85 protein-coding genes, 2 pseudogenes and 2 riboswitches are annotated in these 91,680 nt (G+C 56.3%); of the genes and pseudogenes, 41 read left to right on the forward strand and 46 right to left on the reverse strand.

Annotated features, from left to right (window positions below; all coding sequences use genetic code 11):
* Positions 1-145 precede the first annotated feature (145 nt).
* Genes GO984_RS07160 through GO984_RS07175 form a run of 4 tightly spaced genes read right to left on the reverse strand, consistent with a single transcriptional unit; the run spans position 146 to position 4,172 of the window.
* Positions 146-2,593 carry a GcvT family protein gene (locus tag GO984_RS07160; RefSeq protein ID WP_157021884.1) on the reverse strand — a complete coding sequence of 816 codons (2,448 nt, stop codon included), beginning with the start codon at positions 2,591-2,593 and terminating at the stop codon, positions 146-148.
* Positions 2,594-2,596: 3 nt separating this feature from the next.
* Positions 2,597-2,971 carry a GFA family protein gene (locus GO984_RS07165; protein WP_157021885.1) on the reverse strand — a complete coding sequence of 125 codons (375 nt, stop codon included), beginning with the start codon at positions 2,969-2,971 and terminating at the stop codon, positions 2,597-2,599.
* Between the two features lie 3 nt (positions 2,972-2,974).
* Positions 2,975-3,598 (reverse strand): LysE family translocator, encoded by a 624-nt coding sequence (locus tag GO984_RS07170; RefSeq protein ID WP_157021886.1) that lies wholly within the window; start codon positions 3,596-3,598, stop codon positions 2,975-2,977.
* A 4-nt stretch (positions 3,599-3,602) separates the two neighbouring features.
* On the reverse strand, positions 3,603-4,172 hold the full coding sequence (locus tag GO984_RS07175; protein ID WP_157021887.1) for a helix-turn-helix domain-containing protein: 570 nt from the start codon (positions 4,170-4,172) through the stop codon (positions 3,603-3,605).
* Positions 4,173-4,457: 285 nt separating this feature from the next.
* Here GO984_RS07175 and GO984_RS07180 point away from each other — a divergent pair, with 285 nt between their 5' ends.
* The 24 genes from GO984_RS07180 (at position 4,458) to GO984_RS07295 (ending at position 32,277) form a co-directional block, all read left to right on the forward strand.
* Complete coding sequence (locus tag GO984_RS07180) at positions 4,458-6,011, forward strand: trimethylamine methyltransferase family protein (RefSeq protein ID WP_157021888.1); 1,554 nt, start codon at positions 4,458-4,460, stop codon at positions 6,009-6,011.
* Positions 6,012-6,438: 427 nt separating this feature from the next.
* A complete protein-coding gene (locus GO984_RS07185) occupies positions 6,439-9,384 on the forward strand; it encodes an ATP-binding protein (protein ID WP_157021889.1) in 2,946 nt (981 codons plus the stop codon).
* 208 nt (positions 9,385-9,592) lie between these two features.
* Entirely contained in the window at positions 9,593-10,579 is a 987-nt protein-coding gene (nuoH, locus tag GO984_RS07190) for an NADH-quinone oxidoreductase subunit NuoH (RefSeq protein ID WP_157021890.1), read from the forward strand.
* Positions 10,580-10,596: 17 nt separating this feature from the next.
* On the forward strand, positions 10,597-11,175 hold the full coding sequence (locus tag GO984_RS07195; protein ID WP_157021891.1) for a 4Fe-4S dicluster domain-containing protein: 579 nt from the start codon (positions 10,597-10,599) through the stop codon (positions 11,173-11,175).
* A gap of 59 nt (positions 11,176-11,234) precedes the next feature.
* Positions 11,235-11,678, forward strand: coding sequence for a CBS domain-containing protein (locus GO984_RS07200; RefSeq protein ID WP_157021892.1), 444 nt, complete (start codon positions 11,235-11,237; stop codon positions 11,676-11,678).
* Between the two features lie 61 nt (positions 11,679-11,739).
* On the forward strand, positions 11,740-12,291 hold the full coding sequence (locus GO984_RS07205) for an NADH-quinone oxidoreductase subunit J (RefSeq protein ID WP_157021893.1): 552 nt from the start codon (positions 11,740-11,742) through the stop codon (positions 12,289-12,291).
* Positions 12,288-12,590 carry an NADH-quinone oxidoreductase subunit NuoK gene (nuoK, locus tag GO984_RS07210; protein ID WP_138162013.1) on the forward strand — a complete coding sequence of 101 codons (303 nt, stop codon included), beginning with the start codon at positions 12,288-12,290 and terminating at the stop codon, positions 12,588-12,590. Before GO984_RS07205 ends, nuoK begins: the two co-directional genes overlap by 4 nt.
* Before the next feature lie 3 nt (positions 12,591-12,593).
* The gene (locus tag GO984_RS07215) at positions 12,594-14,090 is read left to right on the forward strand and encodes a monovalent cation/H+ antiporter subunit D family protein (RefSeq protein WP_157021894.1); all 1,497 of its coding nucleotides are present in this window, start codon (positions 12,594-12,596) and stop codon (positions 14,088-14,090) included.
* Positions 14,087-14,341 (forward strand): hypothetical protein, encoded by a 255-nt coding sequence (locus tag GO984_RS07220; protein WP_157021895.1) that lies wholly within the window; start codon positions 14,087-14,089, stop codon positions 14,339-14,341. The genes GO984_RS07215 and GO984_RS07220 overlap by 4 nt, the downstream gene beginning before the upstream one ends.
* Positions 14,334-16,106 carry a Na(+)/H(+) antiporter subunit D gene (locus GO984_RS07225; protein ID WP_157021896.1) on the forward strand — a complete coding sequence of 591 codons (1,773 nt, stop codon included), beginning with the start codon at positions 14,334-14,336 and terminating at the stop codon, positions 16,104-16,106. Before GO984_RS07220 ends, GO984_RS07225 begins: the two co-directional genes overlap by 8 nt.
* Entirely contained in the window at positions 16,103-17,581 is a 1,479-nt protein-coding gene (locus GO984_RS07230) for an NADH-quinone oxidoreductase subunit M (protein WP_157021897.1), read from the forward strand. The genes GO984_RS07225 and GO984_RS07230 overlap by 4 nt, the downstream gene beginning before the upstream one ends.
* A gap of 10 nt (positions 17,582-17,591) precedes the next feature.
* Entirely contained in the window at positions 17,592-19,043 is a 1,452-nt protein-coding gene (locus GO984_RS07235; RefSeq protein ID WP_157021898.1) for an NADH-quinone oxidoreductase subunit N, read from the forward strand.
* A 107-nt stretch (positions 19,044-19,150) separates the two neighbouring features.
* Entirely contained in the window at positions 19,151-19,513 is a 363-nt protein-coding gene (locus GO984_RS07240; protein WP_157021899.1) for an NADH-quinone oxidoreductase subunit A, read from the forward strand.
* Complete coding sequence (locus GO984_RS07245; RefSeq protein WP_157021900.1) at positions 19,501-20,010, forward strand: NuoB/complex I 20 kDa subunit family protein; 510 nt, start codon at positions 19,501-19,503, stop codon at positions 20,008-20,010. Before GO984_RS07240 ends, GO984_RS07245 begins: the two co-directional genes overlap by 13 nt.
* Complete coding sequence (locus tag GO984_RS07250; protein ID WP_157021901.1) at positions 20,010-20,522, forward strand: NADH-quinone oxidoreductase subunit C; 513 nt, start codon at positions 20,010-20,012, stop codon at positions 20,520-20,522. The genes GO984_RS07245 and GO984_RS07250 overlap by 1 nt, the downstream gene beginning before the upstream one ends.
* Positions 20,519-21,736: an NADH dehydrogenase (quinone) subunit D gene (gene nuoD / locus GO984_RS07255; RefSeq protein ID WP_157021902.1), complete on the forward strand. Its 1,218-nt coding sequence runs from the start codon at positions 20,519-20,521 to the stop codon at positions 21,734-21,736. The genes GO984_RS07250 and nuoD overlap by 4 nt, the downstream gene beginning before the upstream one ends.
* Positions 21,733-22,245 (forward strand): complex I 24 kDa subunit family protein, encoded by a 513-nt coding sequence (locus GO984_RS07260; RefSeq protein WP_167740258.1) that lies wholly within the window; start codon positions 21,733-21,735, stop codon positions 22,243-22,245. The genes nuoD and GO984_RS07260 overlap by 4 nt, the downstream gene beginning before the upstream one ends.
* A complete protein-coding gene (gene nuoF / locus GO984_RS07265; RefSeq protein ID WP_157021903.1) occupies positions 22,242-23,501 on the forward strand; it encodes an NADH-quinone oxidoreductase subunit NuoF in 1,260 nt (419 codons plus the stop codon). Before GO984_RS07260 ends, nuoF begins: the two co-directional genes overlap by 4 nt.
* 15 nt (positions 23,502-23,516) lie before the next feature.
* Complete coding sequence (gene nuoG, locus GO984_RS07270) at positions 23,517-25,964, forward strand: NADH-quinone oxidoreductase subunit NuoG (RefSeq protein WP_157021904.1); 2,448 nt, start codon at positions 23,517-23,519, stop codon at positions 25,962-25,964.
* 199 nt (positions 25,965-26,163) lie between these two features.
* Positions 26,164-27,156: a BMP family protein gene (locus GO984_RS07275; protein WP_157021905.1), complete on the forward strand. Its 993-nt coding sequence runs from the start codon at positions 26,164-26,166 to the stop codon at positions 27,154-27,156.
* 146 nt (positions 27,157-27,302) lie between these two features.
* Positions 27,303-28,820, forward strand: coding sequence for an ABC transporter ATP-binding protein (locus tag GO984_RS07280; protein ID WP_157021906.1), 1,518 nt, complete (start codon positions 27,303-27,305; stop codon positions 28,818-28,820).
* A complete protein-coding gene (locus tag GO984_RS07285; protein WP_425339644.1) occupies positions 28,820-29,890 on the forward strand; it encodes an ABC transporter permease in 1,071 nt (356 codons plus the stop codon). The genes GO984_RS07280 and GO984_RS07285 overlap by 1 nt, the downstream gene beginning before the upstream one ends.
* Positions 29,890-30,831 (forward strand): ABC transporter permease, encoded by a 942-nt coding sequence (locus tag GO984_RS07290; RefSeq protein ID WP_157021959.1) that lies wholly within the window; start codon positions 29,890-29,892, stop codon positions 30,829-30,831. Before GO984_RS07285 ends, GO984_RS07290 begins: the two co-directional genes overlap by 1 nt.
* 153 nt (positions 30,832-30,984) lie before the next feature.
* Positions 30,985-32,277: an amidohydrolase family protein gene (locus GO984_RS07295; protein WP_157021908.1), complete on the forward strand. Its 1,293-nt coding sequence runs from the start codon at positions 30,985-30,987 to the stop codon at positions 32,275-32,277.
* 6 nt (positions 32,278-32,283) lie between these two features.
* On the opposite strand, the gene GO984_RS07300 is transcribed toward GO984_RS07295, so the two are convergent.
* Positions 32,284-33,066: a DeoR/GlpR family DNA-binding transcription regulator gene (locus GO984_RS07300; RefSeq protein ID WP_157021909.1), complete on the reverse strand. Its 783-nt coding sequence runs from the start codon at positions 33,064-33,066 to the stop codon at positions 32,284-32,286.
* 13 nt (positions 33,067-33,079) lie between these two features.
* Entirely contained in the window at positions 33,080-33,883 is an 804-nt protein-coding gene (locus GO984_RS07305; RefSeq protein ID WP_157021910.1) for an inositol monophosphatase family protein, read from the reverse strand.
* A gap of 459 nt (positions 33,884-34,342) precedes the next feature.
* Between GO984_RS07305 and GO984_RS07310 the strand changes: the two genes are divergently transcribed.
* The 3 genes from GO984_RS07310 (at position 34,343) to GO984_RS07320 (ending at position 38,650) form a co-directional block, all read left to right on the forward strand.
* A complete protein-coding gene (locus GO984_RS07310; RefSeq protein WP_157021911.1) occupies positions 34,343-35,362 on the forward strand; it encodes a putative 2-aminoethylphosphonate ABC transporter substrate-binding protein in 1,020 nt (339 codons plus the stop codon).
* A 130-nt stretch (positions 35,363-35,492) separates the two neighbouring features.
* Positions 35,493-36,629, forward strand: a complete 1,137-nt coding sequence (locus GO984_RS07315) for a putative 2-aminoethylphosphonate ABC transporter ATP-binding protein (protein ID WP_342448063.1) — start codon at positions 35,493-35,495, stop codon at positions 36,627-36,629.
* Complete coding sequence (locus tag GO984_RS07320) at positions 36,629-38,650, forward strand: putative 2-aminoethylphosphonate ABC transporter permease subunit (RefSeq protein ID WP_157021912.1); 2,022 nt, start codon at positions 36,629-36,631, stop codon at positions 38,648-38,650. Before GO984_RS07315 ends, GO984_RS07320 begins: the two co-directional genes overlap by 1 nt.
* A gap of 40 nt (positions 38,651-38,690) precedes the next feature.
* On the opposite strand, the gene GO984_RS07325 is transcribed toward GO984_RS07320, so the two are convergent.
* Entirely contained in the window at positions 38,691-39,581 is an 891-nt protein-coding gene (locus GO984_RS07325; RefSeq protein ID WP_157021913.1) for a LysR substrate-binding domain-containing protein, read from the reverse strand.
* A gap of 113 nt (positions 39,582-39,694) precedes the next feature.
* On the opposite strand from GO984_RS07325, the gene GO984_RS07330 reads away from it, so the two are divergent.
* The 7 genes from GO984_RS07330 to GO984_RS07360 all read left to right on the forward strand — a co-directional run bounded on the left by GO984_RS07330 (position 39,695) and on the right by GO984_RS07360 (position 47,926).
* Entirely contained in the window at positions 39,695-40,882 is a 1,188-nt protein-coding gene (locus GO984_RS07330; RefSeq protein WP_157021914.1) for a 2-aminoethylphosphonate--pyruvate transaminase, read from the forward strand.
* A gap of 18 nt (positions 40,883-40,900) precedes the next feature.
* The gene (gene phnA / locus GO984_RS07335; RefSeq protein ID WP_157021915.1) at positions 40,901-42,145 is read left to right on the forward strand and encodes a phosphonoacetate hydrolase; all 1,245 of its coding nucleotides are present in this window, start codon (positions 40,901-40,903) and stop codon (positions 42,143-42,145) included.
* Position 42,146: 1 nt separating this feature from the next.
* On the forward strand, positions 42,147-43,616 hold the full coding sequence (gene phnY / locus GO984_RS07340; RefSeq protein ID WP_157021916.1) for a phosphonoacetaldehyde dehydrogenase: 1,470 nt from the start codon (positions 42,147-42,149) through the stop codon (positions 43,614-43,616).
* A gap of 70 nt (positions 43,617-43,686) precedes the next feature.
* The gene (gene pbfA / locus GO984_RS07345) at positions 43,687-45,045 is read left to right on the forward strand and encodes a (R)-1-hydroxy-2-aminoethylphosphonate ammonia-lyase (RefSeq protein WP_157021917.1); all 1,359 of its coding nucleotides are present in this window, start codon (positions 43,687-43,689) and stop codon (positions 45,043-45,045) included.
* Positions 45,042-45,881 carry an EamA family transporter gene (locus GO984_RS07350; RefSeq protein WP_157021918.1) on the forward strand — a complete coding sequence of 280 codons (840 nt, stop codon included), beginning with the start codon at positions 45,042-45,044 and terminating at the stop codon, positions 45,879-45,881. Before pbfA ends, GO984_RS07350 begins: the two co-directional genes overlap by 4 nt.
* Positions 45,882-45,970: 89 nt before the next feature.
* The gene (locus GO984_RS07355) at positions 45,971-46,900 is read left to right on the forward strand and encodes a fumarylacetoacetate hydrolase family protein (RefSeq protein WP_157021919.1); all 930 of its coding nucleotides are present in this window, start codon (positions 45,971-45,973) and stop codon (positions 46,898-46,900) included.
* A gap of 246 nt (positions 46,901-47,146) precedes the next feature.
* Positions 47,147-47,926 (forward strand): MBL fold metallo-hydrolase, encoded by a 780-nt coding sequence (locus GO984_RS07360; protein ID WP_157021920.1) that lies wholly within the window; start codon positions 47,147-47,149, stop codon positions 47,924-47,926.
* A 74-nt stretch (positions 47,927-48,000) separates the two neighbouring features.
* Here the strand turns inward: GO984_RS07360 and GO984_RS07365 are convergent, their stop codons facing one another.
* The 12 genes from GO984_RS07365 to cbiE form a co-directional block, all read right to left on the reverse strand.
* Positions 48,001-48,405 (reverse strand): GFA family protein, encoded by a 405-nt coding sequence (locus tag GO984_RS07365; protein ID WP_167740259.1) that lies wholly within the window; start codon positions 48,403-48,405, stop codon positions 48,001-48,003.
* Positions 48,406-48,570: 165 nt separating this feature from the next.
* The gene (locus tag GO984_RS07370; RefSeq protein WP_157021922.1) at positions 48,571-48,957 is read right to left on the reverse strand and encodes a cupin domain-containing protein; all 387 of its coding nucleotides are present in this window, start codon (positions 48,955-48,957) and stop codon (positions 48,571-48,573) included.
* A 120-nt stretch (positions 48,958-49,077) separates the two neighbouring features.
* Positions 49,078-49,827 carry a precorrin-6A synthase (deacetylating) gene (gene cobF / locus GO984_RS07375; protein ID WP_157021923.1) on the reverse strand — a complete coding sequence of 250 codons (750 nt, stop codon included), beginning with the start codon at positions 49,825-49,827 and terminating at the stop codon, positions 49,078-49,080.
* Between the two features lie 104 nt (positions 49,828-49,931).
* On the reverse strand, positions 49,932-50,432 hold the full coding sequence (locus GO984_RS07380; RefSeq protein ID WP_157021924.1) for a hypothetical protein: 501 nt from the start codon (positions 50,430-50,432) through the stop codon (positions 49,932-49,934).
* 61 nt (positions 50,433-50,493) lie between these two features.
* Complete coding sequence (locus GO984_RS07385) at positions 50,494-51,186, reverse strand: CbtA family protein (RefSeq protein ID WP_157021925.1); 693 nt, start codon at positions 51,184-51,186, stop codon at positions 50,494-50,496.
* Between the two features lie 4 nt (positions 51,187-51,190).
* A complete protein-coding gene (locus GO984_RS07390) occupies positions 51,191-51,361 on the reverse strand; it encodes a CbtB domain-containing protein (RefSeq protein WP_138161981.1) in 171 nt (56 codons plus the stop codon).
* Between the two features lie 32 nt (positions 51,362-51,393).
* Positions 51,394-51,613: riboswitch (cobalamin riboswitch) on the reverse strand.
* Between the two features lie 167 nt (positions 51,614-51,780).
* Entirely contained in the window at positions 51,781-52,116 is a 336-nt protein-coding gene (locus GO984_RS07395) for a DUF1636 family protein (protein WP_157021926.1), read from the reverse strand.
* Positions 52,113-52,835, reverse strand: a complete 723-nt coding sequence (gene cobA, locus GO984_RS07400; RefSeq protein ID WP_157021927.1) for a uroporphyrinogen-III C-methyltransferase — start codon at positions 52,833-52,835, stop codon at positions 52,113-52,115. The genes GO984_RS07395 and cobA overlap by 4 nt, the downstream gene beginning before the upstream one ends.
* Entirely contained in the window at positions 52,832-54,148 is a 1,317-nt protein-coding gene (locus tag GO984_RS07405) for a cobyrinic acid a,c-diamide synthase CobB (protein WP_157021928.1), read from the reverse strand. The genes cobA and GO984_RS07405 overlap by 4 nt, the downstream gene beginning before the upstream one ends.
* A complete protein-coding gene (gene cobM, locus GO984_RS07410; RefSeq protein ID WP_157021929.1) occupies positions 54,148-54,933 on the reverse strand; it encodes a precorrin-4 C(11)-methyltransferase in 786 nt (261 codons plus the stop codon). The genes GO984_RS07405 and cobM overlap by 1 nt, the downstream gene beginning before the upstream one ends.
* Positions 54,930-55,310, reverse strand: a complete 381-nt coding sequence (locus GO984_RS07415; protein ID WP_157021930.1) for a cobalamin biosynthesis protein — start codon at positions 55,308-55,310, stop codon at positions 54,930-54,932. The genes cobM and GO984_RS07415 overlap by 4 nt, the downstream gene beginning before the upstream one ends.
* The gene (cbiE, locus tag GO984_RS07420; protein WP_157021931.1) at positions 55,307-56,494 is read right to left on the reverse strand and encodes a precorrin-6y C5,15-methyltransferase (decarboxylating) subunit CbiE; all 1,188 of its coding nucleotides are present in this window, start codon (positions 56,492-56,494) and stop codon (positions 55,307-55,309) included. The genes GO984_RS07415 and cbiE overlap by 4 nt, the downstream gene beginning before the upstream one ends.
* Between cbiE and GO984_RS07425 the strand changes: the two genes are divergently transcribed.
* Positions 56,493-57,227, forward strand: a complete 735-nt coding sequence (locus tag GO984_RS07425) for a cobalt-precorrin-6A reductase (RefSeq protein ID WP_157021961.1) — start codon at positions 56,493-56,495, stop codon at positions 57,225-57,227. The two genes, cbiE and GO984_RS07425, sit on opposite strands and share 2 nt — an antisense overlap.
* Here GO984_RS07425 and cobJ read toward each other — a convergent pair.
* The 7 genes from cobJ to GO984_RS07460 all read right to left on the reverse strand — a co-directional run bounded on the left by cobJ (position 57,224) and on the right by GO984_RS07460 (position 65,339).
* Positions 57,224-57,979, reverse strand: a complete 756-nt coding sequence (gene cobJ / locus GO984_RS07430; protein WP_157021932.1) for a precorrin-3B C(17)-methyltransferase — start codon at positions 57,977-57,979, stop codon at positions 57,224-57,226. The genes GO984_RS07425 and cobJ overlap by 4 nt on opposite strands.
* Positions 57,976-58,692: a precorrin-2 C(20)-methyltransferase gene (gene cobI, locus GO984_RS07435; RefSeq protein ID WP_157021933.1), complete on the reverse strand. Its 717-nt coding sequence runs from the start codon at positions 58,690-58,692 to the stop codon at positions 57,976-57,978. Before cobI ends, cobJ begins: the two co-directional genes overlap by 4 nt.
* Before the next feature lie 2 nt (positions 58,693-58,694).
* Positions 58,695-59,324 carry a precorrin-8X methylmutase gene (locus GO984_RS07440; RefSeq protein WP_157021934.1) on the reverse strand — a complete coding sequence of 210 codons (630 nt, stop codon included), beginning with the start codon at positions 59,322-59,324 and terminating at the stop codon, positions 58,695-58,697.
* A 1-nt stretch (position 59,325) separates the two neighbouring features.
* A complete protein-coding gene (cobG, locus tag GO984_RS07445; protein ID WP_157021935.1) occupies positions 59,326-60,486 on the reverse strand; it encodes a precorrin-3B synthase in 1,161 nt (386 codons plus the stop codon).
* Entirely contained in the window at positions 60,483-63,803 is a 3,321-nt protein-coding gene (gene cobN, locus GO984_RS07450) for a cobaltochelatase subunit CobN (RefSeq protein ID WP_157021936.1), read from the reverse strand. The genes cobG and cobN overlap by 4 nt, the downstream gene beginning before the upstream one ends.
* A gap of 122 nt (positions 63,804-63,925) precedes the next feature.
* On the reverse strand, positions 63,926-64,960 hold the full coding sequence (cobW, locus tag GO984_RS07455; protein WP_157021937.1) for a cobalamin biosynthesis protein CobW: 1,035 nt from the start codon (positions 64,958-64,960) through the stop codon (positions 63,926-63,928).
* A gap of 4 nt (positions 64,961-64,964) precedes the next feature.
* Positions 64,965-65,339: a DUF1636 family protein gene (locus GO984_RS07460; RefSeq protein ID WP_157021938.1), complete on the reverse strand. Its 375-nt coding sequence runs from the start codon at positions 65,337-65,339 to the stop codon at positions 64,965-64,967.
* Between the two features lie 95 nt (positions 65,340-65,434).
* A riboswitch (cobalamin riboswitch) is annotated at positions 65,435-65,643 on the reverse strand.
* Positions 65,644-65,694: 51 nt separating this feature from the next.
* Between GO984_RS07460 and cobO the strand changes: the two genes are divergently transcribed.
* Positions 65,695-66,330 carry a cob(I)yrinic acid a,c-diamide adenosyltransferase gene (gene cobO / locus GO984_RS07465; RefSeq protein ID WP_167740260.1) on the forward strand — a complete coding sequence of 212 codons (636 nt, stop codon included), beginning with the start codon at positions 65,695-65,697 and terminating at the stop codon, positions 66,328-66,330.
* 177 nt (positions 66,331-66,507) lie between these two features.
* Here the strand turns inward: cobO and glpD are convergent, their stop codons facing one another.
* From glpD to GO984_RS07530, 13 genes are all read right to left on the reverse strand, one after another.
* Positions 66,508-68,085, reverse strand: a complete 1,578-nt coding sequence (glpD, locus tag GO984_RS07470; RefSeq protein ID WP_157021939.1) for a glycerol-3-phosphate dehydrogenase — start codon at positions 68,083-68,085, stop codon at positions 66,508-66,510.
* Positions 68,078-68,863 (reverse strand): DeoR/GlpR family DNA-binding transcription regulator, encoded by a 786-nt coding sequence (locus tag GO984_RS07475; RefSeq protein WP_157021940.1) that lies wholly within the window; start codon positions 68,861-68,863, stop codon positions 68,078-68,080. The genes glpD and GO984_RS07475 overlap by 8 nt, the downstream gene beginning before the upstream one ends.
* A gap of 108 nt (positions 68,864-68,971) precedes the next feature.
* On the reverse strand, positions 68,972-70,063 hold the full coding sequence (locus tag GO984_RS07480) for a DUF1513 domain-containing protein (RefSeq protein ID WP_157021941.1): 1,092 nt from the start codon (positions 70,061-70,063) through the stop codon (positions 68,972-68,974).
* Position 70,064: 1 nt separating this feature from the next.
* Positions 70,065-71,063: an imelysin family protein gene (locus tag GO984_RS07485; protein WP_157021942.1), complete on the reverse strand. Its 999-nt coding sequence runs from the start codon at positions 71,061-71,063 to the stop codon at positions 70,065-70,067.
* 1 nt (position 71,064) lies between these two features.
* On the reverse strand, positions 71,065-72,615 hold the full coding sequence (locus GO984_RS07490; RefSeq protein WP_425339643.1) for a di-heme oxidoreductase family protein: 1,551 nt from the start codon (positions 72,613-72,615) through the stop codon (positions 71,065-71,067).
* Positions 72,587-73,072 carry a bacterioferritin gene (gene bfr, locus GO984_RS07495; RefSeq protein ID WP_138161960.1) on the reverse strand — a complete coding sequence of 162 codons (486 nt, stop codon included), beginning with the start codon at positions 73,070-73,072 and terminating at the stop codon, positions 72,587-72,589. The genes GO984_RS07490 and bfr overlap by 29 nt, the downstream gene beginning before the upstream one ends.
* On the reverse strand, positions 73,047-73,313 hold the full coding sequence (locus tag GO984_RS07500) for a (2Fe-2S)-binding protein (protein WP_157021943.1): 267 nt from the start codon (positions 73,311-73,313) through the stop codon (positions 73,047-73,049). The genes bfr and GO984_RS07500 overlap by 26 nt, the downstream gene beginning before the upstream one ends.
* Positions 73,314-73,591: 278 nt before the next feature.
* Positions 73,592-74,824 (reverse strand): HlyD family secretion protein, encoded by a 1,233-nt coding sequence (locus GO984_RS07505; RefSeq protein ID WP_157021944.1) that lies wholly within the window; start codon positions 74,822-74,824, stop codon positions 73,592-73,594.
* 3 nt (positions 74,825-74,827) lie between these two features.
* Positions 74,828-75,241: a hypothetical protein gene (locus GO984_RS07510; protein ID WP_245231039.1), complete on the reverse strand. Its 414-nt coding sequence runs from the start codon at positions 75,239-75,241 to the stop codon at positions 74,828-74,830.
* Positions 75,242-75,540: 299 nt separating this feature from the next.
* On the reverse strand, positions 75,541-76,809 hold the full coding sequence (locus tag GO984_RS07515; RefSeq protein WP_157021945.1) for an imelysin family protein: 1,269 nt from the start codon (positions 76,807-76,809) through the stop codon (positions 75,541-75,543).
* Positions 76,810-76,837: 28 nt separating this feature from the next.
* Positions 76,838-77,314: a hypothetical protein gene (locus GO984_RS07520; RefSeq protein WP_157021946.1), complete on the reverse strand. Its 477-nt coding sequence runs from the start codon at positions 77,312-77,314 to the stop codon at positions 76,838-76,840.
* Positions 77,311-77,475 carry a hemin uptake protein HemP gene (gene hemP, locus GO984_RS07525; RefSeq protein WP_157021947.1) on the reverse strand — a complete coding sequence of 55 codons (165 nt, stop codon included), beginning with the start codon at positions 77,473-77,475 and terminating at the stop codon, positions 77,311-77,313. The genes GO984_RS07520 and hemP overlap by 4 nt, the downstream gene beginning before the upstream one ends.
* Positions 77,476-77,718: 243 nt before the next feature.
* Positions 77,719-78,534 (reverse strand): LysR family transcriptional regulator, encoded by an 816-nt coding sequence (locus GO984_RS07530; RefSeq protein ID WP_157021948.1) that lies wholly within the window; start codon positions 78,532-78,534, stop codon positions 77,719-77,721.
* Between the two features lie 95 nt (positions 78,535-78,629).
* Here GO984_RS07530 and GO984_RS07535 point away from each other — a divergent pair, with 95 nt between their 5' ends.
* Positions 78,630-79,526, forward strand: coding sequence for an MBL fold metallo-hydrolase (locus GO984_RS07535; RefSeq protein WP_157021949.1), 897 nt, complete (start codon positions 78,630-78,632; stop codon positions 79,524-79,526).
* 38 nt (positions 79,527-79,564) lie between these two features.
* Here the strand turns inward: GO984_RS07535 and metG are convergent, their stop codons facing one another.
* Positions 79,565-81,283 (reverse strand): methionine--tRNA ligase, encoded by a 1,719-nt coding sequence (gene metG, locus GO984_RS07540; RefSeq protein WP_157021950.1) that lies wholly within the window; start codon positions 81,281-81,283, stop codon positions 79,565-79,567.
* Between the two features lie 256 nt (positions 81,284-81,539).
* Between metG and GO984_RS07545 the strand changes: the two genes are divergently transcribed.
* Positions 81,540-82,277: an OB-fold-containig protein gene (locus GO984_RS07545; RefSeq protein ID WP_157021951.1), complete on the forward strand. Its 738-nt coding sequence runs from the start codon at positions 81,540-81,542 to the stop codon at positions 82,275-82,277.
* 32 nt (positions 82,278-82,309) lie between these two features.
* Positions 82,310-84,016, forward strand: coding sequence for a flotillin family protein (locus GO984_RS07550; RefSeq protein WP_157021952.1), 1,707 nt, complete (start codon positions 82,310-82,312; stop codon positions 84,014-84,016).
* 131 nt (positions 84,017-84,147) lie between these two features.
* Here the strand turns inward: GO984_RS07550 and GO984_RS07555 are convergent, their stop codons facing one another.
* The 5 genes and pseudogenes from GO984_RS07555 to GO984_RS07575 form a co-directional block, all read right to left on the reverse strand.
* The gene (locus tag GO984_RS07555; RefSeq protein WP_167740261.1) at positions 84,148-85,815 is read right to left on the reverse strand and encodes a DUF4166 domain-containing protein; all 1,668 of its coding nucleotides are present in this window, start codon (positions 85,813-85,815) and stop codon (positions 84,148-84,150) included.
* Positions 85,812-86,269 (reverse strand): annotated as a pseudogene (locus tag GO984_RS23965) (thiol-disulfide oxidoreductase DCC family protein). The gene GO984_RS07555 and the pseudogene GO984_RS23965 overlap by 4 nt, the downstream one beginning before the upstream one ends.
* Positions 86,270-86,356: 87 nt before the next feature.
* A complete protein-coding gene (locus tag GO984_RS07565) occupies positions 86,357-87,580 on the reverse strand; it encodes an MFS transporter (RefSeq protein ID WP_157021964.1) in 1,224 nt (407 codons plus the stop codon).
* An 84-nt stretch (positions 87,581-87,664) separates the two neighbouring features.
* Complete coding sequence (locus GO984_RS07570) at positions 87,665-88,255, reverse strand: YceI family protein (protein WP_157021954.1); 591 nt, start codon at positions 88,253-88,255, stop codon at positions 87,665-87,667.
* Positions 88,256-88,517: 262 nt separating this feature from the next.
* Positions 88,518-88,919 carry a rhodanese-like domain-containing protein gene (locus tag GO984_RS07575; protein ID WP_157021955.1) on the reverse strand — a complete coding sequence of 134 codons (402 nt, stop codon included), beginning with the start codon at positions 88,917-88,919 and terminating at the stop codon, positions 88,518-88,520.
* 145 nt (positions 88,920-89,064) lie between these two features.
* Here GO984_RS07575 and GO984_RS07580 point away from each other — a divergent pair, with 145 nt between their 5' ends.
* On the forward strand, positions 89,065-90,108 hold the full coding sequence (locus tag GO984_RS07580) for an aldo/keto reductase (RefSeq protein ID WP_157021956.1): 1,044 nt from the start codon (positions 89,065-89,067) through the stop codon (positions 90,106-90,108).
* 111 nt (positions 90,109-90,219) lie between these two features.
* On the opposite strand, the gene GO984_RS07585 is transcribed toward GO984_RS07580, so the two are convergent.
* Positions 90,220-91,203 carry a GlxA family transcriptional regulator gene (locus GO984_RS07585; protein ID WP_157021957.1) on the reverse strand — a complete coding sequence of 328 codons (984 nt, stop codon included), beginning with the start codon at positions 91,201-91,203 and terminating at the stop codon, positions 90,220-90,222.
* A gap of 133 nt (positions 91,204-91,336) precedes the next feature.
* Between GO984_RS07585 and bcoG the strand changes: the two are divergent.
* Positions 91,337-91,680, forward strand: a pseudogene (gene bcoG / locus GO984_RS07590) (3-dehydrocarnitine:acetyl-CoA trimethylamine transferase BcoG); the annotation flags it as partial.

Here is a 91,680-nt window from a genome sequence, read left to right on the forward strand (position 1 = left end):
CCTTCGCCGACAAAACCGCAGCCCGCGTGCGACGCAACGACTAAGTCAAACGGTGGCGCGGCAAAACTACCGTGCCACTACAACCAATAAGGTGAACAGGACGCCAACGGCGAGCGGAAGGAGCATTCACCAATTGCGTGGTAGGTTAGGCTCGCAGCCTTTCATTTTCCGGATCCCAAAGCGGTTGATCTTCCTGCACAACAGCAGCGCATTTTTGTCCGTAGATTTCGACCTCCAGTTTAGTACCGGGCACCGCAAGATCTGCACGCACCGTGCCCAGTGCAACCGAGGCATTCACGCGGTAACCCCAGTCTCCACTGGTGGTTTCACCTATGATTTCACCATCTTTCCAGATGCAAGACATGTAGGGTGCATCGGCATCACCGGCTTCGACAATCAGGGTCACAAAACGTTTCTTCACGCCTTGCTGCTTTTCGGACTGAATAGCTGCCTTGCCGGGGAAATCCTGTGGCTTGTCGAGTTTGACAAAGCGTTCCAGCCCTCCTTCAAGCAGTGAATAGTCTGTCGAAAGATCACCTTTCCACGCGCGATAGCCTTTTTCGATACGCAAGGAATTCAGCGCATACATGCCAAACGGCTTGGCTCCAGCCTCCAGTATGGCCGCATAGATCGCAGATTGGTCATCGTTGGCACAGTGGACTTCCCAGCCTAGCTCACCAGCAAAGGAAACGCGCGCAAGGAATGCAGGTTTACCCGCAACAGTAGCCGCCTGATGTGTCAGCCAGCCCAGTGACAGATCAGCGTCTGACAGGGATGCAAGCAGATCGCGCGATTTAGGGCCAGTGACGATCATGGTGCCAAATTCGGTGGTGTGATCCGTCAGGCTAAGACCTGTTGGCAGTGCGTTTTTCAGGATCTCAAAGTCGTGCCACTGTGCTGCACCTGCGGTAATCATGGTGAAATGATCTTCACCGTGACGAATGCAGGACATTTCAGTCAGGATCCTGCCGCGGTCATCGGAGAAGTACACAAGGTTCAAACGGCCCACTTTGGGGAGCCCACCAGTGACCATGCCACGCAAGAATTCTGCCGCGCCTTCGCCGGTTAGATTAAAGCGCGAAAATCCGGGCAAGTCGAGCACGCCAACACCGTCGCGTACTGCTTCGCACTCTTCTTTGATACGCTGCTGCCAGGGGCCTGAACGACCCCAGGTGTGGGTTGCGTCCTCGGAAGTGTCATCACCATCCTGCGCAAACCAGTTGGCACGTTCCCAACCGTTGTAAGCGCCCATAACGCCGCCTAACTCTTTGACTTTATTATGTACTGCGCCGATTTTTTTATCACGTCCGGCAGGCCATTCGTGGTGGGGGAAGTGCATTGCATATTCATTGCCATAGACCTCCTTGCCTTTTTGCACGCAGTAGTCGTGATCAGTGTAATCGGTGTAGCGACGCGGATCGACCGCCCACATGTCCCATTCGGTCTGACCATCGACAATCCATTCGGCCAGAACTTTGCCGGCACCGCCACCCTGGGCAATACCAAAGGTGAAAACACAGGCCTCAAATGCGTTCTTGACGCCGGGCATTGGCCCAAGCAGCGGTAAGCCATCCGGGGCATAGGGGATCGGACCGTTGATGACCCGCGATATGCCCGAGGTCGCCAACGAAGGGACCCGCTCCATTGCGTCCATCATGATGTCTTCGATCCGGTCAAGATCATTCTGCCAGAGCTGAAAACTGAAATCCTCAGGCATCGGGTCATCCTCAGTTTCCCAATGCGCCCGACAGTTTGGCTCATATGGGCCAAGGTTGAAGCCATGTTTTTCCTGACGCAGGTAATAGGACACATCCACGTCCCGTAGCAGAGGCAGCTTTTTCCCGGTTTCCTTGGTATAGGCTTCTATTTCGGGGATTTCTTCGGACAGAAGATACTGATGACTCATCACCATCATTGGCACCGTTCGGCCACCAAAGGGTTTGAACCACTCACCCACACGCTGGGCATAGTACCCGGCTGCGTTGACCACATTATCGCAATCAATATCACCCTTGTCGGTATGTACGGTCCAGCTGCCATCATCATGTTGCGTGACACCTGTCGCAGGGCAGAATCGAATGATTTTGGCCCCCATGTCACGGGCACCCTTTGCCAAAGCCTGCGTTAGCTGTGCCGGGTCGATGTCCCCATCGTGAGGATCATACAAAGCCCCGGCCATGTCATGGGTTTCAAGGAAGGGATAGCGTTCCTTGGTTTCCTCTGGCGTCAGGATCTCGATATCCATACCCTGATAGCGACCCATGGATGCCGCCCGTTCAAACTCCTGCATCCGTTCTGCTGTATGCGCCAGACGGATCGACCCGGTTACATGATAGTTCATCGGATAGTCGACTTCGTCACCCAGGCGCGCATACAGCTCGGTTGAATATCGCTGCATATTCATGATCGACCATGATGTGGAAAAGGTGGGAACATTCCCCGCCGCATGCCAGGTTGACCCGGCCGTCAGCTCGTTCTTCTCCAGCAATACGCAATCGCTCCAGCCCTTCTTGGCCAGATGATACAGTGACGAGGCACCCACAACTCCACCGCCAATAATGACAACCCGTGCCTTGGATGGGAAATCGACCATAGCTTATTCCTCTTCTTGCGGTACTCCGTCCGCGATGTCGTAGTAGTCACCTTTCGAAGCAACGAAGATATGCTTTGCAATCTTGATACCGGTGTCGCCATCAACTGCCCCAAGCGCAAAACTGATGGTATCCTCACCTTTGCCCTTCCAGAATAGGTAGGACCCGCAACGCGAACAGATGCCTCGTTTGGCGATGTCGCTGGCCACAAACCAAGTGACCGGGCCAGTGATGGTCAGATCAGTGTCAGCAACATGAGCTGAGGCCCAGAAGCCGCCCGCCTGCTTGCGGCACTGGCTGCAGTGGCACATGGATGGTCCCTGAGGTTTGGCCTTGGTTTCAAACTGGATGTCGCCACACAGGCAGGATCCTTTGATCATCTCTTATCCTTTTAGTGAGGGCGTGCTGCTGGCTCCCAGCAGGACCCCGTAGCAAATAAAGCAGACCGCCATCACGCGGCGGATCCAAACATTAAACACGGCTGCCATCGCCGCCCGACCCAGTCCGGCCCCAAGCGCGGTATAGCCAGTGTAGCTGAGGGCGGTGATCATCAGAGCCGTGGGCATGATCACCCCCATTTGCTGCCAAACCGGAACATCTGGTTGTACAAATTGGGAAAAGGCAGCGAGATACCCGGCGACGCTTTTGGGGTTGATCGTGGCGACGGCGAGCGCGTGCAGATAGACATGTCGGGCAGGGCGCTCCGCCGCGGGAGCAGGGTTTCCTGCGTTCATCCAGCCTCGAACACCCAGATAGATCAAGAAACCCGCGCCAATCAGTTTCGCGATGAAAAATCCGGTCGGCGAAGCCGCGATGAGTGCGGTAACGCCAAAAGCCGAGAGAACCAGAAACAGCGTGGCTTGGGTGAGGATTGCGAAAACCCCGATCATTGCTTTTGGAAACGGCAATGCCATCCCGTTGCTAATGCAGTTCACAGCATTTGGACCGGGCGTGGTGACAAAAACCACCCAGAACAGGGCGAATATGGTCCAGGATTCAAAGCTCATGACGTCAATAGACCGGCGGAGCGATCACCCAGATCGCAACAGCCGGTTCGCCATAGGGGTTGGCCCAGTGATAGGGTTCATGGCGGATCCGAAAACTGTCGCCTGCGTTCACAGTAAATGCCTGACCGCCAATAACCAGATCAAGGCGACCGGAAATCATGTATCCCACTTCCTGCGTTGGTCGGTCAGCTATGGTTTGCATTTTGGAATGGGCCTGAAAAGTCGAATGCACCATTTCAAAATCATCCGTGAGATCGGGCGAGAGAAGCTCTTCGATCAAGCCTTCTTCGCCAGCTCCCATCGGACGTCGGTCCCCCTCACGTACCACATACCCTTGTTCATGGGCTGGGGCGTGGGTGTGGCCGAACAGCATAGACATAGGGACGTTCAGGCAGGCTGCAATCTGGCGAAGGTCCGAAATTGTTGGCTCGGACATATCCCGCTCCACCTGACTAAGCCAACCAACCGACCGGTCCAGTCGCGTTGCGATATCAGTCAGCGTCAACCCTCGCGCCTTACGCAATGCGCGTATGTCAGCACCAAGTGATGCAGTTAAGGCGGCCTGTGTGTTCAACGTATACTCCTAGCAGAAGGGCGTGAAAAAATGATCCGTGTTTTCACCGTGCTGCGGTTCTGTGAAATTTTCAAGTGATTTTTCACCAAAGTCGCAAACAGAACAGAATCCATTTTGAACATTGGCATTCTGAACGGACTTGGCTTGGAGGGAATATGCAAAAAGAGCAGTGTTTTGTTAGCCTGATTGGCCGCACAATTGGTGCAGCAAGAGGGCGCGCGGCCCGAGGTAGGCCTGCACGGATCTGACCCACCCTTAGATCCACTTGTACCAATAGGCCTTCATATGAACGATCAAACCAAAACACCCGCCCGCGCAATTCGTAGTGGAGGCCGGGCCGCTCGTCGTGCTGCCCGTGCAGCCCCGCTTGCAGAAAATCTCCGCGCCATCCGTCCTGGCATGGAAGGTGGCACCCTCAAACCGCTCAGCGAGCAAGACATGGAGCGTATACACCAAAGTGCGTTGGATGCGCTGGAACAGATTGGCTTAGCTGACGCTCCGCAAAGCGGTATCGACTACCTGGTCGGCGCAGGATGTGTATTGGGAGACGATGGACGTATCCGTTTTCCGCGGGAACTGGTTGAAGAGACGATAGCCAAGGCCAACCGTTCGGTCACATTGTTTAGTCGAGATGGGAAGACCGATCTGAATTTATCTGGCAGTCGGGTTCACTACGGTACCGCTGGTGCGGCAGTTCATATGGTGGATGTGCATGGGCGCAGCTACCGCGAGTCAACAGTGCAGGATTTGCACGATGCCGCCCGGATTTCCGATAGATTGGACAACATCCACTTTCTGCAACGACCTATGGTCTGTCGTGACATCCCCGACAATCGCGAAATGGATTTGAACTCTATCTACGCGACCACAGCAGGCACAACCAAACATGTGGGTGTTTCCTTCACCGAACCGGACTTTGTCGATGACGCGCTTGAAATGCTGCACATGATTGCAGGTGGTGAAGGCAAATGGCGAGAGCGTCCCTTTGTGTCGAACTCCAACTGTTTTGTTGTTCCTCCAATGAAATTCGCCACTGAAAGCTGCGAAGTGATGGAAAAATGCATAGCTGGGGGTATGCCGGTGTTGTTGTTGTCTGCCGGCATGGCCGGTGCGACAGCGCCGTCGACCATTGCTGGCGCAATTGTGCAGGCCTGTGCCGAATGTTTGGCCGGTCTGGTTTATGTAAACGCCGTCAAACCAGGGGCCCCCGCGATCTTTGGCACTTGGCCTTTTGGTTTGGACCTGCGGACCGGCGCAATGAGTGTTGGATCTGGCGAACAGGCTTTGCTGACGGCTGGATGCGCTCAGATGCATAAGTTTTATGGCGTGCCTGGTGGTGCAGCTGCGGGTGCCTCAGATTCGAAGCTTCCTGATATGCAGGCCGGCTGGGAACAAATGTGCACCGCTGTGATGGCCGGCTTATCCGGTCTCAACATGGTATATGAGGCGGCCGGGATGCATGCCTCACTGCTGGGGTTCTGTCATGAATCTCTGATCTTGGGGGATGATCTTATCGGTCAGGCGCTGCGCTGTGTTCGCGGCATCGAGGTCAACGACGAAACGCTTGCCTTGGATCAAATTAGGGCCACCTGTATTGGTGGCCCCGGTCATTATTTAGGGACGGATCAAACGCTTAGTAGAATGCAATCTGATTACGTCTACCCAGGCCTTGGTGATCGCACTTCCCCCAAAGAATGGGAAGAGTTGCAAAAGCCCGATCTGTTGAAAAAGGCCTCTGCACGTAAGGAACAAATCCTGCGTGAACGATCCCAGGCTCGATTTGATCCTGCAACCGACGCTGCTCTTCGTGCTAGGTTTAATATCCATCTCCCCGCCTAGTGATGAGAGAGGACTGCAACGACGATATTGTTTAACGGCGAGGTGGCGAATTTTGCTTTCGCCACTTCAATTCAGTTTCGAGGGGGAAATTGCGCATGTATGTACCTCCACGCATAGCTGTGTTGTGTTTGGTTCCTATTCAGCTCCCAAAGCTAGCAAAACTTCTCGTCGACGGGACTTCAGAACATGTCAAAAAGCTGGCGTTGCCGAGTGGACTGGTTTGACCCACTATATTGCTAGCCCTGACCGAAGAGATCTCTGATATGCGGTCGCGGATATTGTTGGGACAATGGGCTGTGAGCGTTCCAAAGCTGCAATAGGGCCAACCCGACGGAGGTGTTGATCCCACTTATTAAGAGCCAGTGAACATCTCTCAGGTATGTTGACCAGAAGGCGGTAGTGATTCGTAGTATCAAATAGGTGGTTAATGGCTGTAAGTTTTCAACTCAGCTCAGTGCTGAGTGCATTAACGAAACGAACTTACCTACCTGCGTTTGTTGCCTTTGTTGTGGTTGTGATTGCATCTGTTTTTGCTGAAAAGCAAAACGCGACCATCCACAATCAAAACCTTCGTGCGGATGTCCAGAACGAAGCCGGGATGGTTGTATCGCGGTTGAAGGGCCACTTGGGGGCGGACCTACAATTGATACGAGGGTTGGTTGCCGTATTGTCAACCGAACCAACTATGGATCAGGCCCGTTTTGGAAAGTTAGCGGAGCAGGTGATTGGTGGCCATAACGAGGTCCGGCTTGTGGCGGTTGCCCCCGATTTGGTTGTTTCGCTGATCTATCCAGTTGCCGGAAACGAAGCCGCAATTGGCCTAGATTACAACAAAAATGATGCACAACGAGATGCCGCTTATCGCGTTCGCGATAGCGGTGGTGTGGTGCTTGCTGGGCCAGTCAACCTGGTGCAGGGCGGGCGTGGCTTTATTGGCCGGTTTCCAATCTATACAGGTACGGGCCCGCAGCGGCAGTTTTTTGGAATTTTGTCGGCCGTTATCGACGTCGACACACTCTATGCCGCTTCGGGAGTAACCGATCCCAATGCAAATATTGAACTGGCATTGATTGGTCATGACGGTATGGGGTCTGAAGGGGCCTTGTTCTTTGGTGATGCTGATATCGTTGAGGATGACCCGATCCGGATCGATATTCCCCTAGCGCAAGGAAGCTGGCAATTGGTGGCCCGACCTCGGGGTGGGTGGACCGCGCAACCTGACAACCTATGGCCGCTACGCATGTCGCTGTTTGTCGCGGGGGCGCTGATCCTTTTTCCGACCATACTAGCTGGGCGTCTGTCGGCTGGTCGACGGTCGGTCATCTACACTTTGAAACGACGTGAGCGTGAACTTGAGACTTTGTCTCGCCGTTTGGAAGTTGCTGTCGAGACCTCAAAAATCGGAATCTGGGAATATGAGCCAGCCAGCGAGCGACTGATTTGGGACCAGCGGATGCGCAGTCTCTATGGCAAAACGCAATCCCCAGAAGAAAATCTGATACAGACATGGCGGCAACGCTTGCACCCATTGGATCGCAACATTGCCATCGAAGTATTTGAATCCGCTCAGAAAAATCTAGGTGCCTATGCCTCAGATTTCCGAATTGTTTTACCGGACGGCCAGGAAAAGCACATTCGCGCGCTAGGCAGCGTGTTCACGGATGCTAACGGTCGCAAACGGATTATTGGTGTGAACTGGGATGTGTCAAAGGATGTACATCTGCGTGAAGAAGTGATGCGTACCAATAAAACTCTCCAACAGCGTAATGGTGAGTTGTATGAGGGGCAAATCGCACTTGAACAGGCTCATGCTGAGCTACAGAAAAAACAAGCAGAGTTGCATCGATTATCGTTGGTGGCAAAGCACGCGTCGGACAGCATTATTCTGACAGATGCAGAGGCTAGAATAGTTTGGGTCAACGACGCTTTTACGCGCGTGACGGGCTATTCAGCCGAAGAGGCAATTGGAGCAACTACGGGTAGTTTGCTGAATGGACCAAAAACGGACCCGGCGGTGATTGGTGATATTAACGACCATTTGTCCATGGGGCAGCGGTTCCATACAGAAATTCTAAACTACACCAAATCGGGTGCTGAGATCTGGATTGATACAAATTTGGTGCCGATCTTGAATGAAGAAGGTCAAATTGAACTGATCATCGGGATCGAACGCGACATCACTGGGGCCAAAAATCGAGAACGGGAACTGGCTGAAGCCAAGCTGGCGGCAGAGCACGCGGACCGTGCAAAATCCGAGTTTTTAGCGAATATGAGTCATGAAATTCGTACTCCGATGAATGGAATTATTGGCATGGCAGGATTGCTTTCCGAAGCCGACCTACCGGACACTGAACGCCAATTTGTTGATACAATCCAAGACTCTTCGGTCGCATTGCTGAAAATTATTAATGACATTCTAGACTTGTCGCGGTTGGAAGCAGGCAAGCTGGAAATTTCTCCAACAGATTTCAAGTTGCGCCACTGTGTGGAAGGCGCAATCGACTTGTTACGTCCCAAGGCGCGCGACAAAGAGATTTGGCTTTCGGTCAACTATGCTGCCGAGCTGCCTGAATTGATGCATGGCGATGATGGGCGGTTGCGTCAGATTTTGGTCAATTTGGTCGGCAATGCGGTGAAATTTACATCTCAGGGAGGCGTAACTGTGAATGTTGGTTGCGCCAAGAATGATCCTTACCGGTTGCAGGTCGAGATTGATGATACCGGAATCGGCATCTCAACCGAACAGGCCAAGCATATTTTCGACCGCTTCTCGCAGGCTGACACCGCGACGACGCGGGCTTTTGGGGGCACCGGTCTTGGCCTGACAATCTCTAGCGTTCTTGCTGAACGCATGGGGGGAGAAATCACTTTGCGCTCTGAACTGGGCCAAGGGTGTTGTTTCAGTCTTTCCGTACAACTGGCGCCGGCACAGGGACCACTCGTCAAGGAAGTACCTCGCGTTGACGTGCCAGCAGCTATTCTGGCGGATAGTCTGGTTTTGTTGGCTGAAGATAACAAAGTGAACAGGTTGCTGATTAACAAATACCTGGGTGATCAGCCATTGGAGTTGATCGAGGCAATAAATGGCCGCGAAGCTGTAACTCTGTGCCAGACACGCGTGCCGGACATTGTGCTTATGGATATGTCGATGCCCGAACTGGATGGCATCTCTGCAACGCGAGAGATCCGGGCGCTGGACATTGTGCAGCCTACAATCGTTGCATTGACCGCCAATGCCTTTGAGAGCGATCGCGATGCCTGTTTGGCAGCTGGTATGGACTGTTTCTTGTCCAAACCCATCAAGAAAGCGCACTTGCTTCGGACACTGGCAGCTCTTCAAGCCGAGCGACTAGAGGAAAAGCAAAGGGCGTAGCCGTCCAATGTGTCGGAGCGTCGATCCGGTATCCTGTTAAAATGGTTGAAAAACTGAGCCTGCGTTTACAGAAAACCTCCATTGGCTGTGATTTTTTTGCGGCAATTTCTTCCGGTTGCGCCATCTGATTAAGATAAGCTGCAGGCGTATGTAAAAAAATGAGCAACCCGGCAGTTATAGACAACGGCTGCTGTGGAGGCTCGCCGACATGGAAAACGTCCTTAGCCTAGTGCCTGTGCTAATTAAGATGGCTATTGTCGTAGGCGTTCTTTTATTGCTGCCACTCCCCTTGACTTGGCTGGAACGTAAAATTGCTGCACATATCCAGCAGCGACCAGGTCCGATGCGCGTGGGGTGGCACGGGTTACTGCAACCGCTGGCCGATGCCATCAAACTGCTGACCAAAGAAGATCATATTCCAGCCGAGGCTGACCGGATGCTGTTTTCGATCGCCCCGGTGGTGGCCCTGGTGCCGCCCTTTCTGGTATTTGTTGCAATCCCTATTGGCGACCCCATTCAGATGTTTGGCACCGAAATTGCGCTGTCGATATCAGATCTGAACGTTGGATTGCTGTTTATTCTGGCAGTGTCGGGAATCGGAGTGTTCGGCACAATTTTGGCGGGCTGGGCTTCGAACAGTAAATACGCCGTTCTTGGCAGCTTGCGCTCAATTGCTCAGATGATTTCCTACGAAATCCCTATGGGCTTTTCCGTCATAGGTGTGGTGATGCTCGCGGGATCGATGCAGTTGTCCCAAATTGTCTCCTCGCAGCAAGGTTTGTGGAACGTTGTGGTGCAGCCAATTGGCTTTTTTGTTTTTTTTGTTTCAGGTCTGGCCGAGGCACAACGTATTCCGTTTGATCTGCCTGAAGCCGAGGGTGATCTCGGCGCGGGCTACCACACTGAATACAGTGGCATTCGATTTTCACTCTTTATGCTCGCAGAATACCTTGTGGTGGTGGTTCTGGCTTTTCTGAATGTGCTGCTGTTTTTTGGCGGTTGGCTGGGTGGCCCGGCATTTTTGCCCGCCACGATCTGGCTGCTTCTTAAGGTCGGATTCTTCATCTGGGTGTTTATGTGGTTGCGTTTCACGTTTCCGCGCTACCGTTATGACCAGCTGATGGCCATCGGCTGGAAGTTACTACTACCGCTCTCATTGCTGAATATTCTGGTGAGCGGATTTGTGATGTTGTGAATAGCGAGTGAGGCGTCATGGCAAGGACAGGGGTAAAACGGAGCAACTGGATCGGCAGGGTCCTTCTGGTTGATCTACTGGCCGGGTTACGTTTGACGCTGGGGTATATGGTTTCAAAAACTGTGACCCACCACTACCCAGATTATGAAAAGTGGGTGCCATACCAACGCCATCGCGGCCATCATTTCATCAAGACAAATGAAGAGGGCGAGGTGAATTGTGTCGCCTGTGAATTGTGCTCGAAAATCTGCCCCTGCGATTGCATCACGGTTATTCCCTTTGAGAATGAAAAGGGCGACCGCCGCCCCAAAGTGTTCGACATCAATTTGGCACGCTGCCTGTATTGCGGATTGTGTGAGGACGCCTGTCCTGCGGATGCGATCAAGTTAGGTCAGGAGTACGAAGTTGCGACCCACCATCGAGGAACTCTGGTGGTCCATCTCGAAGACTTGGTCAAGGCGCCTGGAAAAGCTGGGAATGGGGGCGTGGTGCGTCCCGCCACACTGGATCGCAATGGTGGTCTGAGGTCAGTCACGCGCACTAGGCCCAAGGATGCCGGGCTGGACTGGTGGTCACGTATCCGAAGAGAGCGGTAACCATCATGTAAAGGCAGCGATACGACCGCAGTGGGACCAAACCAAGAAAGGGCGAAAAAATGTATGTCAGCACAGTATTACGCCACAAGGGATCCGAGATCTATTCGGTCGCGCCAGATGACAGCGTCTTGACGGCCCTTCAGTTGTTTGACGTCAAGAAGATTGGTTTTGCGGTGGTACTGGATCCTGCTGGAAAAGCGTTGGGAGGCGTTTCAGAGCGCGAGATCTGCAAAGCAATGGCGATCCCGGATGGTGGAGGGCGCCAAGCCGCGATCGGCGATGTGATGACGCCCAGCGTGGGCACCTGTTCACCAGACGACAACTTGATCCGGATCATGGCTTTGATGACCGAAAAGCGGAATCGCCACATGCTGGTTTGTGATGACGACGGGCTGTGTGGGGTGATCAGTATTGGCGATGTGGTCAAACATCGGCTGGATGAGATCATGCGCGAAGAAGAAGAGCTGCTGAAATACATCGACGGTACTGGCTACAGCGTTTGATGCAGATGTGGCCTGCCTGCTTGAGGTTGGCGAAACGGGAGTTAGGAGTAAGAGGTCAAAGATGGAGCGAGAGTTTTTTTTGCTGCTGTCAGGGGTTGCAACAGTATCGGCATTGCTGGTGATTGTCGCACGCAATCCGGTACATAGCGCCTTGGCACTTGTCGCCTGCCTGGTTCAGATCGCTGCCCTTTACGTCCTTTTGGGTGCGCCCTTTCTGGCCGTGATCCAAATCTTTGTATATGTCGGCGCCGTGATGGTGCTGTTTTTATTCGTCATTATGATGCTGGATGTCCGAAAGGAATCCCAAAGGCGGTACTTGAAACACGCGCTTCTGCCCGGTGTCGTCGTTCTTGTTATTCTCTCGGGCGAGCTGATTGTTTTACTGACCCAAAGCACCAAATTGCATGCCGCAATGGGGCCGGGGCAGACCATTACCACTCAGCCATCAGTGGAGGCGCTTAGTCTTTTACTGTTTCAGGATTTTTTGCTGCCGTTTGAAGTTGCCTCGGTAATCCTTCTGGTGGCCCTGATAGGTGCGGTAGTGTTGGCCAGGTCGGAGGCTGACGTAACACCGGTTCGATCTCGAAAAGATCACGGCGAGGTTCGCAGATGATCCCAACAGCCTGGTATCTGATACTTGCCGCCACGCTGTTTGTTATTGGCGGAGCCGGGGTTTTGCTGCGGCGCAATGTACTGATTGTACTGATGTCACTGGAACTCATGCTGAACAGTGTCACCATAAATCTTCTGGCTTTTGGTCATGTTCTGCAAGATTTGCGCGGCCAGATAATCGCCATTTTTGTGATCGCAATCACCGCCGCCGAGGTTGCTGTGGCGCTGGGCATTTTGGTTGCACTGCTGCGCAACAAAAACACGTTGGAAGTGGATGAGTTAACCGTCTTGAAAGGTTGAGTTTTGGAGTTTCTACTGTCCATCAGACCTGTCCTTGCCATTGCCGTAAGCCTGACGGCCGCTGTTTTGATCCTTTGTCTACGCAACCGGGCTAACCTGCGTGATGCGGTTTCGGTTGCCGCGGCTGTGGTGAAGTTCCTGATTGTGATCTCTCTGGCGCCGTTGGTTTTGGACGGTGGGACCCATGATCTGACATTGTTTGAAGTGCTGCCGGGGGTCGATTTTGCCTTTCGGGTCGATGCATTGGGGATGGTGTTTGCGACCGTTTCCAGCCTGCTGTGGATCCTCGCGGCGCTTTACTCAATTGGTTACATGCGCAGCCAGAACGAACATGCGCAGACCCGCTTTTTTGCCGCCTTTGCTGTGTCGCTTTCCGCGGCAGTTGGCGGTGCTTTTGCCGCTAATCTGTTCACTTTGGTCATTTTCTACGAGCTGCTTAGCCTGATCACCTATCCGCTGGTTTACCACAAAGAAGACAAGGCCAGTTGGGCGGGCAGTCGTCGCTATGTGGTCTATTTGATCGGGGCGTCCAAATCCCTGCTTCTGGTGGCACTGGCGTTGACCTATCATCTGGCCGGAACTCTTGATTTTATGCCTCAGGGCGTGTTTGGCGGAACTGATGCCTCAGGGGCGCTGCTGTCAGTAGTGTACCTGTGCTACCTGTTTGGTTTTGCCAAGGCTGCAATAATGCCATTTCACGCCTGGCTGCCAGCGGCGATGGTTGCGCCAACCCCTGTTAGTGCTTTGCTCCATGCGGTGGCGGTGGTCAAAATGGGGGTATTTTGCCTGCTGCGGGTGATTTTCTACGTCATGGGCGTCGATTTGATGAGCAGCCTCGGGTTGGCAATAGCCACTGCGTATCTGGTGTCCTTTACCATCGTGATGGCTTCGATCTATGCGCTGACCCGCGATGACCTGAAGGCTCGGCTGGCTTATTCGACGGTCAGTCAGCTATCGTACATCATACTGGGCGCGGTCTTGTTGACACCGATGGCGGCCGTGGGCGGTGTGACCCATATCGCGGCCCACGCATTTTCCAAGATCACACTGTTTTTCTGCGCCGGGTCGATCTACTGCGCCTCACATCGCCGCAACATCAGCGATCTGGCCGGCATCGGGCGGCAATTGCCCTGGACGATGGGCGCGTTTTTCATTGGCTCACTTGGTATGATCGGCCTCCCCCCCAGTGGAGGGTTCATTAGTAAATGGTATCTGGTTCTGGGCTCGGTTGAAGCTGGAGAATTGGTTTTTCTGACTGTTCTTCTGGCCAGCGCGGTGCTGAATGCGGCCTATTTCTTACCGGTGACCTACACCGCATTTTTTGAGAAATCCAAGCCACCACAGGGCCAAACGCTGGTCGCAATGCAGGACGTCCGTGAAGTTCCAATGGTGGCAGTGCCTTTGCTGATAACTGCGATTTTATCATTGGTGCTGGGTCTGAGCCCTGGATTTTTCGTGGATTTGGCGCAGTTGGTCATGCGCGGAGCGGGGTTAGGATGATTGCACGATTGGTGAATTTCTTTGGCGATGATCGGTACAAGCGTTTGCGTTGGCGGTTATTGTTGCTGATGCTGTTCCTCATAGTGCTGGCCGATGTCTTAGTGCCAAGACCACATGTGGAACATGTCTGGGATTCCATCCCAGGGTGGAGCGCCGCGTTTGGATTTATCAGCTGCGTTGCGATCATTTTCGTCAGTAAGTTCATCGGCCACAGTTGCGGCATCATGCGCGATGAGGACTACTATGACTGAGTGGCTGCACCCCGCGTTGATCATGGTGTTCGGTGCAGCCTTGCTACCGATGCTGCACGACACAGGACAAAAGGTTGCGTCGGTTTTGGTTCCATTGCTGGTTTTGCTACGGATGACGCAAATGGATGTCGGCAGCCAGGGTCAGGTCCAGTTTATTGGCATAGACTTGGTTCTGTTTCAGGCTGACCAGTTATCACTGGTGTTCGCTTGGGTGTTTTCAATCATGGCGGTGATTGGCAACATTTACGCTTGGCATATCAATGACACTGGCCAGCGGGTTTCGGCGTTTTTGTATATAGGCAGTGCTTTTGGCGTGGTGTTTGCTGGCGACTGGTTCACTCTGCTTGTCGCGTGGGAGATCATGGCCTTTGCCTCGGCCTATCTGATTTTTGCATCCGCTAACCGCAAGGCTGTCGCAGCCGGTTTTCGCTATCTCATGGTGCATGTCGCCGGAGGTGTCCTGTTGTTCGGTGGAATTGTGTTGCACGGCGTCCAGACCGGCTCTTATCTGGTAGGGCCGCTGGATCACGGACAGGGCGGGCTGGCCTACAACCTGATCCTGATCTCCTTCATGCTTAATGCTGCTGTTCCACCATTAAGCGCCTGGCTCACCGATGCATATCCCGAAGCAACGGTGACCGGAGCAGTATTCCTTAGCGCCTTTACCACTAAAACGGCCGTATACGTGCTGATCCGCAATTACCCCGGCGCCGAAGTGTTGATCGGGTTTGGAGTAGCTATGGCGTTGTATGGGGTTGTATTTGCAGTGTTGGAAAACGACTGCCGCAGGCTTTTGGGTTATCACATTATCAGTCAGGTTGGTTACATGGTGGCTGCCGTTGGTATGGGAACCGAGATGGCGCTGAATGGTGCGACCTCCCATGCCTTTGCTCATATCCTCTACAAGGGATTGTTGTTCATGGGGGTGGGGGCGGTGATCCTGATGACGGGGCGGCGAAAATTGACCGAACTGGGGGGGCTATATCACGCCATGCCAATGACGGTGGTGCTGTATATGGTTGGCGCTCTGGCAATCTCAGCCTTCCCCCTGTTTAGCGGCTTTGTCAGCAAAAGCATGATCATATCGGCGGCCGCAGGGGATCACCGTGCGGCGGTGGCGCTGTTATTGACTGTCGCGTCCTCCGGTACCTTTTTGCACACTGGCCTAAAGCTGCCATATTACATGTTCTTTGGCAAAGACTGCGGTTTGCGTCCGTCTGAACCGCCCGTAAATATGTTACTGGCAATGGGGCTGGCGGCGTTGTTCTGCATCGGCATCGGCGTGTTTCCGCAGCTGTTGTACGATCTGCTGCCATATCCAGTGAATTACCACCCTTACAGTGGCGCGCACATCACCCAGAGCCTCGGACTGTTGATGTTCACGCTTTTCGCTTTTGTCCTGTGCCTGAGGTATCTGGACCCCGAGAAAACCATCAGCCTGGATACTGATTGGCTGTATCGGCGTGGTGCAAAACTCTTCATGTGGCTTGCTCTTCATCCGGTTTTGCTCTGGGAGAAAATGGTGGTCACTCTGGGTGACGGTGCAGGTCTTCGCATGTTGCACAGGTTGTCACGGGCGAGCCAAAAAGCTGACACTCATTTTGTTGATGCGGTGGTCAATGGGGTTGCCAGAATGACCTGGCGTTGCGGCCTGCTATTGCGACAGTTTCAAACCGGGGTTGTGTCGCATTATGCGCTGGTGATGATAGTTGGGCTGATTGTGATGCTGGTGTTCCCGCTGATCGCAGCACTGGCAGCGCCATGACAGACTTGCCGGTTCTCAGCATTCTGATTTTGCTACCGGCTGTTGGGGCAGTGTTAACGCCCTTTCTGCGCAAAGACCCGATTGTACGCTGGTTTTCTTTGCTGGTGCTTTTTGCTGACTTCTTATTAGCGCTTTGGGTTTTGCTCAATTTTGATCCCAACACGGCTGCGATGCAGTTTGGTGAACACAGGGTTTGGGTACCAAATTTGGGTATCAGCTATCGATTGGGGATTGATGGTATCAGCGTTTGGTTTGTGGTGCTGACCAGTCTGCTGGGATGGATTTGCGTTTTGGCGTCTTGGTGGTCGATTTCCATCCGGGTGAAAGAGTTCATGACCTGCTTACTGGCGATGCAGAGCCTGATGATCGGTGTGTTCTGCGCGCTAGACATGATACTGTTCTACATTCTGTGGGAGGCCATGCTGGTGCCGATGTATCTGATCATCGGTATCTGGGGCGGGGCCAACCGGGTCTACGCTGCGTTCAAGTTCTTCCTCTACACATTAGCGGGCAGCCTGCTGTTCCTGATTGGTATTCTGCTGCTCTACTTTGGCGGCGGGCAAACCTTTGATGTGCTGGCCCTGATGGAGGTACAATACCCGTTCCCCCTGCAGATCTGGGTGTTCCTTGCCTTCCTTGTCGCCTTTGCCGTCAAGATCCCGATGGTGCCGGTGCATACTTGGTTGCCGGATGCCCATGTGCAGGCCCCCACTGCAGGCAGTATCATTCTTGCCGGTGTGCTGCTCAAGATGGGCGCCTATGGCTTTCTGCGTTTTTCACTGCCAATGCTGCCGGACGCATCGCAGTATTTCGCCCCGATGATGATTGCCCTGTCTGCTGTGGCAATTGTCTATGGCGGCTTTCTTGCCTTGGCGCAAAGCGACATTAAAAAACTGATCGCTTATTCCAGTGTCAGCCACATGGGGTTCATCACCCTGGGTCTCTTCACATTTGATGCCAAAGGAATGTCAGGTGCAGTGATCCAGATGTTCAATCACGGTATCACCACCGGGGCGCTGTTCCTGTTCGTTGGTATAATTTACGAGCGCACACATTCACGAGACATCGCAGCTTACGGTGGATTGATTAAGGTGGTGCCGTTGTTTGGTATCCTGTTTGCAGCTTTTTTACTGTCCTCGATGGCACTGCCCGGACTGAACGGATTTATTGGTGAGCTGCTGGTGTTGGCTGCGGCTTTTGGGGTCAGCGGTTGGGCGGGGGCTGCCGGGGCGCTGGGCGCCTTGGTTGGCGCGGCCTACCTGCTGGGGGTGTATCGCCAGATGTTGCTGGGCGAGGTCAAGACGCCGGGGGACGTGTTTGTCTGGGATCTGGGCCGCCGTGAACTGGCCTGTGCAGCACCATTGCTTTTGTTTGTTGTGTGGTTTGGCCTGTATCCCAAGCCGTTTTTGACAATCCTGCAACCCTCGCTGGACCATCTGATGACACAGCTTAATCCAACGGCGGTGACCCCATGAGGAGGTCGCAATGGATCTGACGCAGATTACCTCTTCGGTTCTGGCCTCAGGTCCGGAAATCATCATCATTCTGGGTGCCTGTGTGGCATTGATGTTGTCGCTGGTGCCAAGACCGGGGCAGGGCGCACTGCTAGCGGGGCTTAGCCTGGTGATGATTGCCCTGGCTGCCGCGATGAGCCTGACATTGGCGCAAAACCCGCAAACGGCTTATGGCGGAATGTTTGTGAACGATGGGTTTTCGACCTTTTTCAAAATGCTGCTCTATCTGGGGACTGCTCTGACTATTCTCATTTCTGACCGATACCTGGGCACAGAAGACGCCGCCAAAGGTGAGTATTATGTGCTGCTGTTATTTGCTCTGTCAGGTGCGATGATCATGGTGTCGGGCAAAGATCTGCTGATCATCTATGTAGGGTTAGAACTGCAAGCGTTGTCGATTTATGTGCTGGTTGGATTTCTGACAACAAACACACGTTCGAATGAGGCCGCGTTAAAATATGTCATCCTCGGAGCATTCTCGTCGGGGTTGCTGCTATTTGGCCTGTCTCTGCTTTATGGGCTGACCGGGACCACCCAGCTGGAGGCTATGGGAGAGGCGCTGGATAGTGTGGAGACCAGTTCGCCGCTGCTGGCGCTGGCCACAGTGTTTCTGATTGTAGGGCTATTGTTCAAAGTTGGTGCAGTCCCGTTTCATATGTGGGTCCCCGACATCTACGAGGGCGCGCCATCACCTGTCACCGGTTTCATGTCGACGGTGGGCAAGGTTGCCGCCGTTGCGGTGATCCTGCGGCTGTTGATACAAGATCTGGCAATGCTTGACCCAATCTGGCGCGGTAGTGTTGAGGCCGTGGCGGTACTGACGCTCGCCGCGGGCAGCTTCGCTGCATTGGTGCAAACCAATATCAAGCGGATGTTGGCCTATTCTTCCATTGCTCATGGCGGGTTCTTGTTACTGGGCCTCTTAGCTGGAGGAAGCGAGGGCCTTGCCAGTGTGATGCTATATCTGCTGATTTTTACAGTGACCAATTTGGGACTATTTGCTGTGATCGTCCTTTTAAACCGAGGCGCAGGTCAGGGTGAGAACATTCAGGACTTCTCGGGCCTGGCCAAAAGTCAACCGGGGGTGGCCCTAATGGCTTTAGTGTTCCTTTTGTCGCTCGCAGGCATCCCGCCGACCGGGGGCTTCTTTGCCAAGTTTTATGTGTTGGTGGCATTGGTTGATGCGGGTTTTGTATTGCTGGCAGTATTTGCGGTGCTGCTCAGCGCGATAGCTGCGTGGTTCTATCTTCGTGTCATCATGCTGATGTACATGGAACAGAACGACCAACCGGCTGTATTTCAGGTCTCCCCAGCAATTGGATGGGCACTGATTGTCACATTCACCGGCACAGTCTTAACCGGGGTCTTGCCTGCCTGGTTTCTGGGGGTGTCAAAAGCTGCGGCAACTGCTGGACTAGGTTGAAAACGCTGGTTTTGGATTACCTTGATCTATGGGGACCCTGCAGTGGACCACCCGCTTGTTACGGATCGTTGAGGACAAACCGGAATTCTGCCAACAAGGAAGGTGATATGCCAATTGATTTTCTGCCAGTATTCCTGATGGTAGCGGTCGTCATTGCGCTATCGGCATTTATTCTGACACTGTCCCGCCTGATCCGGCCCCACAATCCTTATCCCGAGAAAAACCGCCCCTACGAATGTGGTGTTGACCATGTGGGTGAGGCCTCTGCCGGAATGTTCAAAGTGCAGTATTTTGTCATCGCAATCCTGTTTGTAGTCTTTGATGTCGAGACCATGTTCCTGTTCCCCTGGGCGGTGGTGCTGAAGGACATGGGACTGTTTGGCTATGTCGAGATGTTTGTGTTCATCGTTCTTCTGTTGGTTGGCTTTGCCTATGCTTGGATCAAAGGAGCGTTGGAATGGGTCTCCTGACAAACCGTTTTCAGGATAACGTCTTTTTCACCTCGTCAGACGCGATCATTAACTGGAGTCGTAAATCTTCACTTTGGCCGCAGACTTTTGGTATTGCCTGCTGCGCGATTGAGATGATTTCAGCTGGCTGCGCGCGCTACGATCTGGACCGGTTCGGCGTGGTGTTCCGGCCGTCGCCGCGCCAGTCGGATGTGATGATCGTCGCAGGAACAGTGACCCGAAAGATGGCTCCAATTGTGCGCCGCCTGTATGATCAAATGGCTGAGCCGCGATATGTCATTGCCATGGGAACATGTGCTATTTCCGGCGGGGTCTATAATACCTATGCCGTGGTGCAGGGGGTAGACCATATTATACCGGTTGATATCCACGTTGCCGGTTGCCCACCGCGCCCAGAGGCGTTGTTACATGGGTTTGTGCAATTGCAGGAACAGATCACAGGTACCAAGGTGCTGCGTCGTCAGGATCCTGCCGATGCAGCGCTGGGACTGTCCTGATGGCGCCAGTCGAGCTCTCTCTTGCCCCGGTATTGCAGCTCTATGAGCAACGGGTTGGCATCGACAATACGGCGGCGGACATGTCCTGCCTGATGGTGTCCCCTGATGACCTGATTGAGCTGTGTCGTCATTTGCGCGACGACCCCTTGCTAAAATTTGATTTTCTCTCAGATATCTGCGCGGTGGATTTTCACCCCGAAGCACCGCGTTTCTTATTGGTCTACCATTTGTTTTCGACCCGGCATAAATGGCGCCTTCGGCTAAAGTGCCACCTGGGCGATCCTGCAGTTGTGCCGACCGTCACACCGGTTTGGACCACGGCCAACTGGCACGAGCGCGAAGCCTTTGACATGTATGGCATTCGCTTTGACGGCCATCCTGATTTACGCCGAATTTACATGTGGGATGGGTTTGACGGCTATCCAATGCGTCGCGATTTCCCGCTGCGTGGATACAAAGATGACTATAACCCAATGGGCGTAGACCAACCTGTTGACTGGGGCGGCGGATGACTGATGTTACCGTCATCAATGAGGTCACAACCGACACCGGCCTGTCGCGTGAGGTGTTGATGAACCTTGGTCCTCAGCATCCAAGTACTCATGGCGTACTGCGTTTGCTGCTGCAGATGGATGGCGAAATCATCGAGCGGGTGGAGCCGCATATTGGTTTGCTGCACCGCGGTACTGAAAAACTGTTCGAAAGCTTTACCTACACGCAGATTTTTCCGCTGACCGACCGGCTTGATTACCTTTGTCCGCCTTCAAATAATCTGGGCTATGCCTTAGCGGTTGAAGCCTTGCTGGGCATCAAAGCACCTGAGCGGGCCCAGTATATCAGAGTGATCATGGCCGAGTTGTCGCGGATCTCTGGCCATTTGTTGATCACCGGTGCGCTGCCGATGGATGTGGGGGCAATGACTTCGCTTCTCTACACCATGCGCGACCGTGAAATGGTGATGGATCTGATGGAGATGATCAGCGGCGTGCGGATGCATACCTCGTTTTGCCGGGTTGGCGGTGTACGCGAGGACCTGCCCGAAGGCTGCGCCGCACGCATACTGGAGTTCTGCGATATTTTTGCGGCGCGGATTTCTGATTACGAAACCCTGCTGGAAAACAACCGCATCTTTCTGGCACGGGTTGAAAATATCGGAACCATCACTGGCGAAGATGCCATCGCGCTTGGTCTTAGCGGTCCAAATCTGCGCGCGTCTGGGGTGGATTGGGACATCCGCCGTGATGAACCATACGAGATTTACGATCAGCTGGAGTTTGAGGTTATCACCCGAGACGATGGGGATTGTTATGACCGCTGGAAATGCCGTGTCGATGAGATGCGCGAAAGCCTGCGAATGATCCGTCAGTGTGTGCGCCAAATGCCTGAAGGTGACATACTGATTGATGACCCCAAAATCGCTTTTCCCGTAGATAAGGATTTGCTCGCACATTCGATGGAGACCCATATCCATCACTTTGAATTGGCGGCTTACGGGTTCAAGGTGCCAAAAGGCGAAGTCTATACAGCGATCGAGGCCCCTAAAGGGGAGTTGGGATATTACCTGATTTCAGACGGCAGTGAAAAGCCGTTCCGGCTTAAGGTGCGCGCGCCGTCTTTTGTCAATCTTCAGGCTCTGACAGAGCGCACCACCAATATTAAATACCTGGCAGATGTCATTGCCATGCTGGGCAGTCTGGATCCGGTGATGGGGGAGGTCGACAAATGAGCGATGCCCGCAGCCTGACCGATATCAAGCGCGACCTCGCTACAGGGGTTCGGCAGATGAGGGCGCGTTATCCAACAAGTCGCAGCGCCATCATGCCCGCCCTTGAACTGGCACAGCAGAAATATGGGCAGGTAGAGGGCCTGACGTATCAGGCCGTGTCTGAACTGCTGGACGTGCCTGAAATCTGGGTGTTTGAGGTTGCCAGTTTCTATAGTCTTTTTGACCGGTCGCAGACTGGTCGCCACCACTTACGCCTTTGTACAAACCTGTCCTGCATGCTGCGTGGCTCGGATGCGCTGATGCAGCACCTGCAAAACCGGCTAGCCATTAAATCTGGTGAGACAACGTCGGATGGAGCCTTCACGCTTACCGACGTCGAATGCCTCGGAGCTTGCGAAATGGCGCCAGTTCTTATGGTCGATGCCCGCTATCACGGAGATCTGACAACAGACAAACTGGATGTCCTTCTTGCCTCCCTTGCAGGTCAGCCCACCAAGGAGGCAACATGAGTGAACTTGTGCTGCTGAAAAACATCGACAATCCAGATGCGTCCAGAATTGAGACCTACGAAAAATCTGGCGGCTATCAAGGGCTGCGTACAGTGTTACGCGACTACGATCCGGATCAGGTGATCGAAACCGTGAAATCTTCAAACCTGCGCGGCCGGGGCGGGGCCGGGTTTCCAACTGGTTTGAAATGGAGCTTTGTCCCTAAGGATAATCCCTTGCCGCGCTATCTGTGTTGCAATGCCGATGAAGGAGAGCCGGGCACATTCAAGGATCGGATCCTGATGGAGCGCGATCCACACCAGCTGATCGAAGGCATGGTGATTGCGGCCTACGCTATCGGGTGCAAGACGGCATACCTATATATTCGTGGCGAGTACAGTGTGTCGATTGAGCATTGCCAACAGGCCATCGATGAAGCCCATGCGCTAGGGTATTTGGGGCAGAACATTCTGAATAGCGGTCATTCGTTGGACATCCATATCCACAAAGGTGCTGGCGCCTACATCTGTGGTGAAGAAACGGCATTGCTGGAATCTATCGAGGGCAAGCGGGGTCAGCCAAAATTAAAACCGCCCTTTCCAGCTGTCGCAGGGCTGTATGAATGCCCGACAGTGGTCAATAACGTCGAAACACTGGCGTGCCTACCACATCTGTTTCGTCGTGGAGAAGACTGGTTCTCTTCAATTGGACCCAAAGATGCTCCGGGGCCAAAGTTGTTTGGCCTTAGCGGCCATGTTCGAAAACCCGGGCTATATGAGTTGCCGATGGGGATGTCCTTGGGCGAGATGCTCGAGGTATATGGTGGCGGAGCCTTGAACGGGGCATTTAAGGCGGCCATCCCTGGTGGGGTCTCGGCCCCCATGTTCCCAAGTGATTTGTTTGACGTGAAAATGGACTTTGGATCGCTGGCAGCGGCGGGCAGTATGTTGGGCTCGGCAGCGGTGATCGGGTTGGATGACACGGCGTCGATCCCGGTGGTTGCGCGGCGTATCACCGAATTTTTCAATCATGAAAGCTGTGGCAAGTGCACCCCATGCCGTGAAGGGCTAACCTGGGCCGCCAAGATCCTGCGCCGGATAGAGGCCGGTCAGGGGCAGGTTGGGGATGTCGAACAGCTCGCAATGCTCTGCGGTGGAATTTTTGGCAAGTCCTTCTGTGCACTCGGCGATGGTGCGGCCTGGGCGCTGGGCGCGACGATCAAACATTTCAGGCATGAATTCGATGCTTTGATCGCACCGCAAACGATGGTGAGCTGACGAAAGGGCAGATTGATGGTGACAATCACACTGGATGGGCAGCAGATCGAAGTTGAGCCCGGCACCACAATCCTGACCGCCGCCCGCTCACTCGCAGTAAATATTCCTACCTTTTGTTATCAGGAGCGACTGTCGATTTCGGCTTCTTGCCGCATGTGTCTGGTCGAAGTTGAGGGCCGCAATAAACTTGAACCTGCTTGCGCCACTGCGGTCGCGCCGGACATGGTGATCCACAGCCATTCGGAAAAGGTTGTTGCCACCCGTGAGGATATGCTGGAAATACTGCTGGCCAATCATCCGCTGGATTGCCCGATCTGCGACAAAGGTGGTGAATGTGAATTGCAGGACACCGTGTTTGAACACGGCAAAGGCAGTTCGCGGCTGCGCGATTTCAAACGAGTGTTTCGCGAGCGTGATATTGAGCTGAACAAAGTCATCGTATTCAACGCCAATCGCTGCATCCAATGCCAGCGTTGCGTGCGGATTTGTGAGGAAGTTGTCGGCGACGTGGCGCTTGGGACCGCTGAACGCGGGCTGGATAGCGAAATTACTGGTGTGGGCAATAGTCTGAAAGACTGCAGCCATTGCGGCAATTGCATCGAAGTCTGCCCGGTTGGCGCCCTGATGAGTGTACCGTACCGCTATAAGGCTCGCCCCTGGGACTTGTTGGAAACCGAAACCACATGCAACATGTGTGGCACCGGGTGCAGTTTGACGGCTCAGGTCCGAGACGGTGAGTTCAAACGGGTCAAAAGCAGTTTAGACACTGGGATCAACGGCGAGCTGCTCTGCGCCAAAGGGCGGTTTGGCTTTGACGCAATTGACGGCGGCGATCGTATTCAGCAGCCCATGATGCGCGTAAATGGTGCCCATGTCCCGGTCAGTTGGAACGAGGCAATAAGGTTCATTGCCACCAAGGCGCGGGTTGTTATGGAAAGCGGTGGCGGTATTCAGGGCCATATTTCGCCGCGCGAGAACAACGAAACCGCATATATGTTTCAAAACCTGATGCGGAGGGTGTTTGGCTCACAGGATATTCATGCCTCCACCCGATTCAGTGGATTACGAAAAGCGGGTGCAATTGAAGCGTTGGCACATGTTGTCACCGGCTATCTGGATCGAAAACCGTTTAAATCTGTTTTGCAGGCTGAGTGCGTTTTTTTGCTGGGGTCAAATGTATCTCAGGAAAACCCGGTTTCCGGTTATCTGCTTCGTTCTGCGATAAGAGGCGGGAACAAGAGCCTGTTTATCGCCAGTTCCCGCCCCTGCGGCCTCGATGATCTGGCCGCGGCCTCGATGCGATTACTGCCAGGAAATGAGGCGCAATTGCTGGGCTTACTTATGCAGGACGAACCAAAGATGGCAAACAACCCCATCAACGGTTTTGTCTCGGTAATTCAGCCGACTGTTGCAAGGGCTGACAGTATTGCCTTTTTGATCGGAACCGAATTCCTGCGCTCCTCGCTGGCAGCAGAGTGCCTTCGCAAGATTGCGCAAGTGGTGGACTATTTCAAAGCGCAGGGTAAAACCGTATATCTGCAATTTCTGTTTGACCGTCCTAATCAGCTGGGGCTGTGGGATATGGGCTGCCTTGATGGGATTGCGCCGGGTTGGCAACGCAGTGCATCCTCACCAAAGACTACGGAAAATCTACCTGACTTGACCTACATTCTTGGCAGTGACCCTCTACGGAATAGCGCCCGAGATGATCCTGCTGCGTTGTCTCAACAGCGCAGCACCTGCCTTGTCGTTCACACGTCTCATTATAACAAGTCAGCCGAACAGGCGGATGTTTTGCTGCCAGCCACACCTTATGGTGAGGAAAGCGGAACCTACACCAACAACGAGGGGCGGGTGCAAGTTCTGCGACCCGTTCGGGAGGCTGCGCAAAACCAGCCTTCGACACGGCAGGTTTTTAATCTGATCGCCCAGGCCTTGGGACAAGGTGCGGGACCAATTGGATCTGATCAATTGCACGTGCCAATTGCAGCAGACTTCCCAGGGTTTGGATCTTTCGGCGATACCGCTGATATGAGGATGGCAGCCAGGACTAGTGGTTGGCCAATCAGTGAAGGGGATACGGACGCCCCAGTTATTCTGCCTGAAAATATAGATGTGAAAGGTCGCCGTCGGTACTTGATCACTGGTGATAATCTGTTTCAGTCGGGTCAGTATACTGCCCGCTCTGGCGTTTTGTCCTCGCTGGATGCAACTCCCTATGTCGAGCTGAACCCAGGGCCAGGGCCGGATCATGCGTTTGAGGGAATGATGGTTACGCTCGTATCCAGTGGGAACAGTTTTACCGCGCCTCTGAAAATCAACCGAAGTTTTGACAAGCAGACTGTTTTTGTTGCGGAACGGTTTTTGACCGAAGGTGGCAAAGCGATCCATTTCGAAGGGGAGTATCCAAAGCTGGTTGATGTTGTGATATCCGGCCCCGAGAAAAGAGCTTCACAAGTATGATCAAAGCGGCAGGCTTGTCTGGATGAGAAGCCTCGCGCCTAGAGACGTGAAACCCATTCAAAGTAGTATTTGGGCATGTTGTTGGTCGTTGAACCTTGTCGAAGATTTGAACACGGAATGACGCATAGTTGCGAATTTTATTGACCGGTTGGTTAAATAAGTGCCTCATTGGGCAATTGATTCAACAGGGGATTGGCAGATGAATAGCAAATTTTCTATCACACGACGGGCGGTGCTGGCTGGAACAGCAGCACTGGCGCTTGTGCTACCAGCAGGAATGGCCTTGGCCGGGAACGTCAAGGTCGCAGCCATATACACACTGCCCGTTGAGCAGCAATGGATCAGTCGTATCCATCTGGCGCTGAATGCCGCCAAGGATCGCGGTGAAATTGATTACGTATTCTCGGAAAACGTTGCCAACACCGATTATGAGCGTGTCATGCGCGAATACGCCGAGCAAGGCGTACAACTGGTGGTCGGAGAGGTCTTCGGTCTGGAACGCGCCGCGCGCAAAGTGGCGGCGGACTACCCCGAAACCGCATTCCTGATGGGGTCGTCCTTTGGCGCAGTTGCGCCCAACTTCTCGGTGTTTGACAACTGGATCCACGAACCCAGCTATCTGTCCGGCATGGTGGCTGGCGCTGCAACTGAAAGCAACGTGATCGGAATGGTTGGTGGCTATGCCATCCCCGAGGTAAACCGGCTGATGAATGCCTTTATGGAAGGTGCGCGGGCGGTCAATCCGGATGTCAAATTCCTCGTGAACTTTATCGACAGCTGGTACGATCCGCCCAAAGCCAAGGAAAGCGCCTTTGCGATGATGGATGCCGGCGCTGACATCATGTTTGCCGAACGCTTCGGTGTGGCCGATGCTGCAGTTGAGCGCGGCGTCAAGGCGGTGGGCAATGTGATCGACACATCTGGCGATTATCCCAACACCATCCTGACCTCGGCCCTTTGGCACATGGAACCCACCATCGATCGTGCGATTTCTGCCGTAGCTGGCGGCACGTTTGAGGCAGCAGACTATGGTCAGTATAGCTTTATGGGCTATGGCGGCGGGTCACTGGTGGTCGACAAGACGCTGGTCCCGGCTGAGGTGCTGACCAAGGTAGAGGAAACCGAGAAGTCGATCATGGAAGGCATGTTCCGTGTCAACGTGAACGACGAACGCCCGGTTTCGGATAAGTAATCTGAACTCAGAGTAACAGGTTGGGCCCGGCCGATAGGTCGGACCGCGCCTGACCTTCCCCCCGGGAAGGCGCTTTGCACCTCCTCAAGGTCAGGCGCGGCCCTTTGCCGGGAAACAATCATTATGACCTGACCCCTGAGATACTTATGACAGAGTCCAAAGTTCTATCGCTGAACGCACTGTCCAAACGGTTTGGCTCCGTTGTGGCCAATGACGCAGTCAGTCTAGACCTGCACTGCGGCGAGGTCCTGGCCCTGTTGGGTGAAAACGGCGCGGGTAAAACTACGCTGATGAACATGCTGTTTGGCCACTACATGCCCGACGGTGGCAGTATTGATGTGGCGTCGCCCGATGGTGAGATGCAACCGCTAACCCTTGGCCACCCGCAGGCGGCCTTGTCGGCGGGTATCGGCATGGTGCACCAGCACTTTACTCTGGCGGAAAACCTTTCAGCGCTGGACAATATCACCCTTGGTTCCGAACCTCTGTTCGCCTTGCGCCGCGACCGCGCTGGCGCGCGGGCCAAGGTGCAGGGGATCATGGACCGCACAGGTCTGGTTGCGCCCCTCGACACGCCGGTTGGCAAATTGTCAGTGGGAGAGCGCCAGCGGGTCGAAATCCTAAAGGCACTGTACCGCGATGCCCGAATATTGGTGCTGGATGAGCCCACCGCCGTGCTGACCCCGCAAGAGGCCGACACTCTGTTTGAGAACATCGGCGCCATGACCGGTGATGGGCTGGCGGTTATCTTTATCTCTCACAAACTGCGCGAGGTGCTGGCATTTTCCCATCGTATCGCGGTGCTGCGCCACGGCACAAAGGTGGGTGAGATCGCCACCTCGGATGCGGACGAACGGGTGATTGCCCGGATGATGGTGGGCGAGGACACGCCCGTGACACAGCGTGACGCAATGACACCCGGCGCACCGGTGCTGACATTGTCGGGTATCAACGTGCGCAACCCGTCGGGACGCGACAGCCTGACGGATGTAAACCTGACTGTGCATGCCCATGAAATCCTTGGCATTGCGGGGGTGTCTGGCAATGGCCAATCGGCGCTGGCCTCGGTCATCTCTGGTCTGCGTCGGCCAGATAGTGGCAGTATTCATGTCGATGGCGATGAAATCCTGAACCCAGATCCCAAAACCATGATCAAGGCTGGCGTTGGCCGCATCCCCGAGGACCGGCATCATGACGGGATTGTTGGCGCCATGTCGGTGGCCGAGAACATGGTGATTGAACGGCTGGACGACCCCGAGGTGCAAACCAACGGGTTGATGAACCGCAGCGCAATGGCAGCCAACGCTGAAAACCTCAGCCAAGCCTATGACGTGCGCGGCCCCGGTATCAATGCGCGTGCCCGGCTGCTGTCCGGCGGCAATATCCAAAAACTGATCTTGGCGCGGGTGTTTGAACAGGGTGCCCGGCTGATCCTTGCCAACCAACCAATCCGAGGTCTCGACATGGGCGCCGCCGCCGAGGTCAGCCGCCGCCTGCTAGAGGCCCGTGCGGCCGGGGCAGGGGGGCTGCTGATTTCTGAGGATCTGGACGAAATTCTGGGGCTGGCGGATCGGATTATGGTGATCCACGACGGCCAGCTGACGGAAGTCACCAGTCGAAACCGCGAAGATATTGGTCTGAAAATGGCAGGAGAGCACACATGATCCGTATCGAGCCCCGCACCGCGCCGGGCCGGTGGATGACGCTGGGCGTGCCGGTGTTGTCCGCCGTGATCGCGCTGGCCTTGGCTGCCATCCCGCTGGCCCTGGCCGGGGCTGACATCACCGTGGCCTACGGCGAGATGGTCAAAGGTGTGTTTGGCTCGGTCTTTGCGTTCTCCGAAATGCTGACCCGTGCCACCCCGCTGATGTTCACCGGCCTTGCTGCCGCACTCGCGTTTCGGGCCAAGCTGTGGAACATTGGCGCAGAGGGCCAGTTATATCTGGGGGCCATGGCTGCTGTCGCCATCGGTGCCGGGGCGGTAGATGTTCCCGGTATATTTCTGGTGCCGCTGATTGTTATCCTTGGAGCGGCTGCCGGGGCCGCTGGCATGGCCGTGCCTGCGCTGCTGAAAACCCGTTTTGGCGCGGATGAGGTGGTAACAACCCTATTGCTCAATTTCATCATCCTGATCTTTGTGCAGATGATGCTAGAGGGCGCGTTGAAGGATCCGATGAGCCTGGGCTGGCCGCAGTCCGCTCCGGTGCTGGATCAGGGGATGTTGCCGCAACTGATGCCCCGGATGCGGGTACATTCGGGGTTGATCTTAGCCTTGGTGCTGGCAGGCATAGCGCAATTTATGCTGGCCCGTTCGGTTTGGGGGTTCCGCCTTCGCGCTGTTGGTGAAAACGCTGCCGCCGCGCGTCATGCCGGTATCGGCGTCAATCGTTCGCTGTTTGGCGTCGCTATCCTGTCCGGTGGTCTCGCTGGTCTGGCTGGCGTCAGCGAGGTCGCGGGGCTGAAGGGCTATCTGACCGCCGATCTGTCACCGGGCTTTGGCTATACCGGCATTGTTGTCGCCATGCTGGCGGGGCTGTCGCCGGTGGGCGTGGTGATCTCGGCGCTGTTCATCGCATCTGTCTTTGTTGGGGCCGACAGCATGAGCCGCGCCATGGGCGTGTCGTCTTATCTGGCGGATCTTGTGGTATCGATGTCGTTGCTTTGCGTGTTGATCGGCGGCTTTGTCGCCCGCTACCGCATCACCCGCACCAAAACGGCCGAGGGCGTGGCATGATGGATATCCTGCAAATCCTCCTGTCCGAGAGCTTCTGGGCCGCCTCGCTTCGTATCGCTACGCCGTTGATATTCGGAGTGATGGGCGCACTGCTGTGTGAAAAGTCCGGCGTGCTGAACCTCGGGATCGAGGGTATCTTTGCCGCTGGTGCCATGTGTGGTTGGATGGCGGTCTGGCTGGGGGCTGGCCTGTGGGGCGGAGCGCTGATCGCCGCGCTTGCTGGTGCGTTCTTTGGGCTGATCCATGGGATTCTGACGGTGCCGCTGGGCCTGTCACAACACGTTTCGGGGTTGGGGGTCACGCTGTTTGCCACCTCGCTTAGCTATTTCACCTACCGCACTGCCTTGCCCAATGTGTCCTCGCCACCGCGGATTGAACCCTTCCGCGCACTGGATATCCCGCTGCTGTCGGATATACCGTTTCTGGGGCCGGTGCTGTTCCAGCAAACCGCAATGACCATGCTGGCGCTGCTGGTGGTGGGGCTGGTTTGGTACGTCCTGAACCGCACCGCGCTGGGGGTTGCCCTACAGGCGGTTGGCGACAATCCTGACAGTGTTGATGCGCAGGGCCTGTCCGTCTACGGGCTGCGCATCGGCGCGGTGATGGTTGGGTCTTCCCTGATGGCGCTTGGCGGCGCGTTCCTGACCATGTCAGCCTTTGACGCGTTCTTCTTCGGCATGGTCAACGGGCGCGGCTGGATCTGCATTGCGCTGGTGATCTTTGCCAGCTGGAAACCCGGCAAAGCATTGCTGGGCGCTTTGTTGTTCGGGGCCTTTGACGCGCTTCAAGTCCGTCTGCAGACCGAGGTCGGCGCCATGGTACCGGGGCAGGTGTTCCTGATGGCGCCCTATGTGCTGTCGATCATCGCGCTGGTGGTGGCCGCGCGTAAGGCGGAATATCCCCGAGCCTTGCTAACCCCTTGGTTCAAGGGGCAGAGATAGAGATTGGTTTGCCCGGCCGATAGGTCGGGCGCGCCTGACCTTCCCGTCAAACCGAAGGTTTGCCATCGGCAAAACGGTGAAGGCGCTTTGCACCTCCCCAAGGTCAGGCGCACCCGGATGATTTAAATACATAGACCACTACGAGGCACCCACATGTTCGATCTGATCCTCAAAAACGCCACCCTGCCAGATGGCCGCACCGGCATCGATATTGCCTGCCAAAATGGCACAATCGCCGCCGTCGAGCCGAATATCACGGCGCAGGCGCAAGAGGTGATCGACGCCACGGGTTATCTCGTTTCGCCACCCTTTGTGGACCCACATTTCCATATGGATGCCACCCTGTCGCTGGGCACACCACGGATGAACACCTCCGGCACGCTGCTTGAAGGTATCGCGCTGTGGGGTGAGCTTAAGCCAATCCAGAGCGTCGACGACATTGTCACCCGCGCCCTGCGCTATTGCGATCTGGCGGTGTCTATGGGGATCGGCGCAATCCGTAGCCATGTGGACGTCTGCGATGATAGCCTGACCGGTGTGCAGGCCCTGCTCGAGGTGCGTAAACAGGTAGCCCCTTATCTGGATCTGCAACTGGTCGCCTTTCCGCAGGACGGTGTGCTGCGCGATCCAACCGCGATGGAGAACCTGATCCGTGCCTTGGATATGGGCGTCGATGTGGTTGGCGGTATCCCACATTTTGAACGCACCATGGCAGACGGGGCGGAATCCGTTCGCCAGCTGTGTGAGATCGCCGAGAAACGCGGGTTGATGGTCGATATGCACTGTGACGAGAGCGACGATCCGCACAGCCGCCATATTGAATCTCTTGCCAATGAAACCCAGCGACTGGGATTGCAGGGCAGGGTGGCTGGCTCACACCTCACCTCGATGCATTCGATGGATAACTACTATGTCTCCAAACTGATCCCCTTGATCGCCGAGGCCGAGCTGCACGCCATCCCCAACCCGCTGATCAACATCATGTTGCAGGGGCGCCACGACACCTATCCCAAACGTCGCGGCCAGACTCGCGTGCCCGAATTGCGCGAAGCAGGGATTACTGTTGGCTTTGGTTCGGACTGCGTGATGGACCCGTGGTATTCGCTGGGCCGCGCAGATATGCTGGACGTGGCCTCTATGGGGCTGCATGTAGGTCAATTGTCGAGCCGTGCAGATATGGCCTGGTGTTTTGATGCGGTGACCAGAAATTCGGCCAAGATCATGGGACTGCAGGGGTATGGATTGGAAAAGGGCTGCGCTGCCAACATGGTGTTGCTGCAGGCCCACGATACAATCGAGGCCATTCGCCTGCGTGCTACACGGTTGGCAGTGATCCGAAACGGACGGGTGATTGCACGAACCGCGCCGCAAATCAGCGAAGTTTCTCTTCCGGGCAGACCTGTCTCTGTGAACCCTGCTGACTACAGCCCGCAAAAAGCAGGTTAGAAAGGGCTATTCGGCAATAATCAGATTTTTGACCAAACTTTTAATTCGGCTTGAGAATTCAGGCTGCTTTCGAATCTGGGCATCTGTGACCAATGTCCCCATCTGATCAAACCGGCAGGATCGGTAATTGCCACTGATCGTGAATTTGCTGGCATCCGCCAAGACAGCGTTCTCGCGACTGTTGTCCAACATAGCAGTGGCAACCTCGGCCTCCTCCTGAACGGCATTTAGTGCCCCATGGAGAGGATCGATGGCCGTTGGAGAGACAAAAGCAATATCCGCCTGAATACGTGAAATTTCACGTACAGTCTGCTGCCCGCAAGTGGCAAAATCAAACACCGTCAAATTGCCGCCCAATAATGATACGCGACTGGAACTGCGATTGGCGCGATAATCTTTTTGCAGCTGGCTTGCGGCTTCCAGTGAATTTGTGATGACATGCAGCCCATGGATTGTGGCCAGCTGGCGGGCCAGAAATATGGTTGTGCTCCCGGTGTCAAAATAGATCACCTTATGATCGGTAATTAGATCGCAGGCGGCGCGGGCGATGGCTTGCTTTTCTTTGACCTGCAGCTTCGCGCGTACATCCAGCGGTGGTTCTGCCCGTGCATTTGCAGAGACGGCCCCGCCATGGACTCGCCGCAGCAATCCGAGCGCCTCCATGTCCAGCAGATCCCGGCGCACCGTCTCGCGCGAGACGGACAAATCTTCGACCAGGTAGTCGGTGGTCAGGCTCTGCCATTCATCGAGCAGCCTGAAAATTCTTTGATGTCGTTGATTTTTCCACATGCTGCTGCTCGTGTCAGATATCTTGCAGCAGGTCCAGCGCCGCGCTGTGCAATTGCGGCGTGGCTGCTGCAACGACTCGTCCGTCTGATCCGTGTTGCAATGGGTTTCCGCTCCAGTCGGTGATGATCCCTCCGGCACCTTCGACCACCGGGATCAGGGCAAAATAGTCATAAGGCTCTAGCATCGCTTCAACCACCAGATCCACATGTCCCGAGGCCAGAAGACCGTAGGAATAGCAATCACCGCCGAACCGCGGCACAGCAGTTTGTTGCAAAAGAGATTCGATTTTGGGGCGGTCGCCAGTGCCAAAATACAGGATGTTGGTGGTATAAAAGCGTGCTTGTGCCAGTGTCTTGCAGTTTGAGACCTGACATTGGTGCAGGGTGCCAGTGTTGTCTTCAAATGTACAACTTTTTCCACAAATTCCCACCCACCGTTCGCGAATCGCAGGCATGTCGATCAAGCCAATCTCTGGGAACCCGTTATACAACTTCGCCAATAGGGTGCCCCAAATTGGCCAACCTGTGATGAAACTGCGGGTGCCATCAATAGGATCAACAACCCACAGCTCTTCAGCATCGAGGTTCAACGACCCAAATTCCTCCCCCAGGAACCCGTGTGAGGGATAAGTTTTTGCAACCATGTCGCGGACATATGATTCAACGTTTCGGTCGATTTCCGTGACCGGGCTAAGGTCACTTTTCTGAGCTATTTCAATACTTTCCCTGAAGCCACCTAGTGAAACTTTACGGGCCTGATCGACGAGGGATTTAGCAAATTCCACAGTGCTGTCAGGGATGTCACGATTGTTGGTCATTATGGTTTCCACAAATTAACAAATCAGGCTGGCCTGGTTCTGGTGTTTAGGCCGCTTGATTGAAGTGCATCAGGTATTTGGTTGCCCAAGCTTTAGGCAAAATTACACAAAAATGCAAGAAAGCATAGAAATACACAAAATCAGTTGCTACGGTGTTGCCATGGACTGCTCGCAACTCGAGTAAACCGAACATGTAACGCTGATATCTCACGGTGATGAGAATTGACGTATTTTGGCTAGGTAGGTTTGATGTGAGGCAGTCGGAAGCACCGTCAAGGTATGGGGGGTCAAAAGACGGACAGAATCGCAATCATAGGTTTGGCCTATGAAGTTGTAGGTTTAATCGATTTTTTTTGTGGCAAAAACCTGCCAGACTGACCGCGGCTTCACTGGGATCTTACCAAAGGGGTGACCAACAACCCCGCATGAAGTTCTTGAAGACTAACAGAGGAGATTAATATGAAACTCAATGTATCTAAAATCACGTCACTTTTGGCAGGCGTTGTTTTTGCCACATCCGTTGCGGCTGAAACTGAGCTGACGGTTTACACTGCTGTCGAAGCTGAAGATCTGGCTCGTTATGCGGCGACCTTCAACGAAACGAACCCTGATATCAAAATCAATTGGGTTCGCGATTCTACCGGTATCATCACTGCCAAACTGTTGGCCGAACGCGATAACCCGCAAGCTGACGTAGTCTGGGGTCTGGCGGCAACTTCGTTGCTACTGTTGAAATCCGAAGGCATGCTCGAGGGCTATGCGCCTATGGGTGTTGAAAAGCTCGACGCCAAATTTGTCGATGGTGACAATCCACCAGCATGGGTTGGCATGGACGCCTGGGTGGCCTCGGTTTGCTACAACACTGTCGAGGCAGAAAAAGCTGGCCTGACACCGCCAACCTCATGGCAGGACCTGACGGACCCGCAGTACGCAGGTCATTTGATTATGCCCAACCCGAACTCCTCCGGTACTGGTTTCCTTGACGTGTCCAGCTGGTTGCAGATCTTTGGTGAAGAAGGCGGCTGGGAGTATATGGACGCGCTGCACAACAACATCGCACGCTACACACACTCTGGTTCCAAGCCTTGTAAACTGGCAGCAGCGGGCGAAATCCCAATCGGTATTTCCTTTGCTTTCCGCGGTGCCAAATCCAAGGCTGCTGGCGCTCCTCTGGAAATCATCGTACCAAGCGAAGGTGTTGGCTGGGATATGGAAGCCACCGCAATCGTTGCGGGCACTGCCAACCTAGAAGCCGCGCAAAAACTGGTTGATTTTACTGTCACCCTGGGCGCCAACGAGATGTACAATACTGGTTATGCAGTTGTTGCCTATCCTGGTGTTGCCAAGCCAGTCGAGCATTTCCCCGAAGGTCTTTTGGATAAGATGATCGATAACGATTTTGAGTTCGCCGCCAATAACCGGGCCGCGATCCTGAAAGAGTGGCAGTCGCGTTACGACGGTAAGTCGGACCCCAAGTAAGCTACCACAACGCGAGGGGCAGTTTTGCCCCTCGTCGCCCTAAATCCCCTAAATTACTCCGACAGTGTATGGTGGCCTTGGCCGCGACATGTCGGCCCGTGCGCAAAGCGCAGACCGAAGGATCAATTCCGTGACGCAAGCAACAGCATCAGGCGAACTCTACCTGAGTATCTCGAACCTCTGGAAAGCCTTTGGCGAATTCCTGGCTCTGAAAGACATATCCCTGGACATACATGAGGGTGAATTTATTTGTTTCCTCGGGCCTTCGGGCTGCGGCAAAACCACCTTGCTGCGGGCCATCGCCGGGTTGGATCTGCAAACCAAAGGTTCGGTTATGCAGGATGGCAAGGATGTGTCGAACCTGCCGCCCTCAGAACGGGATTTTGGCATCGTGTTCCAGTCTTATGCCCTGTTTCCCAACCTGACGATTGAGAAAAATATCGCCTTCGGCCTGGAAAATACCGGACGCGATAAATCAGAAATTGCCGTGCGCGTTCATGAGCTTCTCGAACTCGTGGGCCTGCCAGATCAAGGCACAAAGTACCCTGCACAATTGTCAGGTGGACAGCAGCAGCGGATTGCATTGGCACGCGCCATCGCCACCAATCCCGGCTTGCTATTGCTCGATGAACCGCTGTCGGCGCTGGATGCCAAGGTGCGGGTTCACCTGCGTCATGAAATCAAAGAGCTGCAGCGAAAACTGGGTGTGACCACAGTCATGGTGACGCACGACCAGGAAGAAGCGCTGACCATGGCAGATAAGATTGTTGTGATGAATCAGGGCGTTATCGAACAGGTTGGCTCTCCGACCGAGATTTACCGCGAACCTGCCAACCTGTTTGTGGCTGATTTTATTGGTGAAATGAATCAGCTTCCGGCCACCGCTCGGGGTAAGGCCGGTATTTCGATTGGCGCAGACAGTGATATCGTAAAAAGCCAGACTCACCACTTCTCCGACGGTGAAACTATTGTGGCCGCCATCCGGCCCGAAGATGTGATCCCTCACGGCAACGGCACAAGTGCATCCGACGAAACAGACGTTATCGGAGACCCGGAAAACGTATTCACGGTGAAGCTGGCAGAGATGGAGTTTCTAGGGTCGTTCTGGCGTTGCCGCTTGCAGAATGAGTACTTTGGCGCGTCTGAGCTTATAGCTGATTTTTCTATCAATGCCGTGCGCCGGTTTGAATTGGAGGAGGGCAAAGACATGGTGGTCGAACTACCACAGGACCGGCTGATGGCCTTCCCCCGTGTGGAGGCAAACTGATGACCAGCCCGTCAACTAATATCTCGTCAATGCCACCGGGCCCAGTGATCAAAAGTAAGCTGAGCCGTGATGATGTCATCATGCGCAGCGGCATGATTGTGATCGCCTTGTATCTGGTGGTGACACTGGCCTTTCCGCTCTACGCAATGCTGTCGAAATCTTTCTCGACCTACCGGTTTGAGCTGTCACAGTATGAAATGCAGGTTTCAGATCAGGACGGCGTGTTTGATGGGGCGATCTTGAATCCCGTAGATTTGAATGCCGCAACGGGTGCCTATTCCGATACTGATTTGAGCGCCGGCTCAGATAGCCGCCTGCCAGTCACCCAGCTGTTTCCTGATTTCAGTTTCCGCAGTCCGGTGATGTACCAGATCCGCAACGCCCAGCCTGGCGGGCGCTTTCTGGTGGGCTCCACCCTGCATGACGATACCGAATGGACCACCTTAGACAGCAACAGCTTCCGCCGTGTTCAGCTGCGCCCTGTGAAATCCACGGGTTTCGACAACTTTGTCAATTACTTCTCGACTCCTGCGTTGTTCAACTCGATCAAGAACTCCTTGTTCATCGCAGTTGTCAGCACCGTGGTCACCGTCACTCTGGCCTTTTGGTTTGCCTATGCTCTGAACCGAAGCTGTATGCGGTTCAAAGGCGTGTTCCGGCTGATTGCAATGGCTCCAATCCTGGTACCTTCGCTGTTGCCGGGGATTGCACTTGTCTATCTGTTCGGCAATCAAGGTATGCTCAAGGAACTGCTCTTTGGTGCCAGTATCTATGGCCCAATTGGCATTGTCATCGGTTCGGTATTCTTCACCTTTCCCCATGCTTTCCTGATCATCTCAACCGCGCTGGCGATCTCTGATGCGCGGCTATACGAGGCGGCGTCATCGTTACGGGCCACGCCGTGGCGCACCTTCTGGACCGTTACCATTCCCGGTGCGCGCTACGGTCTGATTTCCGCCAGCTTTGTGGTGTTCAATCTGGTCATCACCGATTTTGGCTTGCCCAAAGTGATCGGCGGCCAGTTCAACGTATTGGCAGTCGATATCTACAAGCAGGTGATTGGTCAGCAAAACTTTGAGATGGGCGCGGTGGTTTCCGTTGTTCTGATCATTCCGGCTATCTTTGCCTTCGCACTGGATCGGTATGTGCAAAGCAAACAGGTTGCTGCGCTTTCGGCGCGATCAGTTCCTTATCAACCCAATCCCAATCCAAAGATGGATCGGATTTTCCTAATCTACTCCAGCTTGGTTGGTCTCTTCATTGTTGGTATCCTTGCGGTTTGCCAATTTGCTGCGCTGATCAAGTTTTGGCCCTATGATCTAAGCTTGTCCCTGAACAATTACCAGTTCGACAAAATGGATGGCGGCGGTTGGGGGTCTTACTACAACTCGATCAAGCTAGGTTTGATCACAGCAGTTGTAGGGACCGCAGTCATCTTCTTTGGGGCCTATCTGGTTGAAAAATCCAAAGGCTTCCGAGTAGGCAGGTCGCTGTTCCAGATGATTGCAATGTTGCCGATGGCCATTCCGGGAATGGTCCTGGGCCTTGCTTACATCTTCTTCTTCAACAACCCGTCCAATCCGCTGAATGTGATCTATGGAACCATGGCCATTCTGGTTATTTCCGCTGTCACACACTTTTACACAGTGTCGCACCTGACGGCGGTAACGGCATTGAAGCAAATGGATCGAGAATTTGAATCGGTGTCGGCGTCACTAAAACAGCCAACTCTGAAACTGTTCAGCAGGGTCACAGTGCCCGTTTGTATGCCAGCGGTGCTGGATATTTCGATCTACCTGTTCGTCAACGCAATGACCACGGTGTCAGCGGTGGTGTTTTTGTACTCACCAAAAACCTCACTGGCCTCAATCGCGGTACTCAACATGGATGATGCAGGGGATATCGCACCTGCAGCGGCGATGGGAATGATGATCTTCTACACCAATGCTGCGGCCCGCATTTTGCACCTGATTGCCTCCAAAGGCATTCTGCGGCGGACGCAGGCCTGGCGCGCGCGCTAAATACCACGGCGTTGTTAACGAGTATTCCCCCTGTCAAAGGTCAAACTTTGGCAGGGGGTACTTTTTTAGTCTGTATGCCGCGAGCACAATCCATAAAGGCCCGGATCACTTTGACGTCTCGCCGCTGGCCGAGATGAACTAGGGATTCACTCATGGCAATATTAGTGCCGACGACCTGAATTGGCACCAGCCGTTCATCGTGGCCAAACTCTGCCAATGAAACAAACCCAATCCCGGCACCCGAAGCCACCACTTCGCGTACAGCCTCGCGTCCTTCGGCCTCAATTGCTGGGGTGAGGGAAATACGTTGCTTTGCCGCCTCCTGAACCAGCTTTTCCCGAGTTTTTGAGCCAACTTCGCGGAAAACCAGTGGCATTTTTGACAGTTCTTTCAAGGTTACGGTTGTTTTTCCCGCCGGTAATAACCCTTTGCTGGCAAACCCAATAATTTCAGTGGCTCCCAGATCCAACACTTCCATGTCTTTGCCTGGTGATGGGCTGCCAGCGACGCCTATCTCGGCGTTATAGGCTCGCAGTTCTTCCAGGATTTCGCCGGTGTTACCCACGCGCAAACTGACTGTGACATTGGGATACCTGGTCCGAAACGTTCGCAAGATATCTGTAACATGATGCGCAGAATCAGCGATGATACGCAGGGTGCCATCAATCGCTGCGCTGGTTTCAGACATATAGTCGTGGATGTGCTGTTCGATCTCAAAATACTGTTTGGTCATCAGAAACAAGCGTTCGCCAGCATCTGTCAGCCGAACCCGTTTACGATCCCGGCTGAACAATAAAACGTCATGTTCTTGTTCCAATTTGCGAACCTGTTCTGAAATTGCCGGTTGTGTCAGGTGCAGTGATTCAGCCGCACGAGAGAAGCCTCCCAATAGGGCGACATGATGAAATGCCTTCAACTGGCTATGGCGCATGAACAGCTTCCTTGTGCTATAGGGGGAACCTATAGATTAATCGTTTTTTACAATTTTACATATGGCCAGACATGCCGCAATGCTTACCTTGAAAAGAGTGTTCGGAGACCACCATGACCAGCCGAGATAACGCGATAGAATCCCCCCGTCTGGGCGAACCTTACCTGCTGACGCCTGGGCCGCTAACCACCTCATATGCTGTAAAAGAATCCATGTTGCGCGACTGGGGTAGTTGGGATGATGACTTCCGCGCCATGACTGCTGAAATGCGCAGACGGCTGCTGGCGATGCTGGGGCAGGGCGCAGATGACTTTGACTGCGTTCCAATGCAGGGCAGTGGCACATTCTCGGTTGAGGCAATGCTGGGTAGCTTTGTGCCGCGTGACGGCAAGGTTCTGGTGTTGGCCAATGGAGCTTATGGCCAGCGCACGGCTCAGACCCTTGCATATCTGGGCCGCGATCATGTGATCTTGGACAAAGGTGATTACCTGCCGCCGCGCGGCGACGAAGTGGCGCAGATCCTGGCGGATGATCCGGCCATTACTCATGTGGTGGCGATCCACTGTGAAACCAGTTCTGGTATCTTGAACCCGGTGGAGGAAATTTCGCAGGTGACCTACGCTGCGGGGCGCAAGTTGCTGGTCGACAGCATGTCAGCCTTTGGTGCGATACCGCTGGAAGTGGCACAGGTGCGCTATGAGGCGCTGGTGTCTTCGGCCAACAAGTGTATCGAAGGCGTACCCGGATTTGGCTTTGTCATTGCCCGCAAGTCCGAGCTGGAAGCCGCCAAAGGCAACAGCACCTCGATCAGTCTGGACGTGCATGCCCAATGGGCCACTATGAACAAAACCGGCCAGTGGCGGTTCACGCCACCTACTCATGTGGTTGCTGCCTTTCTTGAAGCCCTGCGCGCCCATGAGGCTGAAGGCGGGGTCGAGGGCCGCGGCGCGCGCTACACCCGCAACCGCGATGTGATGGTGGCTGGTCTGCGCGAGTTGGGTTTTGAAACCTTGCTCAAAGATCGCTGGCTGTCGCCCATCATCGTTACCTTTTTCTGCCCGGCAGATCCGAAATTCGTCTTTAGCGAATTTTACGATCTGATGAAGGCAAAGGGCTTTATCATCTATCCCGGCAAGCTCACTGTGGTTGAAAGTTTCCGCATAGGCTGCATTGGCCAGATGGATGAACATGTAATGCGGCAGGTGATTGCCGCAGCAAAGGATACTCTGGCAGAGATGGGCGTGAAAACCGCGACACCTCCCGCCCGAGCACTGGAAGAACGCGCCAAATTGGCGGCCTGAATACGTAAAGGAAGACCCATGACTACTATATCCCCTGTCGAAGCCAATGGCCGCATTTATCCCACCCCCAAGGTCTGCGCGATTGCGATCTGTCTGGACGGCTGCGAGCCTGAGTACCTGGATAAGGCCATCGCTGATGGTCTGATGCCAACGCTGAAACGTATGCGTGAAACTGGCACTGACCGGCTAGCCCACTCGGTGATCCCATCGTTCACCAACCCCAACAACCTGTCCATCGCCACCGGTCGTCCGCCAATCGTGCATGGTATCTGTGGTAATTTCCTCTACGAGCCGGAAACCGGTGAGGAAGTTATGATGAACGACGTGCGTTTCCTGCGCGCGCCCACAGTGTTCTCTAAGTTCTACGAGGCCGGTGCTAAGGTGGCGATTGTCACTGCCAAAGACAAGCTGCGCGCTTTGTTGGGTGCTGGCCTGTCATTTGATGATGACCGCGCCAAGTGTTTCTCGGCCGAGAAATCCGATACTTCGACGGCAGCTGAGCACGGTCAGGACGAGGCCAGCAAATGGCTGGGTATGGTTCAGCCCGAAGTCTATTCGGCTGATCTGTCCGAATTCGTCTTTGCTGCGGGCGTCAAACTGCTGGCCGAGTGGCAGCCGGACGTGATGTATCTGACCACCACCGACTATGTGCAGCACAAATACGCGCCCGATGACGCAGACGCCAAATCGTTCTATGAAATGTTCGACAAGTATCTAGCGCAGCTGGACGAAATGGGCGCAGCGATTGTTGTCACTGCCGACCACGGCATGAAACCCAAGCATCTGGCCGATGGTTCGCCTGCGGTGATCTATGTGCAGGACGTGTTGGACGAATGGCTGGGTGAGGCCGCTGCGCGGGTGATCCTGCCAATCACTGACCCTTATGTGGTACATCACGGCGCGCTGGGATCTTTTGCCACCGCCTATCTGCCTGATGGCGCTGATCGGAACGACGTGGTCGCTCGCTTGCAGGCCATCCCGGGTATGACCCATGTTCTGACCCGAGAACGTGCTGTCGAAGATTTTGAACTGCCTGCCGACCGTATTGGCGATATCGTCATGGTCTCAGGCGAAAATATCTGCATCGGCACCTCTGAGCACCGCCACGATCTGGCTGCGCTGAATGAACCATTGCGCAGCCATGGCGGATTGACCGAGCAGGTTGTCCCCTTCATCGTCAACCGTGTGATCGATCTGGGCAGCAAACCGGATCTGCGCAATTTTGATGCGTTTTTCTACGCCACCACCGCGGCGGCGCTTTGATATGAAGGATAACCAGACCATGGCAGACAAGATCGAAGTTCGCCACGAAGGCATGCGTATCGGGGGCAAGACAGTCTTTACCGATAACGTGATCGAGGTGAAGTATCCTTACACGGATGAAGTGATCGGAACGGTGCCTGCGGGCACCGCCGAACATGCCAGACAGGCCTTTGAAATTGCGGCCAACTATAAATCCAAACTCACCCGCTATGAGCGCAGCCAGATCCTGCAACGCGCTGGTGAGCTGATTGGCGAGCGGCGCGAGGATCTGGCCAAATGGCTGACACTGGAACTGGGCATCTGCCACCAGCACGCCATTTACGAGACCAAACGCGCGCAGGATGTCTACCAGTTTGCCTCGCATCAGGCGCTGAATGATGATGGTGAGATTTTTTCCTGTGACCTGACCCATAACGGTAAGGATCGTAAGATCTATACCAAGCGGGAACCTGTGCGTACGATCTCAGCGATCACACCGTTTAACCACCCGCTGAATATGGTCAGTCACAAGATCGCTCCGTCGATTGCCACCAACAACTGTATGGTCTGCAAGCCAACCGAGCTGACGCCGCTGACGGCAATTGCTCTGGCTGATATTCTGTATGATGCCGGTTTGCCGCCAGAAATGTTCCAGATCGTTACTGGCCTGCCGCAGGACATCGGCGATGAAATGATCACCAATGATAACATCGACATCATCACCTTTACCGGTGGTGTGCCTGTGGGGAAAATCATTGCGGACAAAGCCGGTTATAAGCGTCAGGCGCTGGAATTGGGCGGCAATGACCCGCTGATCATCTGCAACGATCTGAGTGATGAAGACCTTGAAAAGGCCGCAACAATTGCTGTGGCCGGTGCGACTGGAAACTCGGGCCAGCGTTGCACTGCGATCAAGCGTATCCTGGTGCAGGAAAGTGTTGCCGAGAAATTTGTGCCGCTGGTTCTGGAAAAAGCCAAGGCGATCAAGTTCGGTGATCCACAGGATCCTGAAACGCAACTGGGCTGTGTGATCCATTCCCAGGCGGCTGAGATTTTTGAAAACCGCGTCTATCAGGCCGAAAAAGAAGGGGCAAAAATTCTCTATCATCCCGGCCGTCAGGGCGCATTGCTGCCGCCAATTGTGGTTGACCACGTACCCCATGACAGCGAGCTGGTGATGGAAGAAACTTTTGGACCCATCGTGCCAATTGTGCGGGTGCCAGACAATGACGAAGAGGTTATGGCAATCTCGAACTCAACCGAGTTTGGCCTGTCCTCGGGTGTTTGCACCAATGACCTGAACCGGGCGATTTCTTACATCAACGGGCTGGACGTAGGAACCTGCAACATCTGGGAACAACCCGGATACCGCATTGAAACCTCGCCATTCGGCGGCATCAAGGACAGCGGCAATGGCGTCAAAGAAGGCGTGACTGAGGCGATGAAGTTCTTCACCAACGTCAAGACTTACTCGCTGCCCTGGCCCAACTAACCCGGAACTCTCCCCGACTGCGGGGCCCCAACTGGGCCCCGCTTTTTTCCACACTACTGGTCGAGGCATCATGACACCCCAGATCGTACACACCGAAGGGGAGTCCAATACCTCGGACGCCCGCAAAGCCTGGCTGAAAAAGTCCATCGGCCCAAAATCCAAACCTCTGCTGGCGCGTGATTCCGAAGCGTTTCTACATCAAAGCCTGTCCAGCCCCTGTGTCAGCACCATCGCCAAGGCGGATGGCATCTGGATTGAGGACAAGGATGGGCACCGGTTCATGGATTTCCATGGTAACTCGGTCCACCATATCGGTTATGGCCACCCCAAACTGATTGCTGCTATCAAGGCCCAACTAGATGATCTGCCCTTTGCCCCACGTCGTTTCACCAATGATCCGGCTGTGGAACTGGCTGAAAAGCTGGCCGAAATCGCCCCTGGTGACCTAAGCAAGGTCCTGTTCACCACCGGCGGATCTGACGCCAACGAAGTGGCGCTAAAAATCGCCCGTGCGGCCACCGGCCGGTTCAAAACAGTCTCCTTTTGGGATGCCTTTCACGGCGCGGGCCTTGGTGCTTCGTCGGTTGGTGGCGAAGCAACGTTTCGCAGCCATATTGCCGGGCCGCTACTGCCGGGCACCGAACACATCGCACCGTTCCACCCAACCCGTTGCCCCTATGGTCACAAAACGCTGGAAGACAGCGCCACGGCCTGCGCCAATATGCTCGATTATGTGTTGGAGCGTGAAGGCGATGTCTCAGCTGTCATCGCTGAGGCGATGCGCGCAGTACCGATTGTGCCGCCGCCGGGTTTCTGGAAGGCGATCCGCGCAATCTGTGACAAACATGGCGCGCTGTTGATCTTGGATGAAATTCCCACGGGTCTGGGCAAAACCGGCAAGATGTTCTGCTGTGAACATGATGAGATTGTTCCGGATATCCTGACAGTGGGCAAGGCCCTTGGCGGTGGGATCTTGCCAATAGCCGCCTGTATCGTGCGTCCTGAACTGGATGTCTGTGGTGACTTTGCCATTGGGCATTACACCCATGAAAAAAACCCGGTTACGGCCCGCGCGGCCCTGACCACAATTCAGATTATCCAAGAAGACGGGCTTGTCGAACGTGCCGCCGAACTTGGAGATTATGCGCTGGCTAAGTTACACAGCCAATTGGATGATCTTTCAATTGTCGCGGATATCCGAGGTCGTGGACTGATGTTTGGGGTGGAGATCGTCAATAACAACACCGACAAAACCCCCGATGTCGGCCGTGCTGAAAAGATCTATTACGCCTGTCTGGAGGCAGGGCTCAGCTACAAGATCTCACAGGGGTCAGTGCTGACACTGTCGCCGCCACTGACCATATCCCGCGAAGATTTGGACGTCGCACTGGATATCGTCATCGCAGCAATTAGGGATGAAACCGTGTGAGTTCGACCACCTTTCTAATCGTCCTTGGTGCGGCGTTCCTGCACGCATTTTGGAACGCCGTTGTCAAAGGTGCCGGCGACAAGACGATTATGTTGGGGATGATCGCGCTCGGGCATGTGGTGCCGGGTGTGATACTTGTCATGATGTATCCATCCCCCGGCTGGGGGGCTGTTCCCTATGTGATTGCATCAACTGTGATCCACTGGGGCTACTATTTCTTACTGAACGTTGCCTATCGGTTGGGCGATCTCAGCATGATTTATCCAATAACCCGAGGGCTGTCTCCGGTGCTGATTGCATTGGGTGCGCAGTTTTGGGTAGGCGAGACACTGCCCTGGCTGGCCTGGATTGGTGTGTTTACCATATCCGGTGGTGTGCTGATCCTGACCAAGGGCATTGTGCGTGGCGGCATACCGCTTGGTGGCGTCTTGGCGGCGGTAGGGGCCGCCGTCATTGTGGCGTCTTATTCACTGGTCGATGGTGTAGGTGTGCGCCAAGCAGACAACGCAATGGGTTACATTGGTTGGCTCTATGTTTCTGAACTGGCAGTCGCGGTCTTTGTTTTTGGCACCCGTTGGCGACGGCTGCGGCAAACCAAGGCAAAAACCCTGGTCCTGGGCTATCTTGGAGGGGTGCTATCAGGCACCGCCTATGGGTTGGTGTTATATGCCAACACAATGGCACCGCTGGGTGTCGTATCGGCCGTACGTGAAACTTCGGTTATTTTTGCCGCGATGATAGGCGTGATGTGGTTTGGCGAAGGCCCCAAACGCCGACGCTTGCTCGCGGGTGTCATTGTGTCCTTGGGTATCATCTGTATCGGGTTGACCAAATAGCTTAGCAAAAAGAGTGGCGTCTCTCGGATTCCGTTGTAGTTTCAATGGGACACCGGAACGAACAAACCGGTCGAACAAGGAGGAACGCCTTGCGACTAGCAACAGTGATGTATGACGGTAAGCCCCGCGTTGTTGCCGTGATGGAGCGTGGAACGTTGCTGGACTTGGCGCAGTCAGCCACGTTTCTGGAACAGGATCCTACTGCCTTTGCTGATATGCTTTCTCTGATCCACAGCGGTGAGCAAGGGCTTGCACAGGCCGCTGCATTGCTTGATCTTGCACCCGGAGCCGCCTGTCTGCATGTTGAAGAGGTTTCGTTTCTGCCACCAATCTTACCGGTGCAGTATCGCGATTGCCTGGCCTTCAAAGAACACTTGGAAAATAGCTTTTCGGCTGCTGAACGGCTGACCGGTCGGGGGTTCTCCATTCCAAAGGTCTGGTATCGGCAGCCGATCTATTACAAGGGCAACCGGATGTCTTTTGTCGGGCATGGGGCTGACGTGATCTGGCCGAACTACGCAGAGCATCTGGATCTTGAGCTGGAGCTGGCAATTGTCATCGGCAAGCAGGGCAAAGACATCACGTTGGAGCAAGCGCCTGACCATATTTTTGGCTATACGATCTTGAATGACATCTCAGCGCGCGATGCGCAGATGGCCGAAATGGCGGGTCAGCTGGGGCCGGCCAAGGGTAAGGATTTTGATACAGGTAACATCATTGGCCCCTATATTCTAACTGCGGACGAGGTGCCGCATCCGGCCACACTGGAGATGCAAGTGCGGGTGAACGGAGAGCATTGGGGCGGAGGCAACAGCCGGGATATGCAGCATGATTTTGGTGCTATCCTTGCCCATATTTCTGCGTCGGAAACGATTTACCCCGGTGAGCTTATCGGCTCTGGGGCTGTGGGGACAGGTTGTGGGATGGAAACTGGCAGACGTTTGAACCCCGCAGATCAGTTTGAGCTCGAAATTGAACGGATCGGTGTTCTGGCCAACCGGATTGTCAAAGAGCACTGACAGATAAGACGAAGGCGGGAAATTGAAAAGAAATGATGTTTGTGGCCTGTCTCATTCGTTACCACGGTCTAGCTATCGAAAGACCCAGATTTGTAGTATGATGGCCCAACATTGGGTCGTGCCCATTTTCTACAGGCACAGGCCCGCTTGATTAGACATGACATTAAACCAGTCGCAACTCAGCTGAGTTCGTGACTTACCACCTCGTCCAAGGCTGAATTTCCTGACCCCAAACCGGAGGTAAATATGTTTTCACGACGTACGTTTTTGCAGTCCACAGTCGCCGCAGCAGGGACAATTTCTGTGTTGCCCTGTCTCGCAAACGCAAAGGGGCATGACTTGCAGTTTGCTGATGGCGCTGTTCGTTTGACCCCAGTTTCCCATGCCTCCCTTGTTATCGAAACTCCGATGGGTGTGATCTACGCAGATCCAGTAGGAGATCCTGCACAGTATGCGGATTTACCGCCTGCCGATCTCGTACTGATCACGCACCATCACGGCGATCACCTGAACAATGAAACACTGGCTGCTGTAATGCGTGAAGGGACAACACTGATCTCAAACAAAGGGGCGCATGACAAAATGACGGCTGAATTGGCGGATCGAGCAGAGGTCATTGGCAACGCGGATACCACTAGATTTGGCCCAATTGGGATTGACGCAGTAGCTGCCTACAACACCACCGAAGGTCGATTGAAGTTTCACCCCAAAGGGCGCGACAACGGATATGTCCTGACGATTGGCGGTATGCGCCTGTATCTGTCTGCCGATACGGAAGATGTGCCCGAAATGAGGGCGTTGAAAGATATTGACGTTGCGCTGTTGTGCATGAACTTGCCGTTTACAATGGATATCAAGGCCGCTGCCAGTGCAGTGAACGAGTTTAAGCCATCTGTAGTCATCCCTTATCATTACCGTGGCAAAGACGGTGGGAGCCAGGACCCGATTGCATTTGCCGGCCTGCTAGACAGCGCAATTCGGGTTGAGCAAGGGGACTGGTACGGCAAGGGAAAAGGCATGGTCTAAAGCAATTTGGCAGCTCGTAAAATCACAGGCTGGTTTTACGAGCTGCCATCAGGAATTGCGACTATCGCTGCGGCTCACGCGTCAGGGATATAATCGCCGTCAAACTTCTTCAGGTCATCAACGATTTCATACCAGTCAGGTTTTGACGCGGTGTGGATGTGAAGGGTTGGCCGTATCTTGGGATCATCATCCAGAGCAGAGGCCGCAACCACATAATAGTCCCCGGACGCCATGTCGCCGAGTGAGGTGCCGCATGTCTGGCAAAAGCAGCGTTCAAACTTGGCGTCCGTTTCTGGCATGAACCGGGCAATCGCATCCTCTCCTTGCGTGATCGACAGGTCGTCAGCCTTGCCGATTAACACCGCAGAAAACACGCCTGCCGATTTGCGGCACCGGGAGCAGTGGCAATAGCTCAATGACGACGGTTCGCCCGAGATTTGAAATTTTACAGTGCCGCAGAGGCAGCTTCCGTTGATCACGTGATGTCCTTTCAAGGTGTCGTTTTGATGTGAACATAACGTGAACATAAATGCGTCGCAAGCCGTTAGCCCCAGTTGAATCCACCTCCGTGAACGAAAGGTGTTTCGAACATTCTGGACGAAAAGAAGAAATGTTGGCCTGTATTCGGTGCAGTTCAGGGGCCACTATTGCAGCACCACCACAATGGCCAGGGCGTCACCTTGCAGCGGCCTTGCTCCATGACCTTTGCCGGAGGTGTCTTCCATCAGTAAACGATCACCGGGCCCAAACACACGCGTTTCACCACCGCTGGTCCATCCTTCGACTTTGCCCTCAATCACTATGAACAACTGTCTGCGCGGAGAGGGATGGGCGGCATCGGTCCAGTCTCTGGGAAACCTTAGCCAGAAGAAACTGGTCGCGGCTGTAGGTTCAGAAATATCCAGTGCTGGGGCTGGGGGCGCGTATTGGACTGAACTCAGCTCAAACTCAATTTCTTCGAAATGGCTTTCTCCTGCCGGATCAGCATAAAGTCGAGTACATTTTACCGGCGTTGTATCTGGGTTGGCCATGGCTGTCCTATTGGTCGATGAATTACTACCCAATAAGGATTGAAGGAGATATCGGCTCTGTCAAGTTGCGGACTGATGATGGAAGCGCAGGTGTTGACTTAGGGCAAGGATCGCAGAGCGCTACCGGCGCAGCAGGTAGATATCCATAATCCAGCCATGGTCGGCTCGGGCTGCGGCGCGGGTGTCCACAATGCGCTGGCTTACATCATTCAATGAGCCAGAGATCAGGATCTCTTCGGGCATGCCAGCATAGGCTGACCACCAGATATGAGTGTCTGCGGCCTCAATGCTCTGGAACGAGCATTCTCCGTCCAGCATAACTACCAGTGTGTCAGCGCTGTTTGGCCAGCCATGATCGCGAAGCTGACGGCCGGTGGTGATGGTGAACGGTGCGCCGATTTCATTCACCGGGATAGCGTGGCTGGCCGTCAGGGCCTGAATCGAGGTGATACCGGGAACTACAGACAGATTTATCTTTTGCTGACGCTGCAAACGATCGGCAATACGCATGGTGCTGTCATAGAGCGAGGGGTCACCCCAGACCAGGAAACCAACTTTGCCACCTTGGGGCAGGTGGGTGGCGATCTTATCTGCCCAAACCCTTGCAATGGCGTCGTGCCAATCGTCCACGCGTTGACGGTAGTCGGTGGTTTTGGGGTCGCGCGTGGGAAGGTCGAACTCAGTGATTTTGACATCCGGGTTCCGGATCACCTGATCGCAGATCTCGCGACGTAGGCCTGCCAGATCATCCTTGCCCGCGCCCTTGTTGGGGATCAGGATCAGATCTACGGCGTTCAGGGCCTCAATGGCCTGCAACGTCAGGTGCTGTGGGTTGCCGGTGCCGATGCCAATCAGGGTCAGGTCGATCATTGTTAGGCTCCTAAGACGAGAGGCGCGGCTGACCTTGGGAAGGTGCAAAGCGCCTTCCTGGGGGAAGGTCAGGCGCGGCCCGACCTATCGGCCGGGCCATGTCGTTACTTAACTTTTACTGAAACCGAGGCTTCGACCGGTGCACCATCAACCAATAGTGCGCTGTGGCTGTTGGCGTTCAACGAGACTTTTACTTCGACGTTGCCCTTGGGCAGGTCGCCGATGTGCAGCCAGTTGCCGTAGAGGCGGCCGAGTTTGGTACCATTGATGTAGACATGCGCATGGCCTTCACCGTCGACATCCTCTTTTGAGGCATTTTCAGGCGAAAAGCGGAAGTTCTGCGGCATGACATGCAGGTTCCAACCGGCCATCGGATCTTTGGTGACTTTGACTTCCAGACCTGGGGCATTTTCCCCTGCGGGCAGGTTCACCGCACCGGCATGGTCGTGACTTGACATTTCTGCGTGGCTTTCGCCGCCGCCATGTTGGGTGGGGTCACCGTGATCATGGCCAGTAAAGGTAACACCGTTACCGGCGGCTGTGACAAAACCAGCAGCGCCACCAAAAATCAGGCCAATGGCAAATAGTGCGAGAGGGCGGGACATTCTTCTTCCTCGTGAATGAAAACCCCTCCGCCAGTTATGGCGAAGGGGGAGGGAGCTTTGTTTAGGCTGAGGCCTCGGCTCGTTCACCTTCGGTTTGCCAGAAGTATCCAGCAAAGGTGCCCACCAGGGCCCATGCGGCCAGACCAACGCCAAAGGCGCGGGCGGCAAACAGAGCGCCGATCTCGGTTGGCACCGGACCTGAGAAGCTGTCAGGCTCGGGTGCACCGATCAGGTGCGGTGCCATAAGCAGCGCAACAGCAATCAGATAGCTGATCTTGTTGCCACCAAAGGCAATCAACCACATGGCAACACCAGCAGTTGCCACCGTTGCAGTCCACCAGACTTGACGGTCGCCAACATCAGCAGCAGCAACACCCGGAACTTCGGGTGCCAGGGTGAACCCCGGTGCCAGGTGAAAGGCGATGAAACCTGCGATGCCCCAGATCAGGCCGGTACGCGCATTGATCGCGGCACCTCGGTCTTCGGCCATGGACATCAGCGCCACCATCACCAGCGTGTAACCGGTGTAGGTCAGCATGGTGAAAACGATGCTCAGTCCGTCGCGCATGGCGTCAAAGCCAGGCAGCTCGGGATGTGCGGACACAGCTGTACCGCCGAAATGTACCAACTCACCGGTCTCATAAAGCTCGGCGTGGAGCAGAACAGGCTGCACAAATACCAACTGCAGCAGGGCGGCAATCAGCCCTGCTGCAGCACCAGCGAACAACGCGCTGGTTAAAATTCGGGTGTACATCTGCTTAGTGGCAGGGGAAGCCAGTTGCGTGACGCACGTCATGCGCGGCGTCATGCAGGGCGGCTGCCTGTACGTGGCCAGTCAGGGTAACAACACCCAGGCCCAGAACGATTGCGAATACGGCTGGCAGAAAACCAAGGCCAGCGGCGGAAGCGTTCAGTGTTTTAGTCGTCATTTTGTCTCTCCTTACCGTCACACCCGACGGCATCAATTGCGTTCCACATGGCCGGTCTCCTGACTCGTGGGTCACAGCCAACTTTCCCCTTCCCACCGGGCAGTTGCCCGACAGTGGTTTGGAAAGCCGCTCGCCACTCACAGTCGCGGGGGCGGTTGAGGTCTCGACGCCGCAATTGGGTCCGCCGTTCCTCATTCCCGTTTCAGTCCTAACGCTTTGCGCTGTGCGGACACCATATCATGTCAATGTGCCTTATTGGGTATCGGGGGGTCAAGTTTGAAACCGACGGTTTAGGAGGGTTGTTGCGACTTAGGGGCTTGTTTGAAGATCAAAACACCCGGCGACACGCCGGGCCGCGCCTGACCTTCCCCCCGGGAAGGCGCTTTGCACCTTCCCAAGGTCAGGTGCGGCCCTCGGATTCAGCCAATATCCGCAGGGATTCGGGCGAGGGCCTTGAACCGAAGACCCCCCAGTGGACGGGCATCGGCAAGGTTGCCATCCGAGCTTCCGTTGAACAAGCGTAGAAAGGTCAGGATATCGGGGATGTCCGCTGTTGAAACCTCGCCAAACAAATAGGCGGTCTTGCCCGGTTGGCGCACCGCCAGGGTTTGCGGGCGTTTGCAGCCGGACATGCAGTCGACCTGTTGTAGCTTGGCCGTTAGCCCAGCACCTGTGACGGCCTCGCGCAACTGATCCGACAAGGTCGGATCAGTTGCGCGGCAGGTGCGGCACAGGGTCAGGGTTGGGATGCTCATTCCGGTTCAGCCAAGGGCCCATAAAGGATCAGCACCGGCGCGGTGGTTTTCAGCTCGCGCAGTAGGGTTGGCAGCTCACCCACGGTGTGATGCGACAGTTCTTGTTCCGGGGTGGAGATGGCCAGCGCCAGCATGGCTGGGGTCTCAGAAGGTAACCCATGGGTTACCAGCAGCTCCGCCAGCGCAGCAAAGGTGCGTTTGCCCATGTAGACCACCGTTGTCGCATTGGCATCGGCCAGCGCAGTCAGGTTCAGATTGTCGGGCAGCTCTCCGGTCACGTCATGGCCGGTGATATACTGCAACCGTCGTGCCGTCAGGCGGCGGGTCAGCGGGATACCTGCCGCCGCTGCTGCCGCGGATGCGGCGGTAACGCCGGGGATGACCTCGTATTTGATACCGGCCTCGCGCAGGGCGGTGATCTCTTCCTCGAGCCGACCAAAGATGCCTGAATCGCCGGACTTTAGCCGTACAACCTTGGCACCGGACCGGGCGTAATCCACCAGGAGTTTGCTGACGTGGTCTTGTTTGGGCGAGGGGCGACCTGCGCGTTTGCCGACACCGACCAGATCAGCGTCCTGGCGGGCATGGTCCAGGATTGGGCCTGATGACAGGTCATCAAACAGCACTGCATCTGCGGCCTCGATCCGCTTCACCGCCTTGACAGTCAACAGTTCTGGGTCGCCGGGGCCTGAAGAGACAAAGCTGACAAAGCCGCTCATGTGCGCTCTCCGGTGATCAGGTGGAAGAAGGTGCCGGTGACATGGCCCTTGATGGATCCGGTTTCGGGGACCGGGTTGCCGTCGGCGTCGAACACCTGCGCCAGCGGGGTGTCGGGCTCGTCCAGAATGGTCGAGTAGTGGAATTCGTGCCCTCGTAGGGCGCTGCCAGCATCGAACCCCGGCATAGCGGCATCCAGCACCGCGCGGCGGTAGCCGAGGTGAAATTTGCGTTTCTCGTACGAGGTGACTAGGCCCAGCAGCCCGGCCATCTGGTGGCGGTTGCCTTGTTTGTCGATCAGGGCCTCACCCAAGGCCATGTAGCCGCCGCATTCGCCGTGGACCGGTTTGGTTTCGGCATGTTTGCGCAGGCCTGCGCGGTAGGTTTCGGCTGCGGCCAATGTGCCGCCGTGAAGCTCGGGGTAGCCGCCGGGTAGCCAAACCAGATCGGCGTTGGCGTCGGGGGCTTCATCTGCCAGAGGCGAGAACGGCAGGATCTCGGCACCCGCGTTGCGCCAGCCTGTCAGCAGGTGCGGATAGGTGAAGGAGAACGCTGCATCACGAGCAAGTGAGATGCGCTGTGCGGGCGGGGTTGGAAGCGGTTGGGCCGTGGGGGCTGCACCGGACAGCGCTGCGGCCTTGATCGCGTCGAGGTCGACGTTTTCGCGCAGGAAGGTTGCGTAGCCTGAAATGGCTTCTTCGAGATCGGGGTGTTCCACCGCTTGGATCAGGCCAAGGTGGCGTTCGGGCAGGGTCAGATCACCACGGCGGGGCAGCGAACCGAGCACCTTGATGCCTGCCTTTTCCATACCCAGCCGGGTCAGGCGCTCGTGGCGTGGGCTGGCAACGCGGTTCAGGATGACGCCGGCAAAGGGCAGGTCGGGGTCGTAGTTTTTGAAGCCAAGTGCGGTGGCGGCGGCGGATTGCGCTTGACCGCCCACATCGACAACCAGAACAACCGGCCAGCCCATGCGTTTGGCAGTTTCGGCGCTGGTGCCAAAGGCGGTTTGGCCACGGGTGGCAACGCCGTCATACAGGCCCATGGAGCCTTCACCGATACAGATTTCAGCACCGGAGGCCTGGCTGGCGACGGCGTTCAAAAGCGTGTCGTCCATTGCCCATGTGTCGAGGTTGAACGAGGCGCGCTTGGCAGCGGCGAGGTGGAAGGCTGGGTCGATATAGTCGGGGCCGGATTTGAACGGTTGCACAGATAATCCGTCCTCGGCAAAGGCGCGCAGCAGGCCAAGCATCACCGTGGTTTTGCCGGTGCCCGAAGAGGGGGCAGAGATCATCAGGCCGGGAGGGTTTTGGGACATTATTCGGTTCCTTCCGGAAAACGCGGATCGGTGCCGACGGGGCGGTAGCGGCGGTCGTAGTCTCCGGCGTAGAGGCAGCTTTCGTCAAACTCTTCGGCGCCGATGGCGCGGCCAACAAGGATCAGCGCGGTGCGGCCGCGTTCGCCGCCGGTGGCGTCCTCCAAGGTTTCAAGCGTGGCCTTGACCACGCGCTGGTCAGGCCAGGTGGCGCGCCAGACGATGGCCACGGGGCAGTCGCCGCCGTAGTGGGGTGTCAGGCGCGAGATGACCTCTTCTAGCACATGCACCGAGAGGTGGATGGCCAGGGTGGCGCCGGTTTTGGCAAAGTTCTCAAGTGTTTCGCCATCGGGCATCGACGAAGCACGACCGGATGTGCGGGTTAGGATCAGCGATTGGGCGACACCGGGCAGGGTGAGTTCTGCGCCAAGCGCAGCCGAGGCGGCGGCAAAGGCGGGGACGCCGGGGGTGACGTCATATGGGATATCCAGCGCGCGCAGGCGGCGGAGCTGTTCACCCATGGCAGACCAGACCGAGAGGTCGCCGGAATGGAGGCGGGCGATGTCGTGACCTGCGTCATGTGCCGATTGGATTTCTGCCATGATTTCATCCAGCGACATGGATGCTGTGTTGATGATGCGCGCGCCTTTGGGGCAGTGCTGCAACAGGGCCTCGGGCACCAGCGAGCCAGCGTAAAGGCACACGGGGCAAGAGGCGATCAGGTCGCGGCCGCGCAGGGTGATCAGGTCGGCGGCACCGGGGCCGGCGCCGATGAAATGTACGGTCATATCGTGGTCCTTTGGGCAATTGCCGCGGTGGCAAGGCCATTGTCTGTAATAACGCGGGGGGTCAGCAGCTGCACGGTTGCATTTGGCTGGCCCTGTTTGGCGGCGGCGAGGGCTGTGGCCTCGGCCAGGGATCCGGTGCCAAAACGGGCCTGGATTCGGGGGGATTGGGTGGGCGTTTCAATGCCTTGAATGTCGTCTTCGGTCAGTGTGATCACCGGAAGGTTCATGTCAGCGGCCAGTTGTTGCATCTGCGGGGCACTGGCCTTGGCGGTGATCGAGGCAAGGGCATCGGGCTGGGCGACACCGGTGAGCGCAAGTGCGGCGCGTAAGTCGGCGGTGCTGGTCGATTGGCGAAATCCGAGACCGGCTATCTTCATCGGGTGACGCTCCATTGTAGGACCGGGCGGGCGCGCTCCCAGCCGCGCATGGATCCTAAGGGGCCTGCCTCGGCAATCTCGGCCTTCATCAGGTGGCCGCCGTGTTGAGCGTGGGCTGTCATCAGCAGGGTCTCGGTTTCCAAGGTTACGCCATTGGCGATGATGCGTGTGCCGGGGGGCAGGATTTGCCACAGCTGATCCAGCAGCGCCTGTGATGCGCCGCCGCCGATGAATACTGTGTCAGGCAGTTCCTGGGTTTCCAGCGATTGCGGGGCCTGTCCGATAACCAGGCTCATGCGATGGGTGAGGCCAAACTTTGCCGCGTTGCGGTTAATATTTTCGGACCTGTGCGTACGCTGCTCGAATATCAGCGCGCGGGCACCGGGGGCGGATAGGCACCATTCCACCGAGATTGAGCCAGAGCCGCCGCCGATATCCCAGAGCAGTTGGCCGGGGCGTGGCGCAAGGGCTGAAAGGGTCAGCGCGCGGATTGGACGTTTGGTGATCTGGCCGTCGTGGTGGAATAGATCATCCGCTAGACCCGAGGCGCGGGAGAGGCCGGGGTTGCCCATGGCGGCAAGAGCGACGGCCACTGGCGCCTGTATATCATCAAGGTCAAAGGCATCGGCGCGGGCGCTGCGCAGACGCTGGTTTGGCCCGCCCAGACGCTCCATCACTGCCATTTGGCTCTCTCCAAAGCCCTGTTGGGTGAGCCAGGTGGCGAGTTCGGCCGGGGCCGCGCCATCGCGCAGGGTGCAGATCAGCTGGGTGTTGGGGGCCAGAACAGGCAGCAGGCGTTCATAGGGAGCGGCGTGCAGGCCAAGGCAGAGCGTATCCTCGAGCCGCCAGGCCATGTGGTTGGCCACCAGCGCAAATGTGGAGGGCACCGGGTACGAGACCCATTCGCCCGGTTGCAGGTGCGTGGCGAGAGAGCCGCCTGCGCCGTGCCAGAAGGGATCACCCGAAGCCAGAACAGCGACCTGTTTTCCACGTGATTGCAGCACCCGATCAATGGAGAAGGGGACTGGCCAGGGCTGGCCTCGGTCGCTTGCATTCACCAGATCGAGGTGGCGTGGGCCTCCGAATATAAGATCGGCCTTGTCCAGTGCAGATCGGCTTGCATCTGACAGGCCGCTCAGTCCATCTTCGCCCAGACCAATGACCGACAACCAGGGATCAGACATGATGCGTATCCTTTTGCTGGGGGGCACAACCGAGGCCTCGGCGCTGGCGGAACAGCTGGCCATGGCCGGGCGGGACGCGGTGTTCAGTTACGCCGGCCGAACCGCGCGCCCGGCGTCGCAGCCGTTGCCCATGCGGCAAAGCGGGTTTGGTGGTGTGGCTGGGTTGGTTGAATACCTTGCCTGTGAGAGTGTCACCCATGTGGTCGATGCCACCCATCCCTTCGCCGCGCAGATGAGCGCCAATGCGGTGGCGGCATGTGCCGAGGCGGGTGTTGCGCTCTGTGCGCTGGAGCGGCAGCCTTGGCAGGCTGGTGAGGGTGACAACTGGTTTCGTGTTGCTGATATGCAGGGCGCTGTGGATGCGTTGCCGCAGAGTGGCGCGCGGGTTTTTCTGGCGATTGGTAAGCAGAATCTGGATATCTTTGCCGCCAAGCCGGGCAACCATTATCTGTTGCGGTTGGTGGATGCGCCCGAGGCAGCGCTGCCGCTGCCGGATTGCGCGGTTGTGGTGGCGCGGGGACCATTTGATGCCGGTGGTGATCAGGCCCTGATGGCAGAGCATAGGATCACCCATGTGGTGGCCAAGAATGCCGGAGGCGTGGGGGCCGAGGCCAAACTGCTGGCTGCGCGCGCGCTGGGGGTGCCGATTGTGATGATCGACAGACCACAGGTGCCGGATCGGAAGATCCTGCGCAGCGTGGGCGAGGTTATGACCTGGCTGGAGCATTCTTAGCCTTCTTTGGCGAAACGCGGGGTGTAGACGTGGCGGCCGACGCGGCGGGTGTCGGCATTGCCCACTATAACAACCGTGCGCATGTCTGCCATCTCGGGTGTGGCTTCATCAAGTGTGACGGTTGTGATCGTCTCGCCCGGTTTGGAGACATCGCGGGCAAAGGAAATGAGGGTCTCGCCACCGCAGGCCTCGCGCAGGATTTCAAGGGCGCGGCCAAACTGGTGCGGGCGGGATTTAGAGCGTGGGTTGTAGAATCCCATGGCAAAGCCAGCCTCACCGGCCAGACGCAGGCGCTTTTCGATCAGGGACCAGGGTTTGAGGTTGTCGCTGAGGTTGATGGCGGCAAAGTCATGGCCCATGGGCGCGCCGATGCGGGCGGAGGCCGCGAGCATGGCAGTGATGCCGGGCAGGACTTGGATGTTGAGGTTCAGCCATTCGGGCTTGCCTGCCTCCAAAGCCTCAAACACGGCTGAGGCCATGGCAAAGACGCCAGGATCGCCGGAGGAGACCACTGCGACGCGCTTGCCTGAGGCGGCCATTTCCAGCGCATGGGTGGCGCGTTCGATTTCAATCCGGTTGTCTGTGGCGTGCAAGGTCAGGCCCGGGCGTTCGGGGATGCGTTTGACGTATGGGATATAGCCGACCACGTCGGTGGCCTCTGCCAGAACCTCCTGCACCTGCGCAGTCACCATGGTTTCGTTTCCGGGGCCAAGGCCAACAATCTTGACCCATCCTGCGTCTGTCTGAGTCATGGGCGGCGTCCCTGGCCGTGTAGGATAACAATTGAGAAATAGGGCACTTTGCCGGTGACCTCGGTTAGTTTTTGCACGGTTTGGTCCACCATGGTGCCGCGTTCCACCAGCCAAGCGTCCTCAAGTCGACCGGCGCGTTCTAGGGCGCGGCGTAGCTTGGGTAGGTTGCGGCCGATCTTCATGATTACCAGGGCATCCGTGTTGGCGGCGCGGGTTGCCAAATCGTCCTCAGACAAAGTGGCCATGGCGACGGTCAGAACGTCATCGCCCCAGGTGATAGGCTGGCCGGTGGCGGTCCAGCAGCCGGACATGCCGGTGATGCCGGGGATGATCTCGACTTCGGCGCGGCCCTCTAGCCGGATGTGCAGATGCATGAAAGAGCCATAGAGGAACGGGTCGCCCTCGCAGAGCACCACCACATCGTCGGTCTTGGCCATCTCGGCCAGGGTGTCGGCCCATTCGTCGTAGAATGCGCCGAGGATGCGGTTGTATTCCGGATCGGTGAAATGGATCTCGGTCGTGACCGGATATTCCATCGGGTATTCTGCGGCGCCTTCGGGGAGCATGCCGTCGACCAGACGGCGGGCCTGACCCTCGTATCCGGCCTTGCGGAAATAGGCGATGTGACGCGCACCCTGAATGGCACGGTATGAGCGCAGGCTCATCAGGTCGGGGTCGCCGGGGCCGAGGCCTGCGCAGATGATTTTACCCATGGTTACTCTTTCCAGCTGGCGAGCGCGTTGACGGCGGCGACGGTGATGGCAGATCCGCCTAGGCGACCTTTTACGATCATCGAGGGCACTGGCAAGTCTTGCATCAGCGCGTCCTTGGATTCCATCGCGCCGACAAAGCCAACCGGGCAGCCGATGATGGCTGCGGGGCGGGGGCAGGATGGGTCTTGCAGCATGTTCAGAAGGTGGAACAGGGCGGTGGGGGCGTTACCGATGGCGACAACGGCGCCGTCCAGATTGGGGCGCCACAGTTCCAGCGCGGCAGCAGACCGGGTGTTGGACATTTCCTTGGCCATATCCGGTACCTTTGGATCGCGCAGGGTGCAGATCACCTCGTTATTTGCGGGCAGGCGCGGGCGGGTGATGCCTTCGGAGACCATATAGGCGTCACAGAGGATCGGCGCGCCTGCGGCCAGAGCAGCGCGGGCGGTTTCTGCCATGTCGGGGGAGAAACGGATGTGTTCCTCGAGCCCGACCATGCCGGCGGCGTGGATCATGCGAACGGCGACGCTTTCCTCATCTTTGGTGAAGCGGGCCAGATCGGCCTCGGAGCGGATGGTGGCAAAGCTTTCGGCGTAGATGGCGGCGCCGTTGGTTTGGTAGGTGTGGAGCATGTTAGCTGCCCTTTGTCAGAATGTCGGGAGAGGCGCGCAGGTCAGCGGCGCTCAGATGCGTTTTGGCGGGATGATCCGAGGCTGTGCCGTTGCGGATCAGGTCGAATGTATCGGGGGCCGTTGCGGTCAGAGTAAGCGGTGCGGCTGCGGGATGGGCGCAGCCTTTGGTGCAGCCGGACAGGTGTAGGGTGGCGTCGGATGGGACATGAGGAGCTAAATCGCGGGCCAGTTGCCGGGTGGAGGAGAGCGCCTGCGTGCAACCGGGCGCGCCGGTGCAGACGCTCACTCGCAGGCGGGGATCTGTTGCGTCAAGGATCAGGCCGGGCTGTGGGGCGATGTTGGTTGCGCCTTCGACCAGTAGGGCACGCCAAGGGGTTAGGCGTAAGGCACCGTGGGTTGCGAGCTCTGCAAAGCTGGTGGCGGGGATCTGGCCGAACTCCAGCCCCACAAGCTGGCCGGTGGCGGTTTGGCCCAGAGTTGGGCTTTCTGCGGGGGTGCCAAGAGGTGCCACATGCGCCGAGGGTCGTGCGCGGCGCGCGATGAGGGTTTTCATTCTGCCACGCCCGTCGGGCGCGCCGCCTTGGTTTAGGAACCAGCGGGCGAGGGCGAGGGCTTCTTCGACTGCGGTGCCGGTGGTCACGGGGAGGCCGGTTTGCGCGCCGTCAGCGAGCAGGATCAGGCCGTCTGCGTTGTGCTCGATGCGGATGTCGGCGGCGGTGTTGCGCAGGATCGGGGCGGGGCCGGTGTCTACAGTAAAGCCGAATTTGCCGGGCAGGCTGAGGTCAGTGGCCGAAACAAGGGCGTTGCTGAGCTGTTGGGCGAGCGTATGGGTTTTATCGCCTTTGCTCCAAAATGGAGTGATCAGTAAGTTGCGCCGGGACTCGGCTGCGGCATCCGTGTCGACCAATCCCAGATCTTGCAGCGCGGCGATTAGGGCTGGGTGATTGTCCTCACTTACGCCGCGCATTTGCAGGTTGGAGCGGGCCGAGACATCAAGCAGCCCGTTGCCATGGCGTTGGGACAGGTCTGCGACCGCCTGTGCTTGCTCAGAGCTGAGCCGACCCAGAGGCGCGCGGATGCGGACCACCAGGCCGTCGCCAGACATCATTGGGCGCAGGGCGCCGGGGCACCAGCCGTAGACTTTGGGAGAGGGGGCACTCATGCCGCACCTTCTAGGTCTGCCATGATGGAATTGCGGCGGGTGCTCCAGAGGCCGGCATCAAACAGCGCACGGAAGCGGTCGCGCATGGCTTGCAGGGCCTGCGGGTTTTCAGCCTCCAGGAACTCGACCAGATCCTCGCGGCCCAGGGTGGCCTCGAAATAGAGATCAAACAGATGCGGCTGCACCACCTGCGCCAGATGGGCAAAGGCGGCCATGTGGTCGAGGGTGGCGGCGATCTCAGCCCCGCCACGGAACCCATGCCCCATCATCGAGGTGGCCCAGTCGGGGTTGGCGGCACGGGCGCGGGTGACGCGGGCGATTTCCTCGCCAAGGGATCGCGCCTTGGGCTGATCCGGGCGGGTGGCGTCCATGTGGTAGAGCGCGGGTGTAGGCTGGCCGACGCGGGCCATGGCGGCGGCAAAGCCCGCCTCGTGCGCTGCATAGTCCGAGGCCACCAAGAGATCGGTTTCGGGCAGGTCCTGCAGGTGGACAAAGCTGTCGGCAGTTTGAAGGCGGGTTTCCAGTGCTTCGCGGGCCGGCGCAATCTCGCCCTTGGCGTCAATGGCGTGGGAGGAGGCGTTGAGCCAGGCCTCGCCTGCGGCTTCGCGGGCGCTGTCGGTGTAGGTTTCCAGATGCGCGCCCATGTTGAGGCCATACTGCCCCGGCTTGGGGCCGAAGACGCGGGGGGTTTGGTCCAGATATGGGTTATCACTGGCGGCCTCTTCGCGGGTGGCCAGCGTTGCGGCGGCGGCTTCGAACATTTGCGCGAGGCCGGGGAAGACATCGCGGAACAGGCCAGAGACTCGCAGGGTGACATCAATGCGGGGGCGGCCAAGCAGGGCCAGCGGGATCACGTCGAATCCTGACACACGCTCGGAGTTATCATCCCACTTGGGGGCCAGACCCGCGAGATGCAGAGCCATGGCAAATTCCTCGCCTGCGGTGCGCATGGTGGCCGAGCCCCAGAGGTCGATCACCAGCCCGCGCGGCCAGTCGCCGTGGTCTTGCAGGTGGCGGCGCAGCAGTTCTTCCGCCAGTTTGACACCTTGGGCCTGCGCCGCCCGTGAGGGCACCGCGCGTGGGTCGGTGGTAAAGAGGTTGCGTCCGGTGGGCAGCACATCCGTGCGGCCCCGGAAGGGAGAGCCGGAGGGGCCGGGATCCACTAGATGGCCATTCAGCGCCGCGAGCAGACCGGTTTTCTCGGCCTCGCCGCAGTCGCCGGTGCCAAAGATATGCAGGCCTTCGCCGTATTGGCTTTCCTTGATGTCGCAGACAAAGGCGTCGATGCGGGTCAGGGCTTCGGCGGCGGAGCTGTCGTCGTTCAGGCCGAGATCAGCTTCGACGCCGGTGGCCTGTGCCTCAGCCCGGATATCGGTGATCAGACGGTCGCGGCGGGCGGGGTCCAGGCCTTCGGCGGTGGAGTATTCATCGAGCAGGCTTTCGAGACGTCCCATGCCTTGGGGCAGGGAGGTCTGGGCTAGCGGTGGCGGCAGGTGGCCGAGGGTCACCGCGCCGATGCGGCGTTTGGCCTGGGCGGCCTCGCCGGGGTCGTTGACGATGAAGGGGTAGATGACGGGCAGGGTTCCGGTCAGCGCCTCGGGCCAGCAGGCACTGGACAGCGCGACGGATTTACCGGGCAGCCATTCCAGGGTGCCGTGGGCGCCGATGTGGACCAGCGCATCCACCTGTGACTGTAGCCATAGGTAAAAGGCGACGTAGGCGTGACGGGGAGTGCGCTCGACGTCGTGGTAGTCATCAACGCGGCTGGCGACATCGCCGCGCTCGGGTTGCAGGGCGATCAGGGACTTGCCCGATTGTAGGGCTTTGAATTGGAAAGCTTCGTCGACGAAATCGAGGTCGGACTGTGGGTCGCCCCAGGCTTGAGACAGGTCGTCTTGTAGGGATTGCGGTAGACGGGTTAGGGCGGCCAGATAGTCGGAGAGCGGGAAGCTCAACGTTTCGGTCATCAGGCGCGGGGCGAGATTGCCTGTTCCGCTTTCCTGTCCGGGGCACTTGTGGCCCGGAGCTGCGCCTGCCTGCCCCCCGGCAGGCTTTTCTCCTTTTGTTGGGGCAACGTCATGCCCCTGTTCATGCAGCGAGGTCAGGATGTTCTCGGCCGAGGCCAAGGCATCCAATCCCACCGCATGGGCCAGTTGATAGTCTTTGCCGGGGTAGGTGGACAGGATCAGCGCCAGCTGCTTGTCCGCGTTGGGCTTGTTCGACAGCTGGTGCCAGCCCACAACACGGTCGACCACGGCGCGGATGCGGTCAATATCGGCTTGGTGGGCAAAGCGGGAGTATTGCAGGTCGGGGTCTTTGCGGCCCGGTGATTTAAAACTGACCACCCCGGAAAATATGCGGCCATCAACCTCGGGCAGGACCACATGCATGGCAAGGTCAGCGGGCGAGAGGCCGCGGGTGGCACTGTCCCAGTCCTTGCGCCGGGCGGTGGACAGGGCAACCTGATAGACCGGACAGCCAGTGATGTTGAGCGGTGAGGCCTTGCCGTCGCTGCCGATAGCGGAAAATGCGGTGGCGTTTATGATGGCCGATGGGGTCAGTTGAGGCAGATCTTCGCGCAGCCATTTGGCGGTGGCGGGGGCCTTGAGGCTGGCGGCGAAGACACCGTAGGCGGCAAAGCCTCGGCTGCGCAGCTCGGCAATCAGGGCATCAATTGGGGCGGTGTCAGCGGCTGTGAGGTATGAGCGGTAAAAGCTGACCAGAAACAGCGGTTTGTCGTCTTGGGGGAGCGACGACACCACGCCTTGGCCCGGGTCGTAGAAGCCGTGTTCGGGGGTGGATTTCAGGCCGAGAACCGGGCTGGCATAGAGACCAGCGGCAAGGGAGAGCTGTGCGAGGGCGGCCTGGGCGGCGACGGCTCCGCCAGCGTCGCACAAGTGTTGCAAGCGGCGCAGGGTGGACACCGGTAGGGTCGACAGCTCGTCCAGGCGCGAGTCTTCGCGGCCATCGGCGGGGAGGATCGCCAGGGCGATGCCGTTGCGGCGGGCCAGGTCCTGTAGGGTTGCCAGGCCATAGGACCAGTAGCTTTCGCCGCCGATTAAACGGACTAGGATGCCCTTGACGCCCTCGAGTGTTTGTTCGGCGTAGGTGTCGACCGACAGCGGGTGTTTCAGGGCGACCAGATTGGCCAGACGCAGCGAGGGCAAAGAGCCATCAGCCCGGTGCCAGCCTGCCGCAAAGGCGCCAAGGTCGCTGTCGGAGAAGGACAGCACCACCAGATCAGCCGGGGTTTGGCCCAGATCCTGTGGGGTCTCACTTTCTTCGAGACCGTGGCTTTCGCGGAAGACGACGTGCATGTTGGTTTAAACCTTTGTGACTTGTTTGCTCGGCCGATAGGCCGGGCGCGCCTGACCTTCCCCCCGGGAAGGCGCTTTGCACCTCCCTAAGGTCAGGCGCGCCCTATCTATCTTTGGCAACATCAAGCCCCTAGTGCGGCGTGGATGGCGGCGGAGTCGATGTTGTCGTGCTCGGCAATCACCACCAACTGGGTACGGCGGGTGTCGCTGCCCCAGGGTTTGTCATATTGCGCGCGTAGGCGTTCGCCCACGGCTTGTACTAGCATCCGCATTGGTTTTCCTTCGACCGCCACATAGCCTTTGACGCGCAGGATGTTGCGATCGCGGGCGAGTTTGATGATCGCATCTTGCAATGCCTGCGGATCGGCAACTTCGCCCATTTCGACCACAATGCTTTCAAAATCGTCATGCTCGTGATCGTGGTGGCCGTCGTGATGAGATGGACGGGCGTCCAGATCATCCTCGGCAGCGGCATTCAGGCCCAGCACAACACGCGGATCAATCACACCTTCGGTCATGGGCAGGATTGGCAGCTTGCGAGGACTCTCCTTTTCGATCACGGCGCGGGCAGTGGCTAGGCCGTCTTCGCCTGCCAGATCAGCCTTGGACAGCAGAATGATGTCAGCACATGAGATTTGGTCTTCGAAGACCTCAGACAGAGGTGTTTCGTGGTCCAGGCTGTCGTCGGCATCGCGCTGGGCGGCGACGGCGTCCAGATCGGGGGCGAACTGACCTTTGGCCACAGCTTCGGCATCAGCCAGGGCGATTACCCCATCAACGGTGATACGCGAGCGGATCGCGGGCCATTCAAAGGCTTTGAGCAGCGGCTTGGGCAGGGCCAAACCAGAGGTTTCGATCAAGATATGCTCGGGCGGCTGCGGCAGGGCCATCAGTGCCTCGATTGTTGGGATGAAATCATCCGCGACGGTGCAACAAATGCAGCCGTTTGCCAGTTCGACAATGTTGTTTTCTGGGCAGTTTTCATCAGCACAGGATTTCAGGATGTCGCCATCCACACCGGCGGTGCCAAATTCGTTGACCAGAACGCCCAGACGCTTGCCTTGTGGGTTTTGCATCAGGTGGCGGATAAGTGTGGTTTTGCCTGCGCCCAAGAAACCTGTGACAACGGTAACTGGGATCTTGTTGAGATCGCTCATGTATTTACTCCTGAGAAGCGGTGTCGACCGGCGGGATGCGGGCGATGGATTGTTTGCGGAAAACGGTGGGGCGTTCGCGCCATGGGACGAGGCCGTCCTCGGTGGCGGCATAGGCGGCGGCACCTGCGATGATTTCTTCGACATGTTCGTTGGGATCAAGGTCGCCGTAAACATAGGTCCAGCGTTTGTCGCCGCCGCTCAGCACCATGGAACAGCCGCGTTTGCAGGCGGACAGGCACTCGACGCCGCGAATGTTCACGCCCTCGGGCACACCGGTTTCTTTCAGTGCCTCTAGCAGGATGGACCCTGGACGCGTGGCGTCGGGGTCAACATCTGCGCGGCGGCAGGTTGTGCAGACAGTTAGTGTTACATCACCCATAGGGGGCCATCTCCTTGTGGTGACAAAAAGGGTAAGGCCAGAAGGGGGACCCATGGTGTGGGAGCCCTCAACCGGTTGCGAAACACCCCGTTCGCCCGTTGATCATCATGTTGGCAGGTCTCCCGGCTTGCGGAGTCAAAAGGCGCGGGGCCTTTGTGCGGTGCTCTTGCCTTCCCGGCCTAGGCCAGTGGCATCAGAGACCTCTCCGGTCACGGTCGCGGGGGCGGCTGTGCTTGCGCATATTCGCGCATCACATTCCCTCTTCGCCTGTCGTAAAACAGGAACCAACAAAACCCCCTTGCGTCATCCCCCCGGTCCTTGTCAAGTCATAGCTGGAATCAGCAGGAGACTCGCCGTGAGTGACACCCCGAAAAAAGAAGTGCCCGTCGATGATGAGGCTCGCCATGCGGCCAAGATGGCCAAGAAAAAAGCGGCCCGTGATCGGATGATGGCGACCAAGGATGGTGAGAAGGGGCTGATCATCATTCACACCGGGCCGGGTAAGGGAAAATCCAGTTCCGGCTTTGGCATGATCATGCGCTGTATCGCGCATAAGATGCCGTCGGCCGTGGTGCAGTTTATCAAGGGCGGCTGGCAGACCGGCGAGCGCACGTTGATCGAAGAGAACTTCGCTGACCTGTGTCAGTTCTATGCGATGGGCGAAGGCTTTACCTGGGAGACTCAGGACAAGGCACGCGATATTGCGGCGGCGCAGGCAGGCTGGGAAAAGGCCAAGGAGATGATCCGGGATGAGCGCAATACCATGGTGTTGTTGGACGAGATCAACATTGCGCTGCGCTATGAGTATCTGGATCTGGCTGAAGTGGTCGAGTTTCTGGAGACCGAGAAACCTCCGATGACCCATGTGGTGCTGACGGGCCGCAACGCCAAGGAAGAGCTGATCGAGATTGCCGATCTGGTGACCGAGATGGGGCAGATCAAGCACCCGTTCCGCGCCGGGATCAAGGCACAGAAGGGCGTTGAGTATTAAGCTTAGGCGCGGGATTGCCTGCCCGTGGGTGGGCGATCAGACGTTGGTTTGGGGCAGTTTATCTCGGCAAAGTCCGTACGAGGTTGAACGAGTGCGCCAGGCCTAGCCAAATCGCCGACCCGCCGGGACGGGTAGGCGATCGCGTGGCGGCATGCGACCTTGTTCCGCGCGCTGGGGTTATGCGGCCAACTTGGACACTTGCTGCGTGATATACCCATCCACCGCAGCACGCTCTTCCTCGCTCAGCCGAAGGCCCAGCTTGGTGCGCCGCCACAGGTAGTCCTCGCCTGTACGGACCCATTCCCGCTCAATCGCCCAGTCTAGCTCGCGCGCGGTGATGGTGGCACCAAAATCCTGTCCCAGATCAGTGGCTGACTTGGCCTCTCCCAGCACCTCCCACGCCTCGGTCCCATAAGCACGGATCAGGCGGCGGGTGGCATAGGCGCTGAGGAAGGGGTAGTCGGTGGCAAGTTTGGCCTGAAGGGTTTTCACATCCTCGACCGCGAAGTCGCCGCCGGGGAGCGGTACGCCCGCGGTCCAGTTGGAAGTCAAATTGGGCAGGGCTGAGCTGATCTTGGCCATCGCAGCCTCAGCCAGTTTCCGGTAGGTGGTGATCTTGCCGCCAAAGACGTTCAGCAGCGGTGCTGCGTCTTGATTGAGCGACAATACATATTCGCGGGTGGCTGCGGTGGCAGAGCTGGCGCCGTCGTCGTACAGCGGGCGCACGCCTGAATAGGTCCAGACAATCTGATCGCGTGTCACTGGGGTGTTGAAGTACTCAGATGCGAATTTAACCAGATAGTCCTGCTCTTCCTTGGTGCATTCTGGCGGGGAGTCGACATCCGTGTGGTCGGCATCGGTGGTGCCGATCAGGGTGTAGTCTTCCTCATAGGGGATAGCAAAAATGATCCGTCCATCGGTGCCTTGGAAGAAATAACAACGGTCATGATCATAGAGTTTGGGCACGACGATGTGGCTGCCACGGACCAGCCGCACGGTTTCATTGCTTTGAATGTTCAGCTGCTTTTGCAGCAGGTCCGCCACCCAAGGGCCGCCCGCGTTGACCAGCATCTTGGCGCGGCGGGTGTGGATCTCTCCGCTGTCGCGGTCTTCAAGGGTAATCTCCCAATGATCGGCCATGCGTTTGGTGCCGATAACCTTGGTGCGGGGCAGGATGGTGGCGCCACGATCTTGGGCGTCGCGGGCGTTGAGCATTACCAGACGGGCGTCTTCGACCCAGCAATCAGAATATTCAAAGGCGGTTTTGAATTTGGAATTCAGCGGTTTGCCAACTTCACCCTTAGTCAGGTCCAGCTTTCGGGTGCCGGGCAGAATGCCGCGTTTGCCCAAAGTGTCATACATGAACAGGCCCAGCCGGATCAACCAAGCGGGGCGGCGGCCCTTCATCCAGGGCATGATGCCAGAGAGTAGCTTGGAGGTCGGGGTGTCGTTCTCAAACCGCATATCGGCATGATAAGGCAGCACAAAACGCATAGGCCAGGAGATGTGCGGCATCGCTTGCAGTAGCACTTCGCGCTCGATCAGCGCTTCGCGGACCAGACGGAATTCGAAGTACTCCAGATAGCGTAGTCCGCCGTGAAACAGTTTAGTCGCAGCCGACGAGGTTGCGGATGCCAAGTCATTCATCTCGGCCAGTGTAACGGACATGCCGCGACCTGCGGCGTCACGGGCAATGCCACAGCCGTTGATGCCGCCGCCGATGATGAACAGGTCGGTGGTCGGATGGTCAGTCATTTTCGCGGCTTTCGTTTTGTGCAACAGTCAGAATGCGAGTACCTGCCAGTCTGGCAGCTTTGGCAAAATCTTCGGGAATTGATTGGTCAGTCACCACAACATCAAGGTCTTCAACTGCGCAGATACGGACAGGCGCAGACCGTTCGAATTTGTTGCTATCGCAAACCAGAACCTTAGTGCGAGCGTTCTTCAAAATGGCGCGCGCAACTGAAACTTCGCGCGCATCATGATCCATAATGGCGCCATCGGTGTCCATTGCCGATGCGCCGATGATAGCAAAATCCACTTTGTACCGAGAAATGAACTCCACGGCGTCTTCGCCGACAATTGCTCCGTCACTTTGCCTGACAGTGCCGCCAGCCAAGATCAGATTTTTGGTTTTCACCCCCATCATCATATTGATGATGTTAATGTTGTTTGAGAGGACGGTGAGGCCTCTGTGCTCTGATAACGCGCGGGCGACTTGCTCGGTTGAGGTGCCGATGTTCAAAGCCAGCGAGCAGTTGTCCGGGATCAATTCTGCAACCAGGGCCGCCATCGCCTGTTTGCCCTGGGCATTCTGCTTGCGTCTGTCAGCATAAACGCGATTGGCAGCGGAGCTCGTGCGGACGGCGCCGCCATGTACCCGTGACAGGGCGCCCCTGTCACTAAGATCACGAAGGTCAGCGCGGACCGTTTGCAGCGAAACCTCAAAGCGGCTGGCAAGATCTTCAACCTCGACCCGATCTTGGGTGTTCAGCAGGTTCAGAATAGTGGCTTGGCGAGTGGTGGCGTCCATGGAAAGTCCTTTCGCAGGGGTTTTAGCGAATGGCTTTCGTATTGTCACTATTTGATTTCGTGATGCTTTCGATTTATCGAGTGCGTCTGCAGATGCAGGCACTGCTTGTTACAGTTCACCGCGTGTCAGGGGGATGAGATGATTATCCCATCGCATATCGCTTTGTGAAAGTGGGCTGATGTCCGGCCCGCTCAGGGCTGCAACCTGTCCTTTCCCGGTGGTAACAACAAAGCCGCTCTCACCTGTGGCCAGTCCACAGACATCCGGTAGCTGATGTTCGTAAAGCAGATCACCGCTAACAGCGTCCATGATTTGCGCCACCCCACCACGCGGAGAGGTGACAGCAACTTGTTTTCCGTCGGCGCTAAAACCAATGGAACCGCCATACCCTTGCAGATTACGGACCCTTGGATCGTCTTCGGCAAGCAGTTGCGGTGCGGTACCGGACAAGTGCAGCCCGGTGATTGGTACACCAGCACCCGGTTCGCCCTGCCATTGCATGGCAAAGGCCAAGGTGCCGCTAGTATGAATTGCCAGATGTCGAATTGAGTTCTGATGAAGGTCCAGCGGCAAAACCACTTGGTCCTGCACACTGCCATTGAGGTCAGTGTAGCTAAGGTTGGGGCGCATCGTCTTCAGGTTCAATTTGGCGCGGCCGCTGCGGGGGTGGGTTTGAATGCCGCCATTGGCAATCACCAATCCCGGTGCGTCGTTGCGAAGCAATATATCGTGGGGGCCAATACCACCCGAGGAAAAACTGCCAATGCGTTGATAGCCGTTGGTTGTGTCCCAAATCCCTACCACACCACGGGAATTCACATAGTCATTTTCAGTGGTATACAGGCGGGTGCCGTCTGAGCTGAAACACCCATGCCCGTAGAAATGATGCCCGTTAGGTGGATCAAGCCGTGCGAGAGGTGCTCCGTCTCGACAGTTGATCACCTGGGCGAACCGGCCGGGACGCCGTGCAAAAGCCACGATTTCAGGACGTTTGGGATGGGCGCTGGCGGCGTGCCCGCGATCAGGAAGCGGGCAACGGAACAGGATATCGCCTCTTGATGTCAACCCAGCCAGAACAAAGCTGCCATCGTTTTGCTGACCCGCAGCCAGAAAGCTTGGGCATCCAAGGTCGGCCCAGCTGGCCTGAGGTGCCAGTCCTGTCGCCAGAAGTCCGGCCAGGAAACTGCGGCGAGAGGCCATGTTAGTCACCGTCCAGTGAATTGAACCCAGGGGTAACCCCCAGCGCGGGGCCCAGATCTACGTCCGCGATGCTACGGATATCATTTATTTGTTGTTGCAGTGCTTCGATGCGAAAACGACTGCTTGGATCAGAGACCCCGGAAAATACAGGATCTGCCAAGCGGGCGGCACTGATACGTGCTTTGGAAAAACCTGCCTGCAAGTCAGCGGCCAGCGCTAGGTTATCACCAGCCAATGCGATCGCTAGGTTTTCAAGTGACTGTAGCGACAACTCTACATGGTGAAGACTGCGGCCTGAACGGCGCGCTTCAGCCCGGTTTGGCCGGGGATGGTCAAATGTCCCCAAAGGGCGGCCCAGGCGCATATCAGAAGTGACTTGCAGGCCGGTGTTCAAGGCCTTGAACAGCTCTTGTTTGACCTCAGAACGGGTTTGGTAACGATCACCGGGCGTGCGCATTTGGGCGACATAGTTCTGTTGCCAATCTTTGAGAATGAGATGAGAGGTGTCGGAAATGTCATCGGCTATGGCACGCACCAATTGGCAGCGATAAGCCTCTTTGCCGAGTGTACTTAGCTCGGTATCATACAGTAGAAATTCGAGTGCATAAAAGCCATGTACCGCAATTGATGTTGTTGCAAAATCCGAAGGTGTTTTAACAGCAGGGTCTTCGTTTTGGATCATTGCTGACAGGGCTTTGGGAATTTTGCCGCGGCTGTCAGGCCAGAACGCCAATGCAAAGGCGCGGTTGTCGGTTTCTGTGGGGCCAAATCGCAGGTGGCTCACTGTGATCCATGCATCAAAGGCGTCAGCGTAGGCCTGCTGCAACTCTGCTGAGTCTGACTTGCAATCCTGAGCCGCAGCTTGCGATAAAGCTTGAGAGTGACCGGCAAGTGCGCTCATCGTTGGCAGGATTTGCTGATCCAGAATATCGTCAACCAGATCGGCCTGCGCGGCAAAAGCAGACAGCGAGAGGACAAAAGCGAGAGTGAGTGAACGCATGTCAGAGACTTTCCAGAAAACGAATGAGGGCTGCGCGGTCAGCGGGGGGCAGTTCGACAACGGTGTCGCGCGCTGTTTGGGCCTCGCCGCCATGCCATAACACGGCTTCGAGCAGGGTGCGCGCACGGCCATCATGTAGATATCCGGCTTGTGCCGAGACCTGTTGTGTCAGGCCAATCCCCCACAATGGTGGCGTGCGCCATTCGCGGCCAGTGGCACGGGCTTCGGGACGGTGATCTGCCAGTCCCTCACCCATGTCGTGCAGCAACAGGTCGCTGTAGGGCCAGATCAACTGGAAGCTTTGCTCGGGGCGGTCAGACAGGCGATGGGTGACATATTTGGGAGTGTGGCAACTGATACACCCAGTGTCATAAAAAACCTGTTTGCCGCGCAAAACTTGTGGATCGCCGAGATCTCGGCGAGCAGGCACCGCAAGGTTGCGGCTGTAAAAGGTCACAAGATCCATGTTGGGCTGGTCGATTTCGGTGACGCGGGTATCGCCATCACCGTGGCGGGCATTGCGGCAGTCCGCTTGTGCTATAGTACAGTCTCCCCAAGGGTCGGGGAACAGTGGAGTTGAAATACCAATGTCGCCTGCAAAGGCGGCAGCGGATTGTTGATGCACGGTGGGTTGGCCTGCTTTCAAACCAAACCGGCCAAGCATCACTTGCTCGTATTCAGTTGACCAAACCAGATTTGCACGGCCCGAAATGCCATCGTTGTTGGCATCAGCCTCATCGACCTTGGCCAGAATGTCATCCACCGGGATCGCCTCGAGTAATCCAAGACCGATCATCGGCGGCGCAACACGTGGGGACAGCATCGCATCTGCGTGTAAAGGGCCGTAGCCAAGATTGAGCGCCTGGTAGGTTGGCTGACGCAGTTTGGCGGTTTCATCACCGGAAAGGGCGATCTCGATCTCCTGATAGGTCACCGAAAAACTATATTCCGGGGCCATGCCAGGAGGCGAGAAATCCTGTAGTTGAGTGCCATAGTTGGGATCAGGTGCGGTGCCGATATAGTCTTTGACAGCAGACATATGGGCAGGTGCATCCGCGGGGATGGATATCCGCAGGAACATTGAAACAGAGCTGCCACCCGCATCCAACGGGACATGTCCGCGTCCATCCTTGATATGGCAACGCTGGCACGAGCGGGCATTGTACAGCGGCCCTAAACCATCCGAGGCTAAGGTCGAAGCAGGGGAGAACACCCAGAGTTTTTTGAACAACCCATTGCCAAGCTTGAATTCCAGCTGTTGTTCAAAACTGATGTTTGGAGAGTGTTGAGAAAATGCCTCGGTATCGGTGCGGGCCCGTATTGTGGCGGCACCCGCCGGCTTGTCTTCATACAGCTCTGTGGCAGAGAAATCATCTGTCAGAGCAACAACGTCAGCGATACGTGACTGTTCAGCATGGGTGCGGGGGATCAGATCAAGATGTGGATCGCCTAGGTCTAGTTTTGTCAGATCCATTGCCGTCAGGGGAGTGGCCGCCAGCAGAGTCGCGGCGGCCAGCAGGGATCTACTCGGCGTTATCCATTGTCGTGGCATTGAGGAGAGCATAGTTTTCCGCACCAATTCGGTCATGCAGTTCAAGTTGGGTCTCGAGGAAATCGATATGACCTTCTTCATCGGCCATCAGCCCATCGAACAGCGCTTTGGTTACATGGTCGCCAACGGTGTCGCAATGCTCGCGCGCTTCTTTGTACAGGGCCCGTGCCGAGAGTTCCGCAGCCAGATCGCATTCCAGGGTTTCCTTTGGTGTCTGCCCGATACGCAAGGAATCCAGCTTTTGCAAATTCGGGTGGCCTTCGAGAAACAGAATGCGTTCAATCAGCTTGTCCGCGTGCTCCATCTCTTCGATGCTTTCCTCGCGGCTTTTCTTGGCCATTTTGCCAAGGCCCCAATCGTCCTGCAGGCGATAGTGTAGCCAATACTGACTGACCGCTGTCAGCTCGTGTCGCAAGGATTTGTTGAGATATTCAATTACTTTGGGATCGCCCTTCATGGCCATTCTCCTGAGTTACCACGCTGCGCAAATTTTGCAGGTTCCTGGGAACTGTGAGTTTATCATTCCCACGCATGGTGTCCACAAACAGGGGCATGCAACCGCCGCAGTCGGCGGATTTTCCCAATGCGTGATAGATCTTACCGGGTGTGATGATGGTTTGCGGGTCCGCCTTGCGCATCCAGGTGATGGCAGAGTGGATGTCGTGGTCAGTGATGCAGGTGCAATGGCAGACGATCATAGTTTGGTCCTACTCACTGGCAAAGAGCGCCGCACAGCGGTGATTGATTCGATGTGAAATTTATCTGACAGTTTTCATCAGGTTTCAAGCGTATCTGAGCAAAATAGTCAGAATGTCCGATGGGAGAGGCTCGGCGATAAGAATGAGAGTAATGTCCGGTGAAGTGTTCGCAGGAGCATCAGGTCATCAGTTGAATTTGGGTTCTGAAAGGCTAAACAAAAAGGCTATTTCCTGATGGGGAAATAGCCTTTGATGTGGGCATCTGGCTGAACCAGGTGCTAGTGGCCGGTCAGGACCAATGTATTGACCGGCATCAGGATCAGACGGAGCCGCAAGCCTGCGGCATGCACGACGCCAATTGTGTCGACCACGTGCAAGAAGGCCTTGTTCCAGATACCCAATCCTTCGGCATGCAGTTTGCTGTGGTTGTCAGTGTAGACATTTGCCAGACAGTTGCTGCCCGGCGGGATCTTCTCGGCAAATCCGTCATATAGAGGTTCCAGGTAGACTAGGACGGTTCCTGGGGTTGCGTTCTTTTGCGGGTCACGCAACTCGTCGCTGGGGCGGATTTGGCCGGAAGGGATCACATCCTGTACACTTGTCACAACAACCGGAACCACGGTGAATGGACTTGTCATGCAGCCCAGTTCACCGATCATGCCGGGTTTGATGACCTGTGCAGCCATCTGATTGAAACCGGCTTCGAATCTGGAATGCCCCGAATTCGAAGGAACCATAATACCAGCTGGCCGCAGCAGGGGGCTGACATAATCGCCAACTTGCAGACCAAATTGTTCGATGGTGCCAGTGACACCGGCTTCGACGATGGTTTTGTTCAATTCGGCCTGGGCCGCGTCGAGCTGTGCCAGGGCGCTGCTCATCTGGGCCGGGATCAGTTCGTTGATCTGATACTCGACCGCCTCCCGGTGAGCCCGTGCCGCCACCACTTGGGCCTCGCGCTCTGCCACGAGATTTTCGAGCCTTTCAATCTCGGTCAAGCGCACCGCACTGGATCCCTCGTCGCGCAGGATTTGGTTGCGCTGAAGATCGTCTGCGGACTGTGCCAAAGAGGCTTGTGCGCCGGCGATGCCTGCATCAGCTTCGGCCAGATCTGTTTTTGCGACATTGAGCGAGGCCTGAACTTCGGAAATTTGAGCATTGGCAGCCTGCACCTGAGCCTGTTGGCTGAAGTCTTCTAGCCTGAGAATGGGTTGTCCGGCGACAATCTTCTGGTTGTTGACCACATAGATTTCAGCAACCCGACCGCCGACTTGGGGCAGAATGGTGACGGTGCGGAAATAGGAGGCAACGCTTGTGGTTGAAGGGTGGAAGTAAAACAGGGTGGTAATAATCGTCAGGGCCAAAATGGCACAGGTGGTCAAACCCCAGCGCAATTCGTACCACAAAGTGAACAGGGTGATTTCCTGGCCGATCCGCTTTCCTTGAACAAAACGCCTAAACAAAAAATCTGGCAGAATGGTGACCAGCGCACATATCATGGTTTCCAGCATGGCTTAGTGCTCCTGAACCAGATTTTGGGCTTCGGTTGGCGTTGCTGTTGGTTCTGATGTTGTGGTGTCTGGTGCAGGTGGCGCAGTGGCGGGCCGATGGGGGGCCAAAGAGCGAATGGCATCGGCGATAGATTTCAATGGCGCGGCGAAATCCGGTATTTGGAAACCTGCAACAAGGATAGCGGCAACCCAAAACAATCCGTTATGAGTAAACAGCGCAAGCAGAGCCAGTATTCCCACTAGTTGAAACTGGGAATGATTGGAGCTGTGGGCCATTTTTTCAGGGATAGCGTGTAGCGTGAAATAGGCCAAACCGATCAATACAATCAAGATGATGGTAAAAACGACCATGAAGCTGAACAAAAAATCGCTGCCATCTGCTTGGACTACATAAGATGGAATATGGTCCGGTGCCATTGGGTGTAGTTTGGGTGTGCTCACAAATAATCTCCTGAAAAATTTGGAAATTTCATATACAAAATCATGCGTCATACAACCCTATAGATGAGTCATGACATAGTGTTTGGCGCTAGGTTGAGTCTGGAAACGAAACGATCAGGCTTCTCACTCCAGTTCACCAGGAAAAAGGGCCGCGAAAAAACGCGACCCTTTGTAAGGCTGTTTTGAAGCCAAGGTATCATTGATAGAAAACTTTAAAGCCGTCAAAGTGGACTAGCGACCTGCCTCTCTCAAGGCAGGTCGAAACAGAGCGGTACTTACTGGAACACAGCCGTTGGGTTATCCAGAGAGTCCGAACCTTCAAACGCGATACCGTCAAGTTTCAGCGCGGTGACTACACGCTCAATCGACTGCGTTTGGTCAACCAGACCGTTGATGCCGCCCATGACTAGGGCTTCGCCTTCGGCGTTACCTTGTGCCAGCATTTGGTCATAAGAGAAACCGCCGTCAGCTGCGGCTTTGAGGGCGCCAAGTGCATCCATGGTCGCGGTCAACTTGCCGCGCATCTCTGCGTCCAGATCCGCGTTCACAGCCATGACAAGATCGGAGAGCGAAGCGCCCGATACAACGTCACCGTTCACACGGGTGTATTCGCCCAGGTATACGTTCTGAACGCCTTTGCCGTCATAGTAGTGGCTGTTGTGTGTGTTGTCGGAGAAGCAGTCGTGCTCTTCTTCGGGATCGTTCAACATCAGACCAAGACGCATACGCTCACCAGCAGTCTCACCGTAAGACAGCGAACCCATACCGGTCAGCATGGCAGAGATGCCAGCATCTTCATCGCTCAGCAGGTTGGTACGGGCTTCGCCCGATTCCGCCCACTGGGCAGCCATCCATTGCAGATCCGAGACCAGCAGATCAGTTGCGGCTTTCAGATAGGCGCCACGGCGATCACAGTTGTCATTAGTGCAGTCGTCACCGGTGACATAGTCCGTGAAGGCACGGTTACCGGCGCCGTGATCGGTGCCATTCAGATCTTGGCCCCAGAGCAGGAATTCAATGGCGTGGTAGCCAGTGGCGACGTTGGATTCAACGCCTTCGGCCTCGTGCAGTGAGCCTTCCAGCAGGGCAGGGGTGATGTCACTTGCGTCGATGGATTTACCGGACAGCTCAAACGCAGGGTTGGCAACAACGTTCAATACGGCCAATGCGTTTTCGTCCGAAGGACCGCCGTAAGATGCATCGACATAGTCGATCAGGCCTTCGTCCAGTGGCCAAGCGTTTACCTTGCCTTCCCAGTCATCAACGATTGCATTGCCAAAGCGGAACACTTCGGATTGCTGATAGGGAACGCGAGAATCCAGCCATGCGCCGCGCGCGGCCTCTAGGGTTTCAACGGAGGGAGCAGCCAATAGGGCCTCAACAGCGGTCTGCAATACCTGCGCGGTGGCAAGGCTGTCCTGAAATTTTGCCTCGGCAATGTTCGAGTAGTTGGTCAGCACAGCAGCTTTATCAGCAGCAAAAGCCGCCGATGAACCAGCAGCAAGTGTTGTCAGTGCTGTGCCGGCAAGAATCAACGTTTTCATAAAGTAATGTCCTTGTGGGTGTTTGGTATCAGTGAAGTGTGGTGGAGATGGATTGATGCGCCGGTGGTGGTGGCGTCGCTGTGGTCATTTGCCTGAGCAAATAGCCAAACTCAGAGGCCAGCGGGAGCAGCTGGCGGGCGACCGCGGGCCGGACGATAAGGGACGCAAACAACATGGTGTCATCGACCTGACCATCTGCGGCGGCGGCAATCATATTGGCAAAACAGTTTTCGTCAGCCCCGAGGCAGGCGCATTTTAAACCGTGCCGGATCAAGGGCCGACGGCCATATTGGACACACAGCATGCAAAGTTGACCAAAGGTTTCTAGCGCAATCTCTGACAATTCTGGGCCAAGCAGGTTGGTGACATCGTCGCGCATTTCAAGACGCGTTTCGGGACTGTCAAACCATTGACGCAAGTGACGTACAGCGGCTGTTTCAATTGGGGCGAGTTCGGAAAGGGTACCAACGGTGGCCCCTCCCCGAAGAGATGTCTGCTGGTTCATTTGGTCAGGATCAATTTGCCCGCACGGGTGATGCGGAGGCTGTAAATCTGGCCGTTCAGTAGAATGCGTGCCTGGATGCCGCCGCGTGTCAGCTCCTCGGCATGATAGGTCGGGAAAACTTCGGTGGTGGTTGAGGTTGCTTCGGCCACGTGCATGTTCATGAGGGTCGCCCTTTGCTGATGTCCGCCCTATCTGAATGCCGTGTGTCTGGGATGAGATGTTTCATATTGGCATGGGCGGTATGATCTATGATTTGGTTCGGGCTGACCTGTAGCGACACAGGTTGGCTGGATTGAGGAGAACCTGATTTATTTACTCAGGTATGTCAACCTGAGTTTTTTAGTCGGGATTGGTTTTTTTGCGGCGAACCGAGTATTTATGCTAGGGATGCGTGTTTGTAGCCATCAGACCAGCTCGGCAATCAAGAAGTCTATCAGCAAGCGGATCCTGCGGGGTTGGTGGCGGCGATCCTGATAAACGAGATACAGGGCAAGGCTATTGGGTACTCCCTTTGGAAGCCGCCCCGTCTCTAGCACTCCGCTGTCAACATTATGTTTGCACATCGGTAAGGGGAGGCAGGCGCGCGCGATCCCGGCCAGCGCCAGCTCATATGCGAGTTCAAAGGACTGGCAGTGAATTTGACCCGGTTCAGGCGACCGCGACAAGTGCCGGGTGAGCGGCCCCAGAACAGGCAGGCTGTTGTCGTCAGCGCGTCCCGGTGGCGAGGCCAGAACAACCTGTGTGCGAGACAGCAGCCGCGCAATGACATCGTTGCTGCCGGGGTTATTTCCCCGCATAGCGAGGTCGACGCCGTCACGGATGAAATCTGCAGGTTCGTCGCTGACAGTTACATCAAGAGAAATCAGGGGATGTTGTTCCAGAAACCTGCGGCAGAGATCCGCAAGCTGGTTTTTGGGAAAGGCTGAGGGAACGGAAAGGCGGATCAGCCCTGACGCATTGTTGTCGGGTGAGATCAAAGCGCGGGCAGCTTCTATCTCTTCCAGCCCCACCTTGCAGCGGTCGAGGAAAACCGCGCCTTCGGGTGTCAAGGACACGCTGCGGGTGGTGCGTTCCAGCAGCCGCACACCAATACTGTCTTCCAATGCGCGGATCCGGCTGGTGACAGTTGACGCAGGCAAGCGCAGGCTTTCCGCAGCCCGGGCAAAGCTAAGACGGCTGGCGACCTCGATAAAGGTTTCGATGTGCTGCAGGTTGCTCATAATGCGAGAAATCCAGTTAATGAGTTCATGATTAAATGGATAATATGCGAGGTCCAAAAGCGCCAGACTAGCTGCATCACATACCGGAGGTGCAAATGAACAAACGTGAATTTCTACAGGCGGGGTTGGCCGGTCTGGCAACCGCCAGCCTTCCCGCGCGGGCGATGGCGGGACCAGCGCCGATTAAGATCCGATGGCTGGGAGGGGCGACGCTGGAGATTGAGGCCGCTGGGCTTCGGATCCTGACGGACCCATGTTTGGGCGAGGGGCTGGAAGCCTTTGTAATGGGCGATCCGAATGAGATGTTCGATCTGACCAAGGGGCCGAATATCAAGACACATGCCCGGTTGACGCCGTTTCCAGGCCTGACACACCAATCTTATGATCTGGTGCTGCTGAGCCACGCGCATGAAGATCACTTTGATCAGAAAGCGCAGCAGTGGCTGGATCGCTCTTTGCCCTTGCTGGCGCCTGAACATGATCAAAAGGAGCTTGCGCAGAAGGGATTTCAAGCGCAGGTGCTGGCGCATGGTCAGCAGCGGGTTTTCCAAGGGCCGCTGGGGAAGGTCACCGTGACGTCAATTCCCGCGGTGCACTCACTGAATCCGCAGATCTCTGCGGTTCTGGGGATGGGGAACGGCTACTTGATCGAAGCGGAGGCCGACGGCGCCGTGACACAGGTCTATTGGGCTGGCGATTCTTTCCATGCGGAACCGGTAGCGCAGGCGTTGCAGGGGCTGCCTGCGCCAGATCTGCTGATCCCGCATATCGGGGCCGTTGGTGGCGAAGGTTCCCTTGGCCAGATCTCTATGGATGGCGCGCAGGCGGTCGAGTTTGCGACCAGAGTCGGGGCGAGATCGGTCTTGCCGGTGCACCATTCCACCTATGCGCTGTATCAGGAAGGTCCAGAAACAATGGCTGCGGCACATGCGGCGCGGGAGATGGGATGGCATTTGCACCAGACTGCAGAAGGTGAAGTTGTCACGATCTGAACCACGAAGAAGGCCGCCCCAAGGGACGGCCTTTCATTTTAGTCGCGTTTGCCAGAAAAACGCTGTTGCCACTCTTCACGTTGATCGTCGGTGATCTTGGCGAACAGCACGTCAGGCACAGTGAAGTCGTGGCCAACGGGCAGGGCGCTCAGTGCTTCGGCCACATCATCAGGCCAGCTGGTGTCGAGCGTGTTCATCGCACTCAGCATGCTGGCCGAAGCGGTGGGGATGAACGGCGCACTGAGCACGGCGTAAAGGCGGATCAGGTTCAGCCCCATGCGGACCTGCGTGGCGGCTTTCTCTGGGTCTGTTTTGAATGTCGACCAAGGTGCAGCGCTTTGCAGGTATTCGTTGCCAGCCACCCAGATGGCCCGCAGCTCTTGGGCAGATTTGCGGACTTCCATCGCTTCCATGTGGCCCTCGTAGGCGCGGATGCGGGTGGTCAGTTCAGCAATCAGGGCCTGTTCCTGCTCGCCGTATTCGCCGCCTTCGGGCACGGCCTCGCCAAATTTGGAGCGGCAGAACTTGGTGATGCGCGAGACAAAGTTGCCCAGTACGTCAGCCAGGTCTTTGTTCACGGATTGCTGGAAGTTTTCCCAGGTGAACTCGGAATCGCTGCTTTCAGGTGCGTGGCTTAACAACCACCAGCGCCAGTAGTCGGCAGGCAGTATTTCCAGCGCCTGATCCATGAACACGCCACGACCCTTGGAGGTCGAGAACTGGCCACCGTCATAGTTCAGATAGTTGAACGATTTCAAGTGGTCGACCATCTTCCATGGCTCGCCAGATCCCAGAATGGTTGCGGGGAACGACAAAGTGTGGAACGGCACGTTATCCTTGCCCATGAACTGGACGTATTTCACATCATCGGCGCCCTTGTCGGTGCGCCACCAGCGCTCCCAGTCGGCATCACTTTTGCCATTGGCCTCGGCCCATTCGCCAGTTGCGGCGATGTATTCGATGGGCGCATCAAACCAGACATAGAAAACCTTGCCTTCCATGCCGGGCCAATCTGCATCACCTTTTTTTACTGGAACACCCCAGTCAAGGTCACGGGTGATGCCCCGGTCCTGCAATCCGTCACCATCGTGCAGCCATTTCTTGGCAATTGAGGTGGTCAGCACAGGCCAGTCGGTTTTGCTGTCAATCCATTGGTCCAGCTGGTCTCGCATGGCGGATTGGCGCAGGAACAGGTGCTTGGTTTCGCGCACTTCCAGATCGGTGGAGCCGGAAATAGCCGAGCGTGGGTTGATCAGGTCGGTTGGGTCCAACTGCTTAGTGCATTCCTCACACTGGTCGCCGCGTGCGCCATCATGGCCGCAGTTGGGGCAGGTGCCTTCGACATAGCGATCAGGTAGGAAACGGCCATCGGCGTTTGAATAGACCTGACGGTCCGATACTTCGGTGATCAGTCCGGCATCGGCCAGTTTGCTGGCAAATTGCTGGGTCAGCTTGTGGTTCTGCGGACTGGATGAGCGGCCAAAGTGATCAAATGACAGGCCAAAACGGTCGGCGATGTCGGTTTGAACCTTGTGCATGTCAGCGCAGTATTCTGCAACCGGTTGATCCGCCTTTGCTGCGGCAAGTTCGGCGGGTGTGCCGTGTTCATCAGTGGCGCAAAGAAACATGACTTCATTGCCGCGACCACGATTGTAACGGGCATACAGGTCCGCCGGCAGCTGGCTGCCGATGAGGTTGCCCAAGTGTTTGATCCCATTGATATAGGGAAGTGCCGAGGTAATGAGAATTCGTGCCATATCGCTTTTCCGCCTAGCTGTCTGACGATCCGTCTAACGCAAACCTGCCCGGTTAGAAATCCCCTTGCGAACGGATCACTGTAATTCCCTTTGGTTTGACTGCTGACGAGCTTGCGCAGATCGTGTATAAGGCGAATGATATCGGGTGTAGCTTGTCCTCCGGCTGAGGATAATTTCACTAACCTCTTGAAAACATGTCATGTGAAGCCCATCTTGTCTGTATACCTTTGCATACCAACTGATTGGCGGTCCATATATGTTTGACTTTCTGCTCGGAGGTGCGTTTGCACCTTTTTCCTTTGCTCTGGCGCTTTTGTTCGGCCTGATGGGGCTTGAACTGGTGGCTTTGTTATTGGGCGGCAGTTTGATGACGGGTGACAATGACGTTGCCCCAGACATTGGTGATGCGCCAGACTTGGGCGATTTTGATCTGGACCTTGATCTGGACCCGGAAGGAATGCTGGTAGATCCGGGCGATCTGGAGCTGGCCGAATTTGATGCTGAAATCGACGTCGAAGGCGGGATTGAAGCCAGCAGTGGTTTGGCCAGCTGGTTGGGCCTTGGCAAGATGCCAACGCTGATTTGGCTCGCGGCCTTACTGATGGGCTTTGGCCTGAGTGGTCTGGGTTTACAGGTTGCGCTGCAGGAGCTGTTTGGCCTGCTGGCCCCGGCTTGGCTTGCGGCACTGCCTGCTGGTGCCTTTGGGCTTTGGTTTGCGCGTGGCTTTGGCGGGGTCTTTGCCAGGCTCTTACCACAGACCGAGACCGAGGCTTCGTCTATGGACCAGCTGGGGCGCCGTCGCGGTGTGATTACCCAGGGGACAGCGACCCGCGGGCGAGCGGCTGAGGTGCGGGTAAATGATCGGTTTGGCAATGCGCATCACCTGCGCGCTGAACCGTTGCGCGATGACGAAACCCTTGAACAGGGTGCAGAGGTATTGGTGCTGCGCGATCGTCGCAGTGGCACCTATGTTTTGGTCGGCTTGTCCGACTGATTGAATTTCAGTCTTATTTTTGGAGGTAACTCATGGAGTTGCAGTTTTTGTTGATTTCCGTCGCCAGTGTTCTGGCGTTTCTTATTCTGATGGGACTGGTGCTGGGTCGTCTGTACCGGCGATCTACACGCGAAGTTAGTTTGGTTAAGACCGGGGCGGGTGGTAAGCGCGTGATTATGGATGGCGGTACTATCGTTGTGCCATTGTTGCACGAAGTAAGCCCAGTCAACATGAAAACCCTACGTCTGGAGGTGCAACGCAACGGCGATGCCGCTCTGATCACACAAGACCGGATGCGGGTTGATGTTGGTGTGGAATTCTATGTTTCGGTCAATGCTACAGAAGAGGGTATTGCCCGTGCGGCCCAGACCTTGGGTGATCGTACATTTGATGTGAACCAGCTGCGTGAATTGATTGAAGGTAAGCTAATTGACGGTTTGCGGGCAGTTGCTGCGCAGATGACCATGGACGGATTGCACGAAAAGCGCGCTGACTTTGTACAGGAAGTGCAGAATGCTGTGTCCGAGGATCTGTTGAAGAATGGTTTGTCATTGGAGTCGGTATCTCTGACTGCACTGGACCAGACCCCGTTTGAGGCTTTGGATGAGAACAACGCATTTAACGCGGTGGGGATGCGCAAACTGGCCGAAGTGATTGCCAAATCAAAGAAAGAGCGGGCACAGATTGATGCGGATGCTCAGGTTGCCGTTCGCCGCGCCCATATGGAAGCAGAACGCGAGCGTTTGGGGATTGAACAGGACGAAAAACAGGCCGAGATTGAGCAGATCAAGCAGGTAGAACAGATGCGCGCAGCGCAGGAAGCCGAGATTGCTCAACGGCGTGAACAGTCTGAACAGGAAAAGGAGCATGCCCGTATTGCCCGGGAAGAGTCCATTCGGTCAGCTGATATTGAGCGCGAGCGTAAAATTCGTGAGGCGGAGATCAGTAAAGAGCGCGAGTTGGAGGTTGCTGAACAGGATCGTCAGGTGATTGTTGCGCAGAAATCCGAAGAGGAAAGCCGTGCCCGTGCTTCAGCTGATTTGGCCCGTGCGGAGGCCACCAAGGCGACCGAGGCGGTGACCACCGCCCGAGAAGTGGCCGAAGCTGAACGGCAGAAACAGATCGTATTGATCGAGGCAACCCAGGAAGCTGAACGTCAGGCTACTGCGATCAGGTTGTCTGCTTTGGCCGAGAAAGATGCCGCATCTGACCGTGCCGATGCGCGGCGCGAAGAGGCGCAGGCCGAAGCGGATGCTCTGAACATCCGCGCTGAAGCCAAAAAGAATGACATGCTGGCCGAAGCAGAAGGTAAGCGTGCGATTGTCGAAGCCGACAACGTGCTGTCAGGGGAGCAGATCCGCATGCGGGTTGACCTGGCCCGGATTGAGGCAATGCCGACGATCATCGCTGAAATGGTCAAACCCGCCGAGAAGATCGACTCGATCAAAATCCACCAGGTCGGTGGTATTGGCGGCAATGGCACAGCTGCGTCAGGTGGCTCCGGCGGTGGAGACGGCGATAAGCCAGTGGTCAATCAGGCGCTGGATTCGATTATGGGCATGGCGGTGCAGATGCCTGCGCTCAAGAAGCTGGGCGAAGAGTTGGGTCTGTCAATGGAAGACGGGGTGAGCGGTCTGGCGAATGGGGCTTTGTCCCCACAGCCCAAACCCATTGCCGCACCAGAAGATGAGGCCGATGAGGCGTCAGACAAGCCAACACCAGAAACGCCAGTGAACTAAGGGCAAAGCTATAAAGCAATTAGTCAGGGCCGGATCCTATTCGGCCCCGATTTTTTATGATCAGAAGCACTTTAGACGCCACAAAGAACCCGTAGTCGGCTGTCGGCTAATACTTTGCCTGTGCTTTTTGCTTAGGGTTGCGCGAGGAGTTCCAAAGACCCTTGATAAGTGGCGATCAATCCAATCACTGGGGCGAAAATTTCAACGTCAAAGTGGAAGGTTCCGTCTTTTTGCATCTCATAGCTGCTGCCTGAAGGTAAGAACACTCTGGGCAAGGGAATTCCCAGCAGCGACCACCTGCGTGGGATAAGGAATAACTTGCCATCATCTATCACCAGGGCAAGTGCGACATTGATAGGGCCAAAACGCTCGACTAACAGCTTGTCGTTGCGACCGGTGCCCGCAAACTGGACTGAGGAAAAGGATTTGTGGCCAAAGGTACGTGTCCATTTCTCGCCGCCCTTGTGGGGTTCGAACTGAACTTTGACCGGACATTGGTTGGTCGCCTCTGGAAAGCCGAATAGCCTTCCCAGCATCTTGGATAGCAACCCGGTACCCCGTTGCACGCGGGCGGTTCCGGCCCATGTGCGTGCTGCTGTGTCGTCGTGTAGAGCTTGGACTTGGGGTGGGAGCCTGTCAAAAGCATTGCCAAGGATCTGCCGGTAAAGGGCGGCATCAGTATTCGGTGGGGCGCGAAACCCCATGTAGATGGTACGGTTTTCAAATTGCACTTGGTAATCGGCAAGCGTTAGTGCCCGCGTTGCCGGACGAGCTCCATGTTCGGGGCTCTCAGCCTTCAGATGTTTCCGGACAATGGCCTCAATCGCCATCGAAGGAATATAGGGGCCATCGTCACCTTCAGCCAATAGGTGCCAGCTACGTTCAGCGGCCTTACCATCCTGGCGTCCGGTCACATGAATAAACATCCCCCCGCGGTGCTCGCCAAACTTCATGAGGTTCAAGATCTTGTGGGAAATCGGCGCCAGGGGAGCGAAACTTGGCCGGTTGAATTTTGCCCGTGCCTTCGCCAACAGGTTCAGCATGCGGTGCAGAGTTTCGGGAACAGGGCCAGCCCCCATCCAGATGTCTTTAAGTCCGGGGATTTCAGGCGGTAGGACCTGCAATTCAGGTACATCGACTAGAGAAAAACGAATATTCTTCAGCGGCATTAGGCCCGGAACAGCAATGGTATAGCGCTTGCTTTCGGTCAGCCCGCGCGTTGTTGTCCGCTTGCCATTCCGAGTTAGTTTGATCGGAGCGCCTGCATAACCAAGCACCGCCCGCATGACGTTCAGGCCTATACCGGCATAGGGGGACGGAGCGATCCCGCCTTGAACGGTCTCGATTTCCATCGTTTTGGATATCTCGCGCAGGACCGCCGCAGTCAGGACGGGAAAACTACTGACACCTGACAGGACAAAGATACCGGCTTCCTTGGCAGCCTGATCGAACTTGGAAATGCCAGACTCAAATTCAGCGGCATCGGCAAAGTCCAGATAACTCACTTTGAAACGGATACAGGTTTCGATCGCTCGGTAGCTGTCGAACCCATAGTTTTGGAATGGTCCAGAGGCATCAATGACCAGATCAGGGTTCAACCTGTCGATATGTTGATCCAGTGCGTTGCGATCCAGTTGAGCAGGCTGAACAGAGCTGGCGCCTTGAAAACTATTACAAAACCGCGTTGCTCGATCTAGATTGCGGCCGCATATAAACAGGGTGATGTCGGGGATATCAGACAGCAACTCTGTTAGGCGGCCACCAAATACGCCATAGCCACCAAGAACAATGATTTTCACGTCATGAGCCTCTTTTGAACTTCCCTGTCTGGCAGGCTGCACAGATCTGCAGTGCCAAACCAGCGGTAGCGATTTCTGGCTACGGCGCGATATAGGGCGTCACGCAGTCCGCTGGGGACTAGGCGTAGAATGGCCAGAACCTTCCAAATGCGCCCCAGTCGTTGGCCAACATGGATTAAGGCGTCCAATGAAGCGTAACCGCGCCCCTCAACGAGATAGAGCCAGGACGTAGGATCGTCGGGATCCAGCCATAGTGGGTCATCAGGGCGTTGCCCCAATCTGATTGCAGCGGCGCAATCCTGAACTCTGCGCTGCGATCATTGTGGGTGATCCATTTGGCCCCACGCGCACATAATGCGCAATGGGCATCCATAACGCAGATCGGTCCAACATCGGCAAAGTTGGGGATCGTGTTATCGCTGCGATAGGAAAAGGGAGGCCTGTTCAAATACATGTGCGGACCTTAAGCGCAGGGTCCGTCGCAGTTCAATCGTTCAATTGAGATCGCCCAATTTAGGTTGAAGCCGCGTATTATACTCGGTCACCGCCTCTCGCGGGACCGTTTCAAAAGGCGGCCGATGACAAAGGATGTGCGTGGGGCGTAGACATATTGTGTACGTTGCTCGGGTGTTGGACGGGCGCGCATTCGGGTCAAGCCAAAGCTGATCAAACCCAAGTGCCCAATTGCGATCATCGCAAACAGCGCACTTGGTCCGTAATTTTCGATCAGGGCCGAGGCAACAAACGGGCTCGCGATCGCGCCTAGCGCAAAGAAGAACATCAAGGCGGCCGAGAGTTCAACCCTTTCGCTTGATTTGGCAAAATCATGGGCATGTGCGGCCGAGACCGAAAAAATCGGGAAGGTGGTAAAGCCAAATAACGCGGCCGAGGTCATCACTGCAAAGGTGCCCAGTCCAGAGGCTCCGATGGTAACACCGCTGGACAAAATTGCGGCTACGGACAGCCAAATCAGCACCCATCGGCGATCGTATTTATCAGCCAGCCAACCCATTGGATACTGCGCCAACGCGCCACCCAACACAAAGGCGGCCAGGAAAAAAGCGATTTGGTCGATCCCCAACCCAACCTCCTGCCCATAAAGTGGCCCGACCATACGAAACGAGGCCGAGCTGAGCGCCGCAACAATCACTCCGGCCACGGCAAGTGGTGAACAGCGCCAGGCCAGTTTGGGGCGCAACCGTGGTGCGGATGGGGTTTCGGGCTGGCTGGCGCGGGTTAGGGTCAATGGCAGTAGGGCTGCACAGCACAAAATGGCCAGCAAATTATACGAAACATAGGCAGCTGGCGGCAGAACGGCGATGATAAGCTGCGCCGTTAGCGAGGCGCCCATATCGACAATCCGATAACTGCCCATGGCCCGACCTCGGGTTTCATTGGTCACCTTGGCATTTAGCCAGGCTTCGATCACCGTGTAACATCCTGCCACACAAAGACCGGATGCAATCCGCATGGCGGCCCAGGCCAGCGGATTATCCGTCAGAGTATGACCGATTAGCCCAATTGCCCCCAGGGCGGTAAAGGCGGCAAAGGCGCGCGAGTGCCCAACAGTGCCCATCAACCGTGGCGACCACCAGCAACCAATAAAGAACCCAAGAAAATGCGCCGATCCCAGCAGGCCAATCTGTTCTTTGCTAAAGCCCAGTGTAAGCCCCGAAATGGCATCAAGCGGTCCTACACCACCCGTCGAGAGCTGTAAGAGCACAACAGAAAGAAGCAGGGCGGCAAAAGAAATGATCAGGCGCATAACGGGACAGGTTGCTTTCTTGAAATAGGTAGGCTTATCCATTTTCGACAATAATGTCGTATCTGGTTGCTGTGCGGGTATTTTTTAACTAGCCCTGATCCGGGCTTGGATGTTCAGAGTCACAGTATCTGACACCAAATCAGAGAAGCCATCTGCGCCAAAGGCTGCGCGGCTGATCTTCCCATTCAGTGTCACGTCAAGCTGGCTCAGATCATTGGCTGCTGTGCCACGTGAGCGATAGACTGCCGCCTGCAGCGTGACAGGTTTAGTTACCCCGCGCAGGGTCAGGTCACCGATAATTTTGGCCCCACCCGACAGACGCCCAGCCGAACCAAGAATGATGCGGCGTGATACAAATCGGATGGTCGGGAAGCGTATTGCATCTAAGACTTCAGGGCCGGTCATCACTTGAGTGATAAAAATCAATCCAGTGCGCGCTTTGGTAACATTTAAGGTTACATCCACTCGCGATGCCGCCAATTGCTCTGGGTCAATGGTAATTTTGGCCTGCTCAACCGGAATTGTACCCGTTTGCGCAATGCCGTTTAAATTGAATTGAAAGCCTACACGTGATCCAGACGGAACCACAGTATAGTGGGTCGGGACAGCCAAGGCAGCTGTTGGCATGGCACAGGTGCTGGCAAGCGCAATTATGATTTGGCGTCTCTGGATCATCTGTGTTCCGCTCATTGCCGCCCACACTGGGTGTTGGCCGAGTTGTATACCCTTACTCTGGACTTCACCAATACATCAGCCGCTATTTGAGTCGTCGTCATCCCCTAAGTCGGATCTTCATCTAGCTGCAAATATCCCGGGGTTTGGGGCAGAGCCCCAATATTGAACACCCTCAGGAACAGTCAAACTTTCAAGTATAAGGTTTGAGGTCGCATCGATCCTTTTAGGATAGCAATGCCAATTCCTACTAAAGCTCCAGGTGCTAGCCTTCGCGCGGTACCACAGGGCCATCCTGTTTCACCCATTCGCTAAATCCACCTTCAAGATGCATGACCGGTTTCAGCCCCATTTCCATTGCCAGCTTGGCGCTGAGTGCAGATCGCCAGGCGCTGGCGCAGTAAAACACATAGGTCTTATCCTGATTGAAGACCGCTTTATGGTACGGGCTGTCCGGGTCGATCCAGAACTCCAACATACCGCGAGGGCAAGAAAACGCTCCTGGTATCATGCCAGATCGTTGCAGTTCACGGATGTCGCGTAGGTCGACAAAGACATAGTCCTCACTTGCTGCCAGCTCTTTGGCCTCGGCGACAGGCAAAAGGGTAACGCTCTCATTGGCTTCGGCCAACAGCGCCTTGATACCTTTGGTGATGGTTTGCGTCATTGAGCAGGTCCTTGCGCTTAAATGAGTGGTGTCTGGTGGCAGGCTGGCTGATATTTAGGCCAAGCTCAAGTCTTTGCAGTCTTGTCCTTGCGCTCGTATGTCGGCCCATTACTGTAAGCTCAACAAAATATGAGGAACGCGCGATATGAAAATGAATCCGTTGGGCCGCACAGGCCTGCAGATCTCAGAACTCTGCCTGGGTACCATGACGTTTGGCACCCAGACCTCCGAAGCAGACTCTCACGCTCAGATCGATTACGCGCTGGCGGCAGGGGTGAACTTTATCGACACTGCCGAAATGTATCCGGTGAACCCGGTAAGCCAGGAAACCGTTGGCTATAGCGAAGAAATCATTGGTAACTGGAATGCCAAAACGGGGCGTCGTGGAGACTATATTCTGGCGACCAAACATTCTGGTGAAGGATTGGCGATTGTACGCGATGGGGCCCCAATCTCCTCCAAAACAATTGCGTCAACAATTGAAGGTTCGCTGCAACGGCTAAAAACCGATTACATTGACCTGTATCAGTTCCACTGGCCAAACCGGGGCAGTTACATGTTCCGCAAAAATTGGAGCTATGATCCCTCAGGCCAGAACAATGAAGAGACGTTGGCCAATATGGTGGATTGTCTGGAGGCCCTGCAACAGCAAGTTGACAAGGGCAACATCCGCGCCTTTGGTCTGTCTAACGAAAGCGCTTGGGGGACAGCGCAGTGGCTGCGGCTTGCTGCTGAAGCGAACATGCCACGGGTGGCCTCAATCCAGAACGAATATTCGCTTTTATGCCGGATGTACGACACCGATTTGGCGGAGCTGAGCATCAACGAAGATGTCGGACTGCTGGCCTTTTCGCCGTTGGGAACCGGATTGCTGACGGGTAAGTATCAGGGCGGTGCCGTGCCGGAGGGGTCGCGCAAAGCTATCAACCCCGAACTGGGTGGACGCCATTCTCCACGGGTCTATGACGCAGTAGGAGTATATCTAGATATCGCAGACCGGCATGGATTGGATGTGGTGCATATGGCCCTGGCCTGGTGCCGTACCCGGCCCTTTATGGCTTCGGCGATCTTTGGTGCGACCACGATGGAGCAGTTGAAACATCTGTTAAAATCGGTGGAGGTCGAGCTGAGCAATGAGGTCTTGGCGGAGATAGATCAGGCACAGCGCGCCTATCCAATGCCGTATTAAAGGAAAAGGGGGAGGGGGCGCTGCCCCCTTTTGGCCGGTGGCCAATTCACCCCGGGATATTTCTGGCTAGATGAAAAGGATGCCCGGCCGACGCAACTGTCAGCCGCCAGTTTAGTGGCGAAGGGGTTGCACTGCATCTTGGCGCAGATCACGCGCGGTACTGCCGTGGGCCGTGCGGAACGCGCGGGCAAAGGTGGATTGCGAGGTGAAGCCGGTGGCCAGGGCCACATCCATCAGTGACAGGTTGGTATCGGTGACCAATCGGCGGGCCTCGGCCATACGCAGTTGCAGGTAGTGATCCTGCGGCGTGGTGTTCAGGCGCAAGCGGAACTGTTGTTGCAGGCTGCGCGGGCTGGTGCCGAGGCTTTCAGCGATATAGCTGAGTGGAAGCGGCTCATCCAGTGAGGATTCCATCAGGGCGTTGGCCTTGGCGGTGAGGGCACTGTGTTTTTGGCTGCCCAGGCGGCTTTGTGGCCGGGTTGGCGCGGCGGGGCCATCGTAGAGGAACAGGCCAGCGACGCGGGATGCAAAGCCATGACCGTGGCGTGCGCCGATGATGTGTAGCATCATTTCGATTGCCGGGGTGGCGCCGCCGGATGTCAGGCGGCCTTCGGACAGAGTGAACCGGTCTTGGCGGGTGTCGACATCGGGGAAGCGGTTGGCGAAATTTTCCAGGTCTTCCCAGTGGGTGGTGGCCGCGTGACCATCCAACAGGCCGGCCTCGGCCATCAGCCAGGGGCCACCGTCGATGCCCGCGATGGTCGCGCCGGTGGTAGCGATGCGGCGCAGTCCGGCTAGCAGGCTGGGGGTGGCTTGACGGGCCAGTTGGAAACCCGCGACAACAATCAGCAGCTCGCATTCCTGAAGTCGGGCCAGCGGAATGCCGGGCACGGTCAACCCGCTGGTCAGCATTGCGGGCTCGTCCGTTGCGGTGACATAGTCCCAGTCGAATGCATGACGTCCGGCCAGCCGGTTGGCGGCGCGCATCGGATCAACCGTGGCCGCAAAGGACAGGGTGTTGCATTCGTCCAGCACCAGAACGGCAGTTTTCAGTGGTCTGTTTTCCGGCTGCAGTATGTTTTTTGCGTATTTCATCAAGTACGATTCGCATATTGTAAAGTTCAGGCCTCAAGGCTGAGCCACAGTGGGGATCAAATCAAACAGGAATCTGGGGAAGAGCCTGGGGATAACCCATGGCAAAACCCTGTACATTACGGGGAAAAGCTAAATGCCTCTGAATATGACCAAAGACGTCTTTATCACCTGCGCCGTGACCGGGTCTGGTAGCAGCCAGGATCGCAGTCCACATGTGCCGCGTTCGCCCAAGCAAATTGCCGATAGCGCGATTGCCGCCGCCAAGGCTGGCGCCGCTATTGTGCACTGTCATGTGCGCGATCCGGAAACCGGGGTGCCAAGTCGCGATCTGGGATTGTACCGCGAAGTGACCGACCGTATTCGCGAGTCCGAGGTGGACATGGTGCTGAACCTGACCGCTGGCATGGGTGGCGATATGGTCTTTGGTGATGTCGAAAACCCGCTGCCGGTGAGCGAGGCGGGCACCGACATGGTCGG

This window comes from Parasedimentitalea huanghaiensis (genome assembly GCF_009753675.1).
Taxonomy (GTDB): Bacteria; Pseudomonadota; Alphaproteobacteria; order Rhodobacterales; family Rhodobacteraceae; genus Parasedimentitalea; species Parasedimentitalea huanghaiensis.

What these genes read in the sequence shown, in the direction of transcription:
- GO984_RS07280 (WP_157021906.1), top strand. Translation starts at nt 27,303, where the DNA reads ATGACAGAGTCCAAAGTTCTATCGCTGAACGCACTGTCCAAACGGTTT.
- GO984_RS07475 (WP_157021940.1), bottom strand. Translation starts at nt 68,863, where the DNA reads ATGGACGCCACCACTCGCCAAGCCACTATTCTGAACCTGCTGAACACC.
- GO984_RS07310 (WP_157021911.1), top strand. Translation starts at nt 34,343, where the DNA reads ATGAAACTCAATGTATCTAAAATCACGTCACTTTTGGCAGGCGTTGTT.
- nuoK (WP_138162013.1), top strand. Translation starts at nt 12,288, where the DNA reads ATGATCCCAACAGCCTGGTATCTGATACTTGCCGCCACGCTGTTTGTT.
- GO984_RS07160 (WP_157021884.1), bottom strand. Translation starts at nt 2,593, where the DNA reads ATGGTCGATTTCCCATCCAAGGCACGGGTTGTCATTATTGGCGGTGGA.
- nuoD (WP_157021902.1), top strand. Translation starts at nt 20,519, where the DNA reads ATGACTGATGTTACCGTCATCAATGAGGTCACAACCGACACCGGCCTG.
- metG (WP_157021950.1), bottom strand. Translation starts at nt 81,283, where the DNA reads ATGGCACGAATTCTCATTACCTCGGCACTTCCCTATATCAATGGGATC.
- nuoG (WP_157021904.1), top strand. Translation starts at nt 23,517, where the DNA reads ATGGTGACAATCACACTGGATGGGCAGCAGATCGAAGTTGAGCCCGGC.
- GO984_RS07550 (WP_157021952.1), top strand. Translation starts at nt 82,310, where the DNA reads ATGGAGTTGCAGTTTTTGTTGATTTCCGTCGCCAGTGTTCTGGCGTTT.
- GO984_RS07385 (WP_157021925.1), bottom strand. Translation starts at nt 51,186, where the DNA reads ATGTACACCCGAATTTTAACCAGCGCGTTGTTCGCTGGTGCTGCAGCA.
- GO984_RS07585 (WP_157021957.1), bottom strand. Translation starts at nt 91,203, where the DNA reads ATGAAATACGCAAAAAACATACTGCAGCCGGAAAACAGACCACTGAAA.
- GO984_RS07370 (WP_157021922.1), bottom strand. Translation starts at nt 48,957, where the DNA reads ATGGCCAACCCAGATACAACGCCGGTAAAATGTACTCGACTTTATGCT.
- GO984_RS07230 (WP_157021897.1), top strand. Translation starts at nt 16,103, where the DNA reads ATGACAGACTTGCCGGTTCTCAGCATTCTGATTTTGCTACCGGCTGTT.
- GO984_RS07580 (WP_157021956.1), top strand. Translation starts at nt 89,065, where the DNA reads ATGAAAATGAATCCGTTGGGCCGCACAGGCCTGCAGATCTCAGAACTC.
- GO984_RS07570 (WP_157021954.1), bottom strand. Translation starts at nt 88,255, where the DNA reads ATGATCCAGAGACGCCAAATCATAATTGCGCTTGCCAGCACCTGTGCC.
- GO984_RS07195 (WP_157021891.1), top strand. Translation starts at nt 10,597, where the DNA reads ATGGCAAGGACAGGGGTAAAACGGAGCAACTGGATCGGCAGGGTCCTT.
- GO984_RS07185 (WP_157021889.1), top strand. Translation starts at nt 6,439, where the DNA reads ATGGCTGTAAGTTTTCAACTCAGCTCAGTGCTGAGTGCATTAACGAAA.
- pbfA (WP_157021917.1), top strand. Translation starts at nt 43,687, where the DNA reads ATGACACCCCAGATCGTACACACCGAAGGGGAGTCCAATACCTCGGAC.
- GO984_RS07220 (WP_157021895.1), top strand. Translation starts at nt 14,087, where the DNA reads ATGATTGCACGATTGGTGAATTTCTTTGGCGATGATCGGTACAAGCGT.
- GO984_RS07530 (WP_157021948.1), bottom strand. Translation starts at nt 78,534, where the DNA reads ATGAGCAACCTGCAGCACATCGAAACCTTTATCGAGGTCGCCAGCCGT.
- cobM (WP_157021929.1), bottom strand. Translation starts at nt 54,933, where the DNA reads ATGACCGTACATTTCATCGGCGCCGGCCCCGGTGCCGCCGACCTGATC.
- cobI (WP_157021933.1), bottom strand. Translation starts at nt 58,692, where the DNA reads ATGGGTAAAATCATCTGCGCAGGCCTCGGCCCCGGCGACCCCGACCTG.
- GO984_RS07290 (WP_157021959.1), top strand. Translation starts at nt 29,890, where the DNA reads ATGGATATCCTGCAAATCCTCCTGTCCGAGAGCTTCTGGGCCGCCTCG.
- GO984_RS07295 (WP_157021908.1), top strand. Translation starts at nt 30,985, where the DNA reads ATGTTCGATCTGATCCTCAAAAACGCCACCCTGCCAGATGGCCGCACC.
- GO984_RS07245 (WP_157021900.1), top strand. Translation starts at nt 19,501, where the DNA reads ATGGGTCTCCTGACAAACCGTTTTCAGGATAACGTCTTTTTCACCTCG.
- GO984_RS07415 (WP_157021930.1), bottom strand. Translation starts at nt 55,310, where the DNA reads ATGAAGATAGCCGGTCTCGGATTTCGCCAATCGACCAGCACCGCCGAC.
- cobJ (WP_157021932.1), bottom strand. Translation starts at nt 57,979, where the DNA reads ATGACTCAGACAGACGCAGGATGGGTCAAGATTGTTGGCCTTGGCCCC.
- phnY (WP_157021916.1), top strand. Translation starts at nt 42,147, where the DNA reads ATGAAGGATAACCAGACCATGGCAGACAAGATCGAAGTTCGCCACGAA.
- hemP (WP_157021947.1), bottom strand. Translation starts at nt 77,475, where the DNA reads ATGAACATGCACGTGGCCGAAGCAACCTCAACCACCACCGAAGTTTTC.
- GO984_RS07535 (WP_157021949.1), top strand. Translation starts at nt 78,630, where the DNA reads ATGAACAAACGTGAATTTCTACAGGCGGGGTTGGCCGGTCTGGCAACC.
- GO984_RS07545 (WP_157021951.1), top strand. Translation starts at nt 81,540, where the DNA reads ATGTTTGACTTTCTGCTCGGAGGTGCGTTTGCACCTTTTTCCTTTGCT.
- cobA (WP_157021927.1), bottom strand. Translation starts at nt 52,835, where the DNA reads ATGAGCGGCTTTGTCAGCTTTGTCTCTTCAGGCCCCGGCGACCCAGAA.
- GO984_RS07240 (WP_157021899.1), top strand. Translation starts at nt 19,151, where the DNA reads ATGCCAATTGATTTTCTGCCAGTATTCCTGATGGTAGCGGTCGTCATT.
- GO984_RS07200 (WP_157021892.1), top strand. Translation starts at nt 11,235, where the DNA reads ATGTATGTCAGCACAGTATTACGCCACAAGGGATCCGAGATCTATTCG.
- cobG (WP_157021935.1), bottom strand. Translation starts at nt 60,486, where the DNA reads ATGAGTGCCCCCTCTCCCAAAGTCTACGGCTGGTGCCCCGGCGCCCTG.
- GO984_RS07405 (WP_157021928.1), bottom strand. Translation starts at nt 54,148, where the DNA reads ATGTCCCAAAACCCTCCCGGCCTGATGATCTCTGCCCCCTCTTCGGGC.
- GO984_RS07520 (WP_157021946.1), bottom strand. Translation starts at nt 77,314, where the DNA reads ATGAACCAGCAGACATCTCTTCGGGGAGGGGCCACCGTTGGTACCCTT.
- GO984_RS07170 (WP_157021886.1), bottom strand. Translation starts at nt 3,598, where the DNA reads ATGAGCTTTGAATCCTGGACCATATTCGCCCTGTTCTGGGTGGTTTTT.
- GO984_RS07235 (WP_157021898.1), top strand. Translation starts at nt 17,592, where the DNA reads ATGGATCTGACGCAGATTACCTCTTCGGTTCTGGCCTCAGGTCCGGAA.
- GO984_RS07390 (WP_138161981.1), bottom strand. Translation starts at nt 51,361, where the DNA reads ATGACGACTAAAACACTGAACGCTTCCGCCGCTGGCCTTGGTTTTCTG.
- GO984_RS07360 (WP_157021920.1), top strand. Translation starts at nt 47,147, where the DNA reads ATGTTTTCACGACGTACGTTTTTGCAGTCCACAGTCGCCGCAGCAGGG.
- bfr (WP_138161960.1), bottom strand. Translation starts at nt 73,072, where the DNA reads ATGAAGGGCGATCCCAAAGTAATTGAATATCTCAACAAATCCTTGCGA.
- GO984_RS07225 (WP_157021896.1), top strand. Translation starts at nt 14,334, where the DNA reads ATGACTGAGTGGCTGCACCCCGCGTTGATCATGGTGTTCGGTGCAGCC.
- GO984_RS07260 (WP_167740258.1), top strand. Translation starts at nt 21,733, where the DNA reads ATGAGCGATGCCCGCAGCCTGACCGATATCAAGCGCGACCTCGCTACA.
- GO984_RS07300 (WP_157021909.1), bottom strand. Translation starts at nt 33,066, where the DNA reads ATGTGGAAAAATCAACGACATCAAAGAATTTTCAGGCTGCTCGATGAA.
- GO984_RS07515 (WP_157021945.1), bottom strand. Translation starts at nt 76,809, where the DNA reads ATGAAAACGTTGATTCTTGCCGGCACAGCACTGACAACACTTGCTGCT.
- GO984_RS07180 (WP_157021888.1), top strand. Translation starts at nt 4,458, where the DNA reads ATGAACGATCAAACCAAAACACCCGCCCGCGCAATTCGTAGTGGAGGC.
- GO984_RS07425 (WP_157021961.1), top strand. Translation starts at nt 56,493, where the DNA reads ATGATGCGTATCCTTTTGCTGGGGGGCACAACCGAGGCCTCGGCGCTG.
- GO984_RS07395 (WP_157021926.1), bottom strand. Translation starts at nt 52,116, where the DNA reads ATGAGCATCCCAACCCTGACCCTGTGCCGCACCTGCCGCGCAACTGAT.
- nuoF (WP_157021903.1), top strand. Translation starts at nt 22,242, where the DNA reads ATGAGTGAACTTGTGCTGCTGAAAAACATCGACAATCCAGATGCGTCC.
- GO984_RS07480 (WP_157021941.1), bottom strand. Translation starts at nt 70,063, where the DNA reads ATGGCCTCTCGCCGCAGTTTCCTGGCCGGACTTCTGGCGACAGGACTG.
- GO984_RS07205 (WP_157021893.1), top strand. Translation starts at nt 11,740, where the DNA reads ATGGAGCGAGAGTTTTTTTTGCTGCTGTCAGGGGTTGCAACAGTATCG.
- GO984_RS07565 (WP_157021964.1), bottom strand. Translation starts at nt 87,580, where the DNA reads ATGCGCCTGATCATTTCTTTTGCCGCCCTGCTTCTTTCTGTTGTGCTC.
- GO984_RS07485 (WP_157021942.1), bottom strand. Translation starts at nt 71,063, where the DNA reads ATGCGTTCACTCACTCTCGCTTTTGTCCTCTCGCTGTCTGCTTTTGCC.
- GO984_RS07305 (WP_157021910.1), bottom strand. Translation starts at nt 33,883, where the DNA reads ATGACCAACAATCGTGACATCCCTGACAGCACTGTGGAATTTGCTAAA.
- GO984_RS07490 (WP_425339643.1), bottom strand. Translation starts at nt 72,615, where the DNA reads ATGCCACGACAATGGATAACGCCGAGTAGATCCCTGCTGGCCGCCGCG.
- cobN (WP_157021936.1), bottom strand. Translation starts at nt 63,803, where the DNA reads ATGCACGTCGTCTTCCGCGAAAGCCACGGTCTCGAAGAAAGTGAGACC.
- GO984_RS07575 (WP_157021955.1), bottom strand. Translation starts at nt 88,919, where the DNA reads ATGACGCAAACCATCACCAAAGGTATCAAGGCGCTGTTGGCCGAAGCC.
- GO984_RS07460 (WP_157021938.1), bottom strand. Translation starts at nt 65,339, where the DNA reads ATGGGTGATGTAACACTAACTGTCTGCACAACCTGCCGCCGCGCAGAT.
- GO984_RS07500 (WP_157021943.1), bottom strand. Translation starts at nt 73,313, where the DNA reads ATGATCGTCTGCCATTGCACCTGCATCACTGACCACGACATCCACTCT.
- GO984_RS07440 (WP_157021934.1), bottom strand. Translation starts at nt 59,324, where the DNA reads ATGCTCCACACCTACCAAACCAACGGCGCCGCCATCTACGCCGAAAGC.
- GO984_RS07380 (WP_157021924.1), bottom strand. Translation starts at nt 50,432, where the DNA reads ATGTCCCGCCCTCTCGCACTATTTGCCATTGGCCTGATTTTTGGTGGC.
- GO984_RS07275 (WP_157021905.1), top strand. Translation starts at nt 26,164, where the DNA reads ATGAATAGCAAATTTTCTATCACACGACGGGCGGTGCTGGCTGGAACA.
- GO984_RS07330 (WP_157021914.1), top strand. Translation starts at nt 39,695, where the DNA reads ATGACCAGCCGAGATAACGCGATAGAATCCCCCCGTCTGGGCGAACCT.
- GO984_RS07320 (WP_157021912.1), top strand. Translation starts at nt 36,629, where the DNA reads ATGACCAGCCCGTCAACTAATATCTCGTCAATGCCACCGGGCCCAGTG.
- nuoH (WP_157021890.1), top strand. Translation starts at nt 9,593, where the DNA reads ATGGAAAACGTCCTTAGCCTAGTGCCTGTGCTAATTAAGATGGCTATT.
- GO984_RS07325 (WP_157021913.1), bottom strand. Translation starts at nt 39,581, where the DNA reads ATGCGCCATAGCCAGTTGAAGGCATTTCATCATGTCGCCCTATTGGGA.
- phnA (WP_157021915.1), top strand. Translation starts at nt 40,901, where the DNA reads ATGACTACTATATCCCCTGTCGAAGCCAATGGCCGCATTTATCCCACC.
- cobW (WP_157021937.1), bottom strand. Translation starts at nt 64,960, where the DNA reads ATGAGCGATCTCAACAAGATCCCAGTTACCGTTGTCACAGGTTTCTTG.
- GO984_RS07250 (WP_157021901.1), top strand. Translation starts at nt 20,010, where the DNA reads ATGGCGCCAGTCGAGCTCTCTCTTGCCCCGGTATTGCAGCTCTATGAG.
- GO984_RS07505 (WP_157021944.1), bottom strand. Translation starts at nt 74,824, where the DNA reads ATGCTGGAAACCATGATATGTGCGCTGGTCACCATTCTGCCAGATTTT.
- cbiE (WP_157021931.1), bottom strand. Translation starts at nt 56,494, where the DNA reads ATGTCTGATCCCTGGTTGTCGGTCATTGGTCTGGGCGAAGATGGACTG.
- GO984_RS07165 (WP_157021885.1), bottom strand. Translation starts at nt 2,971, where the DNA reads ATGATCAAAGGATCCTGCCTGTGTGGCGACATCCAGTTTGAAACCAAG.
- glpD (WP_157021939.1), bottom strand. Translation starts at nt 68,085, where the DNA reads ATGACTGACCATCCGACCACCGACCTGTTCATCATCGGCGGCGGCATC.
- cobF (WP_157021923.1), bottom strand. Translation starts at nt 49,827, where the DNA reads ATGATCGACCTGACCCTGATTGGCATCGGCACCGGCAACCCACAGCAC.
- GO984_RS07510 (WP_245231039.1), bottom strand. Translation starts at nt 75,241, where the DNA reads ATGGCACCGGACCATATTCCATCTTATGTAGTCCAAGCAGATGGCAGC.